Origin of the sequence: Micromonospora sp. SH-82 (assembly GCF_051132485.1) — a bacterium.
Classification (GTDB): Bacteria; Actinomycetota; Actinomycetes; order Mycobacteriales; family Micromonosporaceae; genus Micromonospora.
The window spans coordinates 513,581-626,340 of record NZ_CP148049.1 but is presented as its reverse complement, the minus strand read 5'-3'; the positions used below and the strand labels follow the sequence as shown (position 1 = coordinate 626,340).

The following is a 112,760-nucleotide window of genomic DNA, read 5'->3' as shown; positions in this document are numbered from 1 at the left end:
CGAGGACGGCCTGCCGAAGAAGCCCGCCCCGGAGTTCTTCGAGGCCGTCGTGGCGGCGGCCGGAGTCGCCCCGGACCGGATCGTGCACGTCGGCGACTCACCCGCCCACGACGTCGTCGCCGCCCGACGGGCCGGGCTCCGCGCGGTCTGGCTCAACCGGGCGGGCCTGCCCCGCCCGGCCGACCTGCCCGCCGACGCCGAGATCGTCACCGTCACCGAACTGGCGGCGGTCGTCGCCGAGTTGTCGGCCGGGTAGCCGGGAACGGCGCCGTTCACCGGTCCAGCCCCGCCCGGTCAACGCGGCGCGGACCTCCTGCACCAGCGCCGGAAACTCCCGCTGCGACCGACGGGCGGTCACGGGCAGGACCAGCCACCCCGCGCGGGAGAGGTGGTCGTCGCCGGGGTCGCCCCGGCCCGACAGTGGGTTCACCGATGTCGCGTACCGGATGGCGACCTGGAACTCGGGCCAGGCCAGGTGCGCCGACACGGCGAGGCCGGACGGCAGCTCGACGGGGTGCCGGGACACCGGCCGGGGCAGTCCGGTCAGGGTCAGCCGGACCCGCAGGTGCGACTCCGTGGGCGACCGGGCGGTCGGGTCGGCCAGATCGAAGACCCAGCGGGCCCGCCGTCCGCCGGGCCGGTCGCCGTTGCATCGCAGCAGGGCGTCGAGCGCGTCCGGCGTCGTGAGGCCGCGTTGCAGCAGGGAGTCGACGACACCCACCGCGAGCACCGGTTCGAGCCACACCGCCGTCTCCCAGGCCGCCTGGGTCGGATCCGTGCGGGGCGGGCCGTCCCCGCGCTCCGGCGGGCACCGCACCGGGGGCGACGGGTGGGGGTACGAGCAGGAGTGCACCCGGAGCCCCTGCTGGCGGCGGATTCCGGCCCGGGGCGGGACGAGGACGTGGACGTCGTCGCCGAAGCCGGCGGCGTGCTCCACCCCGTGCAGGTAGGCCGCCGAGGGACCGGCGACGGCCGCGCCCTCCGGTAGTTGGAGGGCGACCGCCCGGCAGGCGAGACGGTGGTCCTGCGGCAGGCGGGAGTCGGCGTACACGTCGCGGCGCAGGCGCACCCACTCCGTTCCCCGGAGCCGGTACGCGGTGAGCAGGCCGCGCCGGACCACGTCCGACCCCCGGAACACCTGCCAGGCGAGTTCCTTCGGTCGATCGGTGTGCAGTGGCATACCGGCAGCCTGCCGCTCGTGACCCCCCGTCGGGCACCCCTGTGGACAACCGGCCGTCCACCCGCCACCCACCCCTGTGGACAACCCCCGATCGACCGCCCGACTGTGGTATCAGGCCAGGGCGGTGGCGATGGTGGTGGCGGCGGCGCACACCTGCGTACCCACCTCGTCGACGTCGAGCGGGGCCAGGGCCACCACCCCGACGCTGGCCTCCAACCCGGGGACCCCGAGCACCGGCGCGGCCACCCCGTACGCACCGGCCTGCAACTCCCCGGCGGTGGTGACCGGCCCGGCGCGGCCGTCCCGCCCGGCGAGGATGGCCTGCCCGGCGGCACCACGGTCCAGCGGGTGCCGGACGCCGGCCCGGTACGCCACGTGGAACGTCGTCCAGCTCGGTTCCACCACTGCCAGGGCCACCCCCTCGCCCCCCTCGACGACCGTCAGGTGGGCGGTGGCGCCGGACTGTTCGGCGAGGCGGCGCAGGGCGGGCAGGGCGCCCTCGGCGAGCAGCGGCTGGGCGCGGCGGGCCAGGTGCAGCAGCCCCGCCCCCAGGCGCAGCCGACCCTCGGTGTCGCGTCGCAGCAGGCCGTAGCCGGTGAGCGGGCCGACCAGCCGGTACACGGCGGCCCGACCGATGCCGAGCCGGTTCGCCGCCTCGGTGACGGTCAGCCCGCCGGGGGCATCGGCGACCAGATGCAGCAGTCGAAGCCCCCGGTCCAGCGTCTGAGCCGATTCGCCACCGACCGGGGAGAGGGTCGGATCCACTCCAGGAGCGTACGACCCGGTTCCGGGAACACTGGCCAAGTCACCGACAGCTACCCTTGTGCGGTGACACTGCGCCTGTACGACACAGCGACCCGAACGGTCCGGGACTTCGTTCCCCGGCAAGCCGACAGGGTGAGCGTCTACCTGTGTGGTCTCACCCTACAGGCGGCACCGCACATCGGGCACCTCCGCTCCGGCGTCAACTACGACGTGCTCCGCCGGTGGTTGCAGGCCAAAGGCCTGGAGGTGACCTTCATCCGCAACGTCACCGACATCGACGACAAGATTCTGGTCAAGGCCCAGGAACAGGGACGCCCGTTCTGGTCGATCGCGTACGCCAACGAGCAGATCCTCGCCGAGGCGTACCGGTCACTCAACGTGTTGCCGCCGACCTACGAGCCCCGGGCCACCGGACACGTCCCGGAGATGCACGAGCTGATCGCCCGGCTGATCGCCGAGGGGCACGCCTACCCGGCCACCGACGGCTCCGGGGACGTCTACTTCGACGTCGCCTCCTGGCCGGCGTACGGTGCGCTCTCCGGTCAGTCCCCGGCGGACATGCAGTCCGCAGGGGACGCCCCGGACCGGGGCAAGCGCGACCCCCGGGACTTCGCCCTGTGGAAGGGGGTCAAGCCGGGCGAGCCGGCTGACGCCTCCTGGCCGTCGCCGTGGGGGCGGGGTCGTCCGGGTTGGCACATCGAGTGCTCGGCGATGTGCTGGCGCTATCTCGGGCCGGAGTTCGACATCCACGGCGGCGGGCTCGACCTCACCTTCCCGCACCACGAGAACGAGATCGCCCAGTCCCAGGCCGCCGGGCTGCCGTTCGCCAGGTTCTGGGTCCACCACGGGCTGCTCAGCCTGGACGGGGCGAAGATGGGCAAGTCGGCCGGGAACGCCCTCGACCTGGCCTACGTCGCCCGGCTCGGGGTCCGTCCGGTCGAGCTGCGGTACTACTTCGCCGCCGCGCACTACCGTTCCCGGATCGACTACACCGAGGACAACCTGCGCGACTGGGCGGCCGGTTACCGCCGCCTGGAGGGCTTCGTGCAGCGGGCCACCGAACGGGTCGGCGCGGGCGGACCCGGCGAGGTGCCCGCCGGCTTCGTCGCCGCGATGGACGACGACCTCAACACCTCCGCCGCCCTCGCCGTCCTCCAGGAGTACGTCCGGGAGGGCAACAACGCCCTGGCCGTCGACGACGCTGTGACCGTACGCACCGCGCTGGCGGCCGTCCGGGGAATGCTGGATATCCTCGGGGTCGACCCCCTCGACCCGGCCTGGTGCGGTGGTGGCCGGACCGAGGACCTGCGCGACGTGGTGGACTCCCTCGTCGCGTTGGCCCTGGAACAGCGCGCACAGGCGCGGGGTCGCAAGGACTGGGCAGCTGCCGACGCGGTACGCGACCAGCTCAAGCAGGCCGGTGTGGTGGTCGAGGACACCCCGCAGGGACCGCGTTGGACTATTGGAGAGCAGGACTGATGGCCGGCAACTCAGAGCGCCGTGGCCGGCGACTGACCTCGAAGAAGGGCGCCGCCAAGGGCTCCGGTGGCAAGAACCGGGACTCCCTGGCCGGGCGGGGGCGCACGCTGCCCGCCGACGAGCGCCCCTGGCACAAGGGTTACTCGGGCACCGAGCAGCTTCCCCAGCGCACCGCCTGGAAGCAGGACAAGGAGCGGCGGGCCGCTGCCGAGGAGGGGCGGGCCCCGAAGGTCGGGCAGCCCGGCACCAAGGACACCACCTGGGGTAAGGGCAGCCGGGCCGGGGTTCCGTTCAAGCCCGGCCGGAGCAAGGCTCCCGCGGGGCGGGGTGGCGGGGGGCGCAGTGGCCCCCGGGTCGCACCGGGACGTAAGTCCAACCCGGCCAAGGACACCCCGGAGCTGCTGGTCGGCCGGAATCCGGTGCTGGAGGCGCTGCGCGCCCAGGTGCCGGCGACGGCTCTGTACATCGCGCTCGGCATCGACATCGACGACCGGGTCAACGAGAGCGTCCGGACGGCTGCCGACCGGGGCATCGCCCTGCTGGAGATCAGCCGGGCCGAACTGGACCGGATGACCGGTGGCGTGCTGCACCAGGGCATCGGGTTGCAGGTGCCCCCGTTCGCGTACGAGGACTTCCAGGACCTGATGACCGCCGCGCTGGAGCAGACGGCCCCGCTGTTGGTGGCCCTGGACGGGGTGACCGATCCGCGTAACCTCGGCGCGGTGATCCGTTCGGCCGCCGCCTTCGGCGCGCAGGGGGTGTTCGTGCCCGAGCGGCGTGCCGCCGGGATCACCGCGACGGCCTGGCGGACCAGTGCCGGTGCGGCGGCCCGGGTGCCGGTCGCCCAGGTCACCAACCTGACCCGGTCGTTGAAGGCCTGCCAGGATGCGGGCTTCATGGTCGTCGGGCTGGACGCCGACGGCGACACCGACCTCTACGACCTGGAGGCGGCAGTGGGCCCGCTGGTGGTGGTGGTCGGCTCGGAGGGACGTGGGCTGTCGCGTCTGGTGGGGGAGACCTGCGACCTGACGGTGAGCATCCCGATGGTCTCGGAGGTGGAGTCGCTCAACGCCAGCGTCGCCGCCGCTGTCACCCTGGCCGAGGTGGCCCGCCGCCGCGCCAGCGCCTGACCGCCGCGCCAGCGCCTGACCGACGCCTCCGGGCGCGGGTCGACGGGGACCGGAGACGGTCACCGCAGACGGAACGAGAAGGGGTGGTACGCCTGAAGGCGTACCACCCCTTCTTCGTCGGTGCCGAGCAGTCGGTGCCGAGGCGCCGATCAGTCGGTGTCGATCAGATCCGGTGACCGGTGGCGGCGTTGAAGACGTGGCTACGGCCGGTACGCGGCTTGACGAACACGGTGTCGCCCATGTTCGGCATGGACCGGCGGTCGGTTCGCACCACGAACCGCTCGTTGGAGCCGTCCAGGGCGGCGTGGCCGTAGATGTTGGCGTCCGAGCCGAGGTCCTCGACCAGCTCGACGACGACCGGCAGGCCACCCTCGGTCGGGCTGACCAGGTCGCAGTCCTCGGGGCGGAAGCCCACGGTCACCTTGTCGTTGCCGCCCTCGGCGCGGGCCGCCGCGACCTGCTCCCGGTTGAGCGGGACCAGCATGTCGGCGAAGGAGGCACCCTGGTCACCGAGCGCGACGGTCTTGATGTTCATGGCGGGGGAGCCCATGAACCCGGCGACGAAGACGTTGGCCGGGGTGTCGTACAGCGCCCGGGGGGTGTCGACCTGCTGGAGGACACCGTCGAGCATGACGGCGACCCGGTGACCCATGGTCATGGCCTCGACCTGGTCGTGGGTGACGTAGACGGTGGTGACGCCGAGGTTGGCCTGCAGCGACGCGATCTGGGTACGGGTCTGGACACGCAGCTTGGCGTCGAGGTTCGACAGCGGCTCGTCCATGAGGAAGACCTGCGGCTCGCGGACGATGGCCCGGCCCATCGCGACCCGCTGGCGCTGACCACCGGAGAGCGCCTTCGGCTTACGGCCGAGGTACTCGTCCAGCTGGAGGAGCTTCGCGGCTTCCTTCACCCGGCGGTCGATCTCGGCCTTCGGGGTCTTGCGCAGCTTGAGCGCGAACGCCATGTTCTCGTACACCGACATGTGCGGGTAGAGGGCGTAGTTCTGGAACACCATCGCGATGTCCCGCGCCTTGGGCGGCAGGTGGGTGACGTCGCGGTCGTCGATGTAGATGGCGCCGTCGTCGACGTCCTCCAGCCCGGCGAGCATCCGCAGGCTGGTGGACTTGCCACAGCCGGAGGGGCCGACCAGGACGAGGAACTCCCCGTCGCCGATCTGGAGGTCGAGCTGGTTGACGGCGGGCCGCTCGGTGCCCGGGTAGATCCGGGACGACTTGGCGTAGGTGACCGTAGCCATGAAGTGACGCTTCCTCTCACCGGCAGGAACGTGCCGGACGATCCGAGTAAGGGAGCGACCGGCACGCTTCCGCGCCGGCCCACGGGCGGCACCGAGGTGTCGTCCGTGTCACTGAACCGTAAACGCCTTTCACGTTCCTGCCAAGGTGGGGCGTCCACCGACGGGATGCACCGGTAGGGCATATCGGACACTCGTGCACGGCGAGGCATCAATCGTCGCCGACGATTGCAGCGTCGTCGGACCGCTATCCGTTACGTCGGGTCAAGAAGACGACGTTTCCGGTGGTGGGAGGGCCTGGCAGGCGGGATATCGAGACGCCAGTCGCTATGCTGACGGGCGAACGATCGGCTGAGGCTCGCTCCTGCGCCGATCGGGCCCCTGTAGCTCAGCTGGCCAGAGCACCCGCCTTGTAAGCGGGATGTCGCCGGTTCGATCCCGGCCGGGGGCTCCACGGTGAACGGGCGCCCCGTCGACGCGGGCGCCCACCCCCCTGCCCACCTGCGGGGGTGCCCGCCGGGCGGGTGGTCACGGCACACCCGGTGGGCCGCTGCGCTCCCGCCCGCCGACCCGGCTCCGCCGTCGGGTCGACGTGACCGGACGGGCGTGGTGCAGGGGAGCGCTGAGCCGCTCGGCCATCCGTACCGTCAACTCGCTGTCGACCAGCGGTCTGTTCACCTCCCCGGCGACCGCCAGCGCCGGGGTGGAGACCGACCGCCAGATCCCGGCGAGCCCGGCACCCAGCCCGACCAGGGCCACCGCGCCCCGGGCGACAGGCGACCCGCTGGCCGCGACGGCGCTCACCCCGACCACGACGAGCAGGACGGCCAGCAGCGGTACCAGCACCGGGACGAAGATCCCCCGGACCGCCTCCACCACCAGCCGCCGGTCCCGGATGATCAGGTTTCGGGCGACGTGGGCCCAGTCGTCCTCGTCGAGCAGGTCCCGAGGGTGCAGGCTGCCGGTGAGGACGCTGCGCCAGCGTTCCCCCTGGTCCCGGAGTCCACCGGCGAGACGGGCCAGGTCGGTCGTCGGGTCCGGGCCGGCCGCCGCCGCCCGCACGGCCCGGGTCCAGGCGGCCAGCGACCGACGGACCACCCCCGCCGCGTACGGTGGCAGGACCGCACCCAGCTCCTCCAGCCATCGGGAGATCTCCGCCTGCCGTTCGGTGAACCGGGGCAGCAGCGGATCCCGGTCGCAGTCACGGGCGGTGTCGGCGAGGGACCTGCCGAGCCGGTACGCCCGCCCGATCCGTGGATCGGTGGCCATCGTCCAGCCGAGCACGTCGAGGTTGAGCGCGTCGAGCAGGTGCAGGAGGTCCCGGGTCCAGTCGGCGGTCAGCGCGTCGTCGGCGTCGATCCGGTGGTGTGCGGCCCCGGTGTCCGGCAACCGCCGACGGTCGGTCGTCGCCGGCTGCCGCGTACCCGTCAGTCGGGCCAGCTCGGCGAGGGCCACGTCGACCCCGTCCAGGTACATCCGCAGCCGGTGCCGTACCGGCATCTCGGTGAAGTTGGAGAGCTTGCCGGGGTGGACCCCGGGGGTCGCGTCCGGGGCGGGAGGCGTCCGGGTACCCCGGTCCTGGGGTGCGGCGGCGGGGCAGCGTACCTGGTGGAAGGCGTCGGCGAGCCACCAGCCGAGCCGGAGCGCGACAACGGTCCCGGCCCGCTCGACGCCGACCGGCCCGTGCTGGTCGTGCCGGTCGGCGGGGACCGGCACGACCTCCGTTGCGGGCGGACGCAGGGACACGCCGTTCGACCTCGATTCGTTCACGGTCAGGGTGCGCTGTTCGCCCACACCCTAGGCCGGAAAGAAGCCTCGAATCACCGCAAGTCGACTATTGCGTCCCTCCGTGCTCACCGGGTGGCGAGGATGCCCCTGGGGCGGATGGAGCGGACCGGTTCCGCGGCGGCCCCCTCGGCCCGCAGGACGTGGTTGGCCGCGATGATGCCGGTCGCCGCCGACCGTTCCATCAGCGCGCTGGGAAAGTCCGTGGCGATGCCGTCCCCGGCCAGGTAGAGGCCGTCGGCGTCGGTACGCACCCCCGGGCGGGTGGCGTGGCTGTTCGGAGTGAAGGCCGGCGCCTGCGCCTCCACCCGGGCGCGCAGCTCACGCACCCGGAGCCCGGCGAACTCCGGCCAGAGGACGCCCAGCTCCACCCGCATCCGCTCGGCCAACTCCTCGGCCGCCACACCGGGGTCGCAGGCGTACGCGTGTAGCTCGACGACGGAACCGCCGGTGCGCTCGGCCCAGATCCTCGGCTCGTTCTCCAGCCGGTGGTAGAGGGTCACCGAGTCCAGGGTGGGCTGCCGGGACACCCCGCTGAACACCGCCCGCCGCCGGGACACGTCCCCGTCCAGCCAGTACCGGGCCACCGCGTACGGCGGTCCCGGGGTGCCGAAGGCGGCCATCCGCTCCACCAGTCGCGGTGCCTCCCGGGACAGGTCGGGGGAGGCCTCGACCAGCGCGGCCAACGCCGGTGGATCCACAGCGAGCACCACGTGGGCGGCCGGGTACGCGGTGCCGTCGGCGGTCTCCACCCGCCACCGGTCACCGTCACGGTGCACTGTCCTCGCGGCGGCCCCGGTGACCACCCGACCGCCGTGCCGTCCGACGTGCCGGGTCAGCGGGGCCCAGATCGCTGTGGCGTAGTCCTCGTCGGGGCAGTCGAAGGCCAGCCCCTCCCCGTTGCCGAGCAGGTAGAAGTGGAACTGGGCGACCATCTCGGCGGCCGACATCTCGTGCTCGTGGTTGAAGAACGAGTGCGAGAAGACCTCGAAGAGCATCGCCCGGGCCCGGTCCGGCAGCTTCAGGGAGTCGAGCAGCTCGGCGGCGGTGGTCCCGTCGAGTTCGGCGTACGTGCGGACCGGATCGTAGGTGAGCAGCGGCAGAGCGGCGTCCCGGTCCATCTGCCGCAGGTCGGGCAGGCGGACGCTGGGGCTGCGGGCGAGCAGGGTGAGCAGGTTCATCGGGGGCGCGGGCGGCAGCCTGCCGAACTCCTCGGTGGGCCACTGCTGCGACAGGATCGGATAACCGGGGATCGGCTTGAGGAACCCCAGCCCGGGGTCGATCCGACGCAGGATCGAACGCCAGTTGTAGTACTGCCGGAAGAACGCGTGGAAACCGTGCTCGACCATCTGCGTACCGTCGTCGAGCTGCTCCGGCCACGCGCCGAGACGTCCGCCCAGGGTCGACGCGGCCTCCAGGACCGTCACCCGTACGCCCCGTTCGGCGAGCACCACCGCTGCGGACATGCCGGCGATCCCCCCGCCGACCACCACCACGTCGACCGGGTGCCGGACCCGTCGGGGGCCGCCCCCACCGGGATCGACCCGGTGCTGCCGTACCCCGATGAACCGCCCGATCCGCTGCGACAGCGCCATGTGCACCCTCTCGGCCCGATGAAGCCCCAGTCTGCCCCAGAACGTGCCCCCCGACGGGGGCAGCACCGGCCGGACGCGCGGGGACAGCACGACCCGGACACGCGGGGACAGCGACCCGGCTGGTTCAACCGCAGCGGCGGGGGCGGTCGGAGGGTGGCCAGACGTACTCCAGGTCGGGTGGGGTGGTGTCGCCGAAGAACGGGCCGTAGTGGTCGGGGTCCTTGCGCAGCAGCGACGACCGGTGGCTGCGGTGCAGGTCGTCGCGGCCCAGCCAGGGCGGCAGCTCACCCGCCTCGGCCAGTTCGGCCTGTCCCCGGATCCGGGCCGGACCGCAGGCCCCGGCGAAGTCGGTGGTCAGGGTGGTCGCGCAGGTGTCCGCCCGACCGGGGGCGCACCACACGGTGCACATGTCCAGGCCGTAGCGGACCAGCGCCTCCTCGTACCCGGCCCACATCTTCACCGCCGGGTGGTTGCGCCAGCCGTACCCGGGTCGGGTCAGGCCGCGCAGCACCTGGATGGCCTCCACCCGCTGCTTGCCCAGCCGCTTGACGTCCAGCACGCGGGCGCTGGCCAGGAAGTCCGGGTACGGCAGGAACGTCTGCACGCCCCCTGCTCTACCCGTCCTCCGGCCCGCCATGCGCCACCGTCCCGCCCACCGACCACCACGGCTGTGATCGACCGACTACGATCCGATCCATGTCGGAGCCCTGGCGTGACATCGCCCGCCGCGCGGTCGGCTCCGGGTTGCGCCTGCGCGCCAACGGCGACCCCCGGCCCCACTACGTCATCTGCGGCCAGGACGCGTTGGCGTACCACGTGGTGAAGGGGCTGCTCGACACCGAGCAGCGGGCCGACACCGTACGGGTGACGGTGGTCGTGCCGCACCGGAGGCGCTCCGACGGCCCCGACGTCCGGTCGATCAGGGGCGTACGGGTGGTGAAGGCCGACCGGCTGGACGAGGCGACGTTCCGGCGGGTCGGGCTGGCGGGCGCGGAGGGGCTGGCCCTGCTGTCGCAGGACGACGTCGGCAACATCCACGCCGGGTACTGCGCCCAGGCCGTCGAGCCCCGGCTGCGGCTGGTGCTGCGGATGTTCAACACCAGCCTGGCCAACGGCGTACGCCAGCTCTTCCCCGAGTCTGCGGTCCTCTCGGACGCCCAGATGGCAGCACCCGCCTTCGTGGCCGCCGCCCTGGGTGAGGTCGCCCCCACCTACTTCCGACACTGGGGCCGGACCCTGCACGTCGCCCGCCGCACCGACGTACGCCCGGAGGACGTGGTGTGCGGCCTGGCCGACCTCTCCGATCCGCAGGCCGTCCGGATGCTGCCCATCGACGAGTCGACGGCGGACGTGGTCCTGGCGGAGGCGACCGGCCAGCCGGCCGGGACCGAGCTGGCGGCCCGCCGACTGGTCCGCGCCCGACGGCGGCGGCCGATCCTGACGACCCTCCGGGCGGTACGCAGCTTCGCCACCCGCAAGCTGGGCATCGCCACCCTCGTGGTGCTCGGCGTGATCGCGCTCCTGGGCTACCTGATCTCGCGGGCCGAGGAGGTCTCCCCGGCCGAGGCGCTCTATCTGACCCTCGTCACCACGCTCAGCGGAGCGGACCCGGACACCGAGAAGGACGCCGCCGCCCAGATCATGCAGGTGGTGCTCAACCTGGCCGGGCTGGCGTTGATCCCGCTGATCACCGCCGTGGTGGTGGACGGGATCGTCAACGCCCGACTCGCCCTGCACGCCGGACGCAACCAGGCGGAGCGCTCCGGTCACGTGGTGGTGGTCGGGCTCGGGAACGTGGGCACCCGGGTGATGGCCCAGCTCAACGACTTCGGCGTCGAGGTGGTGGCGATCGACAAGGACCCGCAGGCCCGGGGGGTCTCGCTGGCCCGTCGGCTCGGGATCCCGGTGATCGAGGGGGACGCGGCGCGGGACGAGGTGCTGCGGGCCGCCTCGATCGAGACCTGCCAGGCCCTGGTGGTGGTCTCCACCGACGACGTGGCGAACCTCCAGGCGGCGCTGAACGCCCGGGCGGTGACCAACGAGTTGCGGGTGGTGCTGCGGCTCTACGACGACGACTTCGCCGAACGGATCTCCGGCGCGTTCGACATCGGGATCTCCCGCAGCGTCGCCTACCTGGCCGCCCCCTCGTTCACCGGTGCGCTGCTGAACCGGGCGGTCATCGCCACCATCCCGCTGGAACGGCACGTCCTGGTCGTCGCTGAGGTGCCGGTGACCGCCGGGTCGGCGCTCGACGGTGCCCCCCTCACCGAGGTCGGCAGGCCCGACGGGGTACGCCTGATCGCGCACACCCCGGTCGGTCAGGTCGCCCAGTCCGCTGTGGACTGGACACCGGACGCCCGGATGGTGATCAACGCCGGTGACCGGCTGACGGTGGTCTCCCGGCGGGCGGGACTGAGCTGGCTGCTGCGGCAGACCTCACCGCCCCCGCCGGCCCTGCCGTCCTCGTCGTCGGTCGTCCCCGAGCCCCGCCCCGCCGACGACCCGTCCTGACCCACCGACGTACCAGAGGGCGCCGAGGGCGAGCACGCCGAACCCGGCGAGGACGCTGACCGTGGGCAGTGTGACAGCCAGGACCAGACACCCGACCAGCCCCGCCACCGCCGACAGCCGCAGGGGGAGCCTCCGGTCGGGGTCGCGGCCGAGGGTCAGCGCCGCAGCGTTGGTGATCGCGTAGTAGACCAGCACGGTGCAGCTGCTGAAGCCGATCGCACCCCGGACGTCACCGAACGCCACCACCACGACGACGACCGTCGCCACCGCCAGCTCGGCCCGGTGCGGCACCCGGTGCCGGGGGTGTACGGCGGCGAGCGCCCCGGGCAGGTCCCGGCGGCGGGCCATCGCCAGCAGGGTCCGGGACACCCCGGCGAGCAGGGAGAGCAGCACCCCGGTCACCGCCACCGTCGCCCCCGCCCGGACCAGCCAGCTCAGTCCGGGTACCCCGGAGACGGCGACGACCTCGGCCAGCGGGGCGGTGGCGGTGGCGAGCCGGTCGGTGCCGAGCACCCCGAGGGCCACCACCGCCAGGGTCAGGTAGATCGCCAGGACCACCCCGAGCGCCAGGGGAACCGCCCGGGGGATGGTCCGGGTGGGATCCCGGACCTCCTCACCGAGGGTGGCGATCCGGGCGTACCCGGCGAAGGCGAAGAAGAGCAGGCCGGCGGCGGTGAGCACGCCCCGCAGGCCGGTCCCGTCGAGGGTGCCGAGCCGGTCGACGGAGAAGTCCCCGCCGGTCACCCCGGTCACCGCCACCGTGGCGAGCACGACCAGGGTGAGCGCCACCAGGATCCGGGTCGCGACAGCCGTCCTGCCGATGCCGCGCAGGTTGACCCCGGTCACCGCCAGGACCGCCGCGACCGCTGCCGGTCGGGCCTGCTGCGGCCACAGGTACGCCCCGACGGTCAGCGCCATCGCCGCACAGCTCGCCGTCTTCCCGACGACGAACGCCCAGCCGGCGAGGAACCCGGCGAACGGGTTGAGCCGTTCCCGCCCGTACACGTAGGTGCCGCCGGACTCGGGGTAACGGGCGGCCAACCGGGCCGAACTCGTGGCGTTGCAGAAGGCGACGGCACCGGCGAGGGCCACCGCCACCAGCAGCCCCACCGCCCCGGCCGACGCCGCGGCGGGGGCGAACACCACGAAGACGCCCGCGCCGAGCATCGACCCCAACCCGACGACCACCGCATCGGGTACGCCCAGTCGCCGGGCCAGGTGCGTCACGGGGGAAGGTTACGGGGCGGATGTGAACGGACGATCGACGGTGCGTAACCGGCCGGGCAGCGGCAGGGTGTCCCAGGGCACCCGGTGCAGGATCCGGTCCAGCAGGAGGCCGACCAGGAGCCCGGCCACCGAGTCGGTCAGCCAGTGCCACCCGAGGTAGGTGGTGGTGCACAGGACCACGACGGGGGGAACGATCCGGACGGCCAGGACCACCCGGTGCGGCAGCCCCCGCCCGAAGGTCCGCAGCACCGGGGCGAGCAGCAGCGCCAGGACGCCGTACCAGACGATGGCGTTGGCCACGTGCCCCGACGGGTACGACTGGGCGAAGCGCAACGGCAGGTCGCTCTGGAACAGGGGGAGGGTCTGCTCCACCGGCAGGAACGGCTCCTTGACGCTGGCGCTCGGCGCCGGTCGGGCCGTCCACACCTTCAACGGACCGACGGTGAAGGTGGTCAGCGCGAACGCGGCCACCGGCACCAGGAGGGGGCGTACCGAGCGGAGCCGGACCGCCAGGAGCACCGCCAGGGCGGCCCCGATCGCCGTCAACGGGCCGCCCTGTCCGAGGTAGTTGAGGACCATCGCGGCGGTGAAGGCGGCCGGGGGGCGGTGCGCGGCGGCCCATTCGTCGACGGCCCGGTCGAGGCCGAAGAGGTGACCGGTGGCGAGCGATACGGTGATCGCGACGAACCCGACGACGAGCAGTACGTCGAACCACCATCCGGCCGGTCGGACCGGGCGTAGCCGGACTCCGGGCCGTACCTTCGGGGTGTCGTGCACCCGATCACGCTACCGGCCCGGGCCGGACCCGGCGGCGGCTGTGTGCCGAACCACGATTAGCGGCGATGTCTGCGGTCAGCAGTCAGACTTGTCCCGTGCGGATCACCTCAGCCCTCGTGGACCCGGCACTGCTCGACCTTCCGTGGTCGACACCGTTGGCGGACTGGCCGGCGCGGCACCTGGTCGCGCTGCCGCAGGGAATCTCGCGGCACATCGTGCGTTTCGTCCGACTCGGCGAGTACGTGTACGCGGTGAAGGAGACCGGCGAGCGGGTCGCCGAGCGGGAGTACGACCTGCTGCGGGCGCTGGAGCGGATCGACTTCCCGTCGGTCGAGGCGATCGCCATCGTGGCCGACCGGCAGTCCGACGACGGTGAACCCCTCGACCCGGTGCTGATCACCCGTCACCTGCAGTTCTCCCTGCCCTACCGGGCGTTGTTCTCACACACCCTGCGCCCGGAGACGATGGGCCGACTGCTCGACGCGCTCGCCGCCCTGATCGTCCGGATGCACCTGACCGGGTTCTTCTGGGGCGACTGCTCGCTGTCGAACACCCTGTTCCGACGGGACGCCGGGGCGTTCGCCGCGTACCTGGTGGACGCCGAGACCGGGGCGTTGCACAGGTCGCTCTCCAACGGCCAGCGCGGCGAGGATCTGGAGATCGCCCGGGTCAACATCTTCGGCGAGGCGCTGGACCTCCAGGCCGCCGGGCTGCTGCACGAGTCGATCGACCCGGAGACGGTCTGCGAGGAGGTGGTGCAGCGGTACGAGCGGCTCTGGCACGAGATCACCTACGAGCAGCAGATCGAGCGGGAGGCCCGGCACGACATCGAGGGCCGGATCCGCCGCCTCAACGAGCTGGGCTTCGACGTCGCCGAGGTGGCGATGTCCACCATCGACGACGGGCGGTACCTGGTGCGGCCGAAGGTCGTCGACGCCGGGTACCACGCCCGTCGGCTGATGCGGCTCACCGGCCTGGACGCCGAGGAGAACCAGGCCCGCAAGCTCCTCAACGACCTGGACGCCTACCGGGCCGAGAGCGTCCCCCTCGCCGAGCAGCAGGCCGCTCACCGGTGGCTGACCGAGGTGTTCGAGCCGGTGGTCCGGGCGGTCCCGGCGCACCTGCGGCGCAAGTTGGAGCCGCAGGAGCTGTTCACCCAGATCATCGAGCACAAGTGGCTGCTCTCCGAACAGGCCGGCCGGGACGTCGGGATGGGTCCGGCGGTGCAGTCGTTCCTCTCCGAGGTGCTGGTGCACCGCCCCGACGAGCAGGCGGTCCTCGGCGTCGACCTGACCCCCGCCGGCTGACCCCGGCGCTCACTCCACCCAGGAACCGGCCCGCATCACCCGGAACACGTTCAGGTCGTCGTCGAGCACCACCAGGTCGGCACGGAGCCCGGCCCGCAACGCGCCCACCCGGTCGCCCAGGCCGATCGCCCGGGCGGGGGTGGTGGCCGCCATCCGGGCCACGTCGACGAGGGTCATCCCGGCGTCGACCGCGTGCCGCAGGGCGGCATCCATCGTCAGGGTGCTCCCGGCGATCGCGCCGGGTTCGGTGTCCGCGCCGGGTTCGCCGTTCCTGTCGGGGTCGGCGCCGGGTTCGCCGTTCCTGTCGGGGGCGGCGTTCCGGCCGGTGGAGAGTCGGGCCGTACCGGCGGTGACGGTGACCGCCTGGCCGCCCAACTCGTACTCGCCGTCGGCCATTCCGGCGGCGGCGATGGCGTCGGTGATCAGGGCGCACCGGTCCGGTCCGGCGGTCGAGACGGCGAAGGTGAGCATCCCGTCGTGCAGGTGCACCCCGTCGGCGATCAGCTCACAGACCACGTGCGGCGCCTCCAGCAGCGCCACCACCGGCCCCGGATCGCGGTGGTGCATCCCACGGACCCCGTTGAACAGGTGGGTGCCGACGCTCGCCCCGGCGGTCAGGGCGGCCCGGGTCTGCTCGTACGTGGCGTCGGTGTGACCGATCGCGGCGACTACCCGGTGCGCGGTGAGCAGCTCGATCGCCGCCACCGCGCCGTCGCGTTCCGGGGCGATGGTGACCATCCGGACGGCACCCTGCCCCAGCTCGATCAGCTCGGCCAGTTCCCGGGTGGACGGATCCCGGAGGAACTCCGGGTTCTGGGCCCCGCACCGCCGCGCCGACAGGTACGGCCCCTCGAAGTGGATGCCGGCGAGCACCCCCTCGGCGACCAGCGGGGCGTACGCGGCGGTGGCCGCCCGCATCAGCTCGATCGGTGAGCTGACCAGGCCGGCCAGCAGGGTGGTGGTGCCGTGTCCCAGGTGGAAGGCCGCCGCCGCCCGGGCCGCCTCGGCGTCGCCGGTGGTGAAGGTGTGCCCGCCGCCGCCGTGGGTGTGCATGTCCACGAAGCCGGGGAGGATCCAGTGCCCGTCGCGCACCGACGGGTACTCGGCGACGGCGGTGATCCGGTCGCCGTCGATCTCCACGCAGCCCTGGCGGATCACACCGGCCGGGGTCACCACCTTGCCGTTCACCCGCAGGGCCATCAGCTCTCCGTCTCTCGTTGCGACTCCGGACAGTTCGGTGCGCTCAGCCGTGCCCCTTGTCCTCGGGCACCGTGTCGAGGGCGAGCAGCGCCGCGCCGAGGCAACCTGCCTCGTCGCCGAGGGCGGCGGGCACCAGCAGGGGCTCCCGGTGGAAGGTCAACCGTTCACGCAGCGCCGCCCGGAGGGGGCCGATGAGCTGGTCACCGGCGCGGGCCAGTCCGCCGCCGAGGACGATGGTGCGGACGTCGTACAGCGCCTGGCCGGTGGCGAGTCCGTCGGCGAGGGCCTCCACCGCCTCCCGCCAGACCCGCTCGGCGACCGCGTCACCGGTGGCGGCCCGGGCCGCCACCGCGGCGGCGTCGACCGGATCCGCCCCGTCGGCGGGGGCGGTGAGTTCGGCGTACCGGCGGGCGATCGAGGCGGCCGAGGCGACCGCCTCCAGGCAGCCGCGCCGACCGCAGCCGCAGGTCGGGCCGTCGGGGCGGACCAGGATGTGGCCGATCTCCCCGGCGGCACCGTGCGCGCCGGCGGCGGCCGACCCGTCGGTGACGTGCGCGCCCGCGATGCCGGTCCCGATCGCCACGAACAGGACGTGCCCGGCGTCGCGTCCCGCGCCGAGCCGGGCCTCGGCGAGGCCGCCGACCCGGACGTCGTGTCCGAGGGCGGTGGGCAGGCCGAGTCGGGCCACCGCCAGCTCCCGCAGGGGTACGTCCCGGAATCCGACGTTCGCCGACCAGACGGCGACCCCCCGGGCGGTGTCGACCACCCCCGGCACCGCGATGCCGACGGCCACCGGGGAGTACCCGGTGGCGCGGGCCCGGTCGGCGAGCCCCTCGGCGACGTCCAGGATGGTGGCGACGACCGCCTCGGAACCGCGTTCGGCGCCGGTGGGGTGCCGCTGGGCGTGCACGACGGTGCCGTCCGGGCGGACCAGGGCGCACTTCATGCCGGTGCCGCCCACGTCGACGGCGACGGCGACGGCGGGCGGGGCTTGCTCCGAGTCCGAGGACGAAGCCCCCGCCTCGCTGTCGATCACGTAAGCACCACCGAGCGGCGGAGGTGACGTGGGGCGTCCGGGTCGAGCCCCCGGCTGGTTGCCAGTTCCACAGCGAACCGCTGGGCGAGGATCAGGTCGGCCATCGGGTCGACCGGGGTCCGTCCGGCGGACCAGCGTCCGAGCACCGTGCGGTAGCCGTGGGTGCGGCTGTGTGCGAAGGCGGCACCGGTGGCCGCGACGTCCTCGGGCAGCCCGGCGGGGAGGTCACCGAAGGCCCAGACGAGTCGACCCGGGGTGGCGATCGAGATGGGTCCGTGCCGGTAGTCCATCGCCGGGTACGACTCGGCCCAGAAGCTGGCGGCCTCGCGGCACTTCAGCGCGGCCTCGTGGGCGAGGCCGACGGTCCACCCCCGGCCGAGGAAGGTGACCTGCTCGACGAGGACCGGGTCGATGGGCAGTGAGGCCCGGACGGCCACCTCGGCGTCGGCGACCAGCGCGCCGACGTTGTCGCCGAGGTGCGCCCGGAGCAGGGCCAGGGCGGTGGTGGCGAACCGGGTCTGCACCACCGACCGTTCGTCGGCGAAGGGCAGCGGGGCCACCGAGTCGGCCAGCTCGGCGGCGGGGGAGTCGGGGTCGCCGACCACGACGGTGGTGGGCACCCGGCCCTGCAGGGCGGCGAGCAGGTCCAGCACCTCGGTCGTGGTCCCGGAGCGGGTGATCGCGATCAGGCGGTCGTACCGGCGGTCGGGGGGGAACTCGGAGGCCTGGAAGGCGTCGGTCTCGCCCTGGCCGAGCTGCTCCCGGCGGGCGGCGTAGGCCATCGCCATGAACCAGGAGGTGCCGCATCCGACGACGGCTACCCGTTCGCCGGGTCGGGGCAGGTCGGGAAGGGTGCCGGCGAGGCGGGCGGCCTCCCGCCAGCATTCGGGCTGACTAGCGATCTCCGCGTGGACGTGGGCCATCGGGAACTCCTTGTGGGGAGGTCGGTACGCGACACCGCACCGAGGGGTGCGGGGCCACTGTGGTGCGCGGCAACCACTCCGTTGCGCGATCCGGATCGTGCGTCTGTCCGCCTGTGTGCACAGCCTGTCCATTGATGTGCACAGCAGGGATCGATGTGCACAGCCTGTCCATTGATGTGCACAGCAGGGATCGATGTGCACAGCCTGTCCATTGATGTGCACAACATGGATCGATGTGCACAATATGGCTCGTAACGGCCATCTTTCGAGCACTATTCTGCTTGAATGCCGACGATCCGGCAACCGGACGGCGGATCGCGCAGCAGGGGGTTTTGCGCGAGGCTAGTTTCGCGCACTACTGTGCACGCAATCGATCAGCGACTGTGCTGTCACTGGAGGCCCCCGGTGGACCGTTACGCCAGATGGAACGCCCTGCTGGAGATGCTGACCGACAGCGGACGGGTCAGCGTCGAGGAGGCCGCCGAGCGGCTGGACGTCTCCCAGGCCACCATCCGACGTGACTTCGACCAGCTGGCCCAACAGCAGATGATCACTCGTACCCGGGGTGGGGCGGTCGCAAACGGCGTCTCGTACGACCTGCCGCTGCGCTACAAGACAGCCAAGCACTCCGCCGAGAAGCAGCGGATCGGGGCCGCCGCCGCCGCGCTCGTCGCCCCCGGTTGCGTGGTCGGGCTCAACGGCGGCACCACCAGCACCGAGGTGGCCCGGGCCCTCGCCGTCCGACCGGACCTCAACACCAACGCCGAGGGTGCCCAGCTCACGGTGGTCACCAACGCGCTGAACATCGCCAACGAACTGCTGGTCCGATCCCGGATGAAGGTGGTCGTGGCCGGCGGGGTGGTCCGCCCCAAGTCCTTCGAACTCGTCGGCCCGCTGGGCGGGGCGCTGCTGCGTGAGGTGACCCTCGACGTGGCCCTGCTCGGGGTGGACGCCGTCGACCCCCACCTCGGGGCCGCCGCCCACCACGAGGGGGAGGCGGCGATGAACAACCTGATGGTGGCCCGCGCCAAACGAGTCGTGATCATCGCCGACTCGTCCAAGCTGGGTGGGCACGCCTTCGCCCGGATCTGCCCGGTGGACCGGGTGGAGACGCTGATCACCGACTCGGGGGCCGCCCCGGAGATGGTCGAGGCGTTCCGCGCCGCCGGAGTCACGGTCGTCTGTGCCTGACCCGCGTCGCCGGGGGTGCCAACCGGTGACCTCGCCCACGCCGTCGGTTGATGCGCGACACGTCGGGCCTGGTTACGCTGGTCACCCCGGTTGGCGTCGGCGTGCCGGCCCGTCCCCGCAGGAGCGCCATGCAGCAGCCCGACGCCCCTTCGCACACCGGCGTCGGCGCTGTGCCGCCGCATCCCAGGTCCGACGCTCCCGTGACGGACCCCGAGGGCGGGGCGTCGAGGCGTACCGGAGCCGGGGTTCCACCGCCGCGTAGCGCGCCGGAGGTCGAACAGGTTCCGGCGACCGACGGCCCGGCACCGGGCCCGTCGGTCGATCCGGTCGAGAGCGCCACCGACGAGGGGGCCGACCCGACCACCGGCGCCGGTGGGCTCACCGATCGGGAGCAGCGGATCCTCGCGTTCGAGCAGCAGTGGTGGCGGCACGCCGGGGCCAAGGAGCAGGCGATCCGGGACACCTTCGGGCTCTCGGCGACCCGGTACTACCAGCTGTTGAACGCATTGCTGGACAACCCGGCCGCGCTGGCCGCCGAGCCGCTGCTGATCGGCCGACTCCGACGCCTGCGCTCCTCCCGGGCCCGCAACCGCCGCCGCTGACCGGCCGTCTGCGCAGGCTGATCTCCCCCGCGCCCTTCGGTACGACGACCGACCCCCGCCCGTTCGAAGTGTGCCGTTTCGAACGAGCGGGGGTCGGCGGTCAGAGCGTGGGTCGGAACAGGTCGCGGGTCGATCAGAACGCGGGGAGGACCGAGCCCTGGTACTTGTCCTCGATGAACTTCTTGACCTCGGCGGAGTGCAGGAGCTCCTCCAGCTTCACCACCCGGGGGTCGTCCTGGTCACCGTCGCGGACCACCACCAGGTTGGCGTTCGGGTTGTTCTCCGGCTTCTCCAGCGCCAGGGAGTCGGTGGAGGGCTTGAGCCCGGACTCGATGGCGTAGTTGCCGTTGATCACCGAGGCGTCGGTGTCGTCCAGGCTCCGCGGCAGCTGCGCCGCCTCCAGCTCCCGGAACTGGAGCTGCTTGGGGTTCTGGGCGATGTCCCGCTGGGTGGCGGAGGTGCCGGCCCCCTCGTTGAGGGTGATGATGCCGTGCTGGGCGAGCAGGTTCAACGCCCGGCCGGAGTTGGTCGGGTCGTTCGGGATCGCCACCACCGCACGCTCCGGCAGCTCGGCCACCGTCTCGAACTTCTTGGAGTAGAGGCCGAGCGGCTCGATGTGCACCGGCGAGAGCGCGGTGAACTGGTAGCCCTTGGCCTGCTTCTCGGTGTCCAGGTACGGCACGGTCTGGAAGTAGTTGGCGTCGAGCTGCTTCTCCTCCAGCGCCCGGTTGGGCTGGACGTAGTCGGTGAACTCCACGATCTCCAGGCTCAGCCCGGCCTGCTCGGCCAGGTTGTCCTTGATGTAGGTGAGGATCTCGCCGTGCGGCACCGGGCTCACTCCCACCTTCAGCGGAGAGTCCGGCGAGGCCGCGCTGCTCTCGTCGCTGTCGGAGCCGCAGGCGGCCAGACCCAGGACGAGCGCGGTCGCGGCGAATACTGCGGTGATGCGTCGCACGATGTGCCTTCCTTCGTGATTTCTCGGGCGGACCAGCCGAGGAGGGGTCGGCTGGTTCATCTGTGTGCCAGGCGACGGGCGATCACGTCACCGGCCATCTGGACGAACTGAACGAAGACCACCAGGAGAACCACGGTGGCGATCATGATGTCGTTCTCGAAACGCTGGTAGCCGTAGCGCAGGGCGAGATCACCGAGGCCGCCGCCGCCGATCACCCCGGCCATCGCGGAGTAGCCGATCAACGCGACCATGGTCAGGGTGAGCCCGGCGACCAGCCCGGGTCGGGCCTCGCGCAGCAGCACCTTCCCGACGATCTGCCGTCGGCTGGCCCCCATCGCGTGGGCTGCGGCGATGACGTCGCGGTCCACCTCACGCAGGGCGGTCTCCACGATCCGGGCGTAGAACGGGATCGCGCTGACTGTCAGCGGCACGATCGCGGCGGTGGTCCCGATGGTGGTGCCGACGACCGCCCTGGTGAACGGGATGATCGCGACCAACAGGATGATGAACGGCAGCGACCGCCCGATGTTGACCACCAGGCCGAGGAGCAGGTTCACCGGCCGGACCGGCAGGAGGCCGTCGGAGTCGGTGAGCACCAGCGCGACGCCGACCAGGAGGCCGCCGACGGCGGCGAGCAGCGAGGCGACCCCCACCATGTACGCGGTCTCGCGTAGCCCCTGCAGGAGCAGCTCGACGAGATCGTCGGCGATCATGCCGGCACCTCCACGGTGAGTCCGGCGGCCCGGAGGTGTTCCACGGCCGGCGCGGTCCGTGCCGCGTCCCCGGGCAGGGCCAGCCGGAGCCGACCGGCCCGTCCGCCCGCGAGCTGCTCCACGGTCCCGGTGATGATCTGGACGTCGAGGTCGAACCGGCGGGCCAGGTCGGCGACGAAGGAGCTGTCCGATCCGGTGACCGTCACGTCGACGACAGTGGCCCCGGGGAGGTCCGGTGGTGGACCGAGGGGGAACACCTCGGCGGCCAGCTCCGACCCGGGGCGGGCGATCAGCTCGGTCACCGTCCCCGACTCGGTGATCCGCCCGTCGCGCATCACCGCCGCCGAGTCGCAGAGCCGCTTGACCACGTCCATCTCGTGGGTGATCAGCAGGACGGTCAGACCGAGCCGCTGGTTGAGGTCGCGCAGCAGCCCGAGGATCGACCGGGTGGTCTCCGGGTCCAGGGCCGAGGTGGCCTCGTCGGAGAGGAGCACCTTGGGGCGGCCGGCGAGGGCGCGGGCGATGCCCACCCGCTGCTTCTGTCCGCCGGAGAGCTGGGCCGGGTAGGCGTGCGCCCGGTCGGTCAACCCGACCAGGTCGAGCAGTTCGGCGACCCGACGGGCGCGCTCGGCGCGGGGGACGCCCATCACCTCGAGTGCGAAGGCGACGTTCCCGGCCGCGGTACGCGAGGTGAGCAGCGCGAAGTGCTGGTGCACCATGCCGATCCGCTGCCGGGCGGCGCGCAGGCGGTCGCCGCCGAGGGCCGTCAGATCGACCCCGTCGACGGTGACCCTTCCCTCATCGGGCCGTTCGAGCAGGTTGACGCAGCGCAGGAGGGTACTCTTGCCAGCTCCACTGCGGCCCACCACGCCGAAGACCTCACCGGCGCGGACCGCGAGGCTGACGCCGTCGACAGCGACGACCGACCGCCCTTTGGCGTGGTACGTCCGACGTAGTCCGTCCAGTCTGATCACGTTTGGGGTCCTCGGGGATGGGTTTTCGGGGCAGGGGGAACTCCCGATAATGCCTAGCGGTTTAGTAGGTTAATCCGAGATTCGCTCTTTGACGACCCAAGGTGAGGCGGAACACGCTCTGACCGAGCGGCCCCCACCGCACCCACCGGACCGGCACTCGCCTCCCGATGGGGTGGACGAGGACCGCCCCGCCCGGCAGACTCCGGCACGTGGTGAGTGCGGTACGGCTGGAGCCGGTGGACGAGCGGAACCTGGAGCCGTTGCTCTCGGTGGCCGCCGCCGAGGCCGAGCCGGACGACGTCATGCCCCCGGTCGACGCCCCGGCCGGCTGGTCGATGGCCCGTCGGGAGGCCTTCCGGGACTACCACCGGGCGAACTTCCCCGGTCTCGACGGCCCCGCCCGGACGCGGATGTACGCCATCCTGACCGGGGGCGAGGTCGTCGGGATGATCCGGATGACCTGCTGCGACGAGCCCGGAACCGTGGAGACCGGCCTCTGGCTGGGGCGCTCCGCCCGAGGTCAGGGCCTCGGCGCGGCAGCCCTACGACAGTTGCTGGACGTCGCCGCCGCAGCCGGGATGCACACGGTGGTCGCCGAGACCACCAGCGACAACACCGGTGCCCTGTCGGTCCTGCGCAAGCTCGGCGCGAAGCTGCGCGACGACGACGACCGGGTGCACGCCGAGATCTCCCTCGACACCCCCCAGTCCTGACCCGGGACCGACCTCAGAGCCCGCCCGGTCGCCCCCGGGTCACCAGTCCCGCCACTGGTCGGTCAACTCCGACCGGTCGAGGCTCCGGCGTCCGGTGAGCCCGTCCACGTCCACCCCGGCCTCGTGCAGGGCCGCGTCGACGTAGTCGGCGAACGCCTCCCGCTCGCCGGTCTCGATCCGGCCGTGCTCGTCGTTCACCTCGTTCAGGGCGGTCACCACCCGTTCGACCACCGCCCAGGCCTGCTCGTCGGAGGCCGGGTCGATCGTCCGGAGGTCGGCGTCGTACCGGGCCAGGGCGGCCTCGGAGGCATCCACGAACGCTGTCGGCCAGAGCCGCTCCGCGTACGCGTTGCGAGGGTCGAGCAGTCCGGCGGAGACCGCCACTGCCTGCTCCTGGGCGGCACGACGCCACCGTACGGTCGGCTTCTCGATCATGGGCGGACCGTACCGCCCGGGTCCGACACGACCACGGCGTCAGGGGGTGTGCTTGTCGGCGTACGCGGCGAGCCAGGCGACCTGGTCCGGGTCGAGGGACGGGCGGACCTGACGGCGGGCGGTGACGACGTGTTCGGCGGTGACCGTGGAGGCGGTCAACGACTCCCGCATCGCGGCCAGCGCCGCCTCCCGGACCAGGGCCGCGCAGTCCGCCGCCGAGAATCCGTCCAACTCCTCGGCGAGCGCCGGCAGGTCGACGTCGTCGGCCAGCGGGACGCTCCGCGAGGCGGCCTTGAGGATCTCCACCCGGGCCTCGGCGTCCGGTGGTGGCACGTAGACCAGCCGCTCCAGCCGCCCCGGCCGCAGCAACGCCGGGTCGATCAGGTCGGGCCGGTTGGTCGCCCCGACCACCACCACGTTGCGCAGCGACTCCACCCCGTCCAGCTCGGTGAGCAGGGCGGCGACCACCCGGTCGGTGGTGCCTCCGTCGGTGGCCTGACCCCGGGTCGGGGCGAGGGCGTCCACCTCGTCCAGGAAGACCAGGGTGGGGGCGGCCTCCCGGGCCCGACGGAACAGCTCCCGGACCGCACGTTCGCTCTCGCCGACCCACTTGGAGAGCAGCTCCGCGCCCTTCACCGACAGCACGTTGGCCCGACCCGACCCGGCCAGGGCGGTGACCAGGAACGTCTTGCCGCATCCGGGCGGCCCGTAGAGCAGGACCCCACGCGGCGGCTGGACGCCCAATCGGGCGAAGGTGTCCGGGTAGGTCAGCGGCCACAGCACCGACTCGGTCAGCTTCTCCTTCACCTCGACCAGGTCACCGACGTCGTCGAGGGTGACCTTCGCGACCTCCAGGGTCGACGACGCCATGGTGGTGGGACGGACCACCTCCAACGCGGCGGTGAAGTCGGCCATCGCCACGGTGGGGGTGGAGTCGGTCTTCTGCCGCAGCGCCGCGCGTACCCCGGCCTCCCGGACCAGGGCGGCCAGGTCGGCGGCGACGAATCCCGGGGTACGCCCGGCGACGTCGTCCAACCTGACGTCGTCGGCGAGCGGAACCTGCCGGGTCAGGACGGTCAGCTGCTCGCGGCGCAGCGCCGCGTCCGGCAGCGGCACGGTGATCCGCAGCGACAGCAGGTCCGGGGCGCTCAGCGCCGGATCCACCGCCTCGGGGCGGCCGGTGGTGCAGACCACCGCCACCCCGGAACGCAACAGGTCGGTGACCAGCTGCCGGAACACGGTGGCGACCGGGCCGGGCTCGTCGGCCGGGGCCAGCGCCTCCACGTCGGTCACCAGCAGGACGGCGGGTTCGCCGGTGGTGACGTCGGTGGCGGCGGCACGCAGCCGCTCGGCGGCCGACTGGTTGCTCAGCGCCGCCACCTCGGGCGCCCACACCGGGCGTACCCGGGCCTTCACGTCCGCGGCCACCGCCCGGACCAGCGCCGACTTCCCGGACCCGGCGGGACCGCTGAGCAGGACGCCGAGCGAGACGGTGGTGTTCAGTCGACCCAGCACCTCCCGGTGGTGGAACCCGAGGTCGAGCAGCTCGGTGAGCTGTTCGGCCTGGGAGCGCAGGCCGGGCAGGTCGTCGACGGAGGGGGTCCACTCGGCGTCGGCACCGTCGCGCGTGCCGTCGGAACCGGCCCGCCCGCCCGTCCTGCTGTCGTCGCCCGGTCCTCCCCGCTCGGCGAGGCCGAACCGTCGCCTGTCACCCCCGCCGGTGATCCGGGAGACGTCGGAGGAGGGGACGGCCGATCCGTGGGTGGCCGGTCCGTGTTCCCAGCCGACCAGGGTGTCCATGGTGACCAGGCCGCCGCACTCCGGGTCGGCGGAGACCACTGTGAGCAGGGTGCTGGTCCAGGCGTACCCGACGGTGTTGGCCAGGCTCCGGCGGGCCGCCTCGACGAGGGTGCGGGCCGAGGCGTCCGGAAGCACGTCCTGGGGGAGGAGCGACACGTCGTCACCCTCGGTGACCATCTTGCCCAGCAGGGCCAGCCGGAGCATCTCCGGGGAGACCACCGCAGCGATCTCCGCCGCCCCGGCCACCGTCACCCGCTCGGCCGGGGCCACCGGGATCGGGGTCACTGTGACCTGACCACCGTCGCGGATGCCGAGGTTGCCCAACATCAGGTCGTCGGCGTACAGCAGGACGGCGCTGGCCGTCGGTTCGGCCTTCGCGACGATGCCGGCGGTGGTTCGTCGACCGGACAACCGGACCGGGTCGCCGGGCCGCAACGCCAACGCGGTCAGGACCTCGGGATGCAGTCGTACGATGCCCCGTCGGGCGTCCAACGCCGCCGGTCGCAGGCTCGCGGTCAGGGTCAGTTCGGGTTGTGCCACGGCCCGACAGTAGCCGCCGGGGGCACGTCGTGCCCGGTCACGGGGTCGGATCGCCGTGCAGCAACGAGGGGTTGCGCCGGATCATCTCGGCCAGCCGAGCGGCCGGGTCCCCGGTCGTCCCGTCCTGGTCGGTCTGCCACGGCGGGGTGGTCCGTACCGGGACCGGCCAGGACTGGGCGGGTGCCGTGTCGGGGCCACCGAGCCGCATCGGGTACGTCTGCCCGCTGTGCTCCACCCGCAGGGTCACGGTGACCCCCGGGTGGTCGAGGAGGACCCGGCGTACCGCCTCGGCCACCGCCTGGACCGGGTCGGGACCGGTGGACTTGACGGCGGCGCGGCCCCCCGCCGCCTCGATCGCCGGGACGGCCCCCCGCGCGGCCTCCCGGCGCGGCAGCGTCCGGGGCCGGTCGGGGCGCTCGGCCCCGCCGGGAGGGCCGGAGGTCGGGGTGGGTGCGTCGACCCGCCCGGACACCGGGCCGCCCCCGGAGGCCGGCCGGGCCGTGCCGACCACCCCGGTGGGCCGGTCGGCAGGCTCGCCCTCCACCTGTCGGATCGCCCCGCCCGCCACCGGTGCCCCGGTCCGGTCGGCCGCCACGGCTTCGCCGGGACCCGCCGCGTCGGGCACCGGCCTTGCGTTGCGTCCCCCGGCCGGCTCGGCAGCGCGTCGCAGCGCCTCCTCGCGTCGAGCCATCCGGGCCAGTGTCTCGTCCAGATCACCCCGCACGCCGTACCTCCTCCACAGTGACCCGCCGGACGGCTCAGGCCCGCGCTTCCCGGGTCGCCCGGTCCAGCGCCCGGTCGAGGACCACCAGCAGGGCGTCTCGCACCGAGAGGCGATCCCGGGCGTCGAACTGTACGAGGGGAACCTGCTCGTTGACGGCCAACGCCCACCGGATCGAGTCGAGGTCGTGGGCGAGCCGACCGTTGAAGGCGTTCACCCCCACCACGAACGGCAGCCGGGCCCGCTCGAAGTAGTCGATCGCCGGGTAGCAGTCGTCCAGGCGGGCGCTGTCCACGACGACCAGCGCACCCAGGGCACCACGGGCCAGGTCGTCCCACATGAAGCCGAACCGGGACTGCCCGGGGGTGCCGAACAGGTACAGCTTCAGGCTCTGGTCGATGGTGACGCAGCCGAAGTCCATCGCCACAGTGGTGGTGGTCTTGTCCGAGCCGACGCCGGGTTCGTCGATGCCGATCCCGGCGGTGGTCATCACCGCCTCGGTGGTCAGCGGGGCGATCTCGGAGATCGCGCCGACGGTGGTGGTCTTGCCCACCCCGAAGCCACCGGCGACCACGATCTTGACCGGGATCGGGGCGCTGCCCGGGTGGGGTCGACCGCCGGGGGCACCCCCCTCACCCGGCCGGTACGGCGGCGGCGCGTCGGGCGGGTGCCCGGCGGGAGCGGCCGGTACGGCCGGGGCGACGGCTCGACCGGTGACCGAACCCGTCGGGGCGTATCGGCCGGGGGCACTGTTGGCGGCGAGCCCGCCCTGCGGGGGAACCGGCCATTCAGGAGATCGCACGGAGTCCATCAATCACTCGCAGGATGAGGTTGGGGTCGTGGATGTCCACGACGTCGCTGACGTGCACGTCAAGATGACCGGAGGCGCGGAGGTCGCCGACGAGGACGCGGGTGACGCCCAGGTGCAGCCGGGTACGCGCCGAGATCTCGGCGACCGACAGCGGCTCCACGCAGAGCGCCATGATCGCTTGGAACTCGGGTGCGAGTCGGCTGACCGACTCGACCCCCCAGGCCGGGTCCCGGGCGGTCACCTGGGTCTCCAGGCCGATCGCGGGATCGGCTCCGGTGACCCGCCCGGCGGTGAGCACGAACGGCCGCAGCTCCGGAGGACCGGCCGACTCGGGAACCGGGGCGGGCGTCGGGTCGGCCGCCGGGGTCCTGGCCGAGCCCGGGGAGGAGCCCCGCAGGTAGGGCCGGATCCGGAAGGTCCGCTCCGGCTCCGGTTCCTCGCCGGGCAGGTCCCCGGTCATTGCTGAACGGCGTTCTTCAGCTCGGCGATGAGACGGGGACTCAGCGCGCTGCCGGCCCGACCGGCGAAGAGGGTCATCTCGTAGGCCACGGTGCCGAGGTTCGCCGACCGGTCGGCGACCACGCCGAGCACGGAGCCGCTGCTGATCGAGCTGATCAACAGGTAGCCGTCGGCCATGTCCACGATGACCCGGTTCAGTCCGCCCAGGGCGTACCAGCTCGCCGCCCCGCCCGCGAGGCTGGTCATCCCGGAGACCACTGCGGCGAGGCGTTCCGCGTTGGACCGGTCCTTGATCGCTGACATGGCCATCAGCAACCCGTCGGAGGAGACGGCGATCGCCTCCATCACCCCGGCGGTGCTGGAGGTGAAGGAGTCCAGCAGCCAGTTGAAGGTGCGCGCTTCCGGGCTGAGGTCCCCGGCGTGGCTGTGGTGGTCGACGTTCTCGTGTACGTGGGGGCTGCTCACCGTGTGGTTCCTTCTTCTGTTTCGCGGGAGGGACGGACTTCGCGCAGAGCCCGGGCCACGCCGGTCTCGAACGCGTTGATGAGGTCGCGGACCTCGGCCGGGTCGCCGGGGTTCTCCGGGGGGGCCTGCCGGGGTGGGGAGACGGTCAGGTTGGCGCCCGGCACCCGTCGGGTCAGCTTCGGTGTCTCACCGGACCGGGCCGGGGGTCGGGGGGACGCCCGCTCGATGGAGGTGACCGGGGCGATCCGGTCGGCCGGTACGGCTCGCGGTGCCGGGTCGACCCGCTCGGCCGGTACGGTCCGTCGGACCGGCGTGGCCGGCAGGGCACCGAGTTCGGACCGGCTCTGCTGGTGGGCCCGGCGTACGCCCGACTCGAACTGTTCGACGAGCGCCCGCGCGGCGGCCGGATCCGCGCCGGTGGCATCCACCGGGGCGACCCGTGGTGGGGCCTTCGGCAGGCTGGCCCCGGGGACCCGTTGCCGGATCCCCGTCATCCGTGTGGCCCGTCCCGACTGGTCGGGGGCGATCTGGAGCACCCGGGCCCGGACCGGCTCGGCCGGGGGCGCATCGACCGGCGGGGTCACCGGGTCCGTCTCGGGCTCGGTGCCCTCCGGTGTGGTGTCCGGCTCGACGGTGCCGAAGGCGTCCCAGGACTCGGCGGCCTCCAGGCTGCGGGTGGCCCGGCTGAGCAGGGTCGGGTCGAACCCGGGGAGCGCCGTGGAGTCGATCACCGGCCGGGACGGTCCGGCGCCGACCACGGCGAGGGCCCGTCCGGCCCGGGGCAGCTCGGGGTCGGGGCGGCGGCGGGAGGTCACGTCGGTCGGCTCCGCCCGGGCGGGCAGGGCGGCCCGCGCGGCGGCCGGGGTGCCGGGGCGCTCACCGGCGTCGACCACCAGGGACGACCGGGTCATTTCGAGGGTGGCTGTCACCCCGCCGCCGGTCGTGGGGACCAGGGCGACCGACCAGCCGTGCCGACGGGCCAACCGGCCCACCACGAACAACCCGAGCACCTCGGTCGGCGCGAGGTCGAGTCGCTCGCGCCGGGTGAGTCGGGCGTTCTCCTCGGCGAGCCGGTCGTCCTTCATGCCGATCCCGTGGTCCACCACGGAGAGGGTGGCCCCCTTCTCGGTCAACTCACCGCTGACCGTCACGCGGGTGTGCGGCGGGGAGAAGACCGTGGCGTTCTCCATCAGCTCGGCCAGGGTCAGGACCAGGTCGCCCACGACCGCCGGGGCGGCCGAGACACCGGCGGGGAACTGGACGTCCACCCGGGTGTAGTCCTCGATCTCACCGAGCGCGAGTCGGACCACGTCGGCCAGCGGGACCGGGGCGATGTGGGCGTCGTCGCCGGTGGCACCGGAGAGCACCACGAGGCTCCCCGCGTTACGCCGCAACCGGCTGGAGATGTGGTCGAGCCGGTAGAGGTGTTCCAACCGACCCGGGTCGGCCTCCTGCCGTTCCAGGCGGTCGATCAGTGCGAGCTGTCGACCGACCAGGTTCTGGGTACGCCGACCGACGTGACCGAACATCTGCGCCACGTTGCGGCGGCTGGCCACCTGCCGTTCCACCAGGCGGGCGGCGGTGGACTGCACCCGTTCGAAGGCGCGGGCCAGGTCGCCCACCTCGTCGCGGGCGGCCACGTCGACCGGGTCGAGGCGGATCGGCTGGGCGGACTCGGCCTCGTCGTCGGAGACCCGGACCAGTTCGGACTCGGCGACCCGGGCGACCCGGTCGGCGGAGACGGTCAGTCGGGTCAGGGGGCGTGCCACCGCCCGGCCGATGGCCAGCGCGAGCAGGATCACCGCGAGGACGATCGCGTTGATGACCACGCCGACCCAGACCGCGGCGGAGATCGCCGAGTCCTGTTCGGCGCGTACCTCGGCGGTGATGTCGGCGACCAGCTTCTTCTCGACGAACTGTCCGAGCGTGATCAGGGAGGAGATGGTGGGGAAGAGGTTCTCCGCCTTCAGCGACCTGACCGCTGCGAGCGGATCGGCGGCGCTCTGCTCGATGAAGCCGGTGCTGGTCCGGTCGGCGAGCGCGAGCTGTTCGAAGACCAACAGGTCGAGCTGTTCGGCGGTGAGCAGGCCGAGGGTCTGCTCGCTGCCCTGTTGCAGGACGGCCATGTTCGCCACGTACGCCGTGGCGAGCTGTTCGGTGGGGCGGTCGGCGACGAGGACGATGAGGGCACCACCGGTGCTCAGTCCCTCGCTGTTGCGCAGGATGCCGTCCAGGGCGAGGACCTGTCGACCGGCGGCGCTACGGGTGTCGACGTCCTGGCGCAGTCGCAGCGACTCGATCAGGGCCAGGTTGACCGGCCGGTATCCGGCCAGGATCCGCTCGGGGCTGGCCTGACCGGCCAACATGGCCGTCCGGACGGCTGTCAACTGCCGGACCCCGTCGAGCGCCGCGTCCACCTCGTCCGGCAGGTCGTCACCGAGATCGGCCCGCAGGTCGGCGACCTCGTCGTCCACCATGGTGATCTGCTGGACCAGGTCGGTACGGGGGGCGTGGCCGAGGAGGACGCCGACGGCGAGCAGCCGTTCGCGCTGGAGTTGTTGGAGCAGGGTGCCGACCCGTCCGGCGATCTGGACCGAGCTCTCGATCTCCCCGGCCCGCTGGGCGACGCCGACCCGTTCCCACACCACCGGGACGGTGAGCGTCACCATGCAGACCAGCGGCACGGTGACCAGCAGCGCGAGCTTGCCCCGGATCCGGAGCCTACCGAGCAGCATCGAATGGCCTCCACCGGTTGTCCCCGCTCTGCCCGACCGGCTGGAGCACCGGCGTCAGCTGGTCCCCGGGGCCGCGACCGGCGGCCGGTGCCACCGTCCGACCGGTTCCGGGCGGGGTGGGCTCGGCTGTCGAGTCGGAGCCGCCGTCGGTCGGGTCCTCCCGTCGACGGGTCAGCCAGATGCTGGTGACCAGGCCGGCCAGGAGAAGCCCGGCGAACCCGCCGGAACCGATGATCCGCCGGTTGTCCCGGTCCAGGTCGTCGATCCGCATCTCCAACAGCCTGTCGAGTTCGTCGAGGATGACCGGTTGGAGCTGGTTGGCGGCGGCCTGCGCGTCGGCGCGAGCGGCACTGAGCCGTTCCACGTCGACGGTGGGCACCCGGCCGGTCGGCTGGGAACTCACCGCCATGCTCTCCACCGCCTGCTGGTACGTGTCGAACGGGGTGAGGACGCTCGCGCCGAGGTCGGTGCTCTCCGAGTTCTCCACCGCCGACCGCAGGTTGTTGACCAGGTCGTTGGCGGGCTGCAGCGCGGCGAACCGAAGGGTGGCCAGCTCGCCGAGGCTGTTGGTCCGCTCGCTCGCGGGCCGGGTCTGCATCAGGACGGCCAGGTCGACGAGGCGACCGGCGGCGATCATCGCCTCGGGCATCTCCTCCCCGACGCCGTCCTGGAGGAAGTACGAGTCGGAGCCGGAGTCCCGGACCAGACCGGAGCTCTCCCGTACCTTGCCGTGCAGGGCCAGCAGCAGGTCGGTGGCCTCGCCGTACGCGGTGAAGACGGCTTCGGGGTCGAGGATCGACCGGTCCGGCAGCCCTTCCAGCTTCGCCCGCAGCCCGGCCCACCGCTCACTGCTGCGCAGCTCGGCTCCGATCCGGGCGTCGACCGCTGCGGCCTCCTCGACCGCCCGGTCCAACGACTCCCGGGACTGCGGTTGTCCGGCCACGGCGGCCGACTGGGCCTCCACCAGTGCGTCGGTCACCGGTCCGAGGGCCCGCAGGTACTCGACGCCGAGGCGTTCCCGCTCCAGCACCCCGCGGTCGGCGTCGATCTCCTGGTACGCCCGTACGACGAGGAACGCCACCGGCAGCAGCAGCACGGTGGCGAGAAGCAGCGGCAGTGTACGGCCTGGCATCGTCCAGGGCCGTCGACGGACCCGCGGAGCGGGAACGGTCATGGTGGTCTCCTCCAGCGGTGGCACAGGGTCGCGGGACGGCGTCGGTCCCATGCGCCGGACCGGAACCTAATCGACGGCCGATATCCAGACAGAGAGACGTTCAGGGTCAGTTTTGCGTCACTTCGAGTGATGTGACGCTGGTCCGAGCGTGCCGACACGGTGCGTACTGTTGTCGAGGTGACATGAGACCTTCTGCGACACTTGATGCGGATAGTGTGATTTCACAGAATCCGCATTCCTGCCGGTGACCTGCTGACCGACCTTGTGCGGTTGACCTCTTGCGGCTGACGATCGGCCCAACAGGACAGCCGTACGGCGGATCTCAGCCAACGCTCAGGATCCGGGCCGTACCGTGTGGCGAATGAGATCGCCGTTGTCGGCTGCGCGGATTCGCCGTGCCCTGCCCACCGGCCGCCGAGCCGTCGCCGCCTCGGTGGCCGTCGTCCTGTTGGCGGCGGTCGCGCTCTGGGCGGCCTGGCCGGACCGGTCGGGGTTCACCACCGAGTCCGCCATGGTCACCGTCCGCTCTGGACCCGACGGCGACGAGCCTGTCGACCTGGACACCACCTTCTACCTCCCGGACGACGCCTCGGCCGACCGGCAGGTGCCGGCTGTCCTGCTCGCCCACGGCTTCGGTGGCACCAAGGACTCGGTCCGGGTCGACGCCGAGGACCTGGCCGCGCGCGGGTACGCCGTCCTGACCTGGACGGCCCGGGGGTTCGGGCGCAGCGGAGGCCAGATCCACCTGGACAGCCCGGACCACGAGGTCCGTGACGGTCAGCGGTTGCTGGACTGGCTGGCCGCCCGACCGGAGGTCCGTACCGACGCCGAGGGCGACCCCCGGGTGGGAGTGGTCGGCGGCTCGTACGGCGGCGGTCTGGCGCTCCTGCTGGCCGCGCAGGACCAGCGGGTCGACGCGATCGTCCCGATGATCACGTGGAACGACCTGTCCCGCTCCTTCCTGCCGGAGAGCACCGGCGGGGACCCCACCGACGGCGTGTTCAAGTCCGGCTGGGCCGGCATCTTCTTCGGCGGCGGCGGGAACACCGGCTCCGGTCCGGCCGGGATCTCCGGTGACACCGCCGCCGAGCAGCCCGAGGGGGCGCCGGCCTCGGCCGGTCCGCCCAGCCCGATGCCGGGACAGGGGCCGGGAACCGGCCCTGGTGCGCCGAACGTCGGCGGCATCCTTGACCCGGCCTGCGGCCGGTTCGCCGCCGACGTCTGCGCCGCGTACCAGCGCATCGCCGCCACCGGCCGGGCCGACCAGGCCGCCGTCGACCTGCTGCGCCGGTCCAGCCCGGTCGGGGTGCTGGACCGGATCGAGGCCCCCACCCTGCTGGTGCAGGGCGCGGCGGACACCCTGTTCCCGCTGGCCGAGGCGGACGCCAACGCCCGGGGGATCGCTGCCAACGGCACCCCGGTCCGGGTCGCCTGGTTCACCGGTGGGCACGACGGCGGCGAGGGGCCGCGTACCGACTCCGACCGGGTGAAGTTCCTGACCGCGCAGTGGCTGGACCACTACGTCGCGGGGAAGGGGGACGCCCCCGGCGACGACTTCACCTTCTCCAGGATCGCCGGCTTCGACGCGCTCGACCGGGGCCTGGTGGCGACCGGTTACCGCAGCGCCGACTACTCCGGGCTGGCCGGGGACGACCGACGTGAGGTGACCGTGACCGGCCCCGCCCAGCCGGTGGCCAACCCGCCCGGGGGCAACCCGGCGGCGATCTCCTCGGTGCCCTTCGCCGGTTCGCTGAGTTCACTGCTGAGCGGGGTGGCCGGAGACATCCCCGGACAGCACGCCCGGTTCGAGAGCGAACCGTTGACCGAGGCCGTCGACGTGGTCGGGTCGCCGACCGTGCAGATCCGGGCGGCTTCGGCCACCGGGTCGGCGGTCCTGTTCGTCAAGCTCTACGACGTCGACCCGGAGGGCGGGGCCACCCTGCCCAGCGGCCTGGTCGCCCCGGTGCGGCTGACCGACCTCCCGGCGACCGTCGACGGTGCCGACCCGGTCACCGTCACCCTCCCGGCGATCGTGCACCGGATCGAGGCCGGGCACCGGATCCGGGTGGTGGTCGCCACCTCCGACCAGGCGTACACCACCCCGATCGAACCGGCGGTGCACACCGTGGCGGTCGGCGACACCCCGGTCGGCCTGCCCACTGTCGTCGCGGACCCGATCCCCACCGAGGCGGTGCTCTGGCGGTGGGCGTTGGTCGGGCTGCTCGCCGCGATCGCCGTCGGGCTCGTCGTGGTCGTCACGGTGGTCCGGCTGCGGCACCGTCGCCAGGACAGCTCCGTCCACCCGGAGTACGCCGGAACTCCGCTGGCCGTACGCAACCTGCGCAAGGCGTACGCCGACGGGTTCGTGGCGGTGTCGAACGTGGACTTCGAGGTGCACCCCGGTCAGGTGGTCGGTCTGCTCGGCCCGAACGGGGCCGGTAAGACCACCACCCTGCGGGTGTTGATGGGGCTGACCCAGCCCACCGCCGGGGAGATCTACGTCTTCGGGCACCGGCTGGTGCCCGGCTCCCCGGTGCTGTCCCGCATCGGCGCGTTGGTCGAGGGCCCCGGGTTCCTGCCGCACCTGTCGGGGCTGGAGAACCTGAAGGCCTACTGGCGGGCCACCGGGCGACCGTGGGAGGACGCGCACTTCGACCAGGCGTTGGAGATCGCCGGGTTGGGCTCCTCGGTGCACCGCAAGACCCGTAAGTACAGCCACGGGATGCGCCAGCGACTGGCCATCGCCCAGGCCATGCTGGGGTTGCCGGAGCTCCTGGTGCTCGACGAGCCGACCGACGGGCTGGACCCGCCGCAGATCGCCGAGATGCGCCGGGTCCTGCAGCGGTACGCCACCGACGGGCGGGCCGTCCTGGTCTCCAGTCACCTGCTGGCCGAGGTGGAGCAGACCTGCACCCACGCGGTGGTGGTGAACAAGGGTCGGATCGTCGCCTCCGGTCCGGTCGAGGAGATCGTCGGGGAGTCGCCGAGCGTGCTGTTCGACGTCACCGACCCGGATGCGGCGAGGGCGGTACTGGACGGCCTGGACGGGGTCCGGGTGCTGCCCGACGCCGAGGGGGCGCTGGTGGTGGACACCAACGGCACCGCCCGCAGCGAGGTGGTCGCCGAGCTGGTCCGGGCCGGGGTCGGAGTGGACCGGGTGGTGCCGCGACGCCGCCTGGAGGATGCGTTCCTCGCCCTGGTCGGCGAGAACTCTCGGGGAAGCGGTGACCGGTGATGGGTGAGACGTCGACGAGTGCCGGGACCCGGCCGGCGGCAGCCGGCACCCCGGGTGCCTCGGTCGGGGCGGCGGCGGGCTACCGGCCGTCGGCCACCCTCCCGTTCCGGGCGGAGTTCCGTCGGCAGGCGTCGCGGCGGCGTACCCAGTTGGCGCTCGGGTTCATGGTGCTGCTGCCGCTGATCATCCTGATCGCCTTCCAGTTCGACACCGGTGACGACGACCGCCGCAGCGGGGGCGAGTTCTCCAGCCTGGTCGAGCTGGCCACCTCGGGCGGGTTGAACTTCACCCTCTTCTCCATCTTCGTCTCGGCGTCGTTCCTGCTGGTCGTGGTGGTGGCCCTGTTCTGCGGCGACACAGTGGCGAGCGAGGCGAGCTGGGGGAGCCTGCGGTACCTGCTGGCGGTGCCGATCCCCCGGGCCCGGCTGCTGGCGGTGAAGCTGGTCGTCGCGCTCGCCTACTCGGCACTGGCCCTGCTGCTGCTCGCCGGTACCGCACTGCTCGTCGGCACCCTCAGGTACGGCTGGTCGCCGCTGCGCAGCACCGTCGCCGCCCAGCTCGACCCCACCGAGGGGCTGCTGCGGCTGCTCGGCGTGCTCGGCTACCTGGCGGTCGTACTCCTGGTGGTGGCCGGGTTGGCGTTCCTGCTCTCGGTGATCACGGACGCCGCCCTCGGCGCTGTCGGCGGGGCGGTCCTGCTCTGGATCCTGTCGAGCATCCTGGACCAGATCACCGCGCTGGGTGTGGTGCGCAACTTCCTGCCGACCCACTACTCCAACGCCTGGTTGGGGCTGCTGTCCACCCCGGTGCAGACCGACGACCTGGTCCGGGGTGCGTTCTCGGCGATCTGTTACGCCACGCTCTTCTGGGGTCTCGCCTTCTGGCGCTTCACCCGCAAGGACGTCACCAGCTGAGTCCACGTCGGCGCCCAGCCAGGCCCGCCGCGTTCCAACGACCGGGAACCGGCGATGGGAGCGTTCCCACGGACAGGGAAACTTATCGACGTTGTTAAATCGAAGCGGCAGTCTGATGACCCCAAGTGCTCCCCGTCACGGAGGTCTCAGATGAACGCCGACCGCTTCGCCCAGCCGGTGCTCTCCCTGTTCCGCATGGTCATCGGACTGCTCTTCCTGCTCCACGGGGCGTCCTCGCTCTTCGGCCTGTTCGGGGGTGCCCGGGGTAGCGGAAACGCGGTGCCGATCGGCGAATGGCCAGGCTGGTGGGCTGCGCTGATCCAGGCGGCCTGCGGCGCACTGGTCCTCGTCGGCCTCTTCACCCGCCCGGCCGCATTGCTCGCCTCCGGCTCGATGGCGTACGCCTACTTCGTGGTGCACCAGCCCGAGGCCCTGCTCCCGCTACGCAACAACGGTGAGCTGTCGGTGCTGTTCTGCTGGTCGTTCTTCCTGATCGCCGTCCTCGGCCCCGGCCGGTACGCCCTCGACACCCTGTTCCGTCAGCGCCGGGCCGCCCTGGCCCCCGAGGTCGCCGAGCCCCGCCCGGTGCCCGCCTGATCCGTGCTGCTCCCGTACCACCACCGCGATCGAGGGGCCTGCGTCGGCGGCGGAACTCCGACGGTGCAGGTCCCTCGATCGTTGTGCGCGACTGGAGCCAGCCGGAGTGTCAGGGCCTTAACGACGCCTGTGGGGGTGGAACGACTCTGTCGAGCTGCCGCTCAAGGCTGAGTGGATCGTCGAAGAACTCGACGTCGCTGACGGTTCGGAGTTCGGCGACGATGGCGGCTGACCAGTCCTGTGCCGATCCGGCCAATGCCGCGACCCGACTCTCTCTCGCGACGGTCGAGAGGCCGAACACGTGGTAGCAGTGCTCGGCGGCCTGGTCGGGATCGCGCAGGCTGACAGCCTGGACGTAGGCGGCCTTGCCGTCGTCCGCGACCCGGAGCGTGACCGACCGGCTGCGCCCCGACTCCAGTGGAATCGGTGCGTCTCGCTGGAGCTTGCGGTTGCGGCCGGCCCAGACGGTGACCCGATCGGTCACCCGGTCGACGAACCTCGTACCGGCTTGGCGTGGCGCGAGCCATCGAAGCTGATCGGCCCGCAACGAAGCCTGCGCGACATCGAGTACCAGCCTGCCCAGGTCCTGAGCGGTTCCGAAGGTGGAGATCTCACCCGGCACCGCGTTGACGCCGTTCAGGTCGTCTCCCGCCATGATCTCGGTGAATGCCTCGGCCGCACGTCCGGCAGAGAGATTCACCCCCGCCAGCGCCAGCAGGGACGCCGCAGCGGCGCGATCGGTCACTCGGTAACCGGACCCCATCGGTTCGACGAGTACCCGTACGCCGTCACCGTCGCCGTAGGTCAGCGGAAGATCTACCAACAGGCCATCGCCGTACGGGTGCACGACAGTACCGTCGTTGACGGCCCGAAGGAGCATGCCGATGACGGTCGTGGCATCCACGATCATTCCCTCCTCACGGCTCTCGCCAGATGAAGTCGTCCCCGATCGCGATGAAACACTCCGCAGCGAAGGCTTCCAGGATCGCACGGTACGTGCCGGGTGCGACCCTTGGTTGCAACGGGGCGAAGGGGATGTCGTCAGGTTCGTAGGCCTTCTCGTCACCCCCGCCGGGCTCACTCCGGTGCTTGTGGGTGCCAGGGAAGGGGCGATGTGGGGTGTTCAGGCACAACCTGCGGGCGGAGAATCCCCATCGCCCATCGCCGATGAGATACTGAAGGGTGGGCTCGCTCGGCTTCAGTTCGTTGACGGTCATGCGAAGTCGGCAAGGGGTCAGCGCGCTGATGGCAGTATCGACTCGAATGATTCCGTTCTTGATCACGGAGCCTTTGGTGGCCCAGGTGACACCACCCACGGTGACGGCTTTCGAAAGCGGCGACAGGAGGGCGCCGAGGTTGGCGGCCGTCATCAACTGCGACATCTGCCGACTCACATCCGTGCCCTTCTGCGGCTGACTGCTGCCATCGAGAGGCGAGGCGCTTTCACTCGCGTACGAGAGTCGCACATTATCGAAGATGGTCGTGATCATGAGATCCGACTCGCTGGACGAGAGCCGTCGGAGTGCTGGCATTCGCCTGAGGTCGAGCCGTGTCCGAGTTACCTGGGCTGCTCCACGCCGAACCGGCGTTCGCGCCGGCTGGAGTCTGACATGCAGTGGTTCCAGCCGGCGCGGTCGGTCGGGCTTCGTCCGTTGTGCCGGTCAGCTACAGACCCGCCACTGGTCGCCCTCCTGGACCACCTGGAAGACCTCGGCCTCGCTGTCCCAGGAGACGTGCACCTCGGCCCGGCTGTTGCCGTTGGACGTGCGTACCGAGGTGTTGGTGATCCGGTAGCTGCCCTTGTCCGGCTCGGCGGCCCACTCCCGGGCGAACTGCTCCTCGGTGACCCGGTTGCGGAGCGCTCCGCAGAGCCGGTCGTAGGCGGCCGGGTAGTTGCCGGCGTTGGCGTCGTCCAGATAGCCGGTGACGGCGTCCCGGGGTCCTGCGGTGGCGTCCTGGACGGTGCGGAACAGCCAGAAGCCACCGCCGACAGCGCCGCCGCAGCAGAGTAGGGCGACGATGGCCCCGACGATGATCAAAGTCTTGGCGGTCCCGCCCATCCCACTCTTCTTCGGCGGGGGGCCGGGCATTCCGGGTGGAGGATAGTAAGTCACCTTGGCAGCGTAGAAACCCCAGGCCACCCGGGGTTAACGAGCCGCCCCCAGGGGACTTGCGGTCGGGTCCCCGGACCCTTCAGATGGTCCGAAGGTAGCCGCGCACCTGGTCGCGGGAGCCGCGCAGCAGGGTGCACGCTTCCTCGATGGCCCGGCGGGCTCCGGTCACCCGTCCGTCCACCAGCCGCAGCAGGGTCGGGTTTCCGCCGGCCAGTGCACCCATCAGGGTGAGATGGTTGCGGGCCAACCGGTCGACGACACCGACGAGGTGCTGGTGGTTGCGGTCGATCAGGTCGATGACCGCCTCCAGCTCGGCGTTCAGGCTGCCGACGCTGATGCTCGCGGCGACCCGGTTACGTCCGGCGTAGCGACGTCGGTTCGACAGCCGTCGCTCGCCCACCGGTGGACGGGGTACCTCAGGCGACAGCCGGGCTTCCGATCGACCCAGGTCCGTCGTACGCCCCACGGCCCGGATCGTCGGCGCGTCCGGGGGGCGGGTGGCGGGTGACTCGGCAGGGCTCGCGGTCGACCGACCGTTCCCCGGTCGAGGTCGGTCGCGGACCTTGTCGAGGGCCGCCACCAGGGCGGATTTCGCGGCGGCTCCCAGGAGGAAACCGGCCACCCCGCCGGTCATGGTGATTCCCGCAGGGTTTGTCGACCAATCCTGTTCGTTCACCAACGTCGCGGTGTAGGCGCCACCGGCCATCCCACCCAGCTCCAGCAGTTTTCCCAGGACCTCCTTGGGGCCCTCGAACCTCCAGAGCCGGAGAAAGGACGACTCCTGTTCCTGCCGCTGATTCCGCCTGCGGCGATGGTTCACCACTCGATCACGGGGTCGAGGAAGGCGCACTGGGTGGCGACCATCATCGGTAGGTTCGCCGCTACCTCCTGGGCGATCTCGTGGGCGTCGCCCCGGTCGACGTCCTCCTCGTCGTCCTGGGCGGCCAGATACTCGCAGGCCGCCCAGAGGTTCGGGTGGAGGAAGGAGAACGCCCACATCACGTAGGCCGTGTTGTGGACCGCGACCCGAGGCTGCCCGTGGTGGCCCATCCGGTGGTACTCCGGCTCCTCGGGCGTGGTGCCCAGCCCCTCGGCGGTCGGGAAGAGCCGGTACCTGCGGAACACCGGCTCCAACGGGCCGTCCGGGTCGAACTCCAGCAGCAGGCCCCGGCGGACCAGACCGGCCACCAGTTCCTCGACGTCGGGACTCGGATCCGGTGCGGCGCTGATGGTGCGGACCAGCTGCGTCCGGTCGACCTGGAGCTTCGAGTGTGCCCTCACGTCGAGGTGAGCGAAGCCGTACGCGCCGAGCTCTGCCTCGGTCAGGTCCACCACGTCACCGCCGAGGTGGACCTCGAAGGTCTCCGGTACGAGGTCGGGCGGACGGACGTACCGGTGCTGTGGGCCGAGGCTGAAACCGACGGGGACGATCACACCTGGCACGCTGGCTCCCTCCCTGCGGAGGCCGGTGGGCTCGGTCGTCGCCCTGTCCGGCTGCGGCTCAGTCGGTCAACGAGCGACCCCGGGTGACCGCAGCGGTCACCCGAGGACGCCGATGTAGTTGCGGGCGGCATCGGAGCTGCCCTGGATGAGGTGGAGCGCCTCGCCGAGACGTTGCCGGCTCTGTTCGGCGCGCCCGATCGCCTCGGTGAGCGCCGGATGCCCGGTTCCGGCGGCGACGGCACGCAGGCGGACGAGGGTCTGCTCGGTCTGTTCGCGGCACACTCTATCGAAACAGGTGGATCGAAATCTCGCTTTGAGTCGCCACTGCGACACTCAGCGTCTTCGGTGTGACCGATCCGTCACCGGGTGCGGCTCACACGGTGGGAAGGCCGGGTGGCGGAGGTCGCCGCCGGTCGTAGACTCGGCGGCACAACTGAATACCTCATCCAGAGGGGCTGAGGGATACGGCCCGACGACGCCCCGGCAACCACCCGCACCATGACGCTCGCCGACGAGCGGACCGCGGGCAGGTGCCAATTCCGTCCCCGCCGCAGGGTGCGATGCGGGGAAAGATGAGAGGAAACGATCTTTGATGACGTCGACCCTCGCCTCCGGCATCGACACCACCACCAGCCCCGCCCGCGCTCTGGTCTGTCGGGCCTGTCACGCGCGCTACCCGCTCGCCGCCCAGCACGCGTGTTTCGAGTGTTTCGGCCCCCTGGAGGTCGACTACGACCTCGCCGCGCTCGGTCGGGTCACCCGCGAGCAGATCGAGGCCGGACCGAAGAACATCTGGCGGTACGCCGCCCTGCTGCCCGCCGGGCAGGACCCGACGACCCGGGTCACCCTGGACCCCGGGTTCACCCCGCTGGTCGCCGCCGGGAACCTCGCCGCCGAACTGGGCATCACCGCTGACCTCTGGGTCAAGGACGACAGCGCCAACCCCACCCACTCGTTCAAGGACCGGGTCGTCTCGGTGGCCCTGACCGCCGCCCGGTCGCTGGGGTTCACCCGGTTCGCCTGTGCCTCCACCGGGAACCTGGCCAACTCGGTCGCCGCCCACGCGGCCCGGGCCGGATCGCCGTCGGTCGTCTTCATCCCCGGCGACCTGGAGCCCGGCAAGATCCTCACCACCGCCGTGTACGGCGGGGAACTGGTCGCCATCGACGGCTCGTACGACGACGTGAACCGGCTCTGCGGTGAGCTGGTGGAGACCGACGAGTTCGAGGACACCGCGTTCGTCAACGTCAACGTCCGGCCGTACTACGCCGAGGGCTCCAAGACCCTCGGGTACGAGGTTGCCGAGCAGCTCGGATGGCGGATCCCGGCGCAGGTGGTCATCCCGATGGCCAGCGGTGAGCTGCTCACGAAGGTCGACAAGGCGTTCAGCGAGCTGGTGGAGATCGGCCTGGTCGAGGCCCCGCCGAACGGGTGGAAGGTCTTCGGCGCCCAGTCCGCCGGATGCAACCCGATCGCCACCGCCCTGCACGCCGACACCGACACCATCACCCCGGTCCGGCCGACCGGGATCGCCAAGTCGCTCAACATCGGCGACCCGGCCGCCGGCCTGTACGCCCTGGAGGCGGTCCGCCGGACCGGCGGGTGGATGGAGTACGTCGACGACGACGAGATCCGCGCCGGGATCCGGCTGTTGGCCCGTACCACGGGGGTCTTCGCCGAGACGGCGGGTGGGGTGACGGTGGCGGTGCTGCGCAAGCTGGTGGAGTCCGGTCGGCTCGACCCGACCGCCGAGACGGTGGTGTTCAACACCGGCGAGGGGCTGAAGACCATCGACGCGGTGGCCGGTGAGGTCGGCCCCACCCACCGGATCAAGCCGTCCCTGCGTGCGGCCCGGCAGGCCGGCCTGCTCGGCTGACCCGGGTCGTCCACCCGGAGGGTGCGCTGTCCTCTGTATGGGGGATACGGCCGATCCGGCGGGTAACCGGTTTTTCGCCCTGAGTACGAAAAACCTGCCGCCTAGGGGTTGACGCCCGGTTTCGGACGGCGCAGGATTGCCGGTGCGGGAGGGCGTTTCGCCGAAGACTTTCGAGTTCTTGCGACCCCAACGCCGGAGGCGTTGTGCGATCGTCCCTCCCGACCAACCTCCTTCGGGCCAGCGAGTAAATCGCTGGCCCGAAGTTCGTTCCTGCCGCAGGCTACGACGTATGGCCATCACGATCAGTCCGTTCGACGCCGACGATCCGGCGGCGATCGAGGCGGCGTACCGGATCGGTGCCGCCGCCGAGCGAGTGGACGTCCCCGACCTCCCGCCCCTGTGCCGGCAGTCCTTCGAGGGCACCGTCCGGCACCCGATGCCCGGGCGTCGGCAGCTCTGGGCGCTGGCCCGGCTCGACGGCGAACCGGCCGGGTACCTCAGCCTGGAACTGCACGAGCTGGACAACCACGACCTGGCCACCATCGAGCTGGTCGTCGACCCGGCGTACCGGCGGCGGGGCGTCGGGCGGGTCCTGCACGGGCACGGGCTGGGGCTGGCTCGCGAGAACGGCCGTAAGAAGGTCATCTTCGGTGTCGTGTCGGCGCTCCCCGGGGGTGAGGCCCGGCCGGACTCCGGCACGGCCTTCGCCACCGCGATGGGGGCGAGCCCGGCCCTGCTGGAGGTCCGTCGTCGGCTCGACCTGCACCGACTGGACTCCGCCGGGCTCGACGCGGCGGCGGCCGAGGCGCAGACCCGCGCCGCCGGGTACGAACTGGTCCGCTGGGGCGGGGAGACCCCGCCGGAGCACCTCGCCGACATCGTCTACCTGGACGGCCGGATCCTGATGGACGTCCCCCTCGGTGACCTGGGGTGGGAGCCGGAGAAGGTGGACGCCGACCGGGTCCGGGGGACCGAGCGGGCGCTGGAATTGCGCGGACACCGGCGGTACCAGCAGGGCGTTCGACACGTGGCCTCCGGCCGGGTCGTCGCCTGGACCGTCCTGGAGTTCAGCGCCTCGACGCCCTGGCACGCCTACCAGCAGATCACCATCGTGGACCCGGAGCACCGGGGCCGTCGGCTCGGCCTTCTCGCCAAGATCGCAAATCTGCGGTACGTCCTCACCCGCGAACCCGGGCTCCGGTACGTCGACACCTGGAACGCGGAGGTCAACAACCACATGATCGCGGTGAACGAGCGGATGGGGTTCCGGGCCGTCGACGCCTGGACCGAGTGGCAACAGACCCTCTGACTTGTGACACCGGTCTACAGAAGTGGCCGCCATCTGTTGCATGATGGCGGGCATGACGGAGACCCCGCACCCCCTGTACGACCGGCACGCCGACACCCTCAACCGGGCGCTCACCGCGATCACCGACCGGGGCTACTGGTCCGCGTACCCCGAGTCCCCCAGCCCCCGGGTGTACGGCGAGACCGCCGCGGCCGACGGGAAGGCCGCCTTCGAGGCGTACCTCGACGGCGACTTCCCCCTCGACCAGCCCGGTACCGGTGACCGGACCGCCACCGAGTCCAGTCCCTTCGGGCTCAAGCTCGGGGTCCGGTACCCGCACTCCGACGCGGAGACCCTGGTCGCCGCCGCCTCGGCCGCGCTCCCGACCTGGCGGGACGCCGGTCCGCAGGCCCGGGCCGGGGTCTGCCTGGAGATCCTCGCCCGACTCCACGAGCACGTCTTCGAGTTGGCCAACGCGGTGCAGTTCACCACCGGTCAGGCCTTCGTGATGGCCTTCCAGGCCGGCGGCACGCACGCCTTCGACCGCGCCCTGGAGGCGCTCGCCTACGGGTACGCCGAGATGACCCGGCACCCGGGGACGGCCGGCTGGGAGAAGGCCGCCGGCAAGGGCGACCCGCTGCGGATGACCAAGCGGTTCCACGTGGTGCCGCGCGGAGTGGCACTGGTCGTCGGCTGCAACACCTTCCCGACCTGGAACTCGTACCCCGGGCTCTTCGCCTCGCTGGTCACCGGGAACCCGGTGATCGTCAAGCCGCACCCCCGGGCGGTGCTGCCCCTGGCCATCACGGTCCGGTACGCCCGCGAGGTCCTCGCCGAGGCCGGGTTCGACCCCGACCTGATCCTGTTGGCACCCGAGGCCCCCGGCGAGAAGCTCGCCTCCACCCTGGCCCTGCATCCGGCGGTCAGGATCGTCGACTTCACCGGTTCCACCGAGTACGGCGACTGGCTGGAGGCGAACGCCCGGCAGGCGGCCGTCCACACCGAGAAGGCCGGGCTGAACGCGGTGGTGGTCGACTCCACCGACGACTTCGCCGGGATGTGCCGCAACCTCGGCTTCACCCTGACCCTCTACAGCGGACAGATGTGCACCACCTCGCAGAACATCCTCGTCCCGGCCGGCGGCATCGAGACCGACCAGGGACACAAGAGCCTCGACGAGGTGGCCGCCGGGATCGCCGGTGCGATCGGCAAGATCACCGCCGACCCGGCCCGGGGAGTCGAGTTGACCGGGGCGATCGTCAACGAGGGGGTCCTGGAGCGCCTCGCCGAGGTGGCGGGCGTCGGTGAGACCGTCCTGCCCTCCCGGGCGGTCGAGCATCCCGCCTTCCCGGACGCCGTGGTCCGGACCCCGACCCTGGTCAAGCTCCCGGCGGACGCCGTCGACACGTACGGCCGGGAGTGGTTCGGGCCGATCTCGTTCGTCATCGCCACCGACTCCACCGCCCACAGCCTGGAGCTGCTGAAGTCCACGGTGGGGGAGAAGGGCGCGTTGACCGCCGCCGTCTACTCGACCGACCCCGCCGTCCTGGACGCCGCCGAGGCCGCCGCCGTCGAGGTCGGCGTGCACCTGTCGGCCAACCTGACCGGAGGGGTCTTCGTCAACCAGTCGGCGGCCTTCTCCGACTTCCACGGCAGCGGGGCCAACCCGGCCGCCAACTCCGCACTGACCGACGGCGCGTACGTCGCCAACCGGTTCCGGATCGTCCAGTCCCGCCGCCCCGCCTGACGTGTGAGGAGGGGCCCCTTCTCTGGAGAAGGGGCCCCTTTCCGCGTCCACCGGCAGCGGGTGCCCCGGGCCGCGGGGTGGACGGGTCAGGCCGAGCGGCGCAGCTGCATCTCGGTCAGCTCGGGAATCCTCGGGTGCGGGACGCGTACCCCGGTGTCGACGAAGCCCAACCGCTGGTAGGCCCGGACCGCCCGGTCGTTGCCGACCACCACCTCCAGCATCAGCTCCGGGCGACCGCACGCCTGTGACCAGGTGGCCACCCCGTCGATCAGGTGAGCGAGCAGTCCACTGCCGCGCCAGGCCGGGGTGACGTAGACGGCGAAGACCACCGTGACGGCGGGCTCACCGGGCAGCACCGTGCCGCCGGCGTGCCCGACGAGTCGACGGTGCCGCTCGGGGACGCGGCGCGGCAGCCCGTTGGCGGTCCGGGGTGCCGACCGGTCGTCTGCCGGGTTCGCCACCCGGTCCGCTGCCCGGTCCGCCGCCGGGTTCGCCACCCGGTCCGCCGCCGGGTTCGTCGGCGTCGGGGTGCCGGAGTCGAGCGCGTACGTCGTCGGCACCGGATCGGCCACGAACTGGGCCACCTCCGGACCGGTCGAGCAGTACGCCACCCGGGCCGCGTAGTCGGCGTGGGGCCGGGCCGCCGCCTCGGCGACGGTTTCCAGGAAAGCCAGGGGCGAGTCGGCCAGCATCTCCAGGCGCAGTGCCCGCATACGGGCAGCGTCCGTCGGACGTATCCGATGGACGACGGCTCGGCGGCGATTCGTGCTGCCCGAAACGGTCGTCATGTGGGCATGCATACCGTAGCGACGCCTGCCGATGCACATCGGTCGGCGATCGGCGTCATTTGCCCTTTTTGTGGTCGTGCGACTTTGTCACGCCTCGTGTACCGTGCGTTTTCGATCGCCTGTTTCGACAGTCATCGTCGACCCGGAATCGGTGGTCCGATGCTCGGCCGTGTCCACCGCGACCGAGGGCTTTCCAGCGCCGTGCAGAGTGAGGAAGTGCACCGTGGCACAGGGCACCGTGAAGTGGTTCAACGCCGAGAAGGGCTACGGCTTCATCGCCGTGGACGGCGGGCAGGACGTCTTCGTTCACTTCTCGGCCATCGAGATGGACGGCTACAAGGCGTTGGACGACGGTCAACGAGTCGAGTTCGAGATCGCACAGGGGCAGAAGGGGCCGCAGGCCGAGCGGGTACGCGCCGTCTGATCGGGACCGCCGGGGCCGGCACGCCCCCGGTCGGCGGTGGAGATCTCATCCCATCCGCCTGCGGGGATGCGTGTCCGGCGTTCGCCGGGGAGGATCATGAGCCGTTCCAGCCGTTGCTGCTGAGGAGGCCTCATGACCGACCAACCGCCGCCCGGGCCGCCCAGCCCCCCGTTCGGCCACCCGGCCCCGGGGTCGGACCCGCACGGGCAGCCGCCGGTCTCCGGGCAGCCGGTGTACCCGGGGTCGACTCCCTACCCGGGGAGCACCCCGCACTCGGGGTTGCCGGCGTACTCGGATCAGACCCCGCATCCGGGCCACCAGGGCCAGCAGCCCTCCTACCCGGGCCAGCAGCCGGGCCACCCGGGTCAACAGCAGTCCTACCCGGGCCAGCAGCCGTCCTATCCAGGTCAGCAGCCCTCCTACCCGGGTCAACAGCCGGGCCACCCGGGGCAGGCTCCGTACCCCGGCCAGCCGTACCCCGGGGCGGCGTACCCGGGTCAGTTGCCGCCCGGAGCAGGGCACGCGCCGTACCCGGGAGCTGCCCATCCCGGACCGGGGTACGGCTGGAACCCTAACGACCCGCTGGTGAACCCGCCCGGCGGCGAGTTGAGCGGCTGGTGGAGCCGGTGCATCGGGGTGGTCCGCCGGGGTTGGACGGTGTTGCTGCCGCTGCTCCTGATCACCCAGGTCCTGCCGGCGATCATCATGGCGGTCCTGGTCCTCGCCCTCGGGCCGGCGCTCGGTCTGACGACCCCGCAGGTGACGAGCGAGACGACGGCGCTGCCCGACGGTCTCCTGCGTGACATGAGCATCTTCATCACGACCATCACCGCCTCCGCCATCCTCATCGGTCTCCTGCAGAGCGTGGGTTGGGCGGCGGGGACCTGGGTGATCACCCGGCAGGCGGTCGGTGGGTCGGTGACCCTCGGGTCGGCCCTGCGGTACGGACTGAGCCGGGCCCCCGGCCTGTGGGGCTGGACCCTCCTGGTCGGGCTGCTGGTCTTCGTCGGCATCTGCCTGTGCTTCCTGCCCGGCATCTACCTCGCCGCCGCGTTGAGCCTTGCCGGTCCGGTCTACCTGTTCGAGCGGAGCAACCCGATCGGGCGTTCCTTCCAGATGTTCCACTCCTCCCGGTTCGGGATGCTGGTGGGTCGGCTGGCGTTGATGGCGGTGGTGGTGATCGGGATACCCCTGACTGTCGACCTGTTCCGGCAGATCGGGATGCAGGCCTTCGACGAGGCTCCGTTGGCTTGGCCGATCGCCTCGCCGGGGGCTGCCGTGGGTGCCCTGGCGGTCACCGCCGCGGCATCGGTGTTGACCCTGCCCGCGTACCTGTTCCAGCAGGTCGCGTTGGTGGTCACCTATGCCGAGCAACGGATTCACGAGGGGCCGGTGGACAGCGCCCGACTCGCGGCTGAACTCGGGTGAGGGCGCGCATCGTGCTTGCACTCGGCAGGGGAGAGTGCTAAACAAGTCCTTGGCACTCGCATACCGTGAGTGCCAATGGTCGGGGCGGTAGGGCCACGATCGTGCGCTGTCTCTGTGGATGGCGGACGGGACGTGGCCGGTCGTCGCGGGCTATCCGGCCCGGCCGACGGATGTCGCTGTCACGCGACGGCGACGTCCCAAGGTGCGTACACCAGGCGGCCCATCCGGGACACACACTCGGGTGGCCCGTGAGTGTCCAGGAGGACAACGCCGTATGGCCAAGATTATCGCCTTCGACGAAGAGGCTCGCCGCGGTCTCGAGCGGGGCATGAACCAGCTCGCCGACGCCGTAAAGGTGACCCTCGGCCCCAAGGGCCGCAACGTCGTGCTCGAGAAGAAGTGGGGTGCCCCCACCATCACCAACGATGGTGTGAGCATCGCCAAGGAGATCGAGCTCGAGGACCCGTACGAGAAGATCGGCGCCGAGCTGGTCAAGGAGGTCGCGAAGAAGACCGACGACGTCGCCGGTGACGGCACGACGACGGCGACCGTCCTGGCCCAGGCCCTCGTCCGCGAGGGTCTGCGCAACGTGGCCGCCGGTGCGAACCCGATGGCCCTGAAGCGGGGCATCGAGGCTGCGGTCGCCAACGTCTCGGAGGAGCTGTCCAAGCTCGCCAAGGACGTCGAGACCAAGGAGCAGATCGCCTCCACCGCCTCCATCTCCGCTGGTGACACCAGCGTCGGCGAGATCATCGCCGAGGCGATGGACAAGGTCGGCAAGGAAGGCGTCATCACCGTCGAGGAGAGCAACACCTTCGGGCTGGAGCTGGAGCTCACCGAGGGTATGCGCTTCGACAAGGGCTACATCTCGGCCTACTTCATGACCGACCCGGAGCGTATGGAGGCCGTCTTCGACGACCCGTACATCCTGATCGCGAACAGCAAGATCTCCTCGGTCAAGGACCTGCTCCCGATCCTGGAGAAGGTCATGCAGTCGGGCAAGCCGCTGCTGATCATCGCCGAGGACCTGGAGGGCGAGGCCCTGGCCACCCTGGTGGTCAACAAGGTCCGGGGCACCTTCAAGTCGGTCGCCGTCAAGGCGCCGGGCTTCGGTGACCGCCGCAAGGCCATGCTGACCGACATCGCCATCCTCACCGGTGGCCAGGTCATCAGCGAGGAGGTCGGCCTCAAGCTGGACGCCGCCGACGTCGAGATGCTGGGCCGCGCCCGCAAGGTCGTGGTGACCAAGGACGAGACCACCATCGTCGACGGTGCCGGCGACGCCGACCAGATCCAGGGCCGGGTGAACCAGATCCGGGCCGAGATCGACAAGAGTGACTCCGACTACGACCGGGAGAAGCTGCAGGAGCGGCTGGCCAAGCTGGCCGGTGGCGTTGCGGTGATCAAGGTCGGCGCGGCCACCGAGGTCGAGCTGAAGGAGCGCAAGCACCGCATCGAGGACGCCGTCCGCAACGCGAAGGCCGCCGTCGAGGAGGGCATCGTCCCGGGTGGTGGCGTCGCGCTGGTGCAGGCCGGCAAGAGCGCCTTCGACAAGCTGGACCTGACCGGCGACGAGGCCACCGGCGCCCAGATCGTCAAGATCGCCCTGGACGCCCCGCTGCGGCAGATCGCCGTCAACGCGGGTCTCGAGGGTGGCGTGGTCGTCGAGCGCGTCCGCAACCTCGACGCCGGGCACGGCCTCAACGCCGCCTCCGGTGAGTACGTCGACCTGCTGGCCGCGGGCATCATCGACCCGGCCAAGGTGACGCGCTCGGCGCTGCAGAACGCGTCGTCGATCGCCGCGCTCTTCCTCACCACCGAGGCCGTCGTGGCGGACAAGCCGGAGAAGAACCCGGCCGCCCCGGCTGCTCCGGGTGGCGGGGAGATGGACTTCTGAGTCCAGCTTCACCAACGCCGAACGGGGCGGGCCGCTGACGCGGCCCGCCCCGTTCCGTCTCTGCGGTACAGGGGGCGGCGGGGCAGGTGGCGGATGACACGGCGTCCGGAGCCGTCGCCCGCATCGACAGTGCGGGTCAGCCTCGGGCGGCCCGGACTGCGGCGTAGGCGTCGACCAGGCCGGCACCGGTGATGGCGGCGTCCCCACCGCACCGGTCCGTCCGGTCCTGGGAACGGTAGGTCGGCTGGGCGGGGGTGGCGGTGTCTCGCAGGATCTGCCGGGTCCGGTCCAGGTCACCGACCAGAGCCGGGTTCGCCGACCACATCAACGCCACCACCCCGGCCACCTGCGGAGCCGCCATCGAGGTGCCGTCCAGGGAGGCGTACCCCCCGCCGGGCATCGCGGAGAGCACCCCGGCACCCGGCGCGACCAGGTCGGGTTTGGCCCGCCCGTCCGCCGCCGATCCACGGCTGGAGAAGAGGGTCACCCGGCGTTGCCGGTCCACCGCCCCGACCGTGAACACGTCCGGGTACGGCGCCGGGGGGTCCTGGATCGAGCCGCAGAACGGGCCGGTGTTGCCGGCGGCGGCGACCACGAGGATCCCCGCCGCCTCCAGCGCTGCGGTGGCCGGCTGGAGGACCCCCGGGTCGCAGCCCTCGATCGACGGGCAGCCCCACGAGTTGGTGAGCACCTCCGGTGCGCGTTCGGGTCGACCGTCGGTGAACGGGTCCCCACCGGCGGGGAAGGGTGCCAGCATGAACTGGAGGCAGTCCAGGTAGTGACCGGGGCTGCCCAGGTTCCGGTCGAGGTTGATGCACCCGGTCCACTGGGCGTCGGGGGCCACCCCGATGCCGTTGCGACCGACCGCGCTGCCCAGCGTGTGGGTGCCGTGTCCACTGCGGTCGGACGGGGTGCGAGTGCCGTTCCACGGGTCGTACCAGGAGTCCGCCCCGCCCCGGAACCCGTCGGTGAGGGTCGGGTGGGCGACGTCCACCCCGGAGTCGGAGCTGCCCACCACCACCCCCGCGCCGGTCACCCCGAACTCCGACCAGACCCGGTCGGCGCCGATCAGGGACACGTTCCAGGCCGGGCCGGTGGGGGCCGGTTCGTCGCCCCGGGAGGCGGCGGCGGGGACGGGTACCGGCCGTAGGCGTTGGCTCACCAGGACCCGGGACACCTCGGGGCGGCGGGACAACCAGGCCCGCACCGCCGGGCCGCCGTCGGTCTCGATCGCGTTGACCAGGTAGTAGGGCGTGTGGTTCAGCCGCAGCCGGGTCAGCTCCCGGCGCAGCCCCGCCTGGGTGCGGTCGGCAGTGGCGACCAGCCGTCGGTGGACCTCGGCGGCGCGGGCGTCCCGGCCGGCCCGACCGGGCACCCCGCCCGGCACGCCGGTCAGGTCGGCCTGCTCGCGGAGGACCACCAGGAGCCGTTCGCCGTGCAGGCCGGGCTGACCCAGACCGACACCGACGACGGCGACCCCGGCCAGCACCGCGACGGCGGTCACCCCCGCCACCCGCCGGTCCGGCGTGAACCCGCGCGACCGACCGAACGCGACGCCGTACCCGAGGGCGAGCAGCAGTGCGACGACGAGCCCGGCGGCGGTCGCCGTCGCGACCCAGAACGGGACGTCCCGGCCGTCGGCCAACAGCAGGGTGACCTCCTCCGGGTCGGTGAAGGCCAGCGGACCCAGCACGACGAGCCCGACCAGCCAGCGGGTCGGGGCCCGGTCGGCGGTCCGACCGGTACGCCACGCCACCGCCCGGAGCGCGGCCAGGACGAACCCGGTCGGCGGGAGCGTCCACAGCGCCGGTAGCTGGGCACCGGACTGGCCGGTCCCCGCCCCGACCACCAGGAGGGTGACCCCGGCGACCAGGCCACCGACGAGCACCATCCGGGCCGGTCGGGGCGGGGTGCCGACGGTGAAGCGTTCCCACAGGGCCGGGGCCAGCAGCACCCCGGCCAGGGTGCCCACGGCCGCCGCCGCCGCGACGGCGAGCAGGGTCTCCAGCAACCCGCCGAGCGCACCCACCCAGATCCAGGGCAGCAGCAGGAGGAGCCCGGCCGCGACCGCGAGCAGGGTCACCGCCGTCGGCCGCCGTCCCCTCTCCCCGGTCCCGGTGTCGGCCGGGTGCGGTGGCGCGGCGGGGTCGGTCCGGCGGGCGCGGTGCAGCAGCCGGCCCAGGGCCCACGCCGCCAGGGCGGCGGTGACGGCCAGGGCGGCCAGGTACGCCTCGTGGTGCACCGGGGGGATCGCCCGGAGCAGGACCAGCCCGCCGAGGGCGAAGGCCGCGCCGACCCAGGCCCACCCGGTGGCCCGGACCGCCGCCGACCGGGGGATCAGGCCGAGCAGCAGCGCGGGGGTGCCGAGCAGGACGACGCTCGTCACGGCGAGCCCGGGCCAGAGGACCACCACCCGGTGCAGGCCGGTGGCGAGCAGCAGTTGGTCGACCAACCAGCCGGCCGCCTGGCTGAACGTGACGAACCCGACTGTCCAGAGCCCCACCAGAACCGCCGCCACCACCGCCCAGGGGCTCGGGGGGCGCGCCGGGGCCGGCATCGACCCGGGTGGCCACACCCCCGAGTGACCAGGGAATCCACCGGGTCCGGGACCGTACGGACCCGGTACCGGTGCGCCTGCGGGTGGGGGGTGACCGGCCGCCATGTCCTGACAGTACGGGCCGGGCGGCACATGCCGCCCCGGGGTCACGGCGTTACGGTGGACGGGTGCGTGACCCCAACGTCTCCCGCGCCCTCGCCGGTCAGCTCTCCCCTGTCCGCCGCGCCACCGACCTGCGCCGTCTCCGGGCGGAACGGTTCGACGTCCTCGTCATCGGGGGTGGGGTCACCGGGGCCGGTGCCGCCCTGGACGCCGCCTCCCGGGGGTTGAAGGTCGCCCTGGTCGAGGCCCGCGACCACGCCGCCGGCACCTCCAGCCGGTCCAGCAAGTTGATCCACGGGGGCCTGCGCTACCTGGAGCAGCTGGAGTTCGGTCTGGTCCACGAGGCGCTCACCGAGCGGGGGCTGCTCGCCACCCGGCTGGCCCCGCACCTGGTCCGCCCGGTGCCGATCCTGGTCCCGCTCCCCGCCGGGCAGGGGGCGCGGAGCCTGCCCGCCCGGGCGTGGCGGCGGGCCTACTACGGCCTCGGGGTGGCCGCGTACGACACCTTCGCCGGGTTGGTCGGCGGTGGCCGGGGGATGCCGCTGCACCGGCACCTCACCCGGGAGGGGGCCCGGCGGATCTTCCCCAGCCTGCGGACCGACGCCCTGGCCGGGGCGATCCGCTACCACGACGGGCAGGTCGACGACGCCCGGCTGGTGGTCACCCTGGCCCGCACGGCGGCCAGCATGGGTGCCACGGTGGTCACCAGCGCCCGCGCCGTCGGGTTGGTCCGGCAGGCCCGGGAGGTCACCGGGGTCCGGGTCCGTGACCTGGAGGCACCGCCCAACTCCCCGGACGCCGAGTTCGAGGTACGCGCCCGTACCGTCGTCGCGGCCACCGGGGTGTGGAGCGACGACATGTCGCGGATGCTCAACGACGTGGGGCTGCGCCCCGGGATCCGGGTCCGGGCGTCGAAGGGGGTGCACCTGGTGGTGCCCCGTTCGGCGATCACCGGAGAGACCGGGCTGATCCTGCGGACCCCGACCTCGGTGCTCTTCGTGATCCCGTGGGGCGGGCACTGGATCATCGGTACCACCGACACCGACTGGCGGCTGGACCGCTCCCACCCGGCCGCCTCGGCGCGGGACATCGCGTACCTGCTCGACCAGGTCAACACGGTGTTGGAGCGGCCGTTGACCACAGACGACATCGAGGGGGTCTACGCCGGGCTGCGACCACTGCTGGCCGGCGAGGCCGACTCCACCTCGAAGCTCTCCCGGACCCACGCCGTCTTCGAGCCGATGCTCGGGCTGCTCCTGGTGGCCGGGGGCAAGTACACGACGTACCGGGTGATGGCCTCCGACGTCATCGACCGGGCGGCCCGGCGGCTCGGCGGGGTACGCCCCTCGCGCACCGCCGACCTGCCGCTGCTCGGCGCCGACGGGTACGCGGCGATGTGGCGGGACCGGGCCGACCTGGCCCGTCGACACCAGATGCCGGTCGGGGTGCTGGAGCACCTGTTGGAGCGGTACGGCACCCTCACCCTGGAACTGCTCGCCCTGATCGACGCCGACCCGCTGCTGGCCTCCCCGCTGGCCGGTGCCCCGGAGTACCTGGCCGCCGAGGTGACGTACGCGGCCCGGGCCGAGGGGGCGCTGCACCTGGAGGACGTGCTGACCCGGCGTACCCGGATCTCCTTCGAGACCGCCCACCGTGGCCTGGACTCCGCCGAGCACACCGCCGAGCTGATGGGCGCGGTGCTGGGCTGGGACGCCGCCACCCGGGACCGCGAGGTGGCCCACTACCGGGCCCGGGTCCTGGCGGAACGGCAGTCGCAGACGATGCCCGACGACGCCACCGCCGACGCGGCCCGACTCGGGGCTCCCGACGTCCGTGGCTTCTCCGCCGACCGGGGCGGCGACGGCGACCCGGCGCAGGTCAACGCCGGCTGGTGACCCCCGGAAGTGCCGGCGGGGGCGAGACGGGGCGGCCCCGGTGACTCTCCCCCTGGTGGGGCGGGGGACTGCTTCGGATCGGCGTGGCGTGCAGCCGGGCGACGACCGAGGTCGTGGTCGGATCGGGGAGGTGCCCGGTCGCCAGGTCGTCGGATCGGGTGGACTCCGAGGCGCGGGCACGCCGGGGGTGACGTCCGGCAGGGGTCGGGGTTCATGTCGAACGGGTGTCGACGCTGTGACTCAGAGCACCTTGCCGGGGTTGAGGAGGCCGGCCGGGTCGAGGGCGGACTTGATCGCCTGGTGCACCCGGACGCCGACCGGGCCGATCTCCTCGGCCAGCCAGTCCCGCTTGAGCAGTCCGACCCCGTGCTCGCCGGTGCAGGTGCCGCCCAGGGCGAGCCCCAGTCGCATGATCTCGTCGAAGGCCCGTCGCCCGCGCGCCACGCTGTCCGGGTCTGCGCGGTCCACCACGATGTTGGGGTGCATGTTGCCGTCCCCGGCGTGCCCGACCACCCCGATCGGCACGTCGCACTCGACGGCGATCCGGGCCACCCCGTCCAGGAGCGCCGCCAGGGCCGCCCGGGGCACCGCCACGTCGTCGATGACCAGGCCGCCGTTGCCCTGCGGGTAGGTCCGGGCGGCGAAGTGCTCCATCGCCGGGTGGGCCAGTCGCCGGGCCTGGAGCAGGGCCGCCGCCTCCACCGCGTCGGTGGCCGCGTACACCTCGTCGGCACCGGCGGCGGTGCAGACCTCGCCGATCCGGGCCAGGTCGCCCGGGGCCCGGACACCGGTGTCGACGGCGGCCAGCAGCAACGCCTCGGCGTCGGTACGCAGTCCCATCGGCCGGTACGCCTCGATCGCCGACAGGTGGGTGCGGTCGAGCAGCTCCAGCAGGCTCGGGGTGAGCCCCTGGGCGGCGATCCGGGCCACCGCGTCGCCCGCCGAGGCGACGGAGTCGAAGACCGCCACCAGGGTCAGGGACTGCTCCGGGGCCGGACGCAGCCCCACAGTCACCTCGGTGATCACCCCGAGGGTGCCCTCCGAGCCGACGAAGAGGCGGGTCAGGTCGTATCCGGCGACACCCTTGGCGGTACGCCTACCCGTGCGCAGCACCTCGCCGGAGGCGAGCACCACCTCCAGGCCGAGGACGTACTCGGTGGTCACGCCGTACTTGACGCAGCACATACCCCCGGCGTTCGTGGAGACGTTCCCGCCGATCGTCGACGACTCCCAGGAGCCCGGGTCGGGCGGGTAGTAGAGCCCCTGCTCCGCCACCGCCCGGGCCAGCGCGGCGTTGACGACCCCGGGCTGCACCACGGCGATCCGGGACACCGGGTCGATCTCCCGGATCTCGTCCATCGCCACCATGCTCAGCACCACCGCGCCGTCGACGGCGTTCGCCGCCCCGGCCAACCCGGTGCGGGCACCCTGCGGCACCACCGGTACGCCGTGTCCGGCGGCGGCGCGGACCACGGCGACGACCTCCTCGGTGGTGCGGGGCCGGACCACCACCGCAGGGGTCCCGGCGGCGCAGAGGTCCGCCTCGTCCCGCTGGTGCATCCGCAGCAGGTCCGGGTCGGTCAGCACGGCGTCGGCGCCGAGGGCGGCACGCAACTCGGTGATCAGGGGGGTTCCGGGCATGCGGGGAAGGCTAGCCCCGGCTCGTACCACCCGCCAGGCGTCGGTCACCGTCCACGGGTGCCGGGTGACTCCTGGTCCGCGAGGATTCACCCCGAGCCGTACGGGTAGTCCCGTCCATGGCCCGAGACCGGCGACCCTCCCTGCTGCGACGTGCATCCATGCGTGACGGTGGGGTCGACGTCGACGGGGCGCGGATCGCCGAGGCGATGGGCGAGTTGAAGCATCGGGGCCACGCCACCCTGAAGGACCGCCTGCACCGGCTCCGGTCCACCGCCGTCCTGGCCCTGCAGGCCGGGCTGGCCGCCGCCCTGTCCTGGCTGATCGCGCGGGACCTGCTCGGCAACCCGCAGCCGGTGTTCGCCCCCATCGCGGCGGTCGGCACCCTGGCCGCGTCGGTGGGTCAGCGGTTCCGCCGGACCATGGAGCTGATCCTCGGGGTGGGGGCCGGAGTGGCAGTGGGTGACCTGCTGGTCTACCTCGTCGGCACCGGGGCCTGGCAGCTCGGTGTGATCGTCACCCTGGCCATCCTGGTGACCATCTTCTTCGGCGGTTCGGTGGCGGTGGTGATCCAGGCCGCCGCGACTGCGGTCCTGATCGTCACGCTCAACCCTTCGGCGAAGACGCTGGAGATACCCCGGTTCATCGACGCGATGGTCGGCGGCGGCACCGCGCTCCTGGTGACCGCGTTGCTCCTCCCCCTCAACCCGCTCCGGGTGATCAACCGGGCGGCCCGCCCGGCGATGGACCTGCTCGCCGACCAACTGGAGCGGACCGCCTCCGCGCTGCGGGACCGGGACCGGGAGGCCGTCCAACAGGCCCTGGAACGCCTTCGGGACAACAAGGGGGAGCTGACCGACTTCGTCGAGGCCATCGAGGGGGCGAAGGAGACCATCACCATCTCACCGGCCCGCTGGCACCGGCGCAGCGAGCTGACCCACTACGCGGAGGCGGCCGACCCGATCGACCGGGCGATGCGCAACAGCGGCACCCTGATCCGCCGGGCGGTCACCCTGATCGAGGACGACGAGGCGATCCCCGAGCCGATGCCGGACGCCGTCGACCACCTCGCCGAGTCGGTACGCCTGCTCCGCCACGAGTTCGCGGTGGGCGAGGAACCCCAACGGGCCCGGGAACGGTCCCTGCGCGCGGTCAGCGAGGCCGGTCGGGCGTACACCGAGGGGGTCGGGTTCTCCGGCAGTGTGGTGGTCGCCCAGGTCCGGACCACCGCCAGCGACCTCCTGGTGGCCTCCGGTGTCGAACAGGAGGAGGCGAACCGGCTGATCCGGGAGGCCTTCGGGGACTCCGAGAGCGCCGAACAGCCGGCCGAACACAACACCGCCCCGAACCCGCCGACCACCCCGCCCCTGGGCTGATCCGACCGCCGGTCAGCCGAGTGCGGCCAGCGCCTCGACCAGCTCGTCGACCTCCGCCTCGGTGGTGCCCAGGCCGATGCTGGCCCGTACCGCGGTGGGAGGCAGATCCGACCGTCCGCTGCGGGCCGCCGCGTCGGCGAGCAGCCTACGGGCCAGCGGGTGGGCGCAGAACAACCCGTCGCGGACCCCGATGGAGTGCTCCTGCGCCAGGTGGGCGGCGACCTCGCCGGAGTCCCGGCCGGCGACCACGAAGGAGACGATCCCGACGCGGGGGGCGTCCGGGGCGAAGGTGCGCAGCTCCACCACGTGCGGCAGCGCCGCCAGTCCGGTGCGCAGCCGGGCCAGCAGCGCCTGCTCCCGGTCGTGCAGGGCCGACCGGTCGGCGGCCTCGAACGCGGCGCAGACAGCGGCCAGGGCCGCCGCGCCGAGCAGGTTCGGGGTGCCCGCCTCGTGCCGGGCCGGTCCGGTGTTCCACCTGACGTCGTGACAGCTCTCGCCCACCGAGGCGGTGGCACCGCCGCCGGCCAGGTACGGCGCAGCGGCGTCCAGCCAGTCGGCCCTGCCGACGAGCACCCCGGCCCCGAACGGGGCGTACAGCTTGTGACCGGAGAGCGCCAGGTAGTCCACGTCGAGCGCGTCGACGTCGACCGGGGCGTGCGGGGCGAGCTGGGCGGCGTCCACCACGATCCGGGCCCCGTGCCGGCGGGCCACCCGGGCCAACTCGGCCACCGGCCACACCTCACCCGTCACGTTGCTCGCCGCCGTCACCGCCACCAGCACCGGACGGTCGGCCGGAACCGGGTGCCCGGCGGGGTCCCGCAGGTCGGCGAGGGCGGCGGCCAGGGACCGTACCGCCTCCTGCGGGTCGGTGGGGACCGGGAGGCGGAGGGTGTCGGCCGGCCAGGGCAGCAGGTTGGCGTGGTGCTCGCCGGTGAAGGTCACCACGGCCGTACCGGTGGGCAGGGCCCGGGCCAGCAGGTTGAGTGCGTCGGTGGTGTTGCGGGTGAAGACGACGTGGTCCCCGGCGCGGGCGCCGACGAAGTCGGCCACCGTCTGCCGGGCCTGTTCGTAGGCGAGGGTGCAGCGCCGGGAGAGCGCCCCCGTGCCCCGGTGCACGCTGGCGTACCAGGGAAGGAGCTCGGCCACCGCGTCGGCTGCGGCTTGCGCGCAGGGTGCGCTGGCAGCCAGGTCCAGGTTGATCTGACCGGGTACGCCCAACACGCTCAACGGTCCGGCCGGGTCGGTCGACGGCGGCGTGGTGGGCGCGACGGGGGTGAGGCGAGCGGACACGACGAACCTCCGGGGTCAGTGGACCCCGGGTGAGCACAGGGGACGGGGTCCGCGCTTGCCCGGCACACGGATGCGGCCGGACCAGGTCATCACCCGGGGCACCCCACCGCGAACCTCGACGAGGGTTGCCGGCCAGCAAACCGGGGCTTGACGCTGGCGCTCGTGACCCGGGTTCAGCATAGCGCCCATGAATGCGCCACGCCGGTGCGGCCGTGGGTGGCTACGCTGACCGCATGTCCGTCACCCCGCCCGACGGGTCTGCACCGTCGTCGTCCAACCCGCCCGGCGGGCCGTACCCGGGCTATCCGCCGTCCCGGCCCACCGAGGGCTCGGCTCCGGCGCCCGGTCACTCTGCGCCCGGTCACCCCGCGCCCGGTTTTCCTGCGCCCGGTTCTTCCACGCCCGGCGGGAACGACTCGGTGCCCCGGCGGCGTCTGGGGCTACGGCGTTTCCTGGTCCTGGCCGGGGTCGTCCTGCTGATCGCCGCCTGTGCGCTGTTCATGGTGATCCAACTCGGGTCCAGCCTCGGCGCCGAGGCGCTGTTGATCGGGCTGGCGGCCGCCATCCTGCCGGTCCCGGTCCTGGTCGGCGCCTTCCTCTGGCTGGACCGGTACGAGCCGGAGCCGCTGAAGTACCTGGTCTTCTGCTTCGCCTGGGGGGCCTTCGTCTCGACCGCCGCCTCCCTGACCGTCAACGAGACGATGGCCGGTCTCTTTGAGCGGTGGGAGATGCCGGCGGCGCTCACCGCCGTGCTCGTCGCCCCGTTCATCGAGGAGCTGACGAAGGCGCTCGGGCCGATCCTGCTGTTGATCTTCCGTCGCCGGGAGTGGTCCGGGATCACCGACGGACTCGTCTACTGTGGCCTCTCCGCGGTCGGCTTCGCGATGGTGGAGAACATCCTCTACCTGGGCGGGTACGGCTACGCCACCGGCGTCAACGAGTACGGCCCGGCCACCGGCGCGCAGCAGGTCATCGCCATCTTCATCGTCCGGATCCTGCTCTTCGGCTTCGCCCACCCGCTGTTCACCTCGATGGCCGGGATCGGGCTGGGCATCGCGGCCCGTACCGCCGATCGTCGGGTCCGGTTCCTGGCCCCGGCGGCCGGTCTCCTGCTGGCGATGATGCTGCACGGCGCCTGGAACCTGCTGCCCACCCTGGGGCAGGCACTCGGCCAGCCGGTGATCGCGCTCTTCGGTTTCGTCAGCGTGATGTTCCCGATCTTCTTCGCCATGGTCGGCCTGGCGATCTGGGTCCGGGCCTGGGAGGGTCGGCTCACCGAGCGGACCCTGCCCGAGTACGTCAGGGCGGGCTGGCTCACCCCGCCCGAGGTGGCGGCGCTGGGCAGCCTGGGTCGCCGGCACGCCGCCCGGACCTGGGCCCGACGGGTCGCGGGGGACAGCGGAGCGCGGGCCATGCGCGGGTACCAGTTCGCGGCCACCCGCCTGGCGTTGCTGCGCGACGGGATGCGCCGGGGGCTCGACCGTAAGCCGGCCGACCAGGAGCGGACCGCCCGTGAGGAGCGGGAGCTGCTCGACTCGATCGCCCGGTACCGGTCCCACTTCGTCGGTCGGGACCCGCAGGTGCCGGTGGGTGTCTGGAACGGGCAGCGGTACCTGCTCCGGTTCCCGGACGGAGCGGAGCGGGAGGTCGACGCCCCGGGCGAGCCGGTGGTGCCGATCCCGGTGGTACTGACCCCACCCGGCCCGCCTCCCGGCTACGGCCAGCCCCACGGATACGGTCCCCACTCCGGCCACGGTCCCTATCCGGGCCACGGTCCCTACCCGGGTTACGGTCCACCGCCCGGCTACGGTCCACCTTCCGGCCACGGCCGGTATCCCGGCCACGGTCCGCAGTCCGGTCCGTATCCGGGCCACGGTCCGGAGTCCTGTCGGCCGGGGTCACCGCCGCCCGACCCCTGGTCGCAGTGACGACACCGAGCCGGTCCCGGTCGCACCGGGGCCGGCTCAGGTCATCAGGCCGGTGAGGAAGTCGCCGAGTCCCTGGGCCATCGCCACCAGCGCGGCCCCGATCGCCTTGAACATCTCCGCCGCAGCGTCCGGGCGGAAGGCCAGAAAGTAGATCAGGAACGCGAGGAGGCTCCAGGCCAGCACCTTCTTCACGACTACCGGCATTCGTCCCTCCCCAGGACCAGGCGGATGAGCCTGGCTTCCCACGAAGGAGGGACGCAAACAGCCGAACGTCACAGGTACAGGCCCGTGGAGTTCTCCTCGATCCGCTCGGCGGCCACGGCGTGCACGTCCCGCTCCCGCAGCAGCACGTAACCCCGACCGTGCAGCTCTACCTCGGAGCGGTCGTCCGGGTCGAAGAGCACCCGGTCGCCGGAGACGATCGAGCGGACGTGGGGGCCGACGCCGACCGCCGTGGCCCAGGCGAGCCGCTTGCCCACGGCTGCCGTCGCGGGGATCACGATTCCGGCGGTGGAGCGGCGTTCACCGTCGCTGCCCTCCATCCGTACCAGCACCCGGTCGTGCAGGAGTCGGATGGGCAGGCCGGCGTCGAGGTTCTGGTCCGCTGTCACGTCGCAGACGGTACCGTGCCGCCCGACAGGTGGCCTGAGGGGTTGCGCCGAGCTCACCCTGGGCACAGGGTGGTGCAACTACCGTACGGTTGCTGCTGGCGGGCGTACCTTTCTGCATGTCCCGCCAAGGTCAGCGGCCGGTTCTCACGCCAGGAGGTGCGCTTGAGCCGCTTCGAGCGGGTACGCGAACGGCTGCGTCGCGCTTACGAGTCGGGTAAGGCTTCGGTGCGCGCGGGTCGTACCCGCTCACCTGACCTGCCCGGGGAGGCCGAGATCGCCGAGCCGACGTCGCCGGGGCCGGTGGCTCCGCCGACCGCGACGGTGGTCAGTGCACCCCCGGAACCGCCGACGCTGCACACCACCGCGAGCCGGGACGACTCGGACGTCCCGCACGCCCTACGGATCGCCGCCGCCTGGTCCTGGCGACTCATCGTGGTCGGGGTCGTCGCCTGGGCGCTGCTCGGGATCGTCGGCCGGGTCAAGATCGTGATCGTCCCGCTGGTGATCGCGCTGCTCTTCTCGGCGCTGCTCGCCCCGGCCGTCGGGTGGCTGCTGCGGGCCCGGTTCCCCCGGTCGCTGGCGACCGCGGTGGTGCTGGTCGGCGGCCTGGCCGCAGTGGTGGGCACGCTGACCCTGGTGGTGAACGAGTTCATCAAGGGCGTTCCGGAGCTGAGCGCGCGGTCGTCGGAGGGGGTCCGGCAGATCCAGGACTGGCTCCGGACCGGGCCGCTGCACCTGTCTGACAACCAACTCAACCAGTACATCGACGAGGGCACCCGGTGGGTCAACGAGAACACCAGCTCGTTGACGAGCGGTGCGCTCGCCACCGCCGCCACCGTGGCCGAGGTGCTGACCGGCGCGCTGCTGGCGATCTTCGCCACCTTCTTCTTCCTGCGCGACGGCAACCGGATCTGGCGTTTCCTGGTCCGGCTGCTGCCGGTGGCCGCCCGGTGGAAGGTCGACGACGCCGGGCGGGCCTCCTGGGAGACGCTCGGTGCCTACGTCCGGGCCACCATCCTGGTGGCGTTCATCGACGCGGTCGGTATCGGCATCTTCCTGGTGGCCTTCGACATCCCGTTCGCCTTCCCGCTGATCGCCCTGGTCTTCCTGGGCGCGTTCATCCCGATCGTCGGGGCGACCCTGTCCGGGGCGGTGGCTGTGCTCGTCGCGCTGGTCGACAGCGGGCCGGTCACCGCGCTGATCATCCTCGCCGCGGTGATCGGGGTGCAGCAGATCGAGGGGAACGTCCTCCAGCCGTTGATCATGGGTCGGGCGGTGGCCATCCACCCCCTCGCCGTGGTCATCGGGGTCGCCGCCGGTGTGGTCCTCGCCGGCATCACCGGTGCCGTGATCGCGGTGCCGGTGATCGCGGTGATCAACACCGCAGTCCGTCGACTCGCCGCCCGCCGGGTCCCGGACACCCCGCCGGACGCCGTGGTGGTGGCCGCCAAGGCCCCCTGACCCACCGACCCAAGCCCGGGCGGGCGTCCGGTCAGCTCTTCGCGAGCCGTTCGAGCGCCCCCCGGGCCACCTCCGACCGGGTGGTGTACCAGAACGGCGGCAGGGACCGACGCAGGAACGGGCCGTAACCCCGGGCCGTCTCCAGCCGGGAGTCGAGCACCGCGACCACCCCCTTGTCGCCGGTCGCCCGGATCAGCCGACCCACCCCCTGGGCCAGCCGGATCGCCGCGATCGGGACGCTCACCGCGGCGAAACCCGACCCGCCGGAGGAGTCCACGGCCGCCGCCCGGGCCGCCGCGAGCGGCTCGTCGGGGCGAGGGAACGGCAGCCTGTCGATCACCACCAGCTGGCAGGAGTCACCGGGCACGTCCACCCCCTGCCAGAGGGACATCACCCCGAACAGACAGCTGGAACGCTCCTCACGGAACCGACGGACCAGCAACGGCAGCGCCTCCTCGCCCTGCAACAGCACCGGCAGGTCGGTCCGCGCCCGGACCAGCTCCGCCGCCTGCTGGGCGGCCCGTCGGGAGGAGAACAGCCCGAGGGTACGCCCACCGAGCGCCTGCACCAGCGTCAGCAACTCCTCCCCGGCGGCGTCGGGCAGCCCCGAGGCGCTGGGCCGGGGCAGGTGCGCGGCGACGTACAGGATGCCCTGGCGGGCGTAGTCGAAGGGGGAACCGACGTCCAGCGAACGCCAACCGTCCCCCTCGGTCGCCGGTTCGACCGGGGTGGGGGCGGCGGTACGCCGATCGGTGGCGCGGGCCTGCGCGTCGGCGGCCGGCGACGGCGGGGTCACCGGGGGAGCCTCCAGCCCCAGGGCCCGGGCCACCGTGTCGAACCGCCCGCCCAACGTCAGGGTGGCCGAGGTGGCGACCACCGTACGCTCCTCGTACAGGTGGGTGGCGAGGGTTCCGGCGACGGAGAGCGGTGCGACCACCAGCGCCCGTCGGCTGCCCTGCTCGTGCTTCTCCACCCAGGCCACGTCGTGGTCGGCCTCCTCCAGGAGCCGCTGGCTGGTCTTGGAGAGGTCGTCGAGGACCGCCTTGACCTGCTGCTTGCGGACCGGGTCGGGGTCGTCGGACTTGACGTCGCCGAGCGCGTCGAGGGCGGCCCGGGTGGCCGAGTCGAGCACCGTGCACGCCTCCCGCAGGACCGTCGGCAGCCCCCCGGTCAACCGGCCGGCCCCGGTCTCGCCCAACCCGACGGCGAGGGCGTCACCCGCCTCGGTGAGCGCCTCCGCGACCTCCGGCTTGAGCAGCGGTCGGGCCCGTCGGGCCGACCTGTCGATCAGGTCCGGGGTCAGTTCGGCCTGGGCCGCCGAGGAGACCCGGTCGGCCAACTCGTGGGCCTCGTCGACGATCAGCAGCTTGTGCGGCGGGACGATGTGCCGTCCGGCCAGCATGTCGACGGCGAGGAGGCTGTGGTTGGTGACCACGATGTCGGCCTCCCGGGCGCGGGCGCGGGACGCCTCGGCGAAGCACTCGTCCCCGAACGGACACCGTGACGCCCCGACACACTCCCGGGCGGGCATCGACGCCAGCCGCCAGGCCTGGTCGTCCACGCCCGGGTCCAGCTCGTCACGGTCCCCGGTGTCGGTCTCCATCGCCCAGTCCCGCAGCCGCTGGATCTGTTTGCCGAGTCGACCGGCCTCACCGAGCCACTTCGTCCCGCCCGCCGGGCGCGGGTCGTCGAAGAGGGTGTCGCCCGGCTCGTCCTCGCTGGAGTTGTCGAGGCGGGCCAGGCAGAGGTAGTGGTGGCGGCCCTTCAGCACGGCGAAGGTCGGCCGCCGACCCAGCAGCGGGGTGACCGCGTCGGCGAGCCGGGGCAGGTCGTGCTCGACGAGCTGGGACTGCAACGCCAGGGTGGCGGTGGAGACCACCACCGGACCGTCCACGGTCAACGCGGGAGCCAGGTAGCCGAGGGACTTCCCGGTGCCGGTGCCGGCCTGCACCAGGAGGTGTTCCCGGGAGGCGATGCTCGCCGAGATCGCCTCGGTCATCTGCTGCTGGCCCGGTCGGGCCGCCCCACCCGGCACCGCCTCCACCGCGGCGGTGAGCAGGTCGACCCCGCTCGGCCGGGAGCCCCGGCGGCGACCGCTGCGGCTCGTCGAAGCGGGGGAACTCGCGGCGGCGGAGGCGGGACGGGACGCGGTCACCGTGGCACCGTACCCGCTGCCGCCGACACCGACAGTGGCCCAGGCGGGGCGTGGCGGGTCACCGTACGGCATCTTCGCGTCAAGTGTCCGGTTGTTTGCGCCAAGCGACGCGTAAGGGGTTTTCGACTAGGGTGGGGACTCATGCCCAGTGACGTGGTCCGTGTGATCTACCGCAAGTTCGACGGCGGCATCCACCGTGACTACCCAGCCCGCCGACTGGCCGAGGACGACCTCGGCGTCTGGGTGGGAGTGACCGAAGGCACCGAGTCGGTCTACCACGGTCGTCCCTCGGTCGAGCAGATCCCCTTCGTCCTGCTGGTGCCGCACCACGCCTGGTGGACCTGCATGTTCAACCCGCCGCCGCGCACCAGCGAGGTCTACTGCGACATCGCCGCCCCGGCCCGGTGGGAGTCCGACCACACTGTGCACCTGGTCGACCTGGACCTCGACGTGGTGCGGCGACGGACCACCGGTCTGGTCGAGCTGCTCGACGAGGACGAGTTCGCCGAGCACCGGGCCCGCTGGGGTTATCCCGACGACCTGGTGACCGAGGCCCAGGCGGCCTCCCGGTGGCTGTACGGGGCGCTCGGTGACGGCACCGAGCCGTTCGCCACCGCGTACCGGAAGTGGCTCGCCCTGGTGGTCTGAGGACCCGGCGGCCCCGCGACCGCCGCCCAGGGCAGGGGCGAGGCCGCCCGTCTCGGTCGCCGAGGTCGACCCGATGGGTGATGATCGCGAGATGACCACACCCTCCGAGATCCTCGCCCCGACCGGGGCCGACCTGCGGGAACTGCTGCGGGTGGCGCCCGGCGGCACCCCGGTCGACCTCGCCGCGATCGACCCGCGCTCCACCCCGGGACTGCCCGGTGTCGCCGCCACCGGACCGGACCGTAAGGGCTGGGCCCGGTCCCAGGTACGGCTGATCGGGGCCGAGCTGGCCCGGCAGCAGGAGATGCTCTTCGCCGCGGCCCGGACCGCCGAGCCGGTCGGGTCCCGGCGGATCCTGATGGTGCTCCAGGCCATGGACTGCGGCGGCAAGGACGGCACCATCAAACGGGTCGCCGGGGCGATGAACCCGCTGGGCCTGCATATCCGGTCCTTCGGTGCGCCCACCGCCGAGGAGCTGCGCCACCACTTCCTGTGGCGGATCCGCCGCGCCCTGCCTGCGGCCGGGTACCTCGGGGTGTTCAACCGTTCGCACTACGAGGACGTCCTGATCGCGCGGGTCGACTCGCTCGTCGACGAGGCGACCTGGCAGGGCCGGTACGACGAGATCAACGCCTTCGAACGGGAACTCGCCGACGACGGCGTGACAGTGGTGAAGGTGATGTTGCACATCTCTCACGCCGAGCAGGGCGCCCGGCTCCTGTCCCGGCTGACCGATCCGCGTAAGCACTGGAAGTACCAGCCCGCCGACATCGACGCCCGTGCCCGCTGGGACGACTACCAGGCCGCGTACGAGGAGGCGTTGAGCCGGTGCGGCACGGACGCCGCGCCGTGGTTCGTGGTGCCGGCCGACCGCAAGTGGTACCGGGACTGGGCGGTGGCCCATCTGCTCCGGGAGACCTTCGCCGACCTGCGGTTGGAGTACCCGGCCGCGACCTTCGACGTGGCGGGGGAGCGGCAGCGACTGGTGCGCCTGCTGGGACAGGACAGATGAACGACAGGTGAACGAGCAGTGAATGTCGTCTGACCAGGGGTGGGCCGGCGAAACCGGGAATCCGAAGGCTCCTAGCATTCCCAGGGCGGGCACCCCAGCGGGTCGCCGGCCACCCCTACGATCGACACGACGAGGCCTGCTGTGAAGTTTTCCTTCCGCCCGAACGAGGGTGCCTTCTACGAGCTCTTCACCAGGGCTGCGCAGAACCTGGTACGGGGAACCGAGCTGCTCAACGAGCTTGCGCTGCCCGGCGTCGAGGTGCAATCGGTCAGCGAGCGGCTGACCGAGGTCGAGCACGACAGCGACCAGATCACCCACGAGCTGTACAAGAAGATCAACTCTACCTTCATCACCCCCTTCGACCGCGAGGACATCTACCGCCTCGGGTCGCTGCTGGACGACGTGATGGACCACCTGGAGGCGGTCGGAAACCTGCTCTACCTGTACGGGCTCACCAAGCTGCCCTCGCTCCCCCGGGAGATGCACGAACTGGTCAACGTCCTCGACCAGCAGGCCCGGCTGACCGCCGAGGCGATGCCCCGGCTCAAGGGGCTCAAGGACCTGGAGGACTACTGGATCGAGTGCAACCGGCTCGAGAACGAGGGCGACCAGGCGTACCGGATGCTCCTGGTCCGGCTCTTCTCCGGTGAGTACGACGCCCTGACCGTGCTGAAGATGAAGGAGGTCGCCGACGAGCTGGAGGCCGCCTGCGACGCCTTCGAGCACGTGGCGAACACCGTCGAGACCATCGCGGTCAAGGAGTCCTGAGCCCAGTGAGTCCCGAACTCATCGCCGTGCTGGCGGTGATCGGGGTGGCCCTGGTGTTCGACTACACCAACGGCTTCCACGACGCCGCCAACGCGATCGCGACAAGCATCTCCACCCGCGCCCTGACCCCCCGGGTCGCGCTGGGCATGGCCGCCATCGGCAACTTCATCGGCGCCCACTTCGGCGCCGAGGTGGCCAAGACCGTCGGTAGCGGCCTGGTCAGTCTCCCCACCGGGCGGGCCAGCCTGGCCATCGTCTTCGCCGGGGTCATCGGCGCCATCGTCTGGAACCTGATCACCTGGTACTTCGGACTGCCGTCGTCCTCGTCGCACGCCCTGATCGGGGGCCTGGTCGGCTCGACCATCGCGGCCTCCGGCACGGTGCTCTGGAACGGCATCGGCGAGAGCGTGATCATCCCGATGGTGCTCTCCCCGATGATCGGTTTCATCCTCGGGTACATCGCGATGATCGCCGTGCAGTGGATCTTCCGCAACGGGCACCCGGGCAAGCTCAACCGGGGTTTCCGGTGGGCGCAGACCGCCTCCGCCGCCGCCATGTCGGTCGGCCACGGCATGCAGGACGCCGCCAAGACCATCGGCATCGTGGTGCTCGCCCTCTTCGTCGGCGGATACCAGGACGACCCCGGCTTCATCCCCGAGTGGGCGTTCTGGACCTCGGCGGCGGTGCTGGCCGCCGGCACGTACGCAGGTGGGTGGCGGATCATCCGTACCCTCGGTCGGAAGATCATCGACCTGCGACCCCCGGAGGGCTTCGCCGCGGAGACCGTCGCCAGCGGCGTGCTCTACTTCAACGCCCTGGTCCTCGGTGCCCCGATCTCCACCACCCACACCATCACGTCGGCCATCATGGGGGTCGGCGCGACCAAGCGGCTCTCCGCCGTCCGGTGGGGCGTGGCCGGCAACATCATCGGCGCCTGGATCCTCACCTTCCCCGCCGCCGGCAGCATCGGCGCCCTCATGTACTACCTGGTCCGCCCCCTCTTCGCGTAGGGATCCCCGGAAGGAGGGGCCGCTGACGAGGCACCGGCCCTTCCTTCCGTCCGGCGGTCAGCGGTACGAGACGCCGATCTGGGCGCGGACCGCGTCCAGCAGGCCCATCACCTCAAGGGTCGCCGAGTGCGGCACGAGAGGGCTCTCGGTCAGCCCTTCGGCGAGGCACCGCTGCACCTCGATCGCCTCGTCCTGGTACCCCGACCCGACGTGCTCGGCGACGATCGTCTCCGGCTCCGCACCGGCCCGGTGCACGGTCACGGTGCCCGGCCGGAAGAACGGGTCGGCGAGTTCGATCCGACCGGTGGTGCCCCCGATGACCGCCCGGATCGGGGTCTGCCCGAGGATTCCGCAGCTCAGGGTGGCCACCGCCCCGCTGTCGTAGCCGAAGACGATGCCGGTGTTCTCGTCCACCCCCTCCGGGCTGATCTTCGCCCAGGACCGGACGTGCTCCGGGACGCCGAGCAGCAGGTGCGCCAGGCTCACCGGGTAGACCCCCAGGTCGAGCAGGGCCCCGCCGCCGAGCGCCTTGGCCCGCATCCGGCTCTCCGGGGGGAACGGCCCGGCGATCCCGAAGTCGGCCTGCACTGTGGTGAGCGCCCCGATCGCGCCGTCGGCGACCAGGTCGCACACCTGGCGTACGACCGGGTTGCACCGCATCCACATGGCCTCCATGAGGAAGATCCCCCGGGAGCGGGCGGTCTCGACGAGTTCCGTGCTGTCGGCGAGGTCCAGGGTGAACGGCTTCTCCACCAGCACCGCCCGACCGGCGTCGAGGCAGGTCATCGTCGCCTCGTGGTGAGCCGAGTGCGGAGTGGCGACGTACACCACGTCCAGGTCGTCGTCGGCGGCCAGGTCGGCCCAGGAGCCGTACGCCCGCTCGACGCCGTGCCGTGCCGCGAACGCCTCGGCGGACGCGGCGGTACGCGACCCGACGGCGACGAGTTCGGCCCCCGGGACCAGCGAGAGGTCGGCGGCGAACTGGGCGGCGATGTTTCCGGTGGCGAGAATCCCCCAACGTGTCATGTCAGCACGCTAGCCCAGCTCACGGAAGCGCTCCCAGCCCTCGTCCCGCTCCGAACCGGTTTCGTCCCTGCCGCCGCGCCGCTCCGTCCGCTGACGGAAGGAACATCTCTCCGACGCTGTGGAGCTGCCCCAGGTATGGGACGGTCGGGGGTCGATGGAGCTGGGGGCGGTCGGAGACCGATGGGGTTACCCGGCTGTGGGATCGGTCAGCGACTGTGGAGCTGCCCCGCCTGTGGGACCGGTCAGGGACCCGGTGGGTGTGCCCCGTTCGTGCGGGCAGCTCCACAGCGGGATCGAGCACCACCCGCCGGTCGGCTGCGGCCGCTCCGATCCCACGATCGGGAACTAGGCTCACGACATGAGCACCGAGCCCGACCGCTCCGCCGCTCCGCCGACCGGAAGCCCCGCCACCCCGACACGTCCGGGGAGCCTCCCCACCCCGGCACCGAGGCAGCACGCTGCCGCCCCGGCATCCCGGGGTTTCGCCGCCCCGGCCCGGTTGGTGGAGCAGGCCCGTCGGTTCCGGGACGAGGGTGGCACCCCGGCCGTCCCCCGGGTCGCCGCGACGGTGTTGCTGCTGCGTCCGGCCGACATCGGGTACGAGGTGTATCTGATCCGCCGGGTCGCCGCGATGACCTTCGGCGGGATGTACGCCTTCCCCGGCGGTGGCGTCGATCCGTCCGACTCCCAGACCCTCCCCGGTTGGGCCGGACCCACCCCCGACCAGTGGAGCCGTCGACTCGCCCTGCCGGAGGAGGCCGCCCGAGCGGTGGTCTGCGCCGCCGCCCGGGAGGTCTTCGAGGAGGCCGGGGTCCTCCTCGCCGGCCCGGCCCCGGTGGCCGGGGACACCCTGTCGACAGTGGCCGGGGAGGCCGCGTCGGCAGTCGTCGAGAACACTGCGTCGGCAGTCGTCGGGGACGTCAGTGGGGACGACTGGGAGGCCGACCGGGTCGCAATGGAACAGCGCCGTCTCGGGTTCGCCGAGTTCCTGCGCGGGCGGGAGCTGACCCTCCGCTCCGATCTGCTGCTGCCGTGGAGCCGGTGGGTGACCCCGGAGTTCGAGCCGCGCCGCTTCGACACGTACTTCTTCGTCGCCCTGCTGCCGGACGGGCAGCGGACCCGGGACGTCTCCGGCGAGGCCGACCACTCGCTCTGGCTTCCCCCGGCCGACGCGGTCGACCGGGCCGAGGGCGGGGAGTTGACGATGCTTCCTCCGACCCGGGTCACCCTCGCCGAGGTGGCTGCGGCCTCCGACCTGACCGACGTGGTACGCCTCGCCGCCGACCGCGATCCCGTCACCCCGGTCATGCCCTGCCTGGTCGACCTGGACGGCGAGACTCCGCGTTTTCTGCTGAACGGGGAGCCCTGATCCCGAATCCCGCTGTCCTCGCTGTCTGCCGTGCCGCCCACGGCTCCTACCTCGTCTGGAGCGCTGCTGGGCGATAACGACACGTTTGTTGATAATTTCATAGAGCGAGGAATAGGCCTTGAACGGCTTGCGATCCTTGCGAATTGAAAGCATGCTGACGGCCATGGCAGCCAACGCGCGGGTCATGGACGAGCAGACGATTCTGCCCGACGAGACCAGGAGTGCAGAGGTCGTGGACCTGCTTGAGGTCCTGCGCGCTCGTGGTCGGCAGGTGCCGCAGGCGCGAGCACGCCTGGTGAGTGCGGACGGCTCCACATCGAAGGAGCTTCCCGACGGCCTGCACGACATCCTGGTCAACGCGTTGGAAGCCCTGGCCAGCGGCTATGCCATCACCATCGCTCCACACCACACGACCCTCACCACCCAGCAGGCCGCAGACATGCTCGGGGTCTCCCGGCCGACGCTCACCAAACTGCTCGACGAGGGCAAGATCCCCTTCGATCGGCCCAATAGTCACCGCCGGATCAAGCTCGCCGACATCTTGGAGTATCAGCAGGATCGGCAGCAGGCGCGGCGGCGGCTCTTGCAGCGCATGACGGAGGAGAGCCTGGAGATGGGGCTCTACGAGCTTTCGGCAGATGACCTTGAGCAAGGTTTCGGAAACCAAAAGTGAATCCAAGGGTTTCATCAGGTTTCCGGCCTGCCTAAGCTGGCTCTGTGCCCTTCTCCGCCCTTCTCGATGCGAACGTCCTGTTTCCGAACGCACTCCGAGACACCCTGTTGCGAGTTGCCGAAGAGGACCTTTACCGTCCGCTCTGGAGTAGGACATCCTCGTCGAGACTCGTCGGGCGATCTTGCGCGTGCGTCCGGACGTCGAGCCTCGGCGGCTCGATGCACTCTTTGAAGACATGAACAGGGCTTTCGGCGACGCTCTGGTCGCGGGGTATCAGCCCCTTGTCGAAGGCATGACGAATGACCCCGGTGACCGCCACGTTCTGGCTGCTGCTGTGGTAGGGCGAGCGGATGTCATCGTGACGAACAACCTGAAACATTTTCCAGTGGGGGCGGTCGCACCTTTGGGCATCGAAGTTCTGACGTCTACCGCTGGAGTCGACTCACCGCGTACCCAAACCGTAGGGATCGATCTCGTCGTGCTGCCCCCTCCTCGGAACTGATCGTCGTCGGTGCCCGTCGAGCAACTGTTCGTTCGTGGCCCGACGGGGTCGAGAGTTGTGGCGACGTCAGGAGAGGGTTTTGCGGGTTTGCTGTGCGGGTGCCGAAGCGATGTTCGGTGGCCGTTTGGCGCTGCCCTCAGCGGGAGGTCGGCCCAGTTCGGCGCTATTGGAGCCCGGTGATGGGTTGTTCTCACGTCCTTGCCACCCGGAACTCATCGAGGCGTACGACGCTGTCTCCGCCGTCGCGGACGGTGACGGTGAACCACCTTCAGGCTCTGCTACAGGTGCCGCGCCGGACATGACGGGGATGTTCGTCCGCATGTAGTCGTTCAGCCACTTCTTCTGGTCGTCGAGAAGGGCGGGTGTGTGGCTGATCCGAAAAAGTGAGCGGCGCAGGTCTGCACCGTTGTGGTTGAGGTCTCTCATGCTGGCGGCCAGATCCTCTGTGTACTTGGTGATGACGTCGAGGGTTTCGACGATGCTCTCCACCTCTGTCGCCTGCCGCTTGGCATCGTCGGGCAGCGCTTCGAAGGCGCGCCTGTTCTCCCGTGTCAGAGAGTCCGACAGGCGTTTCAGGTTGTGTTGGAGCCGCTTGTCTGAGTCGGACGACTCTTCCGCTGGCCCTACGGCCCTGTCGTCTGTCACTGCCGCCTCCTCCTCGACCGACCGTGATCCGGTAAGTCGCACTACGTGAGCCGATGGAGGCCGGTTCACGTGATCTTCGACGACCTGGCACGACCGAGTCGACAGGAGCTGAGGTTGCAGCGGGGGATCGGGCACCCGCAGCGCTGATCGCCGCCCGGGACTGGGAGGACCGTCTACCCGGACTCGTCGGGTTCGGGTTGGGGGCGGTGCTCGGACGTCCACTGCTCGATGTCCTCAGTCCGCCAGATCCGGCCGGCCTTCAGGATCGCGGACGGCTCGGGGAAGTCGCGGCGCTTGCTGAGGACCTCCACCCACTGCCGGGACACGCCGAGGTACTCCGCGATCTCTGCGGTTCCCATCACGCGCAGCGGCTTTCGAGGCACCCTGCGACCTTCCCAGCCGCACTGTAGTCAACCCCCATAGTAGGGTTGACTACAAAGCGCAGAGCGTTCACGATGTTACGCAAGGTCGATGGAGGTGGGAGCGTGTAGGGCAGCGAGATTCGGCGGAAGGCCCTGGGCGGACTGTCTACCCGGACTCGTCGGTCAATGTGCTGGCGGGGCGCTCTCCTTGACGTACACCCCGGCGCCAGGCAGCGACTCGGTGAGCCCGTTCATCTTCAGGATCAGGAAGACGCGGTCGGCCACGAAGCTTGAGACCTCGTACTCCGCGCAGAGCTCGGCGCGACTGGGCAGGCGAGCCCCGGGCGGGAACTCGCCGGACTCGATCCGGCGAGTCATGTCCTCGGCGACGCGCTGGTAGGCGTACTGCGGTGGCACGAATGGTTCCTCTCACGGTCGGCAACTGAGAGTGAACCATCCATGGGCAGACCTTGACTAGCAATGGGTAGCCATGGCAGGTTGATGGCAGTCCTCACGGTCGGCAAACCAGCGAGGACGGACGGTAGGCGCTCCGGCTGTGAGAACGGTGTTCCGCGGCCGGAGCTGCCGAAGCCGAACGGGTACGTGATGGCACCGGTCGAAAGGCGGTTCTTGTGAGACATCTCTTCGTGCGGCTGTTCGGCCGTCGACTGGGGCGGCATCGACAGGCTGACGGGGCCGTGTACCGGGCTCGGAACTACGTGCCGTTGGTGCCGGCGCAGGTGCAGGGGTGGCGGTTCGGGCGTACCCCGTTAGGTCGGCGGGGGTTGGACCCTGACGACGTGCAGAACTTCCTCGATCGGATCGCTGTCGAGTTGACCGACGCGCGGGAGGCGGCCGAGCGTGCGCGGCAGGAGACCCGCCGGATCAAGGATGCACTGCGGCAGTGGCAGTCCGAGCAGGCCCGCGACCGCTACGCCCTCTACCGGTGAGCGGCGACGAGCCGGGGTCCTACGACGAGTTCGTGCGGGTCGCCGCACTGGCGATGGCTCGGCGGCACCGACCGGTCTGGTCGTGGCACCGGTGGCGAAGGGTCTGCCGGTGTGGCGCCGAGCTGCCCTGCCGAGCCCGGTGCCGGATGCCTGTCAACCGGGGTCGGTGGGCCGAGCATTCGGGTGGCGGGATTCCAGGGTGTCAGCGGCCCGGTGCCCAGGGGCGGTGGTGGCGTCGTGACCGTCGCTGAACTGCCGATCGGTCGCCGGGTAGCGCAGTGGCGGATCCGGCGGCGAATGACGCAGCAGATGCTCGCCGACCGGCTCGGCAAGTCCAAGAGTTGGGTGGACAAGGTCGAGCGCGGGGTGCATGCCCTCGACCGGTTCTCCGTCATCCAGGATCTCGCCGGGGTGCTCCGGGTGGACCCGGCGGTGCTGCTGGGCCGCGAGGCGGCCCCCCGTGCGCCTGCCACCAGGGTCGACGGGGTGGAGGCGGTGCGGGTCGCACTCGCCCGGTACGACTTCCCGTCGGGCGGACCCTGCCCGGGTTCGGCGTTTCCCCTCGTCGAACTGCGTCGACGGGTCGGGCATGCCTGGCTGACCTACCAGCATGCCCAGTATCCCCAGCTTCTGCGGCTCCTGCCGGAGCTGCTCGATGCCGCCCGACGTGCCCATCGGCAGCAGTCGGTGGGTGGGGCGGAACCGTTGGTCCAGGTGTACCGGGTCACCTCGGCGGTGCTGGTCAAGCTGGGTGCGGGGGAGTCGGCCTGGCTCGCCGCCGACCGGGCCGTGGCGGTGGCAGCCGGTGATCCACTGCTCACGGCCGTCGCGGCGCTGCCACTGGGTCCGGCGCTACGGGCCTTGGGGCGTCATCGGTCGGCGGTGACGGCGATGGTCACTGCTGCGCGCGCCGCACCCTCCGGTGCGTTGTCGGTGCAGGGGACCCTGCTGGTCCAAGCTGCCCTCGCTGCTGCGGGGTGCCGCGACCCAGGAGGTGTCCGAGTTCTGCTCGACCGGGCCGGCGAGATCGCCCGACGAGTCGGCGAGGGGCGCGACGAGGAGTGGACGAACTTCGGTCCCATCGTCGTCGGCCTGGCTCGGGTCGCTGCCGCAGTCGACCTCGGTGACGCGGGGGAGGCGGTGACCCGGCACGAGGAGGCGGTCGGCCTGGGGTGTTGGCGAGGGCTGCCCGCCGAGTGTCGGGCCGCGCACCTGATCGAGGCCGCGCGGGCGTACCTGCTGGTCGGTGACGTGACGACAGCCGGGCGAGCCCTGGTCGACGCCGACCGGATCGCGCCCGCCGAGGTCCGGTCGCGCCCGTTCGGGCGTACGGCGGTCGGCGAGGTCGTGCGGGGCGGACCCGCCACGGGGGCGTTCGCGCACCTGGCCACCACCCTCGGGGTCGCCTGACCGGTCCGTGCCGGTCCCGTCGGAGATCTTGGAAGATCGTGGCCCGCCGGAGGGCCATTCGCTGCCGACGTCGACGAGCGCCGCCGACGTGTGGACGAGCGCCGTCGACGTGGGCGAGTGCTGCCGACTTGTGGGTGAGTGCAGGGTCTGGCGGGAGGAAACGGCAACGTCTCGGTCGCGCTGCGTTCTGGATGTCCGTTTAGGCTGGACGGATGAGCCGGTACACGCACCTGGCGGACTTCGACCAGTTGGCCGGCATGCTGGCCGTCGCCGGGCGGGAACTCTGTCCGGTCATCCGGCGGGCCAGCACCGCCCTGCTGGACGCTGACGCCGAGGCCGGGCGGACGGTGCTGGTCGAGGTGGCCGCCGCCCGGGAGTTGCACGACCGGATCGAGGGGTGGGTCCCGGCGGTGCTGGCCCGGCGGCAGCCGGTCGCCTCCGACCTGCGACTGCTCGTTGCGGGGCTGCGGATGAACGGCGACATGCGCCGGATGGGGGCGCTCGCCGCGCACATCGCGAAGGTGGCAGTGGCCCGGTATCCCGACCCGGTGCTGCCCGCCCAGGTGCGCCCCACCTTCGTGGCGATGGCGGACGCGGCGGCCCGGCTGGCGGACAAGGCCGCCCTGGTGATGGCGACCCGGGACCGGGTCGACGCGCTCCAGACCGGGCTGGACGACGACGAGTTGGACGAGTTGCAGCGTTCGCTGTTCACCAAGCTCACCGACGACTGGCCGTACGGGGTGCAGGCCGCCGTCGACGTGGCGATGCTGGGGCGCTACTACGAACGCTTCGCCGACCACGCGGTCGGGGTGGGTCGACAGGTCGCCTACCTGGTCGTCGGCGTCCGCTGACCGCCGAGGTCGGCACCTCGGTCCGCCTGGGTCGTCACCCTTTGTCCGTCGAGGTCGGGACCGCCGTCCGTCGAGGTCGTCACCCCTGATCCGTGGCAATCTCATCTGTGAGAGCTGTTCACCTGCGGTTCACCAAGTGCCGGGAATCCGGCTACCTGCCCTCCCTAGCGTCGGGCTTGTCAGGTCGCCGATGGCCGGACAACCCCTAGAGAGAGGCAATTCTGAGGTGAACCGCAACGTGCTCTCCCGCCGCGTCCTCGCCGGCGTAGCGCTCACCGCGCTCGCGCTCACGGGCTGTGGCTCGAGCAGCGACAGCGACACCCCGGGCTCCGGCAACAACGCCGGTGGCGAATACTCCAGCCTTTCCGGTGAGCTGAAGGCCTCCGGTGCGAGCTTCCCCGACGCGTACTACCAGGAGGTCATCACGGCCTTCAAGGAAGTCGCCCCGAACGTCACCATCAACTACAACGCGACCGGCTCCGGTACAGGCAAGAAGCAGTTCGGCGAGGGCCTGACCGACTTCGCGGGCACCGACAGCCTGGTCAAGGACACCGACGGCCCGGCCGCCGGCAGCTACCTCTACGTGCCGACCGTCGCCGCGCCGATCACCGTCAGCTACAACCTCCAGGGCGTCGACAAGCTCCAGCTCAGCGCGGACACCCTCGCGAAGATCTTCCAGGCTGAGATCCGGAACTGGAACGACCCGGCCATCGCCGCCGACAACCCCGGCGTGACCCTGCCGGGCACCCCGATCACCGTCGCCCACCGGTCCGACGGCTCCGGCACCACCAGCAACTTCACCAAGTACCTCGCCGCCGCCGCCCCGAACACCTGGAAGCTCGGCAGCGGTGACACCGTGAACTGGCCGTCCAACACCCAGGGCGGCGAGAAGAACACCGGTGTGGCGCAGATCGTCAAGCAGGCCGACGGCGGCATCGGGTACGTCGACCTGAGCGACGCCGTTGCCAGCCAGCTCACCTTCGCCTCGATCAAGAACAAGGACGGCCAGTTCGTCGCCCCGTCGATCGAGGGGACCACCGCCGGTCTGGAGGGTGCCGAGGTCGCCGAGGACCTGAGCTACAACCCGCTCGACGCCGCCGGGGCCGACTCGTACCCGATCACCGCCCCGACCTTCCTGCTGGTCAAGACCTCCTACGACGACCCGGCCACCGCCGAGCTGGTCAAGGCGTTCGTCAAGTACATGCTCAACGACGGCCAGGACCTGGCCAAGGACGTCGACTTCGCGCCGCTGCCCGCGTCGCTGAAGGAGAAGGCGCTCGCCCAGATCGACAAGGTCCAGGGCTGATCAGGACCGAGATCGCGTAGGCGATGCCGGACGGGGGCGGGATCGACGATCCCGCCCCCACCGGGGTAGCCGGAGCCGCTGGAGACAAGGTGACCCTGACAGAGAACAAACCCGACAACCGACCCACGCTGGCCCCCCAGCGGGGTGGGCTGCTCGCCGACCGTGCCTTCTCGTGGTGGACCCTCGGCACCGGGCTGCTGGTGCTGGCGATCCTCGCCCTCATCCTGATCACCACAGTTCGGGAAGCCTGGCCGGCGTTCGTCGAGATGGGCTTCCGGTACGTCACCGAGAGCACCTGGGACCCGAACCCCGCCGAGGGGCCGGCCATCTTCGGGGCGCTCTCCTTCATGTACGGCACCGCTGTCACCTCGCTGATCGCGCTGATCATCGCCGTACCGGTCTCCATCGGCATCGCCCTGTTCATCACCGAACTCGCGCCGCGTCGGCTGCGCACCTCGGCGGTCACCGTGATCGACCTGCTCGCCGCCGTACCGTCGGTGGTCTTCGGGCTCTGGGGTGTCCTGGTGCTCGCCCCGGTGCTCGTCGACTTCTACCGGGGCGTGCACGGCGTCGTCGGCGGGATCCCGGTGGTCGGAAGCGTCTTCGGGGAGGCCGCCAGCGGCCGGAACTTCATGACCGCCGGCCTGATTCTGGCCATCATGGTCACCCCGATCATCACCTCCATCTGCCGTGAGGTCTTCGGCACCGTGCCGCAGGCGGACAAGGACGCCGCCCTGGCCCTGGGCGCCACCCGCTGGGAGATGATCCGGGGAGCGGTCTTCCCGCACAGCTTCGGCGGGATCACCGGCGCGGTGATGCTCGGTCTCGGCCGGGCCATGGGCGAGACCATCGCCGTCGCCCTGGTCGTCGGCGGTGCCACGAACATCTCCGCGAACGTCTTCGAGCCCGGCAACACCATGGCCGCCGTCATCGTGCAGCAGTTCGGCGAGTCGACGGGCACCTTCACCGCCGCCCTGATCGGGCTCGGCGTGGTGCTCTTCGCGATGACCGTGCTGATCAACCTGGCGGCGCAGCGAATCGTCCGCCGGGCCGAGGCCCGGATGAGGGGAGGGGTGGCGTGACCACCACCGCGACGCGACCCGCGCCCGAGCGGAGCACCGGCACCCCGCCGGACCTGAGCCGGGGTGCCCTGTCGATGCGACGGCGGGTGGTCAACCACGTCGCCGCCGGTGGCATCTACCTGGCCCTGGTCCTCGCGATCATTCCGCTGGGCCTGGTGATGTGGACCGTCCTGAGTCGGGGGGCCGGGGTGATGAGCCTGGACTTCCTCAACTCCGACATCCCCAACTCGTACCGCCGGGAGGGGCCGGGCATGGGTCCGGCGATCGTCGGCACCCTGCTGATCACCGGCATGGCCTCGCTGATGGCGATCCCTCTCGGCGTCTTCGGCGCGATCTACCTCAACGAGTACGGCAAGCAGAAGCCGCTGGCCCGGGTCATCCGGCTGATGGCCGACGTGATGACCGGCGTCCCGTCGATCGTGATGGGTCTGTTCATCTACATCTCCTGGGTCCTGGTGGTCGGCAAGTTCAGCGGCTTCGCCGGGTCCCTGGCGCTGGCCTGCCTGATGCTTCCGGTGGTGATCCGCAGCAGCGAGGAGATGCTCCGCCTGGTCCCGGACGAGCTGCGGCAGGCGAGCCTGGCGCTGGGGGCCCGCAAGTGGCGGACCATCCTGACCGTGGTCCTTCCGGCGGCGATCTCCGGCATCACCAGCGGTGCCCTGCTGGCGGTGGCCCGGGCGGCCGGCGAGACAGCGCCGATCGTCATCGTCACCGGCATCGTCTTCTCCACGAACACCAACCTCTTCGACGGCTCGAACACGGCGCTGCCGGCGCAGATCTTCCGCAACGCGAGCCAGCCGTTCATCGGTGCCCAGGATCGGGCCTGGGGGGCGGCGTTGACCCTGATCGTGATCGTGGTCCTCTTCACGATCGTCTCCCGAATCATCGCCAACCGCTTCGCCCTGAAGGAGCGCTGAACCATGGCCACCCCGAACACCACCTCCGCCGGTACCGTCACCTCCCACCCCTCGGTCGCCGTGAGCGCCCCCACGAAGGGCTGGAACGCCGCCGCCCCGGACACCCCGGACGGCGCCGCCACCACCCTGATGAACCTGGAGGACGTCAGCGTCCACTACGGAAGCTACGAGGCGGTCCGGGGCACCTCGATGCCGATCCGGCAGAACCAGATCACCGCCATGATCGGCCCCTCCGGGTGCGGCAAGTCCACCATCCTGCGGTCGCTGAACCGGATGAACGACCTGATCCCGGGTGCCCGGGTGACCGGCACCGTCAGCTACCACGGGCAGGACATCTACGCCAAGGGCGTGGACCCGATCCAGGTCCGTCGCCGGATCGGGATGGTGTTCCAGAAGCCGAACCCGTTCCCCAAGTCGATCTACGACAACGTGGCGTACGGGCTCCGGATCAACGGGATCAAGGGCAAGCTCGACGACCACGTCGAGGAGGCCCTGACCGGTGCCGCCCTCTGGGACGAGGTCAAGGACAAGCTCAAGACCAGCGGACTGGCCCTCTCCGGTGGGCAGCAGCAGCGGCTCTGCATCGCCCGGACGATCGCCGTCAAGCCGGACGTGATCCTGATGGACGAGCCCTGCTCGGCGCTCGACCCGATCGCCACCAGCAAGATCGAGGATCTGATGTACGAGCTGTCGAAGTCGTACACGATCGTCATCGTCACCCACAACATGCAGCAGGCCGCGCGGGTCAGCCACTACACCGCGTTCTTCACCGCCGAGGTGGACGAGAAGCAGGTACGCCACGGTCGGCTGGTGGAGTTCGACCAGACCTCGCGGATCTTCACCAACCCCGGTGACAAGCGGACCGAGGACTACATCACCGGCCGCTTCGGCTGACCGGTGACCCCGTACGCCGGGGTGGAACACGGGAACGGGTCGGTGCGGCCGGGTGGCCGGCTGCCGGGGGAAGGTGATGTGTCCGTCGACGACGCGGGTTCGAAGTTGGTGCACATCGCCGTGCCGGCGGCGTACGTGCAGCACGTCGCGGCGCTCCTGGCCGAGCTGGACGACTGGGGGGTGCAGGCGCGGCCGGTGCCCCGACAGCCCCGTCCCCGCCCACCGGAGGCCGCCGACTGGCCGACGGCGGAGCTGAGGCAGTTCGCCCGGGGGCGGTCCAAGAGCCACGGTACGGTCCTGCGGATGCTGGACCTGCTCTCCACCCGGCCCGGCGAGTGGTTCTCGGCGGAGGAGGTGTGCGCCACGATCGGGGTGCCCCGACACCGGCTCGGTGGTGCCCTCGCCGGGGTGAGCCGGATGCTGCGCGCCCACCCGGCCTTCCGTGACCTCGGGCTGCCGTTGAACAGGTACGTCCCCAGCTCGCTCGACGGGGAGACCGGCACCTTCTACTGGATCAGCCCCGAGCAGGCCCGACGTTGGCAGGAGATCCGCGCCGAACCGACCTGACCCGGGTGGGTCTCAGCCCCGGTGGTAGTTGACGTGTGCCGCCCAGCCGGCGAAGCCGAGCCGCTCGTAGAGGGACACCGCCGCCCGGTTGGAGTCGTCGACGTAGAGCATCACCCGGTCCAACCCGCGCCGGTCCCGCAGGTACGCCAGCCCGGCGGTGGTCAACGCCCGACCGAGGCCGCCGCCGTGGGCCGCCGGGTCGACGCCGACCACGTACACCTCGCCCATCGGTGGTGAGCCCGGCCGCTCGTGCACCTTCGTCCAGTGGAATCCGAGCAGCCGGTCGGTGGCGGTGTCCACGGCGAGCAGGAAACCGTCCGGGGCGAACCAGGGTTCGTCGAGGCGTACCCGCAGGTCGGACTCGGTCCACCGGCCCTGCTCGGGATGGTCGGCGAAGGCCCGGCCGTTGACCGCCAGCCAGGCTGCCTCGTCGGCGCCGGGGCGGAACGCCCTGATCGTCACCCCGTCGGGCAGGCGGGGTGGCTCGATCGGCGCGGTCAGGGACCGGCGCAGCTGCCACAGCACCCGGGCACGGGTGAAGCCGAGGTCGACGGCGAGCGCGGCGGCCGACGGGTGGTCGCCGTGGGACCAGGCGCGCACCGGCCCGGTCACCGCCGCCAGGACGCCTCGGGCCAACGCCCGTCCGGTGCCCCGCCTGCGGTGGGCCGGGTGCACCACCAGGTCCACCCCGGTCCCGGTGGCGGTGTCGGTGACGTCGAGGTGGGCGTACCCGGTGAGGGTGCCGTCGTGGGCGCGGGCGGTGAGGTGCACGGCCGGGGCCTCGGGGTCGCGCAGGCGCAGGAGGACGTGCTCGTCCAGCGGTTCGGCCCCGTCGGCGTCGGCGGCCGCCCGGACGACGGCCAGGACCTCGGTCACCTCGGCGGCGGAGAGCCGGTCGGCCCGGCCCACCCGGTCGGTGGTGGGCTCGGTGCTGCTCACCCGGTCGGTGGTCGGTTCGGCGCTGCTCACCACGTCACGGTAACCGCTGGGACCGACCTCGGTACGCCGGTGCCCGGGGTGGGGCAAGGGTCGGACGGGTGTCGGTGCGGGCGGGACCGGTCAGGTCGCGCCGTCGGGTAGGGCGGCGAGGCGGAACCGGCTGGTCAGGTCGGGCAGGGCGTAGCGCAGGGCGTCGACGGTGCCCTGGCGGTCGCCGCCGGCGTCGTGCAGGAGCACCACCGAGCCGGGCTGGACGTAGGTGGTCAGGACGTCGGCGATGCGCTGCGGCCCCGGTGCCCGCCAGTCCGACGGGTCCACCGTCCAGTGCAGCGGGGTCATGCCCAACTCCCGGGCCGCCGAGACCACCGGGTACGTCCACGCCCCGCCGGGTTGCCGGAACCACACCACCGGGGCGTCCGGTACGGCGGCCCGGATCGCCTGGCTGGTCCGGACGAGGTCGGCCCGGATCACGTCGGGCGAACGCTTGCCGAGCAGGAGGTCGTGGTTCCACGAGTGGTTGCACAGGGTGTGCCCGTCGGCGGCGATCGCCCGGACCAGGTCGGGGTGGTTGCGCGCGTTCTCGCCGACGACGCAGAAGGTGGCCTTGAGTCCGTACTCGCGCAGCACCTGCAACACCTGGGGGGTGTAGCTCGGGTCGGGGCCGTCGTCGAAGGTGAGGGCCACCGCGTCGGTGCCGGTGGTGAGCTGGCTGCCGTAGAGGCCGTCGTCACTGGAGGAGGAGGGGACAGGCGAGGGTCCGCCGCTCTGGGGCGCCTCGTCGGGTCCGCCGGGGGGTGGGTCCACGGTGCCGGTCACCGGGGGTTGTTCGGCGTACTGGGTGCCGGTCATCCCGGCACCGAGGCCGGGGGACTGGAGCGCGGCGGGGTCGGCGACCAGGCTCCGCCCGAGCGCGTACGCCGAGCCCAGGAGCGCCACCACCACCAGGGTGACGAGCGCGACGGTCCGCCCGGCGGTCGCGGCCCGCATCAGGCGTTCCGTCCCGGTACCTCGGGTGGGTTCGGGCCACCCGCTGCCCGGCTCCCCGTGTTCACTGCACGCACCGTGGTCCCTTCCTCGCTAATCCGGCAGTCAGAATAGAGCCGGCGAGAAGGGCGAATGGTGCGTATCGGGATAATCGCCCGAGGTGACGGGTCAGGCGGGTACGGGAGCCTTTTCGGTCTCCGGGAGCGACCGGGACGGCGGCACGACGAACTTGTAGCCGACCTGGCGGACCGTGCCGATCATCGACTCGTACTCCGAGCCGAGCTTGGCCCGCAGTCGACGGACGTGCACGTCGACGGTCCGGGTGCCGCCGAAGTAGTCGTACCCCCAGACCTCGCGCAGCAGCTGGTCCCGGGTGAACACCCGGCCCGGGTGCTGGGCGAGGAACTTCAGCAGCTCGAACTCCTTGTAGGTGAGGTCGAGGGGGCGGCCCTTGAGGCGGGCGGCGTAGGTGTCCGGGTCGATGGTCAACTCACCGGCCCGGATCGAGCCGCCGGCCCCGCTGGTGGCGTTGCTCAGTCGGCCGACCGCCAGCCGCAGTCGGGCCTCCACCTCAGCCGGTCCGGCGGAGGCGAGGATGACGTCGTCGACGCCCCAGTCGGCGTTGAGGGCGATCAGCCCGGCCTCGGTGACCACCGCGACGAGCGGCACCCCGAGCCCGGTGGCGTGCAGCATCCGACAGGTCGCCCGGGCCTCGCTCAGCTCGGAGCGGGCATCCACCAGGACCGCGTCCGGGCTGGGACCGGCCACGAGGGTGCGTACGTCGCGCGGTGCGGTCCGCACCGAGTGCGGCAACAGATCCAGCGCGGGCAGGACTGCCGATGGTTCGCCTGCGCGTGCGGTCACCAGGAGTAGGAGTTCCACACGATCACCTCCGTCCGGCGGCTGTACGCCGCGCGCGACCGGCGGCGTCCGGGGAGGCGTCGCCGGCAGTTGACGTTGGCCCGGCGTCAGGGGCCGGCCCTCACGCCGCTGTCAGGAACTGACGAGCGCAGTGGTCGGGGCTGACGTCTCGTTCCCGGCATCGCTGGCGGGCGGGTGTCGGCACGAGCCTAACCGATGGCTCACGCCTGGCCATTCCGCCTTATCCCGTTCATCACTTGTGCCCCATCTTGTAGGCCAGGTTTTAACGTGGCCGAAACCGTGTCCCCCGGACTCGACGCCCGGTCTGGCACGATCGGTACGTGCATCCCTCCAGCCCGCCCGGGACCGGGCGCGATCCGTGGGCCGACGACGACGCGGGCCCGAGCGCCACCGCGCCGACCCCGCGATCCGGCCCGACCGACGCGGAACCCCCGGCCAAGCGGAGCCGACCGCGCCGGTTCCGCAAGAGCGGCGAGGCGGCACGTCGCCCCGACGACGAGCCCGACCCGACCGAGGACGAGGTCGACGACGAACCACCCGTCGAGATCTCCCGGCCGCTCTCGCTCACCGTCGCCGGTTTCGCCGTGCTCCTCGGCATCGGCCTGGTCCTCGGTGCGCTGACCGCCGGCCCCGGGCACCGGTTGCCCTTCGCGATCATCCTGTTCGGTGTCCAACTCCTGTTCATCCTGGCCTGGACGATGGCGGTCCGACCCCCCGCGCTCCTGGTCGTCGCCGTGGTCAGCGCCGGATCCGCGGTGGCCGCCAACGTCGTCGCCGTCCGCTCCGCCGAGCCCGGGCTCGCCCCCCTGGGGTACGTCGTGGTGGCCGGATTCGTGGTCGCCGTCGCCGGTCAGCTCGTCCGCCGGACCGACCGGGCCCGGGTGACCGACTCCCTCGGGGTCACCCTGCTCACCGTCCTCGGGGTGGTCGCCTTCGCCGGACTGCTCGTCCTCAGCCGCATCCCGGCCGGAACCCAGGCCGTCACCGTCTGCCTGACCGCTGCCGGGGTGGCGCTGGCCGTGGCCCGGTCCACCGACGCGGTGCTCGTCTGGCCCCGCCTCGCCCCCCAGGTGCCGCGAGCCGCAGCCGGAGTGGTGATCGGGGCGATGGTCGGCACCCTGGCCAGCGCGGTCTTCGGGAGCTTCCTGGTGGCCCCGTTCACCCCCTCCCGGGCCGCGCTGATCGGGCTGCTCGCGGCGGTCACCGCCGTCCTGGCCGACCTCGCCCTCGGGTACGCCGAGGTGGGCCGGGTGATGGCCGGTGAGCCCCCCACCATGTGGATCGCCCGGCATCTCCAGGGTCCGCTCGGCGGCTTCGCGATGGCCGCCGCAGCGGCGTACCCGATGTGTCGGTTGTTGCTGTGAACCGCCGATTGAGGTTTCCTCGCATCGGGTAAACCGCACCCCTGCGGCCACGACTGTGGATCCGCACGACACCTTCGAGGAAGTGGAGGCGGCGTGGCCGACAGCTACCCGACGTCCGACGGCCGGCCCCGACGATCAGGTCGACCCCGGCGGCGGGGACGCAAGGTGCTCGTCACCCTCGTCGTCCTGGTGCTGCTCCTCGGCGGGTTGGCGGTCGCCGCCGACCGGGTCGCCGTCTCGGTCGCTGAACGGACCATCGCCGACCAGGTGCAGCAGGAGGTGAGCCGACAGCGGATCGACTCCGCAGCCCCGCAGGTGGAGGTGGCCGGCTTCCCCTTCCTCAACCAGGTCGTCGCCGGCCGCTACGAACGGATCAGCATCCAGCTGCGCGACGTACGCGGCTCGGTCCAGGGCAACGCCGTCAACCTGCCCACCCTCGACGTCGACGCCCGCAACGTCCGGGCCTCCCTGGACACCCTGCGGACCGGGCAGGGCGACGTGGTCGCCGAGACCGTCGACGGCACCGGCACGATCACGTACGACAGCCTCGCCGCGCTCCTCGACCGGCCGGGACTCAAGCTCGGCGAGCGCGACGGTCGCCTCGCGGTCACCGCCCCGGTGGACATCCTCGGCCAGGAGCTGACTGTCAGCGGGACCGCCGAGGTCACCGTCGGCGACCAGGGTCAGGTGGCACTCAAGGTCGACGAGGTGGACGCCGAGGGGCTCCCCGCCCTGCCGCTGGCCCGCACCCTGCTCAACCAGTGGGCACAGGGCATCTCGATCGACGTCCCCCTGCCGGAGTTGCCGTTCCAGTTGACGGTCCGGGAGGTCCGGCCGCTGCCCGGTGGCCTGGAGGTGACCGCCGACGCCCGGGAGGTTCCGATCAACCAGCGTGTCGGATAGCCGTCCCGGATGGTGGTCGGCGGGTGGCATTCGGCGCGAGGACTGGTAGCGTCGCTGCCCATGGGGACGTTCCTCACGAAACGGCGCGTGGTCGACCTGTGCCGCGTGGCCACCTGCCTGTGTTGCTCCGCCATCTGACGGCGGGGCTGTCCCTGGCTGCCTGAAGCAGCCATCCGGCACGCGGGTTCTCTCGAACCCCGATCGCCTCCCCTGAACGCCCGGCAGCGGCGCCGTCGCACGAACCCGTGATCCGCCAAATCCATGGGATCCCGCGCGTGGTGCGACCACCTTTTCCACGCGCTGGCTCACCACCAATCCTCACCAGGGAGAGATCTGATGAGTCGCGACACCGCACTCGTCTCGGCCGAGTGGGCCGAGAAGAACCTCGACGCCCCGGGCGTCGTCTTCGTCGAGGTCGACGAGGACACCTCGGCCTACGACACCGGGCACATCGCCGGCGCCGTCAAGCTCGACTGGAAGACCGACCTCCAGGATCCGGTCCGCCGGGACTTCGTGAACAAGGACCAGTTCCAGGCGCTGCTCTCCGAGCGGGGCATCGGCAACGACGACACCGTCGTCCTGTACGGCGGCAACAACAACTGGTTCGCCGCGTACGCGTACTGGTACTTCAAGCTCTACGGCCACCGCGACGTCAAGCTGCTCGACGGCGGTCGCAAGAAGTGGGAGCTGGACGCCCGCCCGCTGGTCACCGACGCGGTGCAGCGCCCCGGCACCCAGTACGTCGCGCAGGAGCCGGACAACACCATCCGCGCGTTCCGCGACGAGGTCGTCGACGCCATCGGGGTCAAGAACCTCGTCGACGTGCGGAGCCCCGACGAGTTCGCCGGTCGGCTGCTCGCCCCCGCCCACCTCCCGCAGGAGCAGGCCCAGCGGGCCGGCCACATCCCCACCGCGATCAGCGTGCCGTGGTCCAAGGCCGCCAACGAGGACGGCACCTTCAAGTCCGACGACGACCTCCGCAAGATCTACGGCGAGGCGGGGTTGGACGACGGCAAGGAGACCATCGCGTACTGCCGGATCGGCGAGCGCTCCTCGCACACCTGGTTCGTGCTCCAGGAGCTGCTCGGTCACCAGAACGTGAAGAACTACGACGGCTCCTGGACCGAGTACGGCTCGCTCGTCGGCGTGCCGGTCGCCCTCGGTGACGAGCCCGGAAAGGCGTGATCGAGATGACTGCTCCCACCGCCGCCGGTTGCGCCGCGCCCGACCAGGCCGCGCCGCTGCCCGCCAGCCTCGACCTGGAGAAGGAGACCGTCATCACCGGTCTGGTGACGGCCGAGTCCGGCGAGGTCGTGCCGGGCGCGTACGTCCGCCTGCTCGACTCCACCGGTGAATTCACCGCAGAGGTGGTGACCTCCCCGGCCGGGCAGTTCCGGTTCTTCGCCGCTCCGGGTGCCTGGACCCTGCGGGCACTGTCCCGGCACGGCAACGGCGACACCGCCGTCACCGCTGCCCGGGGCGTGAACGAGGTAGCCGTCACCGTCGCTGCCTGAGACGGAGGGAAGGGCACCCTGCCGACGCCTACGGCACGGCAGGGCGCCCCTCTCACCACGGACGAACGGCTCGGGCCGGTCACCCCATGGGGTGACCGGCCCGAGCCGTTCGCGTCACCCGCCCACAAGGGACGCCACCCGCCCACAAGGGCCTGTCGGAGATCTTGGAGGGAATCGGCCCCTCGGGGGCCACCCACTGCCATGATCTAGTGGCTGAGGGTGGGAATCGGGTGGGTTGGGGAGGGGTGAGGCCGGGTTGAGCTGGGCGTTTAGCCTTGAGGGATGTTGATGTTGCGCCGGGCGGCCGTGTTCGTGGGCGTCCTGACCCTCAGCTCGACCGTTCTCGTCCCGCCGGCTGCGGCCACGACGCCGGTAGGGGGCACGACGCCGGCTGCGGTCACCGAGCCGGCAGGGGGCATCAGGTCGGCGGCGGCGACGCAGGCGGCTACGACGGCGTATGACCTGCCGGCGACGTCGGTGGCAGGGGCGTCGGTGGCGGTGGCGCCGGTGGTGCGCGGGCTCCCGGCCGAGCGGCCGATGCGTCTCGACACCCAGGTCGTCGACGAGGCCGACGTGCTCGGCGACCGGCGCGGCGAGGTGCAGTCGGCGCTCCAGGAGCTGCGGCAGGAGACCGGGCTCCAGCTTTTCGTGGTGTACGTGCAGACGTTCAGCGGACGCAGCGCGCAGAACTGGGCCGACGAGACCGCCGAGCGCAGTGACCTGGGCACCCGGGACGCCCTGCTGGCCGTCGCCACCCGGGACCGGTCGTACGCGTACTCCTTCGACCGGGACTATCCGCTGACCGACGCCCAGCTCGACCAGGTGGCCCGGGTGGCGATCGAGCCTCCGCTCGGCGCGAACGACTGGGCGGGTGCGGCGATCGGGGCGGCCGACGGGTACCAGGCGGTGCTCGACAGGACCACGATCCCGGAGCCGACCATCCAGCCCGGCCCCCCGGACACCCCGTCGAGCGGGGAGCGGGCAGCCTCGTTGGCGAAGGTCCTCGTACCGCTGGGGTTGATTCTCGCCGGGCTTCTGGCGCTCTGGCTGGTGCCGAAGGCGCGGCGACGCAAGCAGGCGCGGGAGTCCGCCGCGTTGGCGAAGGCGAAGACCGAGGAGATCGCCGGTCGGGCCAACGTCCTGCTGGTCGAGCTGGACAACGAGCTGCGCGCCAGTGAGCAGGAACTCGTCCTCGCCACCGGACAGTACGGGCCGGAGGCCACCGCGTCGTTCACCGCGGCCCTGGCGGCGGCCCGCGCCGAACTGGGCGAGGCGTTCCGACTCCGTACCAGCCTCGACCAGGACGAGAACATCGACGACCCGACGCGACGACAGCGTCTCCTGGAGATCGTCGAGCGGTGCGAGCGGGCCGACAAGGGCCTCGACGCCGAGGCGGAGGCCTTCGAGAAGCTACGCGGGATCGAGCCCCGGGTGACCGAGTTCCTGACCGCACTGGCGACCCGTCGGGCCGACCTCGACCAGCGGGCGGGACGGGCCGAGGCCACCATGACCTCCCTGCACCGCCGGTACACCGACTCGGCGCTGTCCACGGTGGCCGGTGACGTGACCGAGGCCCGGGAACGGTTGGCCTTCGCCGCCGCGACGCTCGACGAGGCCGGGGCCGCGGCCCGCGAGCAGGCCCTGCCCCGGGCGGCACTGGGGGTACGGACCGCCGAGGAGGCACTGGGGCAGGTGGAGACGCTGCTCGACGGGATCGAACGGCTCGACGGTGACCTCACCGCCGCCCGGGAGGCGGCCGACGCCCTCCTCGCCGAACTGGACACCGAGATCGCCCAGGGCCGCGCCCTCCTCGCCGGCCGGCCCCTCCCATTGCCGCCCGGCCAGCCCCCGATGCACGGCCAGCACTCGATGCCGGGTCAGCCTCCGGTCGCCGGTCAGTATTCGACGCCGGGGCGTCCCGGGGTGCCGGGCGGTGGGGAACTTCCGCCGGAGCGGCAGGCCGAGTTGACCGCCGCGGTGACCCGGGCGGAGCAGGTGACCGCCGCCGTACGCGCGGAGTTCGCCGGACCGACGACGGACCCGCAGGCGGCGGTGCACCGGCTGGAGGAGGTGGACGCCGCCATGGACCGGGCGCTGGCCAGCTCGATCGAGGCCGCCCAGCGGGTGGCCCGGGCACGTTCGCTGCTTCCCCGGAGCATCCAGGTGGCCGCCGCCGAGATCGACTCGGCGAGCCGGTTCGTGCACACCCGGCGTGGTGCGGTCGGCCAGCATCCCCGGGTCCTGCTCGCCGAGGCCGGTCAGCACCTCGACCGGGCCCGGTCCCTCGCCGAGGTCGATCCGGTCACCGCGTTGGCCGCGGCACAGCAGGCGTCCACGCTCGCCGGTCGGGCCTCCCAGGCGGCCCGGTCCGACGTGAACACCTGGAACCAGGGTGGCTTCGCTGGGCATGGCGGAGGCTCCGGCGGTGACGCCTTCTGGGGCGCCCTGCTCGGCGGGATCCTCTCCGGCAACTCGTCGGGCGGAACCTGGGGCGGCGGGTACGGCGGCAGCTCCAGTCGGTCCCGGCGTAGCAGCTCCAGTTACCGGTCCAGCGGTTCCAGCCGCAGGTCGAGCGGTTCGAGCAGTCGTCGCAGCGGTGGTGGCCGCAGCAGCGGTGGCCGTCGGGGCGGCGGCGGCCGCTTCTGACCGCAGTCCGGCAGTCCGGCGGGTTAGCCCGCGCCGCCGGGCCAGGTCAGCGCAGGAGTCGGCGGGCGCAGTCGCCGTGGTGCTCCGGGCGGAGCACGCAGCGGCGGCCGTTGCCCACCAACCGGTCGCAGAAGACCTGATGCTGTACGCCCGGCAGGCCCTCCTCGCTCAGCGTCGTCTCGCCGAGCACCAGCTCCGGCAGGAACGCCAACGACCTGGAGACCGTCCGCGCCAACAGGTGTGCGGCGGCCAGGTCCGCGACCCGTACGGTGAGATGGACGACGTACCGGGGGCGCTCGCCGTCGTCGGACGTGGTCACGACCAGCCGCCCGGGGTGAACTGGCGCTGCCAGTCCCGTAGGGCCCGTTTGATCCGGAGGTTCTCCTCGCGTACGGAGCCCAGCTCGGCGTGCAGGCGGTCCAGGTCGCGGGCGACCCGGTCGAGGAACCAGGCGACCTCGATCGGGTCCAGCCCCCGTCGGACCAGGGTGAACTGTCGCTGTTGGACCTGCTCGCGCCGCAGCGGCCGGTGCTCGGCTCCGGGTGCCGCCGGTCGGTGCCGCCCTGACCGCCGGTGGCCCTCCGCGATCGGGTCGCGGTGTCGACCGGTGTTGGGCGGGCGGACGGTGGCTCGGCCGAAGGCGGTGTGACCGGGCGATGCGCCCGTCCGGTCGGGCCGGGCGATGCGCCCGCCCGGTCGGGCCGGGTGGTCGAGCCCGTCCGGTCGGGCCGGGTGGGTGGGGCGGTTCGGGGCCGCCAGCGGAGGTGCCGGAACGGGTTGCGCAAGGTCGACCACCTTTCGGCGAGGACCCCGTACCCGGGGTGTGGGGGTTGTCGGGGCTGGGACGGATCCACCGTGGACCCGCCCCAGCCGGTGTGAGCTCTGCCCGTTGCCACGCGAGGAGCGCTCTGGGAGCCAACTTATTCGAATGAGTCAACGCAGAGTGAGTGTGTGTTTACGGCTGCTTGTCGTGGTGGCCTCTGCGTGATCGAATCTTGGTTGCCACGCGAGGAGTGCCATGCCTGCTACGCCCGACTACCTGCGGATCTCGAACGCGATCATGGACGAGGTCCGGAGCGGAAAGCTCAAACCCGGCGCGAAGCTGCCGTCGATCGCCCAACTCTGTGCGCTGCACGGGGTCGGCGCATCGACCATCCAGCAGGTCTACGTCAGGCTGGAGGCGCTGGAGGTCGTCGACCGACACCAGGGCAAGGGCGTCTTCGTCACCGACCCGTCCACCTGGCTGCGCAAACCCTGACCGCCGCCCGCCCCGCCACCGGAAGTCAGTCAGCGGTCAAACCCATGGCAATGGCCTTCGAATGAGCTAGCATCCGGCTCATGACCGCAGCTCATGCCTTCGAGTACGAGATTCCTGAGCATGCGCCCGCGCCTGTCGAGGCGGTCGAGCAGGCCGAAGGCGGCAAGGTGGTCTACCTCACCCGGCGAGGGCGGCGGGTTGCCGCCGTCGTGCCGACGGCAGTGGCGGAGCAGAGTGATCTCGACGAGGTCGAGGCGTTCTGGGAACGGCAGGAGAGTCAGGTCGCCGCAGCCTGCCGGCGGATGTGGGCCGCCGTCGCCGACGAGGACGAGGGGATCCGTGACGTGATGCGGCAGTCCATCGAGCGCATCATGTCCGGTATCGAAGACGAGGCTGACGCCGCGATCGGCAGCATCGCCCTGAACCGGCTCACTGAGGAAGGTGCTGCTGTTTCCTGGCAGCAGGCAAAGCGAGAACTCGAACTGTGACGTGGCGATTGAAGATCACCCCGCGCGCAGCCAAGCAGATTTGCCAAGCTTGACGGTCTCGTCCGTCGCGTCGTACGTGCCATCGATGACCTGGAACAGGACGCTCGTCCAGCGGGCTGTAGGAAGCTTGTCGGCGAAGACGGGCAGTGGCGGATCCGGATCGGCGACTATCGGGTCGTGTACGCAATCTTTGATCAGGAATTGGTTGTTCTGGTGGTGCGGGTAGCGCACCGAAGCAGCGTGTACGAATAGACCGCTGGCGGTGACCGGACCGGGGCGGCGTACCGGGTGACCAGGCTGGTGGGGTACGCCGGTATGCCGGTGCCCCGTGAGAGGGGAACCCCTCTCTACGGTAGGCGTTAACAGGGGCCCTTCCTTGCAGGTGTGGGGTGCCGGGCCTCCGGCCCGGCACCCCACACACGTCAGATCCCGGTTGCTCGGGTGCAGGTCGAGGAGGGGTTCAGCGCGAAGTCCACAGTGTGCGTGAAGCCCGCGTCGACCCTGATCCGCTGCACCTGTGGGACCCAGCCGTCCTTCGCGGCGATGACGTCGTACCGGCCCCGGGGCAGCCACCAGACGTACCGTCCCGCCGCGTCGGCGGTCAGGGTGTATCCGGTGGCCTGGTCGACCAGGTTGGCCCGGACCGTGGCCGGCACCCCGACGGTGGTCCCGCCGCAGGTGACCCCGGTGACCGTGCCCTGGATCTTGCCCCAGTTGCTGGGCGGGGCCACGTTCATCTTCACCGTCACCGGCGGCACCGGGTACGGGGAGTCCGAGACGATCCCCAGTTCACCGAGGTACGCACCCGGCTGTGCCACACCGGCCGGGGCGGTGGCGGTGAAGGTGACCGTGACGGTGCGGGACGCCCCCGGGGCGAGGGTGAAGCTGGTCGGGTCGGTGGTCAGCCACGGCAGGTCAGCCGACTCCGTGCACCGGTCCAACCCGTCGAGTCGCTCACTGTCGGCGGAGCCGACGAACGAGCTGGGCGAACCACCGATCTTGTACGCCCCGCACGCCGCCGCCCCCCGGTACCTGGGGAACCCGGTATTGGGCAGGTCCCGCCAGGCCCCGGCGACCGGGTCGTAGCCGAGGGTGAAGTTGGTGACCGCCGTCGAGCCGTTCGTCACCCCACCGGCGAGGATCAGCAGCCCCCCGGCGGTGGTGTACTGGGAGCCCCACAGGTCCACCGGGAGGTTCGGCAGGGCCGTCCAGGTGCCGGCACCCGGCTCGTACCGCCAGGCGTCGGTGTACTCGGTGGCCCCCACGCCCCCGGCGCAGTAGAGGGATCCGCCGATCCCACCGCAGCCCAGCCAGGAGACCGGGTGCGGGTAGGTCGCCCCGGTGGTGAAGGTGGCGGTGGCCGGGTCGAACACCACCGTCTTGGCGGACTCGGTGCAGGTGGCGTCGAGGCAGCCGCCCACCAGGTAGATCTTTCCGTTGACGACGGCGCCGCCGGCCGCCGCGGCCGGGGCCGGGTTCACCGCCCCGGGGACGGTGCTCCAGGTCCCGGTCGCCGGGTCGAAGACGTCCACCGAGGCGACCGGGTCGTCGTCGTCACCCCAACCACCCAGGACGTGGATCTTGCCCCCGACCACTGCGGCGACCGGCTTGGACCGGGCGTTCGGCAGGTCCGGCAGGGCCGACCAGCTCGCTGCGGCCGGGTCGTACACCCAGGCCTTGCGCTCCAGTCCGGTGCCGCCGCCCCCGCCGACGGAGTAGATCCGGCCGTCGAGGTTGACCGCCGCGTTGTCGTAGATCGCGGAGGGGAGCTTGGCGATCGGTGCCCACGCGTCGGCCGCGTTCCCGCCCGACCGGTCCGGTGCGATCCGGTCGGTGTGCCCACCGCCGTACCCGGGGCCGGTGCGGGCCGGGCTGATCCCCTTCACTGTGACGTCCCGGCGGGGTGAACCCGCCCGTTCGGTCAGGGTCTCGAACCCGCCACCGCGTTCGGTCAGGTCCACGGTGGTCGGCGCGGTGCCGGTGTTGCGGACCGTGATCCGGGTGCTCCGGGCACTGTTGTACGGCTGCTGGGACTCCAGGTCGGTCGGGGTGACGGTGAGCCGACCGGCGGTCAGCGCGAAGTCGGCCCGCCGGGTCTGGTCGGCGACGACGGTGACCGACCGGGTCAGCGGCGGGTACGGGGTCCGGGTGACGGTGAACGGGTGTGCCCCGGTCAGGCCGGAGAACAGGTGGTAGAACCCGTCCGCCAGGTTCGCGTCGTCCGGCGTGGCCACCGTGACGGCCCGGTCCTGCGGCCGGCCGTCGCTGGTCACCGTCGCCCCCACCACCGGGGATCCGGTGTTGCGGTCGGTGACGGTGCCGACCACCAGTCCGCCCGGCACGGGGGCGCACTGCCTGTTGACGACCTGGACGTCGTCCACCTGCCACCACCAGGCGTAGGTCCCCTTGAACCGGAACCGGACCTGGACGGCTGCGGTGTCAGCCGCCGAGGTCAGCGGGACCTCCTCGACCCGGGGGCCACGTCGGCTCGCGGTCTGGTGCCACACGTTGGTCCAGGTCGCCCCGGCGTCGGTGGAGACGTCGACGTCGGCGGCGTCGGTGAACCCGACCGCCCGCCAGTCGCTGTTGAACCGGAGCACCGGGGCTCCGGCCCCGGACAGGTCGACCGGTGGGGTGACCAGGTCGGTGTCCTGGGTGTTTCCCGCTCCGAGCTGGTCGGAGTCGACGATGGCGAAGCCGCCGGTGCCACCGGTGAGGTTCCCCCGTCGGCCCAGGTCGGTGAAGACCCAACCCCCCTTGTCGGTACGGTTGCGCACCGTCCAGCCCTCCGGGGCGGACGTACCGTCGAAGCTCTGCGACAGCAGCGGGGCGCTGAGGCTGGCGGCGTACCCGGCGGCGGTGCAGCCCGCCTCGACGGGTACCGCGACGTCGACGGTGGCGGTCGTGTCGGTGACTGTCACCTCGGACTGGACGGTCCGGTAGCCCGGGTACCGGGCGGTGGTGGTGAGCCGGTAGTCGGCGTCGCCGGGCACCGTCACCGAGTACCGGCCGGTCACCGGGTTGGTGAACACGGGTGCCCCGGGACGGCCGGAGACCTCGATCGAGGCGTACAGCGGCCACCCGTGGCCGGACCCGTCGGTGACGGTGCCGGAGATGGTGACCGAGGTGGCGGCGCGCAGCGTGAAGTCGCGTACCACCTCGTCGCCCTCGGCGACGGTGACGGTCTCGGTGCGCTCGCCGTAGCCGTAGGCGCTCGCGGTCAGGGTGACCTCGCCGGCCGGGACGGTGAGCGAGTAACGGCCCGCCGAGTCGGTGGTGGCCTGTCGGCTGCCGGCGACGACCGTCGCCCCGACCAGGGGGTCACCGTCGGCAGCGTCGGTCACCGTCCCACCGACGGTGCCGACCGGGCCGCGCGGGGCCGCCTCGACCGCCGCGTACGCGTCGAGCCGCCCCTCGCCGAAGACGTTGTTGTCGTCGGCGGTCCCTCCGCAGGTGGTGGCGTCGACGTCGACGGCGGTGTCGTCGAGGAGCGTCTCGGTGGCGGCGAGGTCCCCGCGCAGCGTCGGTGCCGCCGACCAGAGCAGGGCGACAGATCCGGAGACGTGCGGCGCGGCCATCGAGGTGCCGTTGAACGCCGCGTACCCCCCGCCGGGGACGCTGGACCGGACGTTGCTCCCCGGGGCGGCGATGTTCGGCTTGAACCTCGCCGGGTCGGTGGCGTTCCCCCGGGACGAGAAGCTGGAGATGGCGTTCGTCGACGTGTACGACCCCACCGCGTACGAGTTCGGGTAGTCCCCGGGGGAGCCGGCGGTCCCGCAGGCCGGTCCCTCGTTGCCTGCGGAGAAGACCGGGAAGATCCCGGCGGCCCGCCAGGCGGTGACGGTCTGCTGGTACCACGGGTCTCCGCCGTCGCCGCCCCACGAGTTGTTCACGATGTCGGGGCGCAGGTCGGGTCGGGGGTTCTGACCGCTCGCGTCGGTCGGGGCGAGGACCCACTGACCGGCGGCGAGCAGCGCGGCGTCGGCGCAGCTGGTGCTGGCGCACCCCTTGGCGGCGATCCACTTCGCGCCGGGGGCCACGCCCACCTGGTTCCCGGCTCCGTCGTCGCCGACCATCGTGCCCATCGTGTGCGTACCGTGGTCGTTGTTGTCGCAGGGCGCGGCCCCGGAGCACACCCGGGTCGGGTCGAACCAGTTGTACGCGTGGTCGAATCGGCCCCCGCCGAGGTTGCCCCGGTACGCCCCGACCAGCGCCGGATGGTCGTACGCCACCCCGCTGTCGATGTTGGCGACCACCACGCCCTCGCCCCGGACGCCGAACTCGTCCCACACCTGGGGGGCCCGGATGTTCGCCACCCCCCATTCGGCGGCGTTCGTGCCGGCGCGTCCACCCTCGGCCGGGGTCGGCTTGACCAGCGGATAACTGCGGCTCGCCGCGACCCGGGCCACCTCGGGGCGGGCCGCGATCTCGTCGAGCAGGGCGCGGTCGCCCTCGACCCGCAGCGCGTTGGCGATCCAGTATCCGGTGTAGTCGGCCTTCCGTTCGTCGAGCAGCGCCCGCAGCCCACCCTGGGTGCGCTCGGCGGTGGTGGTGAGCAGGCGGTGCACCTCACGGGCCCGCCTGTCGGCGTCGGCGAGCTTCGCCGTACCGGCCAGGGGTGCCTGTTCGCGGAGGTAGACCAGGAAGGTCGCGGTGCCGGTGGCGTCGAGTCGGCGGACCAGTTCCCCGTCGACCTCGGCCCGGGCGGGCACCGGTGCGGCGGCGGCCGGGGTGGCGAGGGCGGGCTGCGCGGTGAGCGCCAGGAGGGCCGCCGCGACGGCGACCGCCGATCGGCGTAACGCTGATGGTCCGGTGGGTCTGCTGAACACGGTTCCTCCCCACGGTGACGGACCCGATCGGTTCGGGTCCGGTGGCGTGCGCCGGGGTCGCGGCCACGCGGGAGCGGGCGGGGCGGGAGTTACGGATGGTGGCCCCCGGTTCCGCTGAGAGTCATGCTCTGGTGCGGAATCGGGTCGATCAATGCCTGTCGGCTGTCGGCAATCAGTCAAAGAGTTTCGATGAACGGGAACCCGTGTAGCGACCCGATGTGCTTGCCGACCCGACTCTCTCCGACCGGCCGGGCGCTGCGTGACACGATGGCCGGGTGAACGCCGCCGCCCCGACCTGGTACGCCCCGCCCCCCGAGCCGCCGCAGCCGGAACCCGGGGCGGGCTGGCCGCGTTGGCTGATCGTCGGCACCGTGCTCTGGGCCGTGCTGCTGGCCGCGCTCACCTGGCGTTCGGCCCGCAACGACGAACCGACGGTCCGCGAGCAGCGCAGCCTGTCGGAGGCGGTCCCGGTGGTCGACCGGGCGATCGGTGCCCTGGTCGCGGCCGCCGGTGCCGAACCGGTGGTCCTCCTCGGCCCGGACCGGCTCGACGAGGGGTGCCGCATCACCCCGTTCGCCGACGGGGCCGTCCTGGCCCGGACGGTGGAGGTCGTCGGTGCGTCCGACGACGTCGCCCCCCTGCTGGAGCGGGTCGCCGACGGACTGCCCGCCGAGTACCAGGCCCGGGTCCGGCCCAGCGACAGGGGTCTGCGGCTGCGGGCCGACGCGGGGGAGTTCGTCACGGTCACCGGGGAGGCCGACGGACCCGGTCGGGTCCGGTTCACCGTCGACACCGGATGTCGTCCGCTCGGCGGTCACCGGCCGGAGTCCGCACCGGCGGTCGGCCCCGAGGCGGACGCCCTCCGCCGGGTGCTGGCCACCCTGGACCGGCCGGAGGCGGCACCGCCGGAGCTGTTGACCACCCGCTGCCCGGACGGCGACCGGCGGGCCCGCACGGTCCGGGTCTCCACCGCCCCCGGGGTGGACCCGTCCGCCGCCCGGACCTCGGACGCCGCCGGGACCGTGGTCCTCGACACCCCCGAGGTGTACGCCTACCGCACCGGCCCGGTCACAGTCGTCGTCGACCACGCCGACGACGGGGTCCGCCTCGCCGCCGCCACCGGTTGCACCCCGGACGGGAGCTAGGTCCCGGTCCGCCCGGACGGGAGCCGCCGCCTCCTGACGGGAGCGAGTGGCCCCGGTGCCCCCTGACAGGGGACGAGTGACGGGAGTCAGTGGCCCCGGCTGGGGTCGTGCGGCCCACGGCTGCGCCCCAGGGCGTCCACGGTCCCCCACCGGCCCCGGATGTCGAGCAGCTCGATGCGGCCCATCCCCTCCGGCACCATCGGATCGATGATCAGGTGCTCCTGCTGTGGTTCCAGCCCGAGCATGACCCGCAGCAGGAGCAACGGCGTCCCCGCCGACCAGGCCTGCGGGCTGCACGCCGTCGGGTACTGCACCGGGTACTCGGTGAGCGACCGCTGGTAGCCCGCGAACGCCTCGGGCAGCCGCCCGCCGAAGTGCTGGGAGGCGCTGAGGATCGCCTCGCAGATCCGTCCGGCCTCCTCCCGGTAGCCGTACCTGCGCAGCCCCCAGGCGATGATCGAGTTGTCGAACGGCCAGACCGTGCCGACGTGGTAGCCGACCGGGTTGTACCGACTCTGGCCGGTGGCGAGCGTACGGACCCCCCACCCGGAGAAGAGCCGAGGACCGACGAGGTGTTCGGCGATCCTGCCCGCCCTGGACTCGTCGACGATCCCGCTCCACAACAGGTGCCCGATGTTCGAGGTGAGCGCGTCGACCGGGCGGCCCTCGGGGTCGAGGGCGAGGGCGTAGTACTCCCCGTCGTCGACCCAGAAGTCCCTGTTGAACCGGGCCTTCAACTCCGCCGCCTCCCGTTCCAGCCGGTCGGCGTAGTCCGGATCGTTCCAGAACTTCCGGGCCAGCCGGGCGCCCCGGATCTTCGCGTCGTAGGCGTACCCCTGGATCTCGCAGGTGGCCCGGGGGAACCCTGGCAGCCCACCGTCGGCCCGGGTGATCGCGTCCGGGGAGTCCTTCCAGCACTGGTTGGGCAGCCCGGTGGTCGGGTTGCGGGTCCGGTACCAGACGTATCCGGTGCCGAGCAGATCACCGTAGGTGTCGATCCAGGCCAGCGCCGCTCGGGTCTGCGCCTCCAGCTGCCGGACCAGTCGGCCGTCCCCGGTCCACCGCTCGTACTCGTCGAGGAGGATCACGAACAGGGGGGTGGAGTCGGCCCCGCCGTAGTAGGGGGAGTGGGGCTGCTCCTCGAAGCCGGCCGTCTCGCCGTACCGGAGTTCGTGCAGGATCTTGCCGGGCTCCTCGTCCCGGAAGTCGTCGACCCGGGTGCCCTGGAGGCCGGCGAGGATGGTGATCGTCGGCGGCACCAGGTCGGGCAGGAACGGCAGGATCTGCAACGACGTGAAGATGCTGTCCCGGCCGAAGAGCGTCATGAACCAGGGCAGTCCGGCGGCGATCAGGCGTACCCCGATCGTGATCGACTGGTACCGCAGGGCCGCCAGGTCGTTGAGGCTGCGCCGGTACGCCCCGGCCAGCGGCCCGCAGTCGCAGCCCAGCTTGGGCGCCCGGTCGATCAGCTCCTGCTGTTCGGCGAGGATCACCTGAGGGGTCCGGTCGCCGATCAGCGGCAGGACGGCCCGGGCGTCCCGGCCCTTGGTGTCCCTGATGACCGCCGCGACGTGCAGGAGGGTGTTCCACTCGTCGTGCGGACCGATCCGGATGTGGAACGTCATCCCCTCCGCGTCGACCTGGGCGTCGGTGCTGCTGGTGATCAACGACTCGCGGCGGAACCCGGCCCGCTGGTACACCAGCCGTAGCTCGTTGTGCCCCGGTTCGGCGGTGACCCGACCCTGCTTCGGCTGCACGTTCTTGATCTCGAACAGGTCGGCGAAGTCGGTGCCCATCGCGACCCGGACGGTCAGCCGGATCGTCTCCCGGGAGTGGTTGAAGACGGTGAGCTGCTCGGCGAGCCCCTCGCTGATCCACCGGTGCCGCATCAGCGAGACCCGGGTGTCGAGGTCGTGCATCGGCTCGCCGGGGGCGAGGAAGAACTGACTCTGGTACGAGTGCGCGTCGTCGGCGGAGAGCAGGTGCAGTCGCTCCCCGCCGAGGGTCAACACCCAGGTCGACAGGAACCTGGTGTCGAAGGAGAACAGCCCGGTCGGGGAGTCCGGTGCCGGCTCGATGTCCCCCCGGTCGTCGCTGACCAGGAAGGTGTTTCCGTCCAGGATGCTGACCAGGTCGCTCATCGGGTCCCCCCGCCCTGGTCCCGCACCGACTCCCGGGCGGTCTCGCGGGGGTCGCGGGTGCCCGGCGGGCTGGGAAGGAACCCGCGGAAGGCGAGGAAGAGCCGGATGTCCCCGACGATCGTCGTCTCACTGCGCAGCATCGCCGCGATGGCCTGCTCAGAACCGACGACCAGCCGGTCGAAGAAGTTCGAGCGGCACACCCAGGTGGTGTCCGCGTCGGCGCTGTCCCGGTTCACCCGGGCCTCGCCCGGGGCCATCTCGACCCGCCAGTGGGCGGTGTGGTCACCGTGGTAGAGGTCGATCCTCAGGCTGCCGCTGAGGGGACTGCGGAGCACCGCCGGGGCGCGCTCCGGCAGCGATGCGAAGAACTCCTCGGTGGCCCCTGTCACATGTCGAATCGTAGGAGCGCAACGTCCCCGCCGGGCCGGAAGTCGCCCAGCACACCGACTCCGTTTCGGCAGGTCACCCGCCCGGACGGCGGGGTGACCTCAGTAGACGAGGGCTTGGACCCCGTCGGCCGTGGCCTCCTCGACGAAGACCGCCGCGCCGGCGATCCGTACCCCCGGCAGGACGTCGTCCGGGCCGATGTCCCGGCGGGCGGCGCACTGGGTGCAGGCGGTGACCCGACCGGAGGTCATGATCACGTGCAGCAGCTCGGCCAACGGGGCGGAGTGCGGCAGGTCGAACTCCTGGGCCCGGCCGGGCAGGACGAACCACGTCGACTCACCGGTCAACCAGAGGGAGACGTCCACCCCGGCGGCGGCGGCGGTGGCGGCGACGGTGAACGCCTGGGCACACCGCTCCGGGGCGTCCGCACCGGCGGTGGCCTTGACGACGAGAGTACGGGCCATGGGGTCAGCATAGGATGACCATGATGGTTACCGAGATCGGGTTCGTCAGCCTGCTGGTCGCAGGTCTCGGCGCGCTCGCCGGTGGCCTGGTCTATCTGGCTGTTCGCCTGGCGAGGGGCCACTGGTGAGTGGTGCCGCGCGCCGGGCAGCCACAACGAAGGAAGGACGTCGGTGAGCGACAATCCCCTGCAGCCACCGTGGTTGAACGCGCCGCCGGTCGACTCGTACCCGTACGAGGAGAGTCACGACCTGCGGGTCGGGCCGAAACTGCACCCGACGCTCGACGCCCTGCTGCCGTACGTCGGGGTGTGGCGGGGCCGGGGCCGGGGCGGGTACCCGAGCATCGAGGACTTCGACTACGGCCAGGAGATCCGGATCAGCCACGACGGCCGTCCGTTCCTGTTCTACGAGTCGCGGGCGTGGCTGTTGGACGAGCAGAGCCGTCCGGTGCGTCCCGCCGGGCGGGAGGTCGGCTGGTGGCGGCCGGTGCTCGACGGCGAGCGGGTCACCGACGAGCTGGAGGCGCTGATGAGCAACCCGACGGGGGTGATGGAGCTGCACGTCGGCAAGCGCAAGGGCACTCAGATCGAGTTCGTCACCGACGCCGTGGTCCGCACCGCGACGGCCAAGGAGGTCACCGCCGGTCACCGCCTGTTCGGCATCGTCGAGGGGGCCCTGCTGTACGCCCAGGAGATGGCAGCCGTCGGCCACCCGCTCTCCCCCCACCTCTCCGCCCGCCTGACCCGGGTGGCCGGCTGACCCCTGGTCACCCCGACGGGTGGAGACCGGGCAGCGGGAAGGCGCGGTACGGCAGAGGGTGGGTGTCGAGGGTACGGATGGGGGCGGCACCCCGCAGGGACGAGGTGAGCCAGGCGGCGTCGGCGGCGCGGAGCTGCTCGGGGGTGACCATCCGCTCGTCGGGTGTGAGACCGAGGGCGGGAGCCTGGTCCAGCAGCCACCGGGCGGTCACGCCGGGAAGGATCCCGGTCTCGTCGGCGGGCACCGTGCACAGGGTGTCACCGGTCACCCAGACCACGTTCGCTGTGGGCCCCTCCAGGACGTACCCGTCGGTGGAGACCCAGAGGGCGTCGTCGGCGCCGGTACGGGCGACGAAGCGGCGGGCGGCGCTGCTGGCCGCGTACGAGGTGGACTTGACGCCGGTCGGCAGCCAGCCCAGCTCGGGGCGGCCGGTGGCGGTCACGCCGAGCGGCAGGGTGACCACGTCGATCCCGGCCCGGCGGGCCCGCCGGGCGGTGGCGGGAACCTCGGCCAGCGTGGCGTAGACGGTCGTCCCCGCGCCGCCCTCCGGACCCCTGGTGCAGACCAGCCGCAGCGCGCCCTCGACGTCGGGGGGCCACCCGTCGCTGATCGTGTCCAGCAACTCGACCAGGGCGGCCCGGGGCGGCAGGGGCAGGTCCAGCGCGTCGGCCGCCCGGGTCAGCCGGTCCAGGTGCTCGGTGAGCAGCCACGGCCTCCCCGCCCGGAGGTGGAGGGTCTCGAAGAGTCCGTCACCGTGCAGGACGCCCAGGTCGTCGCCGCGCAGCACCGGCTCCGTGACCGGCACCACTCCCCGCCCGAGTACCGCGATCCTCGACTCCGTCACGAGCGCCGAGCCTAGCGGGGGGAGACCGCCACCCCGGCCCCGAACTATGATCGGACGGTGTCCGAATCCTCCCTCGCCGAGATGCTGCGGGCCCGTGGGCTGCGGCTGACTCCGCAACGTCAGCTGGTCCTGGAGGCTGTGCTGGAGCTGGGGCACGCCACCCCGGAGCAGGTCCACACGGCAGTTCGGGAGGTCGCCTCCGGCGTCAACATCACCACCATCTACCGCACCCTGGAGCTGCTGGAGCGGCTCGGCCTGGTGACCCACACCCACCTCTCGCACGGGTCGCCGACCTATCACGCGGCCGGTGAGCACCAGCACGTGCACCTGGTCTGCCGGGAGTGCGGGGCGATCGACGAGGTCGATCCGTCGATGGTCCAACCGTTGGCCGACGAGCTGGCCGAGCAGCGGGGGTTCACGCTCGACATCGGGCACGTGTCATTCTTCGGCGTCTGCGGGCGCTGCCAGGACGGGGGCACCAAATGATCGACATCGCCGGTGCGGTAGCGGCCGAGAGCATCGACCCGCAGACCCGGGACCAGCCGGATCCGGCGCACGCCGCCGCCGGGGTACGGGGCGTCGCCGCGCACTACGGCGACCCGATGCGGGAACAGCGGACCCTCGCCACCGGCGTCGGGCTGGTGGACCGGTCGCACCGAGGGGTGATCGCGGTCCCGGGTGAGGAACGCGCCGGCTGGCTGCACACCCTCACCTCGCAGCACCTGGCCGCCCTCTCCGCCGGGGAGGGGACGGAGCTGCTGGTGCTCTCCCCGCACGGGCACGTCGAGCAGCACGCCATGGTGGCCGAGGACGGGGAGACGACCTGGCTGGACACCGAGCCGGGGATGACCGCCGGCCTGCTGACCTACCTGGAGAAGATGCGCTTCTTCAGCAAGGTGGAGCCCCGGGACGCCACCGCCGATCACGCGGTGCTCTCCCTGGTCGGGCCGGAGGCGGTCGACGCGGTCGCCACCCTGGGGGTGACCGGGTTGGCCGAGCCCGACGTCGTCGGGGTGCCGGGTCCGAAGTTCCGCTCCGGTGAGCTGCCGGCCCGTCCCACCGCCCGGTACGCCGTCGCGCCCCTGCCGCTCGGCGGGTGGGCCCGCCGGGTGCCGCTCGGGGTGGACCTCCTGGTGCCTCGGGGACAGGTCGACCGGGTCGTGGCCGACCTGCGGGACGCCGGGGTGCCGGTGGCCGGGTTGTGGGCGTACGAGGCGATGCGGGTGGCCGCCCGACGGCCCCGGGTCGGCGTCGACACCGACCACCGGACCATCCCCGCCGAGGTGGATCTGGTCGCCCCGGCGGTGCACCTGGACAAGGGCTGCTACCGGGGGCAGGAGACGGTGGCGCGGGTGCACAACATGGGTAAGCCGCCGCGTCGGCTCGTACTGCTGCATCTGGACGGGGTGACCACCGACCAGCCGCCGGTCGCCGGGACGCCGGTGACCCGGGACGGCCGGGCGGTGGGCTTCGTCGGCACCGCCGTGCACCACTTCGAGTGGGGGCAGGTCACCCTCGCCGTGGTCAAGCGCAACGTCCCCGACGACGCCGCCCTCCTCGTCGGCGACACCGCCGCCGCCATCGACCCGGGTCCGTCGGCGTGACGACCGGGACGCTGATCACGGTCGCCCCGACCGGAGCGGAGTCGGCGAAGGCCGAGGTCCCGGCGCTGCCGGTGACCCTCGACGAGCTGCTGTCGACGGCGCGGGAGTGCGAGGCGCTGGGCGCCGCCGTCATCCACGTCCACATCCGCGACGACGAGGCGCGTCCCACCCTCGATCCGGGACGGCTGCGGGAGACGGTGGCGGCGCTGCGCGCGGGCACCGACCTGATCGTGCAGCTCTCCACGGGCGGGGCGGTGACGGATCCGGAGTCGGCCCGGCTCGCCGTCCTCGACGCGGGGCCGGACATGGCCTCCTGCACGATGGGCACCGTCAACTTCGGCGACGACGTCTTCCTCAACCGCTGGGAGTTCGTCGTCGACCTGCACACCCGGATGCAGGACGCCGGTGTCGTCCCGGAGTACGAGATCTTCGACCTGGGGCACCTGACCGCCCTGCAACGGCTGCTGGGCAAGTACGGCCTGCCGCACGGCGGGCACGTCCACGTCGACCTGGTGATGGGGGTGCCGGGCGGGATGCCGGGCACCACCCCGGCACTCGTCGCCGCCGTCCAGATGCTGCGCGACCTCCCCGAGGGCACCACCTTCTCGGCGACCGGGGTCGGCCGTACCACCATCCCGGTCCTGATGGCGTCGCTGTCGACGGGCGGGCACCTGCGGGTCGGCCTGGAGGACACCGTCACGTACGCCAGGGGACGCCCGGTCGAGTCGAACATGCAGCTCGTCGCGCGGGCGGTCGGCTTCGCCCAGCTCGCCCAGCGCCCACCGCTGACCACCGCCGAGGCCCGCGACCTGCTCGGACTCTGACACCTCACCGCCGCCGCCGGGGTGGTGGGTAGCGTCCGGGGGGTGGCAGAGACGTACGCGGGTGGTGTGCCGTTGGCCGAGGTGGTCCGGTCCGGCTTCGTGGAGGGGTCGCACAGGGGTTCGGTGGTGGCGTTGGACGCCACGGGCTCGGTGGTGGCCGGGGCCGGGGACGTGACCGGGCCGGTCTTCCCCCGTTCGGCGAGCAAGCCGTTGCAGGCGGTCGGGATGCTCCGGGCCGGGCTGCGGCTGACCGATCCGGCCGACCTGGCACTGGTGACCGCCAGCCACGCCGGTGAGGATCGGCACCTGAGCCGGGTCGAGGCGCTGTTGCGTGGTGCCGGACTCGACGAGTCGGCGCTGCACTGCCCGCCGGAACTGCCCTTCGGTGCGGCGGCCCGGGCGGCGGTGCTGCGGGCCGGGGGCGGGCCGAGCCGGATCCAGATGAACTGTTCGGGCAAGCACACCGGCATGGTGTTGACCTGTCTCGCGGCCGGCTGGCCGACGGCGGGGTACTGGCGGCCGGAGCACCCGTTGCAGCAGGTGCTGCGGGACACCGTCGAGGAGTTCACCGGGGAGCCGACCACCGCGACCGGGGTGGACGGCTGCGGCGCCCCGGTGCTCGCCTGTTCGTTGACCGGACTGGCCCGGGCCTACCTGCGGCTGGTGGCAGGTACGCCGGACTCGCCCGAGCAGGCCGTCGTCGACGCCGTACGCGCCCATCCGGACCTCGTCGGTGGGACCGGGGCGGAGGACACCGGGTTGATGCTGGCGCTCCCCGGTGCGGTGGCCAAGATCGGTGCGGAGGGGGTCCTCGCGGCGGTGGTGCCCGGCGTCGGGGCGGCGGCTGTGAAGATCGACGACGGGGCGTCCCGGCCCCGGCTGGGGGTGCTGGTCTCGGCGTTGCGCCGACTCGGGGTGTCCACCCCGACCCTGTCCGACCTCGTCGAGGTCCCGCTGCTCGGCGGGGGAGTGCCGGTGGGTGCGGTGCGTCCGCTCTGGTGACCCGGCCCTCCGGGGCAGTGTGTCCGCATCCGTTCACCCGGCGTTCCGGTCGGGGGCGGTGCCTCCGCTCCGGGTGACCCGGCCTGCCGGTCGGGCGGCCGGGTCATCCCGAGCGGGTCAGATCCGGGCGAGGAAGTCGAGCAGGGCGGCGTTGACCGGCCCGGGGCGCTCCAGGGGGAGCAGGTGCGCGGTGTCCGGTACGTCCGGCAGCCGTACCGCGTGGGGGGCCTCGTCACCGATCCGGTCGGCCAGCCGACGGATGTCCGGTACGTCGGCGGCTCCGGCGGTGACCAGCACCGGCACCCGTAGTTCGCCGAGCCTGTCGACGGCCGGCGGGTCCGCTTCGACCACGTCGACGGTGCGCAGGGCCTGCTCGGCGGTGAGTGCCCGATGGTCCATCTCCCGGGCGAAGGCGACCAGGTCGGGGTCGACGTCCTCCGGACGCCGTCCGGGGCCGACCACCCAGAACCGGACCTCGGCGGCGGCGGTGGCCGCCAGGTCCGTCGGGTCGACGTCGCCGACCAGTTCCTCCCAGAGGTCGTTGGTCTCCTCCGACCACTCGTGTCCGGAGATCGCGGTGCCGAGCAGGGCGAGTCCATCGACCCGGTGCGGGTACGCGAGTGTGGCGTCGACGGCCACGGCCCCGCCGAAGGAGCTGCCGACCAGGGTGGCCCGCTGGAGGCCGAGCGCGTCGAGCAGCCCGATCACGTCGTCGTGATGGGCGAACGACCGGGACGGGGGTTCCGACTCGCCGTATCCGCGCAGGTCCACGGCGATCACCCGGTACCGGTCGGCGAGCGGGGCGATCTGCCGGTGCCACATCCGCCGGTCGGCGATGCCGGCGTGCAACAGGACCAGGGGGTTCCCGGTGCCGGTGTCGTCGTACGACAGGGCTGCGCCATTAACGTCGATCTTGGTCACCGGTGGACGGTACGTACCTGATGGGCCGGTTCGCAACCCGCCACTGAGACCTTGCTAACTGCGGTTAGCATTCTGCTTGCAGGAGCTAGCATGAGTGATAACGTCGGCCCCATGGCCACTGGAAAAGACCTTCCCGACGTCGGCGGGTTCATCCGCGACCTGCGACGCAACGCGAAGATCTCGCTGCGGCAACTCGCCGACCAGGCCGGGGTGAGCAACCCGTACCTCAGTCAGGTCGAGCGCGGACTGCGCAAGCCGAGCGCCGAGGTGCTCCAGCAGCTCGCCAGCGCCCTGCGGGTCTCCACCCCGGCGATGTACCTGCGAGCCGGACTCCTCGACGACAAGGAGGGGCAGGGCGTGCTCGCGGCGATCGCCGTCGACCCCGACCTGACGATGGCGCAGAAGCAGTCGCTCACCCAGATCTACGAGACGTTCCGGCGGGAGAACGCCAGACTCGCCGAGGCGACCGCCGACAGTTCCGAGGCGGGCGAGCCCGAGCCGTCCCGGCCCGAACCGGAGCAGACCTCGCCGCAGGCCGGGTCGCAGTCGCCCGCTGACCCCTGGGCGCAGGCCACCAGGGCGCAGACCGCGACCGCACCGGAGGCCCCCGGCACCCTGACCCCGGCCGCCACCGGACCGACCACCCCGCAGGGCACGCCGACCGAGGCGGTGCTGGAGTCCGTCGCCGTGGCCGAGTCCGGCGCGGCACCGCCCCCGACCGGCCGAGACGACGCCGGCCCGTCGGCCACCCGAACCGCTGACCAGGCCGCCGCCGCGGCTGAGGAGGAGAAGTGATGACCCAGCCGAAGACCAACCGCATCCCCGCCCCGATCTACGCCGCCGCCGGCGTCAGCGACCTGGCCTTCGAGCAGCTGCGCAAGCTGCCCGCAGTGGTCACCGGCCTGGGTGGGCGGGTCGCTGCCGACCTCGGCGGGAAGGCCGTGGTCACCGGCTTCGAGCTGCGGCAGAAGGCCACCGAGACCCTCCGTACGGCCAACCAGACCGCGACCGACCTGCGTGAGCGGGGCGTCACCGGTGCCGACCTGGAGCGACTGCGGGTCGCCGCCGACACCCGTCTGCGGGAGGACCTCAACCGGCTGCGGGAGGCCGCCGACGTCAACCGGCTGCGGCAGGCCGCGGACCCGGACCGGCTCCGCGAGGTCGCCGACCTCGACCGGCTGCGTGAGGCGGCCGACCTGGACCGGCTGCGTACCGCAGCGACCCGCAACGCGGCGGTGGTCTACGCCGGTGCGCAGGCCGCCCAGGAGCGGGCGCTGGCCGCCTACGGCGCGCTCGTCGCCCGGGGCGAGCGGGTGGTCGGCTCGGGTGTCGTGGAGGCCGCCGAGACCGTCGACGCCGACATCGAGGCGACCGAGGCGACCACCGTCGGCACCTCGACCGAGCCCGCCGCCGCGCTCGTCGACGCGCCCGCCACCACCCCCACCCCGGCCGACGTGGCGGCGGTGGTCGACGCCGAGCCCGCCCCGGTCAAGCGCACCCGGGCCCGCACCACCGGCACGGCCGCCCGCAGCACCACCGGCAAGGCCACCACCGGCAAGGGCACCAAGGACGCCACCGGGAAGGGGACCGCCGCGAAGGCGACCGGGAAGCGGGCGGTCACCTCCTCGTCGGAGGGCACGCCGTCGGCGAAGCTGCCCAAGGCCACCAAGCGGACCCGCCCGACCGCCGAGTGACTGCGGCGACGGAGCGGACAGCCGGCGGAAGCGTCCTACGGGACGGTTTCGCCGGCTGCGGCATAAGCTAGCCGACATGGCCTACGCCGCGCCGCTGTTCTTCATCGAAGTCCGTTACGTGATCGAGCTGATCCTGCTCGTCTTCGCGCTGATCGTCCAGGGCGTCGCGCTGGTGCACGCCATCACCCAACGCTCCGACGCCTTCGCGGCGATCGGCACCCTCCCGAAGGGCGGATGGATCGCGATCCTGGCGGTCTGCCTCGTGCTGACCCTGCTCGGGTTCGGGGTGCTCAGTCTCTTCGGGCTGGTCGGTATCGCGGCCGGGCTGATCTACCTGCTCGACGTCCGGGTGGGGTTGCGTGACCTCAGCGACGGTCGAGGCTCCTGGTGAGAGGTTTCCGGTGGCCTCCGCCGCCGGACGGCGGCCCCCGGACCTGGGGGCCGGGGCCCGGTGGACCGCGCACCGGTCGACCGGCGCTGCCGGAGCCGGAGACCACACTGGTCACCACCCCGCACGGGGTGCGGCTGGAGCAGTTGGTCACCGGCTCGGGTGACCCGGTGACGGTCTTCGCCCACGGGCTGGCCAACGGGATCGCCACCACCCGTCCGTTCGGCAGTGGAGTCGACGGGCGTCGGATCTTCTTCCAGTTCCGGGGGCACGGCCGCTCGGACGCCCCGCCGGGCGACTGGACCTACCTGGACCTGGCCCGGGACCTGCGCGCCGTCGCCGACCTCGGCGGTGCCACCCGGGCCTTCGGCGTCAGCCTCGGGGCGGGGGCGTTGTGCCGGCTGCTCACCGAGAGCCCACAGCGGTTCGACAGGGTGGTCTTCTTCCTGCCGGCGGCGCTGGACCGTCCCCGGCCCGCCACCGCCCGGCAGCGGCTCACCGACCTCCTCGACGCGATCGGCAGCGGCGACGCCTCGGCGGTCGCCGAGGTGGTCTCGACCGAACTGCCCCCGGCGGTACGCAACACCCCGGCCGGATGGGCCTACCTTCGTCAGCGCCTCGACCACCTGCTCCGTGACGGCCTCGCCCCCGGCCTGGCCGGGCTGCCCGGCCAGGCGCCGCTGACCGACAGGTCGGCGCTGACCCGCGTCACCACCCCCGCCCTGGTCATCGGGGCCGCCGGGGACGACCTGCACCCGGTGTCGGTGGCCGAGGACCTGGCCGCCGCGCTGCCCCGAGCCACCCTGCACGTCTACGACCGCCCCGGCGTCCTCTGGTCGGACCGCGCCGACCTGCGGCACCGGGTCGCCACGTTCCTCAACTCCTGAACCGGTCCCGCCCGCCGCTCCGGCCGACCCGACGGCGGTTCGCAACTCGTCGTTCACCATCAGTCACCGTGGACTGCTGCCGCCCGTCACCCGGGCGACGTTGACTGGTCCGGTCCTGACCGCCGTAGCCCGGGGATCGTCTTGGCCACCAACGAGCCGCCGCCGCGCCCGTCGGCCGGGCCGCCCGGGGTGTCCTCCTCCCGGGTCGCCGGGCTCCTGTCCTGGCTGGTGCCGGGGGTGTGCGCGGCTGCGCTCGGCGGATGGCGGCTCACCGGTGCGTCGCTCTGGGCCGACGAGTTGGCCACCTGGGGTGCGGTCCGGTCGACCTGGGTCCGCCTGTGGGAGCTGTCCGGGTCGGTCGACGCGGTGCTGACGCCGTACTACGCGGTGACGAAGGCGTACGCGACAGTGGCGGGGACCGGTACGGCGGCGCTGCGGCTGCCGTCGGTGGTGGCGATCGTCGGGGCCACCGTGGTGGTGGCGGTGCTCGGGCGGCGGCTCGGGGGAGCCGGGGCGGGGTTCACCGCCGGGCTGGTCTTCGCGCTCCTCCCGGTCACCTCCCGGTACGCGCAGGAGGCCCGCCCGTACGCCTTCGTGATCCTGGCCTCGGCGGTGGCGGTGCTGGCGCTGGACCGGGCGCTGGCGCGTCCCACCCCCGGCCGTCTCGCCGGGTACGCCGCCGCCTGCGCGGCCGCCGGGCTCCTGCACCCGCTCAGTGGACTGCTCCTGCTCGCCGGGCACGCCGTCGGGGCCGGGTGGTGGTGTCTCACGACAGCCGGGGCGGACCGGAGCCGTCGGACCGGTCGGCGGTGGCTGGTGGCGGCCGGGGTCGGCGCGTCCCCCGCCGTCCTGCTGGGCTGGTGGGGTGCCGGGCAGACCGGGCAGGTGTCCTGGATCCGCCCCGTCGACCTCGACATCCTGGCTGCGGTGCCGGAGCAGCTGTTCCTCTCGGCGGCGGCCGGGGGGCTGGTCCTCGGTGCGGCAGTCACGGGTGTCCGGCGTACCCGGACGGCGGGGTGCCTGGCCGCAGCCGCGTTCGTACCGTTGGTGTCCCTGCTGGTGGCCGGGGTGCGTCTCGACGTCTGGGTGGCCCGGTACGTCCTCGTGGTGCTGCCCCCGCTGGCCGTCCTCGCCGGGTACGCGCTGACCCGGTCCGGTCGACGGGCCACCGTGGGGGTGCTCTGCCTGCTGGTCGTCCTGGTCGTGCCCGCGCAGGTGCGGATCCGGGCCGAGGCGGGGCACGGTCAGGCCTCCGCCCGGATCGCCACGGTGATCGGCCCCCGGCAACTCCCGGGCGACGTGGTCGTCTTCCCGGACACCCACCGGAGCATCCCCTGGTCGGCGAGGGACGTCTACGAGCGGTACCTGCCCGCCCCGCGCCCACCCGACGTCCTGCGGACGGCCCCACCCCGCACCGACGGTCGGCTGGCGGCTGTCGAATGCCCGGACGCCGCCTGCCTCGGCGCCCCGCCCCGGGTCTGGGTGGTCCGGGTGGACAGCCCGGCGGATCCGCTGGCCGACATGGCGGCGGGCAAGCAGGACCGGATCCGGCGGGAGTACCGGGTGGTGCACCGGTGGCGGGAGCCGCTGCTCGGCATCACCCTGCTGGAACGCCGTCCGGGGATGACCATCGAAAACTGACCTCGGCTGTCAGGTATGGCTGGCAGGTTCGGGGGCATGACGTCGAAAGCACTGAACACGAAGGTGGCCCTCGTCGCCGGGGCGACCCGGGGGGCCGGTCGGCAGATCGCCGTGCAGTTGGGGGCGGCCGGGGCGACCGTCTACGCCACCGGCCGCAGCAGCCGTACCGCCGGACCGTCCGAGGTGAACCGCCCGGAGACCATCGAGGAGACCGCGGAGCTGGTCACCGCCGCCGGGGGCACCGGGATCCCGGTGCGGGTCGACCACCTCGACCCCGACCAGGTACGCGACCTGGTCGCCCGGATCGACGCCGAGCAGGGTCGGCTGGACGTCCTGGTCAACGACATCTGGGGGGCCGACGCGCTGACCGCCTGGTACAAGCCGGTCTGGGAACACCCGCTCGACGACGGGCTGCGGACCCTCCGACTCGGGGTGGACACCCACCTGATCACCAGCCACTTCGCCCTGCGCCTGCTGATCCGCCACCCCGGCGGGCTGGTGGTGGAGGTCGGGGACGGCACCACCGAGTACAACGCCGCCAACTACCGGCTCTCCGCCTACTACGACCTGGTGAAGACCGCTGTCAACAGACTGGCCTTCGCCCAGGCCAGGGAGTTGGCGCCGCACGGGTGCACGGCGGTGGCCGTCACCCCCGGGTGGATGCGGTCGGAGGCGATGCTGGAGCACTACGGGGTGACCGAGGAGAACTGGCGGGACGCCACGGCGAAGGAGCCGCACTTCGTCGTGGCGGAGAGCCCGGCGTTCGTGGGACGGGCGGTGGCGGCGCTGGCCGCCGACCCCGACCGGGCCCGGTGGAACGGGCGCTCCACCTCCAGCGGCGAACTGGCGCAGGTGTACGGCTTCACCGACCTCGACGGCAGCCGCCCGGACGCCTGGCGGTACATCGTCGAGGTCCAGGACACCGACGGCCCGGCCGACGCCACCGGCTACCGCTGACCGGTCTCCCCCGGGCCGTCCGGCGGGACGGGACGGCCCGGGGGTACGGCGTACCGCGTCGCCCACCGGCGTACCGCGTCGGTG

107 protein-coding genes, 1 tRNA gene, 2 pseudogenes and 2 riboswitches (2 of these 112 running past the window's edge) are annotated in these 112,760 nt (G+C 72.1%); of the genes and pseudogenes, 58 read left to right on the top strand and 52 right to left on the bottom strand.

Going from position 1 to position 112,760, the window contains the following annotated elements; translation table 11 throughout:
• Positions 1-256 carry the final stretch of an HAD family hydrolase gene (locus WHN02_RS02890; RefSeq protein WP_434741931.1) on the top strand. It extends 425 nt beyond the left edge of the window, so the window shows 256 of its 681 coding nt (coding positions 426-681); its start codon lies off the left edge, out of view; it ends in the stop codon at positions 254-256.
• Positions 257-1,291: 1,035 nt separating this feature from the next.
• On the opposite strand, the gene WHN02_RS02885 is transcribed toward WHN02_RS02890, so the two are convergent.
• Positions 1,292-1,945: an IclR family transcriptional regulator gene (locus WHN02_RS02885; protein ID WP_434741930.1), complete on the bottom strand. Its 654-nt coding sequence runs from the start codon at positions 1,943-1,945 to the stop codon at positions 1,292-1,294.
• A 63-nt stretch (positions 1,946-2,008) separates the two neighbouring features.
• Here WHN02_RS02885 and cysS point away from each other — a divergent pair, with 63 nt between their 5' ends.
• Positions 2,009-3,424 (top strand): cysteine--tRNA ligase, encoded by a 1,416-nt coding sequence (gene cysS, locus WHN02_RS02880; protein WP_434741929.1) that lies wholly within the window; start codon positions 2,009-2,011, stop codon positions 3,422-3,424.
• Positions 3,424-4,554: a 23S rRNA (guanosine(2251)-2'-O)-methyltransferase RlmB gene (gene rlmB, locus WHN02_RS02875; protein WP_434741928.1), complete on the top strand. Its 1,131-nt coding sequence runs from the start codon at positions 3,424-3,426 to the stop codon at positions 4,552-4,554. The genes cysS and rlmB overlap by 1 nt, the downstream gene beginning before the upstream one ends.
• Before the next feature lie 163 nt (positions 4,555-4,717).
• On the opposite strand, the gene WHN02_RS02870 is transcribed toward rlmB, so the two are convergent.
• A complete protein-coding gene (locus tag WHN02_RS02870; protein ID WP_434741927.1) occupies positions 4,718-5,809 on the bottom strand; it encodes an ABC transporter ATP-binding protein in 1,092 nt (363 codons plus the stop codon).
• Between the two features lie 374 nt (positions 5,810-6,183).
• Here WHN02_RS02870 and WHN02_RS02865 point away from each other — a divergent pair.
• Positions 6,184-6,260: transfer RNA gene (locus WHN02_RS02865), tRNA-Thr, on the top strand.
• Between the two features lie 74 nt (positions 6,261-6,334).
• On the opposite strand, the gene WHN02_RS02860 is transcribed toward WHN02_RS02865, so the two are convergent.
• The 3 genes from WHN02_RS02860 to WHN02_RS02850 form a co-directional block, all read right to left on the bottom strand.
• Positions 6,335-7,552: a hypothetical protein gene (locus WHN02_RS02860; protein WP_434741926.1), complete on the bottom strand. Its 1,218-nt coding sequence runs from the start codon at positions 7,550-7,552 to the stop codon at positions 6,335-6,337.
• Positions 7,553-7,659: 107 nt separating this feature from the next.
• Positions 7,660-9,186, bottom strand: coding sequence for a hydroxysqualene dehydroxylase (locus WHN02_RS02855; protein ID WP_434741925.1), 1,527 nt, complete (start codon positions 9,184-9,186; stop codon positions 7,660-7,662).
• Positions 9,187-9,310: 124 nt separating this feature from the next.
• The gene (locus WHN02_RS02850; protein WP_434741924.1) at positions 9,311-9,790 is read right to left on the bottom strand and encodes an MSMEG_6728 family protein; all 480 of its coding nucleotides are present in this window, start codon (positions 9,788-9,790) and stop codon (positions 9,311-9,313) included.
• Positions 9,791-9,882: 92 nt separating this feature from the next.
• On the opposite strand from WHN02_RS02850, the gene WHN02_RS02845 reads away from it, so the two are divergent.
• Positions 9,883-11,697: a potassium channel family protein gene (locus WHN02_RS02845; RefSeq protein WP_434741923.1), complete on the top strand. Its 1,815-nt coding sequence runs from the start codon at positions 9,883-9,885 to the stop codon at positions 11,695-11,697.
• Here the strand turns inward: WHN02_RS02845 and WHN02_RS02840 are convergent.
• Positions 11,623-12,924 (bottom strand): APC family permease, encoded by a 1,302-nt coding sequence (locus WHN02_RS02840; RefSeq protein WP_434741922.1) that lies wholly within the window; start codon positions 12,922-12,924, stop codon positions 11,623-11,625. The genes WHN02_RS02845 and WHN02_RS02840 overlap by 75 nt on opposite strands.
• Before the next feature lie 9 nt (positions 12,925-12,933).
• Complete coding sequence (locus tag WHN02_RS02835; protein WP_434741921.1) at positions 12,934-13,701, bottom strand: phosphatase PAP2 family protein; 768 nt, start codon at positions 13,699-13,701, stop codon at positions 12,934-12,936.
• Between the two features lie 65 nt (positions 13,702-13,766).
• Here WHN02_RS02835 and WHN02_RS02830 point away from each other — a divergent pair, with 65 nt between their 5' ends.
• Entirely contained in the window at positions 13,767-15,008 is a 1,242-nt protein-coding gene (locus WHN02_RS02830; protein ID WP_434741920.1) for a DUF4032 domain-containing protein, read from the top strand.
• A 9-nt stretch (positions 15,009-15,017) separates the two neighbouring features.
• Here WHN02_RS02830 and WHN02_RS02825 read toward each other — a convergent pair whose 3' ends face one another.
• The 3 genes from WHN02_RS02825 to WHN02_RS02815 all read right to left on the bottom strand — a co-directional run bounded on the left by WHN02_RS02825 (position 15,018) and on the right by WHN02_RS02815 (position 18,167).
• Complete coding sequence (locus WHN02_RS02825) at positions 15,018-16,061, bottom strand: N-acetylglucosamine-6-phosphate deacetylase (RefSeq protein WP_434743794.1); 1,044 nt, start codon at positions 16,059-16,061, stop codon at positions 15,018-15,020.
• Between the two features lie 190 nt (positions 16,062-16,251).
• Entirely contained in the window at positions 16,252-17,154 is a 903-nt protein-coding gene (locus tag WHN02_RS02820) for an ROK family protein (RefSeq protein ID WP_434743793.1), read from the bottom strand.
• A gap of 86 nt (positions 17,155-17,240) precedes the next feature.
• Entirely contained in the window at positions 17,241-18,167 is a 927-nt protein-coding gene (locus WHN02_RS02815) for an SIS domain-containing protein (RefSeq protein ID WP_434741919.1), read from the bottom strand.
• Positions 18,168-18,572: 405 nt separating this feature from the next.
• Between WHN02_RS02815 and WHN02_RS02810 the strand changes: the two genes are divergently transcribed.
• Complete coding sequence (locus tag WHN02_RS02810) at positions 18,573-19,358, top strand: DeoR/GlpR family DNA-binding transcription regulator (protein ID WP_350896342.1); 786 nt, start codon at positions 18,573-18,575, stop codon at positions 19,356-19,358.
• 128 nt (positions 19,359-19,486) lie between these two features.
• The gene (locus WHN02_RS02805; RefSeq protein ID WP_434741918.1) at positions 19,487-19,960 is read left to right on the top strand and encodes a DUF3263 domain-containing protein; all 474 of its coding nucleotides are present in this window, start codon (positions 19,487-19,489) and stop codon (positions 19,958-19,960) included.
• Between the two features lie 133 nt (positions 19,961-20,093).
• On the opposite strand, the gene WHN02_RS02800 is transcribed toward WHN02_RS02805, so the two are convergent.
• Genes WHN02_RS02800 through WHN02_RS02790 form a run of 3 tightly spaced genes read right to left on the bottom strand, consistent with a single transcriptional unit; the run spans position 20,094 to position 22,602 of the window.
• A complete protein-coding gene (locus WHN02_RS02800) occupies positions 20,094-20,915 on the bottom strand; it encodes a MetQ/NlpA family ABC transporter substrate-binding protein (RefSeq protein ID WP_434741917.1) in 822 nt (273 codons plus the stop codon).
• Positions 20,916-20,971: 56 nt separating this feature from the next.
• Positions 20,972-21,628 carry a methionine ABC transporter permease gene (locus WHN02_RS02795; protein ID WP_434741916.1) on the bottom strand — a complete coding sequence of 219 codons (657 nt, stop codon included), beginning with the start codon at positions 21,626-21,628 and terminating at the stop codon, positions 20,972-20,974.
• Positions 21,625-22,602, bottom strand: coding sequence for a methionine ABC transporter ATP-binding protein (locus tag WHN02_RS02790; RefSeq protein ID WP_434741915.1), 978 nt, complete (start codon positions 22,600-22,602; stop codon positions 21,625-21,627). The genes WHN02_RS02795 and WHN02_RS02790 overlap by 4 nt, the downstream gene beginning before the upstream one ends.
• Positions 22,603-22,811: 209 nt before the next feature.
• On the opposite strand from WHN02_RS02790, the gene WHN02_RS02785 reads away from it, so the two are divergent.
• On the top strand, positions 22,812-23,315 hold the full coding sequence (locus tag WHN02_RS02785; protein ID WP_434741914.1) for a GNAT family N-acetyltransferase: 504 nt from the start codon (positions 22,812-22,814) through the stop codon (positions 23,313-23,315).
• A 39-nt stretch (positions 23,316-23,354) separates the two neighbouring features.
• On the opposite strand, the gene WHN02_RS02780 is transcribed toward WHN02_RS02785, so the two are convergent.
• The 9 genes and pseudogenes from WHN02_RS02780 to WHN02_RS02740 all read right to left on the bottom strand — a co-directional run bounded on the left by WHN02_RS02780 (position 23,355) and on the right by WHN02_RS02740 (position 32,413).
• On the bottom strand, positions 23,355-23,750 hold the full coding sequence (locus WHN02_RS02780) for a hypothetical protein (RefSeq protein WP_434741913.1): 396 nt from the start codon (positions 23,748-23,750) through the stop codon (positions 23,355-23,357).
• Positions 23,751-23,789: 39 nt separating this feature from the next.
• Positions 23,790-25,349: pseudogene (locus tag WHN02_RS02775) on the bottom strand (AAA family ATPase); the annotation flags it as partial.
• A 143-nt stretch (positions 25,350-25,492) separates the two neighbouring features.
• Positions 25,493-26,090: pseudogene (locus tag WHN02_RS02770) on the bottom strand (AAA family ATPase); the annotation flags it as partial.
• Positions 26,091-26,127: 37 nt separating this feature from the next.
• The gene (locus WHN02_RS02765; protein WP_434741912.1) at positions 26,128-26,814 is read right to left on the bottom strand and encodes a hypothetical protein; all 687 of its coding nucleotides are present in this window, start codon (positions 26,812-26,814) and stop codon (positions 26,128-26,130) included.
• Between the two features lie 34 nt (positions 26,815-26,848).
• The gene (locus WHN02_RS02760) at positions 26,849-27,622 is read right to left on the bottom strand and encodes a GTP-binding protein (protein WP_434741911.1); all 774 of its coding nucleotides are present in this window, start codon (positions 27,620-27,622) and stop codon (positions 26,849-26,851) included.
• Positions 27,600-28,082 (bottom strand): DUF742 domain-containing protein, encoded by a 483-nt coding sequence (locus WHN02_RS02755; RefSeq protein ID WP_350896332.1) that lies wholly within the window; start codon positions 28,080-28,082, stop codon positions 27,600-27,602. The genes WHN02_RS02760 and WHN02_RS02755 overlap by 23 nt, the downstream gene beginning before the upstream one ends.
• Positions 28,079-28,546: a roadblock/LC7 domain-containing protein gene (locus tag WHN02_RS02750; RefSeq protein ID WP_350896331.1), complete on the bottom strand. Its 468-nt coding sequence runs from the start codon at positions 28,544-28,546 to the stop codon at positions 28,079-28,081. The genes WHN02_RS02755 and WHN02_RS02750 overlap by 4 nt, the downstream gene beginning before the upstream one ends.
• A complete protein-coding gene (locus WHN02_RS02745; RefSeq protein WP_434741910.1) occupies positions 28,543-31,281 on the bottom strand; it encodes a nitrate- and nitrite sensing domain-containing protein in 2,739 nt (912 codons plus the stop codon). Before WHN02_RS02745 ends, WHN02_RS02750 begins: the two co-directional genes overlap by 4 nt.
• A complete protein-coding gene (locus WHN02_RS02740) occupies positions 31,268-32,413 on the bottom strand; it encodes a hypothetical protein (RefSeq protein WP_434741909.1) in 1,146 nt (381 codons plus the stop codon). Before WHN02_RS02740 ends, WHN02_RS02745 begins: the two co-directional genes overlap by 14 nt.
• Positions 32,414-32,816: 403 nt before the next feature.
• Between WHN02_RS02740 and WHN02_RS02735 the strand changes: the two genes are divergently transcribed.
• The 3 genes from WHN02_RS02735 (at position 32,817) to WHN02_RS02725 (ending at position 37,201) form a co-directional block, all read left to right on the top strand.
• The gene (locus WHN02_RS02735) at positions 32,817-35,690 is read left to right on the top strand and encodes an alpha/beta fold hydrolase (RefSeq protein WP_434741908.1); all 2,874 of its coding nucleotides are present in this window, start codon (positions 32,817-32,819) and stop codon (positions 35,688-35,690) included.
• On the top strand, positions 35,690-36,604 hold the full coding sequence (locus WHN02_RS02730; protein ID WP_434741907.1) for an ABC transporter permease: 915 nt from the start codon (positions 35,690-35,692) through the stop codon (positions 36,602-36,604). Before WHN02_RS02735 ends, WHN02_RS02730 begins: the two co-directional genes overlap by 1 nt.
• Positions 36,605-36,754: 150 nt before the next feature.
• Complete coding sequence (locus WHN02_RS02725) at positions 36,755-37,201, top strand: DoxX family protein (RefSeq protein WP_434741906.1); 447 nt, start codon at positions 36,755-36,757, stop codon at positions 37,199-37,201.
• 109 nt (positions 37,202-37,310) lie between these two features.
• On the opposite strand, the gene WHN02_RS02720 is transcribed toward WHN02_RS02725, so the two are convergent.
• From WHN02_RS02720 to WHN02_RS02695, 6 genes are all read right to left on the bottom strand, one after another.
• Entirely contained in the window at positions 37,311-38,105 is a 795-nt protein-coding gene (locus WHN02_RS02720) for a hypothetical protein (protein WP_350896325.1), read from the bottom strand.
• Positions 38,106-38,118: 13 nt separating this feature from the next.
• The gene (locus tag WHN02_RS02715; protein ID WP_434741905.1) at positions 38,119-38,691 is read right to left on the bottom strand and encodes a hypothetical protein; all 573 of its coding nucleotides are present in this window, start codon (positions 38,689-38,691) and stop codon (positions 38,119-38,121) included.
• A gap of 171 nt (positions 38,692-38,862) precedes the next feature.
• Complete coding sequence (locus WHN02_RS02710) at positions 38,863-39,261, bottom strand: Rv0361 family membrane protein (RefSeq protein ID WP_434741904.1); 399 nt, start codon at positions 39,259-39,261, stop codon at positions 38,863-38,865.
• A 133-nt stretch (positions 39,262-39,394) separates the two neighbouring features.
• Positions 39,395-39,715, bottom strand: coding sequence for a hypothetical protein (locus tag WHN02_RS02705; RefSeq protein ID WP_434741903.1), 321 nt, complete (start codon positions 39,713-39,715; stop codon positions 39,395-39,397).
• Positions 39,716-40,131: 416 nt separating this feature from the next.
• Positions 40,132-40,758, bottom strand: a complete 627-nt coding sequence (locus WHN02_RS02700; RefSeq protein ID WP_350896322.1) for a hypothetical protein — start codon at positions 40,756-40,758, stop codon at positions 40,132-40,134.
• A gap of 96 nt (positions 40,759-40,854) precedes the next feature.
• Positions 40,855-41,040 (bottom strand): hypothetical protein, encoded by a 186-nt coding sequence (locus WHN02_RS02695; protein ID WP_434741902.1) that lies wholly within the window; start codon positions 41,038-41,040, stop codon positions 40,855-40,857.
• A 157-nt stretch (positions 41,041-41,197) separates the two neighbouring features.
• Positions 41,198-41,337, top strand: a riboswitch (SAM riboswitch).
• Between the two features lie 13 nt (positions 41,338-41,350).
• Between WHN02_RS02695 and thrC the strand changes: the two genes are divergently transcribed.
• The 3 genes from thrC to paaN all read left to right on the top strand — a co-directional run bounded on the left by thrC (position 41,351) and on the right by paaN (position 45,669).
• Complete coding sequence (gene thrC, locus WHN02_RS02690) at positions 41,351-42,634, top strand: threonine synthase (RefSeq protein WP_434741901.1); 1,284 nt, start codon at positions 41,351-41,353, stop codon at positions 42,632-42,634.
• 289 nt (positions 42,635-42,923) lie between these two features.
• Positions 42,924-43,943 (top strand): GNAT family N-acetyltransferase, encoded by a 1,020-nt coding sequence (locus tag WHN02_RS02685; RefSeq protein ID WP_434741900.1) that lies wholly within the window; start codon positions 42,924-42,926, stop codon positions 43,941-43,943.
• 52 nt (positions 43,944-43,995) lie between these two features.
• Positions 43,996-45,669 (top strand): phenylacetic acid degradation protein PaaN, encoded by a 1,674-nt coding sequence (paaN, locus tag WHN02_RS02680; protein ID WP_434741899.1) that lies wholly within the window; start codon positions 43,996-43,998, stop codon positions 45,667-45,669.
• An 86-nt stretch (positions 45,670-45,755) separates the two neighbouring features.
• Here paaN and WHN02_RS02675 read toward each other — a convergent pair whose 3' ends face one another.
• Positions 45,756-46,382, bottom strand: a complete 627-nt coding sequence (locus WHN02_RS02675) for a GNAT family N-acetyltransferase (protein ID WP_434741898.1) — start codon at positions 46,380-46,382, stop codon at positions 45,756-45,758.
• A gap of 298 nt (positions 46,383-46,680) precedes the next feature.
• Between WHN02_RS02675 and WHN02_RS02670 the strand changes: the two genes are divergently transcribed.
• On the top strand, positions 46,681-46,881 hold the full coding sequence (locus WHN02_RS02670) for a cold-shock protein (RefSeq protein WP_350894640.1): 201 nt from the start codon (positions 46,681-46,683) through the stop codon (positions 46,879-46,881).
• Between the two features lie 45 nt (positions 46,882-46,926).
• On the opposite strand, the gene WHN02_RS02665 is transcribed toward WHN02_RS02670, so the two are convergent.
• A complete protein-coding gene (locus WHN02_RS02665) occupies positions 46,927-47,427 on the bottom strand; it encodes a hypothetical protein (protein WP_434741897.1) in 501 nt (166 codons plus the stop codon).
• Between the two features lie 39 nt (positions 47,428-47,466).
• Between WHN02_RS02665 and WHN02_RS02660 the strand changes: the two genes are divergently transcribed.
• Complete coding sequence (locus WHN02_RS02660) at positions 47,467-48,309, top strand: hypothetical protein (protein ID WP_434741896.1); 843 nt, start codon at positions 47,467-47,469, stop codon at positions 48,307-48,309.
• A gap of 274 nt (positions 48,310-48,583) precedes the next feature.
• Complete coding sequence (gene groL / locus WHN02_RS02655; RefSeq protein ID WP_350894638.1) at positions 48,584-50,206, top strand: chaperonin GroEL; 1,623 nt, start codon at positions 48,584-48,586, stop codon at positions 50,204-50,206.
• A gap of 136 nt (positions 50,207-50,342) precedes the next feature.
• Here the strand turns inward: groL and WHN02_RS02650 are convergent, their stop codons facing one another.
• Positions 50,343-52,763: a S8 family serine peptidase gene (locus tag WHN02_RS02650; protein ID WP_434741895.1), complete on the bottom strand. Its 2,421-nt coding sequence runs from the start codon at positions 52,761-52,763 to the stop codon at positions 50,343-50,345.
• A gap of 167 nt (positions 52,764-52,930) precedes the next feature.
• On the opposite strand from WHN02_RS02650, the gene WHN02_RS02645 reads away from it, so the two are divergent.
• Positions 52,931-54,760 carry a glycerol-3-phosphate dehydrogenase/oxidase gene (locus WHN02_RS02645; RefSeq protein ID WP_434741894.1) on the top strand — a complete coding sequence of 610 codons (1,830 nt, stop codon included), beginning with the start codon at positions 52,931-52,933 and terminating at the stop codon, positions 54,758-54,760.
• A gap of 240 nt (positions 54,761-55,000) precedes the next feature.
• Here WHN02_RS02645 and WHN02_RS02640 read toward each other — a convergent pair whose 3' ends face one another.
• Positions 55,001-56,401, bottom strand: a complete 1,401-nt coding sequence (locus tag WHN02_RS02640) for an FAD-binding oxidoreductase (protein ID WP_434741893.1) — start codon at positions 56,399-56,401, stop codon at positions 55,001-55,003.
• Positions 56,402-56,517: 116 nt separating this feature from the next.
• Between WHN02_RS02640 and WHN02_RS02635 the strand changes: the two genes are divergently transcribed.
• Positions 56,518-57,774 carry an FUSC family protein gene (locus tag WHN02_RS02635; protein ID WP_434741892.1) on the top strand — a complete coding sequence of 419 codons (1,257 nt, stop codon included), beginning with the start codon at positions 56,518-56,520 and terminating at the stop codon, positions 57,772-57,774.
• 12 nt (positions 57,775-57,786) lie between these two features.
• On the opposite strand, the gene WHN02_RS02630 is transcribed toward WHN02_RS02635, so the two are convergent.
• The gene (locus WHN02_RS02630) at positions 57,787-59,064 is read right to left on the bottom strand and encodes an aminotransferase class V-fold PLP-dependent enzyme (protein WP_434741891.1); all 1,278 of its coding nucleotides are present in this window, start codon (positions 59,062-59,064) and stop codon (positions 57,787-57,789) included.
• A gap of 46 nt (positions 59,065-59,110) precedes the next feature.
• Positions 59,111-59,232: riboswitch (SAM riboswitch) on the bottom strand.
• A 23-nt stretch (positions 59,233-59,255) separates the two neighbouring features.
• On the opposite strand from WHN02_RS02630, the gene WHN02_RS02625 reads away from it, so the two are divergent.
• On the top strand, positions 59,256-60,992 hold the full coding sequence (locus tag WHN02_RS02625) for a PrsW family intramembrane metalloprotease (RefSeq protein WP_434741890.1): 1,737 nt from the start codon (positions 59,256-59,258) through the stop codon (positions 60,990-60,992).
• A 36-nt stretch (positions 60,993-61,028) separates the two neighbouring features.
• Here the strand turns inward: WHN02_RS02625 and WHN02_RS02620 are convergent, their stop codons facing one another.
• On the bottom strand, positions 61,029-61,196 hold the full coding sequence (locus WHN02_RS02620; protein ID WP_434741889.1) for a hypothetical protein: 168 nt from the start codon (positions 61,194-61,196) through the stop codon (positions 61,029-61,031).
• 68 nt (positions 61,197-61,264) lie between these two features.
• Positions 61,265-61,603: a GroES family chaperonin gene (locus WHN02_RS02615; RefSeq protein ID WP_350894630.1), complete on the bottom strand. Its 339-nt coding sequence runs from the start codon at positions 61,601-61,603 to the stop codon at positions 61,265-61,267.
• A gap of 156 nt (positions 61,604-61,759) precedes the next feature.
• Here WHN02_RS02615 and WHN02_RS02610 point away from each other — a divergent pair, with 156 nt between their 5' ends.
• Positions 61,760-63,064, top strand: a complete 1,305-nt coding sequence (locus WHN02_RS02610) for an AI-2E family transporter (RefSeq protein WP_434741888.1) — start codon at positions 61,760-61,762, stop codon at positions 63,062-63,064.
• A 31-nt stretch (positions 63,065-63,095) separates the two neighbouring features.
• On the opposite strand, the gene WHN02_RS02605 is transcribed toward WHN02_RS02610, so the two are convergent.
• Positions 63,096-65,291: an ATP-dependent DNA helicase gene (locus WHN02_RS02605; protein ID WP_434741887.1), complete on the bottom strand. Its 2,196-nt coding sequence runs from the start codon at positions 65,289-65,291 to the stop codon at positions 63,096-63,098.
• Positions 65,292-65,360: 69 nt separating this feature from the next.
• Between WHN02_RS02605 and WHN02_RS02600 the strand changes: the two genes are divergently transcribed.
• From WHN02_RS02600 to WHN02_RS02585, 4 genes are all read left to right on the top strand, one after another.
• Positions 65,361-65,867, top strand: a complete 507-nt coding sequence (locus WHN02_RS02600) for a DUF402 domain-containing protein (RefSeq protein WP_434741886.1) — start codon at positions 65,361-65,363, stop codon at positions 65,865-65,867.
• A 91-nt stretch (positions 65,868-65,958) separates the two neighbouring features.
• Positions 65,959-66,879 (top strand): PPK2 family polyphosphate kinase, encoded by a 921-nt coding sequence (locus WHN02_RS02595; protein ID WP_434741885.1) that lies wholly within the window; start codon positions 65,959-65,961, stop codon positions 66,877-66,879.
• A 141-nt stretch (positions 66,880-67,020) separates the two neighbouring features.
• A complete protein-coding gene (locus tag WHN02_RS02590; protein ID WP_350894625.1) occupies positions 67,021-67,647 on the top strand; it encodes a DUF47 domain-containing protein in 627 nt (208 codons plus the stop codon).
• Between the two features lie 5 nt (positions 67,648-67,652).
• Positions 67,653-68,657, top strand: coding sequence for an inorganic phosphate transporter (locus tag WHN02_RS02585; RefSeq protein ID WP_434741884.1), 1,005 nt, complete (start codon positions 67,653-67,655; stop codon positions 68,655-68,657).
• Between the two features lie 57 nt (positions 68,658-68,714).
• On the opposite strand, the gene WHN02_RS02580 is transcribed toward WHN02_RS02585, so the two are convergent.
• Positions 68,715-69,683, bottom strand: coding sequence for a Gfo/Idh/MocA family protein (locus tag WHN02_RS02580; protein WP_434741883.1), 969 nt, complete (start codon positions 69,681-69,683; stop codon positions 68,715-68,717).
• Positions 69,684-70,185: 502 nt separating this feature from the next.
• On the opposite strand from WHN02_RS02580, the gene WHN02_RS02575 reads away from it, so the two are divergent.
• Positions 70,186-71,052 (top strand): NUDIX hydrolase, encoded by an 867-nt coding sequence (locus tag WHN02_RS02575; protein ID WP_434743792.1) that lies wholly within the window; start codon positions 70,186-70,188, stop codon positions 71,050-71,052.
• 163 nt (positions 71,053-71,215) lie between these two features.
• Positions 71,216-71,725 carry a helix-turn-helix domain-containing protein gene (locus WHN02_RS02570; protein ID WP_434741882.1) on the top strand — a complete coding sequence of 170 codons (510 nt, stop codon included), beginning with the start codon at positions 71,216-71,218 and terminating at the stop codon, positions 71,723-71,725.
• A 568-nt stretch (positions 71,726-72,293) separates the two neighbouring features.
• On the opposite strand, the gene WHN02_RS02565 is transcribed toward WHN02_RS02570, so the two are convergent.
• The 3 genes from WHN02_RS02565 to WHN02_RS02555 form a co-directional block, all read right to left on the bottom strand.
• Entirely contained in the window at positions 72,294-72,872 is a 579-nt protein-coding gene (locus WHN02_RS02565; protein WP_434741881.1) for a hypothetical protein, read from the bottom strand.
• Positions 72,873-73,045: 173 nt separating this feature from the next.
• Positions 73,046-73,231, bottom strand: a complete 186-nt coding sequence (locus WHN02_RS02560; RefSeq protein ID WP_434741880.1) for a helix-turn-helix transcriptional regulator — start codon at positions 73,229-73,231, stop codon at positions 73,046-73,048.
• 186 nt (positions 73,232-73,417) lie between these two features.
• Positions 73,418-73,651, bottom strand: coding sequence for a winged helix-turn-helix domain-containing protein (locus WHN02_RS02555; protein ID WP_434741879.1), 234 nt, complete (start codon positions 73,649-73,651; stop codon positions 73,418-73,420).
• A 230-nt stretch (positions 73,652-73,881) separates the two neighbouring features.
• On the opposite strand from WHN02_RS02555, the gene WHN02_RS02550 reads away from it, so the two are divergent.
• From WHN02_RS02550 to WHN02_RS02515, 8 genes are all read left to right on the top strand, one after another.
• Positions 73,882-74,184 carry a DivIVA domain-containing protein gene (locus WHN02_RS02550; RefSeq protein ID WP_350894650.1) on the top strand — a complete coding sequence of 101 codons (303 nt, stop codon included), beginning with the start codon at positions 73,882-73,884 and terminating at the stop codon, positions 74,182-74,184.
• Between the two features lie 297 nt (positions 74,185-74,481).
• A complete protein-coding gene (locus WHN02_RS02545; protein WP_434741878.1) occupies positions 74,482-75,594 on the top strand; it encodes a helix-turn-helix domain-containing protein in 1,113 nt (370 codons plus the stop codon).
• 212 nt (positions 75,595-75,806) lie between these two features.
• Positions 75,807-76,445 carry a phosphate signaling complex PhoU family protein gene (locus WHN02_RS02540; RefSeq protein ID WP_434741877.1) on the top strand — a complete coding sequence of 213 codons (639 nt, stop codon included), beginning with the start codon at positions 75,807-75,809 and terminating at the stop codon, positions 76,443-76,445.
• A gap of 226 nt (positions 76,446-76,671) precedes the next feature.
• Positions 76,672-77,751 carry a phosphate ABC transporter substrate-binding protein PstS gene (gene pstS, locus WHN02_RS02535; protein WP_434741876.1) on the top strand — a complete coding sequence of 360 codons (1,080 nt, stop codon included), beginning with the start codon at positions 76,672-76,674 and terminating at the stop codon, positions 77,749-77,751.
• 89 nt (positions 77,752-77,840) lie between these two features.
• The gene (gene pstC / locus WHN02_RS02530; RefSeq protein ID WP_434741875.1) at positions 77,841-78,833 is read left to right on the top strand and encodes a phosphate ABC transporter permease subunit PstC; all 993 of its coding nucleotides are present in this window, start codon (positions 77,841-77,843) and stop codon (positions 78,831-78,833) included.
• On the top strand, positions 78,830-79,750 hold the full coding sequence (gene pstA, locus WHN02_RS02525; RefSeq protein WP_434741874.1) for a phosphate ABC transporter permease PstA: 921 nt from the start codon (positions 78,830-78,832) through the stop codon (positions 79,748-79,750). Before pstC ends, pstA begins: the two co-directional genes overlap by 4 nt.
• 3 nt (positions 79,751-79,753) lie before the next feature.
• Complete coding sequence (gene pstB, locus WHN02_RS02520) at positions 79,754-80,644, top strand: phosphate ABC transporter ATP-binding protein PstB (RefSeq protein WP_434741873.1); 891 nt, start codon at positions 79,754-79,756, stop codon at positions 80,642-80,644.
• 78 nt (positions 80,645-80,722) lie between these two features.
• Positions 80,723-81,211, top strand: a complete 489-nt coding sequence (locus tag WHN02_RS02515) for a hypothetical protein (protein WP_434741872.1) — start codon at positions 80,723-80,725, stop codon at positions 81,209-81,211.
• Between the two features lie 12 nt (positions 81,212-81,223).
• Here the strand turns inward: WHN02_RS02515 and mshD are convergent, their stop codons facing one another.
• The 3 genes from mshD to WHN02_RS02500 all read right to left on the bottom strand — a co-directional run bounded on the left by mshD (position 81,224) and on the right by WHN02_RS02500 (position 84,016).
• On the bottom strand, positions 81,224-82,150 hold the full coding sequence (gene mshD, locus WHN02_RS02510; RefSeq protein ID WP_434743791.1) for a mycothiol synthase: 927 nt from the start codon (positions 82,148-82,150) through the stop codon (positions 81,224-81,226).
• Between the two features lie 120 nt (positions 82,151-82,270).
• Positions 82,271-83,137 (bottom strand): polysaccharide deacetylase family protein, encoded by an 867-nt coding sequence (locus WHN02_RS02505; RefSeq protein ID WP_434741871.1) that lies wholly within the window; start codon positions 83,135-83,137, stop codon positions 82,271-82,273.
• A 165-nt stretch (positions 83,138-83,302) separates the two neighbouring features.
• A complete protein-coding gene (locus WHN02_RS02500; RefSeq protein ID WP_350894612.1) occupies positions 83,303-84,016 on the bottom strand; it encodes a winged helix-turn-helix transcriptional regulator in 714 nt (237 codons plus the stop codon).
• 320 nt (positions 84,017-84,336) lie between these two features.
• On the opposite strand from WHN02_RS02500, the gene WHN02_RS02495 reads away from it, so the two are divergent.
• The 6 genes from WHN02_RS02495 to WHN02_RS02470 all read left to right on the top strand — a co-directional run bounded on the left by WHN02_RS02495 (position 84,337) and on the right by WHN02_RS02470 (position 90,443).
• Positions 84,337-85,380, top strand: coding sequence for a hypothetical protein (locus tag WHN02_RS02495; protein WP_434741870.1), 1,044 nt, complete (start codon positions 84,337-84,339; stop codon positions 85,378-85,380).
• Between the two features lie 93 nt (positions 85,381-85,473).
• On the top strand, positions 85,474-86,283 hold the full coding sequence (locus WHN02_RS02490; RefSeq protein WP_434741869.1) for an LmeA family phospholipid-binding protein: 810 nt from the start codon (positions 85,474-85,476) through the stop codon (positions 86,281-86,283).
• A gap of 9 nt (positions 86,284-86,292) precedes the next feature.
• Positions 86,293-86,421, top strand: a complete 129-nt coding sequence (locus tag WHN02_RS02485; RefSeq protein WP_350894609.1) for an Ms5788A family Cys-rich leader peptide — start codon at positions 86,293-86,295, stop codon at positions 86,419-86,421.
• Positions 86,422-86,619: 198 nt separating this feature from the next.
• Positions 86,620-87,468: a sulfurtransferase gene (locus WHN02_RS02480; RefSeq protein ID WP_434741868.1), complete on the top strand. Its 849-nt coding sequence runs from the start codon at positions 86,620-86,622 to the stop codon at positions 87,466-87,468.
• A 5-nt stretch (positions 87,469-87,473) separates the two neighbouring features.
• Positions 87,474-87,797: a DUF1416 domain-containing protein gene (locus tag WHN02_RS02475; RefSeq protein ID WP_434741867.1), complete on the top strand. Its 324-nt coding sequence runs from the start codon at positions 87,474-87,476 to the stop codon at positions 87,795-87,797.
• A gap of 282 nt (positions 87,798-88,079) precedes the next feature.
• The gene (locus WHN02_RS02470) at positions 88,080-90,443 is read left to right on the top strand and encodes a TPM domain-containing protein (protein ID WP_434741866.1); all 2,364 of its coding nucleotides are present in this window, start codon (positions 88,080-88,082) and stop codon (positions 90,441-90,443) included.
• A gap of 46 nt (positions 90,444-90,489) precedes the next feature.
• Here WHN02_RS02470 and WHN02_RS02465 read toward each other — a convergent pair whose 3' ends face one another.
• On the bottom strand, positions 90,490-90,762 hold the full coding sequence (locus tag WHN02_RS02465; RefSeq protein WP_434741865.1) for a hypothetical protein: 273 nt from the start codon (positions 90,760-90,762) through the stop codon (positions 90,490-90,492).
• Positions 90,759-91,238 carry a DivIVA domain-containing protein gene (locus WHN02_RS02460; protein ID WP_434741864.1) on the bottom strand — a complete coding sequence of 160 codons (480 nt, stop codon included), beginning with the start codon at positions 91,236-91,238 and terminating at the stop codon, positions 90,759-90,761. The genes WHN02_RS02465 and WHN02_RS02460 overlap by 4 nt, the downstream gene beginning before the upstream one ends.
• Before the next feature lie 223 nt (positions 91,239-91,461).
• On the opposite strand from WHN02_RS02460, the gene WHN02_RS02455 reads away from it, so the two are divergent.
• The 3 genes from WHN02_RS02455 to WHN02_RS02445 all read left to right on the top strand — a co-directional run bounded on the left by WHN02_RS02455 (position 91,462) and on the right by WHN02_RS02445 (position 92,441).
• Entirely contained in the window at positions 91,462-91,701 is a 240-nt protein-coding gene (locus WHN02_RS02455) for a winged helix-turn-helix domain-containing protein (RefSeq protein ID WP_434741863.1), read from the top strand.
• An 80-nt stretch (positions 91,702-91,781) separates the two neighbouring features.
• Positions 91,782-92,189, top strand: a complete 408-nt coding sequence (locus WHN02_RS02450; protein ID WP_434741862.1) for a hypothetical protein — start codon at positions 91,782-91,784, stop codon at positions 92,187-92,189.
• Positions 92,190-92,270: 81 nt separating this feature from the next.
• Positions 92,271-92,441: a type II toxin-antitoxin system RelE family toxin gene (locus WHN02_RS02445; protein ID WP_434743790.1), complete on the top strand. Its 171-nt coding sequence runs from the start codon at positions 92,271-92,273 to the stop codon at positions 92,439-92,441.
• Between the two features lie 170 nt (positions 92,442-92,611).
• On the opposite strand, the gene WHN02_RS02440 is transcribed toward WHN02_RS02445, so the two are convergent.
• Positions 92,612-97,018, bottom strand: coding sequence for a S8 family serine peptidase (locus tag WHN02_RS02440; protein ID WP_434741861.1), 4,407 nt, complete (start codon positions 97,016-97,018; stop codon positions 92,612-92,614).
• Between the two features lie 275 nt (positions 97,019-97,293).
• Between WHN02_RS02440 and WHN02_RS02435 the strand changes: the two genes are divergently transcribed.
• Positions 97,294-98,163 (top strand): hypothetical protein, encoded by an 870-nt coding sequence (locus WHN02_RS02435; RefSeq protein WP_434741860.1) that lies wholly within the window; start codon positions 97,294-97,296, stop codon positions 98,161-98,163.
• Between the two features lie 86 nt (positions 98,164-98,249).
• Here the strand turns inward: WHN02_RS02435 and WHN02_RS02430 are convergent, their stop codons facing one another.
• From WHN02_RS02430 to WHN02_RS02420, 3 genes are all read right to left on the bottom strand, one after another.
• Positions 98,250-100,304 carry an amylo-alpha-1,6-glucosidase gene (locus WHN02_RS02430; RefSeq protein ID WP_434741859.1) on the bottom strand — a complete coding sequence of 685 codons (2,055 nt, stop codon included), beginning with the start codon at positions 100,302-100,304 and terminating at the stop codon, positions 98,250-98,252.
• Positions 100,301-100,693, bottom strand: a complete 393-nt coding sequence (locus WHN02_RS02425; RefSeq protein ID WP_434741858.1) for an SCP2 sterol-binding domain-containing protein — start codon at positions 100,691-100,693, stop codon at positions 100,301-100,303. The genes WHN02_RS02430 and WHN02_RS02425 overlap by 4 nt, the downstream gene beginning before the upstream one ends.
• Positions 100,694-100,792: 99 nt before the next feature.
• Positions 100,793-101,155, bottom strand: coding sequence for a DsrE family protein (locus WHN02_RS02420; protein WP_434741857.1), 363 nt, complete (start codon positions 101,153-101,155; stop codon positions 100,793-100,795).
• A 23-nt stretch (positions 101,156-101,178) separates the two neighbouring features.
• Between WHN02_RS02420 and mtfM the strand changes: the two genes are divergently transcribed.
• On the top strand, positions 101,179-101,283 hold the full coding sequence (mtfM, locus tag WHN02_RS02415; protein ID WP_350894598.1) for a small membrane protein MtfM: 105 nt from the start codon (positions 101,179-101,181) through the stop codon (positions 101,281-101,283).
• 43 nt (positions 101,284-101,326) lie between these two features.
• Complete coding sequence (locus WHN02_RS02410) at positions 101,327-101,914, top strand: FABP family protein (RefSeq protein WP_434741856.1); 588 nt, start codon at positions 101,327-101,329, stop codon at positions 101,912-101,914.
• Positions 101,915-101,921: 7 nt separating this feature from the next.
• Here the strand turns inward: WHN02_RS02410 and WHN02_RS02405 are convergent, their stop codons facing one another.
• Complete coding sequence (locus WHN02_RS02405) at positions 101,922-102,758, bottom strand: aminotransferase class IV (RefSeq protein WP_434741855.1); 837 nt, start codon at positions 102,756-102,758, stop codon at positions 101,922-101,924.
• Between the two features lie 57 nt (positions 102,759-102,815).
• Here WHN02_RS02405 and WHN02_RS02400 point away from each other — a divergent pair, with 57 nt between their 5' ends.
• Genes WHN02_RS02400 through WHN02_RS02385 form a run of 4 tightly spaced genes read left to right on the top strand, consistent with a single transcriptional unit; the run spans position 102,816 to position 106,188 of the window.
• Complete coding sequence (locus WHN02_RS02400) at positions 102,816-103,244, top strand: Fur family transcriptional regulator (protein ID WP_434741854.1); 429 nt, start codon at positions 102,816-102,818, stop codon at positions 103,242-103,244.
• Positions 103,241-104,362 (top strand): YgfZ/GcvT domain-containing protein, encoded by a 1,122-nt coding sequence (locus WHN02_RS02395; protein WP_434741853.1) that lies wholly within the window; start codon positions 103,241-103,243, stop codon positions 104,360-104,362. Before WHN02_RS02400 ends, WHN02_RS02395 begins: the two co-directional genes overlap by 4 nt.
• A complete protein-coding gene (locus tag WHN02_RS02390) occupies positions 104,359-105,186 on the top strand; it encodes a 3-keto-5-aminohexanoate cleavage protein (RefSeq protein WP_434741852.1) in 828 nt (275 codons plus the stop codon). The genes WHN02_RS02395 and WHN02_RS02390 overlap by 4 nt, the downstream gene beginning before the upstream one ends.
• Before the next feature lie 42 nt (positions 105,187-105,228).
• On the top strand, positions 105,229-106,188 hold the full coding sequence (locus WHN02_RS02385) for an asparaginase (protein ID WP_434741851.1): 960 nt from the start codon (positions 105,229-105,231) through the stop codon (positions 106,186-106,188).
• A gap of 117 nt (positions 106,189-106,305) precedes the next feature.
• On the opposite strand, the gene WHN02_RS02380 is transcribed toward WHN02_RS02385, so the two are convergent.
• The gene (locus WHN02_RS02380) at positions 106,306-107,109 is read right to left on the bottom strand and encodes an alpha/beta fold hydrolase (RefSeq protein WP_434741850.1); all 804 of its coding nucleotides are present in this window, start codon (positions 107,107-107,109) and stop codon (positions 106,306-106,308) included.
• Positions 107,110-107,220: 111 nt separating this feature from the next.
• Between WHN02_RS02380 and WHN02_RS02375 the strand changes: the two genes are divergently transcribed.
• The 6 genes from WHN02_RS02375 (at position 107,221) to WHN02_RS02350 (ending at position 112,676) form a co-directional block, all read left to right on the top strand.
• Entirely contained in the window at positions 107,221-107,904 is a 684-nt protein-coding gene (locus tag WHN02_RS02375) for a helix-turn-helix domain-containing protein (RefSeq protein ID WP_434741849.1), read from the top strand.
• Positions 107,901-108,803, top strand: coding sequence for a hypothetical protein (locus WHN02_RS02370; protein WP_434741848.1), 903 nt, complete (start codon positions 107,901-107,903; stop codon positions 108,801-108,803). The genes WHN02_RS02375 and WHN02_RS02370 overlap by 4 nt, the downstream gene beginning before the upstream one ends.
• A 76-nt stretch (positions 108,804-108,879) precedes the next feature.
• Positions 108,880-109,194, top strand: a complete 315-nt coding sequence (locus tag WHN02_RS02365; RefSeq protein WP_350894589.1) for a DUF2516 family protein — start codon at positions 108,880-108,882, stop codon at positions 109,192-109,194.
• Complete coding sequence (locus WHN02_RS02360; RefSeq protein ID WP_434741847.1) at positions 109,191-110,078, top strand: alpha/beta fold hydrolase; 888 nt, start codon at positions 109,191-109,193, stop codon at positions 110,076-110,078. The genes WHN02_RS02365 and WHN02_RS02360 overlap by 4 nt, the downstream gene beginning before the upstream one ends.
• A gap of 141 nt (positions 110,079-110,219) precedes the next feature.
• On the top strand, positions 110,220-111,719 hold the full coding sequence (locus WHN02_RS02355) for a hypothetical protein (RefSeq protein ID WP_434741846.1): 1,500 nt from the start codon (positions 110,220-110,222) through the stop codon (positions 111,717-111,719).
• A 36-nt stretch (positions 111,720-111,755) separates the two neighbouring features.
• On the top strand, positions 111,756-112,676 hold the full coding sequence (locus WHN02_RS02350) for an SDR family oxidoreductase (protein ID WP_434741845.1): 921 nt from the start codon (positions 111,756-111,758) through the stop codon (positions 112,674-112,676).
• Here the strand turns inward: WHN02_RS02350 and WHN02_RS02345 are convergent.
• Positions 112,667-112,760, bottom strand: the 3' end of a protein-coding gene (locus WHN02_RS02345; protein ID WP_434741844.1) for a helix-turn-helix transcriptional regulator. Its footprint extends 929 nt past the window's final position; 94 of the gene's 1,023 nt are visible here — the last part of the coding sequence; its start codon lies beyond the right edge, outside the window — the gene reads right to left on this strand; the stop codon is at positions 112,667-112,669. The two genes, WHN02_RS02350 and WHN02_RS02345, sit on opposite strands and share 10 nt — an antisense overlap.

Excerpts from the sequence above, each read along its gene's own strand:
- WHN02_RS02740 (WP_434741909.1), bottom strand. The coding sequence starts at position 32,413 with ATGCCAGGCCGTACACTGCCGCTGCTTCTCGCCACCGTGCTGCTGCTG.
- groL (WP_350894638.1), top strand. The coding sequence starts at position 48,584 with ATGGCCAAGATTATCGCCTTCGACGAAGAGGCTCGCCGCGGTCTCGAG.
- WHN02_RS02395 (WP_434741853.1), top strand. The coding sequence starts at position 103,241 with ATGATCGACATCGCCGGTGCGGTAGCGGCCGAGAGCATCGACCCGCAG.
- WHN02_RS02640 (WP_434741893.1), bottom strand. The coding sequence starts at position 56,401 with ATGCCCGGAACCCCCCTGATCACCGAGTTGCGTGCCGCCCTCGGCGCC.
- WHN02_RS02430 (WP_434741859.1), bottom strand. The coding sequence starts at position 100,304 with ATGAGCGACCTGGTCAGCATCCTGGACGGAAACACCTTCCTGGTCAGC.
- WHN02_RS02665 (WP_434741897.1), bottom strand. The coding sequence starts at position 47,427 with ATGGGCAGCTCCCGGGTACGGCGCGTGCCCTGCTCCGGGCGGCAACTG.
- WHN02_RS02825 (WP_434743794.1), bottom strand. The coding sequence starts at position 16,061 with ATGCACACCCACGGCGGCGGCGGGCACACCTTCACCACCGGCGACGCC.
- WHN02_RS02635 (WP_434741892.1), top strand. The coding sequence starts at position 56,518 with ATGGCCCGAGACCGGCGACCCTCCCTGCTGCGACGTGCATCCATGCGT.
- WHN02_RS02725 (WP_434741906.1), top strand. The coding sequence starts at position 36,755 with ATGAACGCCGACCGCTTCGCCCAGCCGGTGCTCTCCCTGTTCCGCATG.
- WHN02_RS02760 (WP_434741911.1), bottom strand. The coding sequence starts at position 27,622 with ATGGACTCCGTGCGATCTCCTGAATGGCCGGTTCCCCCGCAGGGCGGG.
- WHN02_RS02795 (WP_434741916.1), bottom strand. The coding sequence starts at position 21,628 with ATGATCGCCGACGATCTCGTCGAGCTGCTCCTGCAGGGGCTACGCGAG.
- WHN02_RS02625 (WP_434741890.1), top strand. The coding sequence starts at position 59,256 with ATGCGCCACGCCGGTGCGGCCGTGGGTGGCTACGCTGACCGCATGTCC.
- WHN02_RS02485 (WP_350894609.1), top strand. The coding sequence starts at position 86,293 with ATGGTGGTCGGCGGGTGGCATTCGGCGCGAGGACTGGTAGCGTCGCTG.
- WHN02_RS02570 (WP_434741882.1), top strand. The coding sequence starts at position 71,216 with ATGGCAGCCAACGCGCGGGTCATGGACGAGCAGACGATTCTGCCCGAC.
- WHN02_RS02820 (WP_434743793.1), bottom strand. The coding sequence starts at position 17,154 with ATGAAGTGCGCCCTGGTCCGCCCGGACGGCACCGTCGTGCACGCCCAG.
- WHN02_RS02595 (WP_434741885.1), top strand. The coding sequence starts at position 65,959 with ATGACCACACCCTCCGAGATCCTCGCCCCGACCGGGGCCGACCTGCGG.
- WHN02_RS02505 (WP_434741871.1), bottom strand. The coding sequence starts at position 83,137 with ATGCGGGCCGCGACCGCCGGGCGGACCGTCGCGCTCGTCACCCTGGTG.
- WHN02_RS02855 (WP_434741925.1), bottom strand. The coding sequence starts at position 9,186 with ATGGCGCTGTCGCAGCGGATCGGGCGGTTCATCGGGGTACGGCAGCAC.
- WHN02_RS02580 (WP_434741883.1), bottom strand. The coding sequence starts at position 69,683 with ATGACACGTTGGGGGATTCTCGCCACCGGAAACATCGCCGCCCAGTTC.
- WHN02_RS02560 (WP_434741880.1), bottom strand. The coding sequence starts at position 73,231 with ATGGGAACCGCAGAGATCGCGGAGTACCTCGGCGTGTCCCGGCAGTGG.
- WHN02_RS02845 (WP_434741923.1), top strand. The coding sequence starts at position 9,883 with ATGTCGGAGCCCTGGCGTGACATCGCCCGCCGCGCGGTCGGCTCCGGG.
- WHN02_RS02675 (WP_434741898.1), bottom strand. The coding sequence starts at position 46,382 with ATGCGGGCACTGCGCCTGGAGATGCTGGCCGACTCGCCCCTGGCTTTC.
- WHN02_RS02755 (WP_350896332.1), bottom strand. The coding sequence starts at position 28,082 with ATGACCGGGGACCTGCCCGGCGAGGAACCGGAGCCGGAGCGGACCTTC.
- WHN02_RS02830 (WP_434741920.1), top strand. The coding sequence starts at position 13,767 with ATGTCTGCGGTCAGCAGTCAGACTTGTCCCGTGCGGATCACCTCAGCC.
- WHN02_RS02480 (WP_434741868.1), top strand. The coding sequence starts at position 86,620 with ATGAGTCGCGACACCGCACTCGTCTCGGCCGAGTGGGCCGAGAAGAAC.
- WHN02_RS02545 (WP_434741878.1), top strand. The coding sequence starts at position 74,482 with ATGACGCAGCAGATGCTCGCCGACCGGCTCGGCAAGTCCAAGAGTTGG.
- thrC (WP_434741901.1), top strand. The coding sequence starts at position 41,351 with ATGACGTCGACCCTCGCCTCCGGCATCGACACCACCACCAGCCCCGCC.
- WHN02_RS02365 (WP_350894589.1), top strand. The coding sequence starts at position 108,880 with ATGGCCTACGCCGCGCCGCTGTTCTTCATCGAAGTCCGTTACGTGATC.
- WHN02_RS02470 (WP_434741866.1), top strand. The coding sequence starts at position 88,080 with ATGTTGATGTTGCGCCGGGCGGCCGTGTTCGTGGGCGTCCTGACCCTC.
- WHN02_RS02540 (WP_434741877.1), top strand. The coding sequence starts at position 75,807 with ATGAGCCGGTACACGCACCTGGCGGACTTCGACCAGTTGGCCGGCATG.
- WHN02_RS02620 (WP_434741889.1), bottom strand. The coding sequence starts at position 61,196 with ATGCCGGTAGTCGTGAAGAAGGTGCTGGCCTGGAGCCTCCTCGCGTTC.
- WHN02_RS02455 (WP_434741863.1), top strand. The coding sequence starts at position 91,462 with ATGCCTGCTACGCCCGACTACCTGCGGATCTCGAACGCGATCATGGAC.
- WHN02_RS02805 (WP_434741918.1), top strand. The coding sequence starts at position 19,487 with ATGCAGCAGCCCGACGCCCCTTCGCACACCGGCGTCGGCGCTGTGCCG.
- WHN02_RS02710 (WP_434741904.1), bottom strand. The coding sequence starts at position 39,261 with ATGGGCGGGACCGCCAAGACTTTGATCATCGTCGGGGCCATCGTCGCC.
- WHN02_RS02745 (WP_434741910.1), bottom strand. The coding sequence starts at position 31,281 with ATGCTGCTCGGTAGGCTCCGGATCCGGGGCAAGCTCGCGCTGCTGGTC.
- WHN02_RS02730 (WP_434741907.1), top strand. The coding sequence starts at position 35,690 with ATGGGTGAGACGTCGACGAGTGCCGGGACCCGGCCGGCGGCAGCCGGC.
- WHN02_RS02815 (WP_434741919.1), bottom strand. The coding sequence starts at position 18,167 with ATGGCCCACGTCCACGCGGAGATCGCTAGTCAGCCCGAATGCTGGCGG.
- WHN02_RS02350 (WP_434741845.1), top strand. The coding sequence starts at position 111,756 with ATGACGTCGAAAGCACTGAACACGAAGGTGGCCCTCGTCGCCGGGGCG.
- WHN02_RS02870 (WP_434741927.1), bottom strand. The coding sequence starts at position 5,809 with ATGGCTACGGTCACCTACGCCAAGTCGTCCCGGATCTACCCGGGCACC.
- WHN02_RS02605 (WP_434741887.1), bottom strand. The coding sequence starts at position 65,291 with ATGCCGTACGGTGACCCGCCACGCCCCGCCTGGGCCACTGTCGGTGTC.
- WHN02_RS02780 (WP_434741913.1), bottom strand. The coding sequence starts at position 23,750 with ATGATCGAGAAGCCGACCGTACGGTGGCGTCGTGCCGCCCAGGAGCAG.
- pstB (WP_434741873.1), top strand. The coding sequence starts at position 79,754 with ATGGCCACCCCGAACACCACCTCCGCCGGTACCGTCACCTCCCACCCC.
- WHN02_RS02375 (WP_434741849.1), top strand. The coding sequence starts at position 107,221 with ATGGCCACTGGAAAAGACCTTCCCGACGTCGGCGGGTTCATCCGCGAC.
- paaN (WP_434741899.1), top strand. The coding sequence starts at position 43,996 with ATGACGGAGACCCCGCACCCCCTGTACGACCGGCACGCCGACACCCTC.
- WHN02_RS02475 (WP_434741867.1), top strand. The coding sequence starts at position 87,474 with ATGACTGCTCCCACCGCCGCCGGTTGCGCCGCGCCCGACCAGGCCGCG.
- WHN02_RS02735 (WP_434741908.1), top strand. The coding sequence starts at position 32,817 with ATGAGATCGCCGTTGTCGGCTGCGCGGATTCGCCGTGCCCTGCCCACC.
- rlmB (WP_434741928.1), top strand. The coding sequence starts at position 3,424 with ATGGCCGGCAACTCAGAGCGCCGTGGCCGGCGACTGACCTCGAAGAAG.
- WHN02_RS02450 (WP_434741862.1), top strand. The coding sequence starts at position 91,782 with ATGACCGCAGCTCATGCCTTCGAGTACGAGATTCCTGAGCATGCGCCC.
- WHN02_RS02650 (WP_434741895.1), bottom strand. The coding sequence starts at position 52,763 with ATGCCGGCCCCGGCGCGCCCCCCGAGCCCCTGGGCGGTGGTGGCGGCG.
- WHN02_RS02600 (WP_434741886.1), top strand. The coding sequence starts at position 65,361 with ATGCCCAGTGACGTGGTCCGTGTGATCTACCGCAAGTTCGACGGCGGC.
- WHN02_RS02420 (WP_434741857.1), bottom strand. The coding sequence starts at position 101,155 with ATGGCCCGTACTCTCGTCGTCAAGGCCACCGCCGGTGCGGACGCCCCG.
- mtfM (WP_350894598.1), top strand. The coding sequence starts at position 101,179 with ATGGTTACCGAGATCGGGTTCGTCAGCCTGCTGGTCGCAGGTCTCGGC.
- WHN02_RS02685 (WP_434741900.1), top strand. The coding sequence starts at position 42,924 with ATGGCCATCACGATCAGTCCGTTCGACGCCGACGATCCGGCGGCGATC.
- WHN02_RS02715 (WP_434741905.1), bottom strand. The coding sequence starts at position 38,691 with ATGATCACGACCATCTTCGATAATGTGCGACTCTCGTACGCGAGTGAA.